We start from the raw sequence: 114271 nt of genomic DNA on the forward strand, positions 1-114271 counted from the left end.
AAACCACACGAGCACGCCATGATTTGCTAATCAAGATCCGCTAGGATAGGCTCTGGCCCCTCGGTTCACCTGATGACGTAACAAGAAAATTATGCCGAAAAAACCCGCACAATCAGACAGTACAGAGCAAAATGTCAGTTTTGAACACTCCCTGACCGAACTGGAAAGCATTGTGACACGCCTGGAAGCGGGCGAATTGCCGCTGGAAGAGGCGCTCAGCGAATTTGAGCGCGGCGTGCAGCTGGCGCGTCAGGGTCAGCAAAAACTGCAGCAGGCGGAACAGCGCGTGCAAATTCTGCTGAACGACAGCGACGACGACGATGCCGCATTAACGCCCTTTACCCCGAACGCCGAGTAATGATTGATGTCTGACTTCAACAGCCAGCTACAGAGCTATCGTCAGCGCGCCGATCGCGCACTGCTGGACTTTATCGCCCCGCTGCCGTTTAACGACGGCCGGTTGGTGGCTGCCATGCGCTATGGCGCCCTGCTGGGCGGTAAGCGTCTGCGCCCGTTCCTGGTGTATGCCACCGGCGAGATGTTCGGCGTGCCGTCGGGCAACCTCGATGCGCCGGCGGCGGCGGTAGAATGCATCCACGCCTATTCTTTGATCCATGACGATCTGCCGGCGATGGACGACGACGACCTGCGCCGTGGCCAGCCTACCTGCCACCTCAAATTTGATGAAGCCAGTGCGATTCTGGCCGGCGATGCGCTGCAGACGCTGGCCTTCTCCATTCTGGCCGATGCCGAGATGCCGGATGTCGCAATGCGCGACCGCCTGGCGATGGTGTCGGAACTGGCCGGCGCCAGCGGCGTGGCCGGCATGTGTGGCGGTCAGGCCTTGGATCTTGCTGCAGAAGACCGTCAGATTAATCTGGAAGAACTGGAGCAAATTCACCGCCACAAAACCGGTGCACTGATCCGCTCAGCCGTGCGTCTGGGCGCGCTGGCGGCGGGCGAGCCGGGGCGTGCGGCGCTGGCCGAACTGGATCGCTACGCGGCGGCCATCGGCCTGGCGTTTCAGGTTCAGGATGACATTCTCGACGTCATCGGCGACACTGCAAAAATAGGAAAACGCCAAGGCGCCGATCAGCAACACGGAAAAAGCACCTATCCCGCGCTGCTGGGCCTGGACAATGCCAGGGCCAAAGCCCGGGATCTGTATCAGGAAGCCTTGAGCGCTCTGGATACGCTGGCGGCGCAATCATACAACACCGCATCATTGCGCGCGTTGGCCAGCTTTATTATTGAACGCGACAATTAACGTGTGACGTTATCGCCATTTAACGCCGCCGCGGCCCCGACGCTGCGGCCGTTGCGCGATGGCATACCTCTGATATGAGTATCGAATGAGTCTTGATATAGCCAAATACCCGACGCTGGCGCTGGCGGAAAACCCCGAGGAACTCCGCTCGCTGCCAAAAGAAAGCCTGCCGAAGCTGTGTGATGAGCTGCGGCAATATCTGCTGGACAGCGTCAGCCGCTCAAGCGGCCACTTTGCTTCCGGGCTGGGTACCGTCGAACTGACGGTGGCATTGCACTACGTTTACCACACGCCGTTCGACCATCTGGTGTGGGACGTCGGCCATCAGGCCTACCCACATAAAATTCTGACCGGACGCCGCGACCGCATTTCAACCATTCGGCAAAAAAATGGCCTGCACCCTTTCCCGTGGCGCGATGAGAGTGAATACGACGTCTTGTCCGTCGGCCACTCCTCCACCTCGATCAGCGCCGGCCTCGGCATGGCGGTGGCGGCGGAGCGCGAAGGCAAAGGCCGCCGCACCGTCTGCGTGATCGGCGACGGCGCCATCACCGCCGGCATGGCGTTCGAAGCCATGAACCACGCCGGCGATATCGATCCGGACATGCTGGTGATCCTGAACGACAACGAAATGTCGATTTCCGAGAACGTCGGCGCGCTTAATAACCATCTGGCGCAGCTATTGTCCGGCAAGCTCTACTCCACGCTGCGCGAGGGCGGCAAGAAGGTGTTGTCCGGCCTGCCGCCGATCAAAGAGCTGGTCAAACGCACCGAAGAGCATCTCAAAGGGATGGTGGTGCCGGGCACGCTGTTCGAGGAGCTGGGCTTCAACTATATCGGCCCGGTCGACGGCCACGACGTGCAGGCGCTGGCTACGACGTTGAAGAACATGCGCGATCTGAAAGGGCCGCAGCTGCTGCATATCATGACCAAAAAGGGGCGCGGCTATGCCCCGGCGGAAAAAGATCCGATCAGCTTCCACGCGGTGCCAAAATTCGATCCGGCCAGCGGCACGCTGCCGAAAAGCGCCGGCGGCCTGCCGACCTATTCCAAGATCTTCGGCGAGTGGCTGTGTGAAACCGCCGCCAAAGACGACAAACTGATGGCAATTACCCCGGCAATGCGCGAAGGCTCCGGCATGGTGCAGTTCTCACGCGACTATCCGCAGCAGTATTTTGACGTCGCCATCGCCGAACAGCACGCGGTCACCTTTGCCGCCGGCCTGGCGATCGGCGGCTACAAGCCGGTGGTAGCCATCTACTCCACTTTCCTGCAGCGCGCTTACGATCAGGTGATCCACGATGTGGCGATCCAGAAGCTTCCGGTGCTGTTCGCCATCGACCGTGGCGGCATCGTCGGCGCCGACGGCCAGACCCACCAAGGAGCGTTCGATCTCTCCTTCCTGCGCTGCATCCCCAATATGGTGATCATGACGCCAAGCGATGAGAATGAGTGCCGCCAGATGCTGTACACCGGCTACCACTATCAGGACGGCCCGAGCGCGGTGCGCTATCCGCGCGGCAGCGGTACCGGCGCCGCTCAGGAACCGCTGACGTCACTGCCGATCGGCAAAGGCATCGTACGCCGTGAAGGGGAAAAGGTTGCCATTCTCAACTTCGGCACCCTGATGCCGGAAGCGCAGCTGGCCGCCGAGGCGTTAAACGCCACGCTGGTGGATATGCGCTTCGTGAAGCCGCTGGATGAGGAGCTGGTGCTGGAGATGGCCGCCAGCCATGAGCTGCTGGTCACGCTGGAAGAAAACGCCATTATGGGCGGTGCCGGCAGCGGCGTAAACGAGCTGCTGATGGCGAAACGCCGTCTGGTGCCGGTATTGAATCTCGGCCTGCCGGACAGCTTTGTCCCGCAGGGCAGCCAAGAGGAGATCCGCAGCGACCTCGGCCTGGACGCCGCCGGTATCCAACGTCAGATAGAAGACTGGCTGGCTGAATAATCAATAAAGGGCGCCGCAAGGCGCCCTTGTTTTATCTCAGAACAGAGCGACGGGCCAGTGATGCCCCAGCAGGTAGATCATCCCCGCGGCGATCACGCCGGCGACGATATCGTCGATCATAATGCCCATACCGCCGTGCACATTGCGGTCAAACCAGCGGATCGGCCAGGGCTTCCACATATCCAGAATGCGAAATAGCACGAAACCAACGGCGACCCAGCGCCAGTCATTCACCGGCAGCGCCATCAGTGTGATCCACATACCGACAAACTCATCCCAGACGATACTGCCGTGGTCGTGCACGCGCATGTCTTTCGCCGTCTGGTGGCACAGATAGACGCCGATACAGATGCTGAACATCACGATCAGCGAATAAAGCTGCCACGGCAGCTGTATCAGCAGCAGCCAGAACGGAATAGCCGCCAGCGATCCCATCGTACCCGGCACCACCGGCGACAGTCCGCTGCCGAAACCGGTCGCCAGCAGATGCCAGGGGTTGCTCATGCGCAACCGGCGTTTTGCTTCATCCACGCGGATTTCCCTATTTGCTGCTGAAATGGTCGAAGCCCCGCCAAGGCAGCTCCACCGCTTCATGATCACGGAAGAATTTGACGCCTTCCGCTTCCGGGCCAATCTGACCAATACAGGTGTAGTCGGCGCCCAGATGGCTCAGCGCCACGTCCAGCGCACCGCGGTTGATCTCCGGCACCGTGAAGCACAGTTCGTAATCTTCACCGCCGGTTAACGCCCAGCGCAACGCTTGTTCGCTGTCGGTATGCTCGGTCAGCGCCTGCGACAGCGGCAATTCGTCCAGATCGATGCGCGCGCCGCACTGGCTGGCGGTTAACAGATGCTGTAAATCAGAGATTAAACCATCGGAAATATCGATCGCCGCGCTGGCCAGATCGCGCAACGCCTGCCCCTGCAACACCCGCGGCTGCGGACGCAGATGACGGGCCAGCAGATAATCGCGCGCCGTCATATCATCCACCGCCAACCGCTGTTGCAGCAACGCCAGCCCGGCGGCGCTGTCGCCCAGCGTACCGGTCACATAGATCCAGTCGCCGATACGCGCGCCGTCGCGGCGTAAAGCCCGCCCCGCCGGCACCAGGCCGTTGATGGTCAGGGTCATGCTGAGCGGCCCGCGGGTGGTATCACCGCCGATCAGCTGCATGCCGTAGTAATTCAGCTGTTCGAACAGGGCATCGCTAAAGGCTTTCAGCCACGCTTCATCCACCTCCGGCAGCGTCAGGGCCAGCGACAACCAGGCCGGATCCGCGCCCATGGCGGCCAGATCGCTCAGGTTTACCGCCAGGGCTTTGTAACCGAGATCGCCCGGATCGATATCCGGCAGGAAGTGCACCCCGGCAACCAGGGTATCGGTGCTGATGGCTAAAAGCTGTTTTTCTGCCACTGTCAGGAGTGCGCAGTCATCTCCAATGCCCAACTGTACGTCCCGGCGCAAACTCTTGAACCGGTCAAAATAGCGGGCAATAAGGTCAAATTCGCCGCATGCCATGGTAAATATTCCAATAAAGAATCGCTGTGCTGACAAGCCGGCTCGCAGCAATATGTTCAGCGGCCAGGGCCTGCAGCCCGTGGTTAGCAAATGATTTTTATGGGCGTGAGATATGCCCTAACGTGCAATGACAGTGTTGAACAAACGCCGAAATAAAATGGGCCGCAGAGCGGCCACATCATTTATTTTTTCTTGCGGATGTGAGGCGCCGCTTTATCCAGCACGCCGTTCACAAATTTGTGACTATCTTCGGCGCCGAACACTTTCGCCAGTTCGATCGCTTCGTTAATTGCCACTTTGTAAGGGACATCTTCACGCATTTTCAGCTCAAACAGCGCCACGCGCAGAATGGCTTTTTCCACCTGGCCCAGCTCTTCCAGCTGGCGAGACAGGTAAGGCGTCATCAGCGCGTCCAACGTACCCGCATTCATCGCCACGCCGGACAGCAGCTCGCGAAAATAGGCGACGTCAACGTCTTTGACGTCCTGCTCCGTCAGGAACTGTAATTCAACATCGGCAATGTCGTTTTTAGACAACTGCCAAGAGTAAAGCGCTTGAACAGCGCACTCACGAGCGCGGCGACGAGCAGCAGGTTTCACGGAATTCCCCTTAACTAAATTCAGGCTTTAACAGCTTTAATAACATTAATCATTTCAAGTGCGGTCAGGGCGGCTTCTGCGCCTTTGTTGCCCGCTTTGGTGCCGGCACGCTCGATCGCCTGTTCAATGCTTTCGGTGGTCAACACGCCGAAAGTCACCGGGATCTCGCTGCTCAGCGCCACGCTGCCCACGCCGGAGCTGGCTTCGCCCGCCACATATTCAAAGTGCGCGGTGCCCCCGCGGATCACGGTGCCCAGTGCAATAATGGCATCGTATTTGCCGGTGTTGGCCAGCACTTTTGCGGTCAGCGGCAGCTCGTAAGCGCCCGGCACCCAGACAACGGTGATATTGTCGTCTGCAACCTGGCCAATACGTTTCAGCGCGTCGATGGCGCCTTCCAGCAGGCTGTCGTTGATGAAATTGTTAAAACGTGCAATTGCGATCGCCACACGAGCATTAGGAGTAGCAACAACACCTTCGATAACTTTCATGGACTTTCCTTAAAAATGGGTTCAATACCCCGCAGGGGGGCGGATTCTATCATATTCTTTGGCCGCCTGCGCGGCGCTTTTTGCAAAGCCGCCAGGCAATCACTGTTTCGCCGTCAGGCGCAACCGCAAATCAGGACCGACCTGCCGCACGTCGCTGAACACGAACTCCGGCGCCTCCGCCAGCCGTTCCAGGCCAGGCAGGTGACACAGCCCGCGGGCATTATCGCCGAGCAGCTTCGGCGCAACGTACACAATCAGCTCATCCACCAGCCCGGCCTGCAGCAACGCGCCGGACAGCTGCGCGCCGGCCTCGACCCAGACGGAGTTCACCTGGCGCTTGGCCAGCTGCATCATCATCACCACCAGATCGATACCGCCACCGTGCGCCGGCAGCGTCAGCTGCTCCACGCCTTCCGGCCACGCCTGCTGGTCAGGCTGCAGCCGCGCCAGCCAGGTCGCGCCCGGCTGCTGCACCACCCGGTGCTGCGGCGTGACGCGGTTCTGACTGTCAAGAATAATGCGCAGCGGCTGGCGCAGATTGTCACGCGGGTAGCGGCGCTGCGTATCGGCGTCCAGCTCATCCCAGCGAACGGTCAGCGAAGGGTCGTCCGCCAGGACGGTGGCGCTGGTGCTGAGGATCGCCGCGCTTTCCGCCCGCAGACGCTGCACGTCACGGCGCGCCTGCGGCGAGGTAATCCACTGGCTTTCGCCCGACGCCATCGCTGTGCGCCCGTCAAGCGACGCCCCCAGCTTCAGCTGCACATAGGGAAAACCGGTGCGCATCCGTTTGAGGAAACCGCGGTTCACCGCTTCGGCCTCCGCCAGCATCAGGCCATGGCTGACGTCGATGCCCGCCTGCTGCAGGCGGTACAGACCGCGCCCCGCCACCTGCGGGTTCGGATCCTGCATCGCCGCCACCACGCGGCTGACGCCGGCATTGATCAGCGCATCGGCGCACGGCGGCGTACGGCCGTGGTGGCTGCAGGGTTCCAGCGTGACATAGGCGGTCGCGCCGCGCGCCAGTTCCCCGGCCATACGCAATGCATGCACTTCCGCATGCGGTTCACCCGCACGTAAATGGTAGCCTTCGCCGACGATCTTGCCATCGCGCACGATCACACAACCGACGTTGGGGTTCGGCGCCGTGGTAAAACGGCCCAGGCGCGCCAGTTCAAACGCGCGCGCCATATACAGTTGATCGTTAGGCATCAGCAATCCTGTCAGTCTTGCAGTTTGGCGATCTCTTCGCCGAACTCGCGGATATCTTCGAAGCTGCGGTACACCGAGGCAAAGCGGATATACGCCACCTTATCGAGCTTTTTCAGCGCGTCCATCACCAGATTGCCGACCATTTTGGTCGGCACTTCGCGTTCGCCGGTGGCACGCAGTTGGGATTTGATATGGTTGATGGCGTTCTCGACGTCATCGGAACTGACCGGGCGTTTTTCCAACGCCTTCAGCATGCCGCGACGCAGCTTGTCTTCATTGAATGGCTCGCGGACTTCATCACTTTTAATCACCCGCGGCATGACCAGTTCGGCCACTTCAAAGGTGGTAAAACGTTCGTTGCAAACCAGGCACTGGCGGCGACGGCGCACCTGCGATCCATCGCCGACCAGACGGGAATCTATCACTTTGGTATCAACAGCAGCGCAAAAAGGGCAATGCATAACAGGTCCTGATAAGCGTTCTCATAATGACGCACAGTTTACCCCGAACTTTCAGCATAACAAAGGGCGCCGGGCATTTGTTGCCACGCACTGACGAAACGTGCTTCACGCCCCGGCGATACTCTGCGTCAAACATGACTTTCCGGCACATTCCGACTAAGCTGATAACAGGAGTCATTGAATAGGGAATCGCCGCCATGACAATCAGTTATCCTAAAGTCTGCCTGCTTACCGCCCTGATTTTGCTTGCCGGCTGCGCGCAAAACCGCGACGTGCCGAACCTGCGCAACCAGGTCGGCGAGCTGAGCCAAAAAGTCACCACGCTGACCGAACAGGCTACGGCGCTGGAACGCCAGAAACAGCTGAACCAAGGTTCGACCAGCGGCGTCTATCTGCTGCCCACCGCCAACACGCCGGCACGACTGCAGAGCAATATCGGCGAACTCAGCGTCGCGCTGGATCGGGTAAAAAGCGAAGCCAACGGCTCGCAGGCGGTGCTGCATATCCGCACGCTGTCCGGCAAAGCGCTGCCCGCCTTCAAGGCGATGGTGGAGTGGGGACGGCTGGATGACAACGGCCAGTTGCAAAATGCCGGCGCGCTGTCCCAGCCGATTCAAAACGGCGACTCGCTGCTGGCGAAAACCACGCAAAGTTTCGAGCTGCGCTTCAGCGACGTCACCCCGGAACAGCTGGGCTATATCCGCCTACACAGCGTTGAGCCGCTCACCGCCGAAAGCCGTTAACTCAGCCGCCGGAACCGTTGACTAGTCCTGATATAGGTTGACACTTTTCAGCCTTATAACGCCCGATGAACCTCATCGGGCGTTTTGTATTGTAGCGACAGATGCGGTCGCCGTGCGTTGTAGATTTCCACAGACTGCCTGACCATCTTTCTTGCCTGCACGATGTCTTTCGGTTTGCCAAGCAGGTATTCCGTTTTCAGTATCCCGTTTATCCTCTCCGCCAGCGCATTCTGGTAACAGTCATACCCGTCTGTCATCGAACAGGTGACGCCATGTCGCTTGTGTAACGTCTGATATTCCTGCGAGCAGTACTGGATCCCCCGGTCCGAGTGATGTACCAACGGAGCTGCGGTGCGCCTGCTGGCCAGCGCCATTTTGAACGCACAGGCGACATGCCGGGTATGCAGGCTGTCATGCACATGATACCCCACGATTTTTCTCGACCACGCATCCGTTATCAGACTGATATACGCCGTTCCTGTTTTCAGCGGCAGATAGGTGATATCCGCTACCCACACCTGTTCCGGGCGGCTGGCTATAACCTGATGTTCTCCCGCTTTCAGCAAGTTGGGATGACGGTAAAAACGATGATGGCTGTGCGTTGTCTTATGATACGCCCGTTTAGGCATCACCAGTAAACGGGCGCAGCGCAGTATCCGGAACAGGCGGTCTCGCCCCACATGCACGGGGGCTTCCGGCTGCTGTCGCAGTAAGTGGTGCAGCTTGCGTGTACCCAGTCGGGGCTGGTGTAAGCGGATAGCGGTCACCTGCTCCACTATATGGTGGGCTTGCTCTTCTCTTCCACGTTCACGTTGCAAGGACTGATACCATGCCTGCCGGCTGATACCCATCCACCGGCAGGCGCGTGCTACCGTGAGTCGTGGCGCTTGTGTTTGCGCGATAAGGCAGCCAACTGCTTTTTTGTCAGGGTAGCTCCGAACTCGGTATTCATCACTTTTACGACGGCTTCAAAGAACTGCGCTTTGACTTCAGATTCAGCCAGTTGCTGTTCGAGTTCTTTGATGCGCTGTTCAGGAGTCAGGGGTAACTTGGGCATATCATCTCCGCACAGTCTGGTTGAAGAGGACGAACGCCAGTCGAGTTGGCCATATTTACGCAGCCAGTTCATGACGGTATGACTGCCCTGGATACCGTAGCGGTCTTGTGCCTGACGGTAAGTCATCTCGCCTTTTTCGACCTGTTGGACGACGGCCAATTTAAAGGATAGAGGGTAATCGCGTTGCGTGCGTTTAACATACTGGTTCATCACACTTTCCTCTGTTCGTGAGTAAAATGTGTCAACGCTATTTAGGACGGGTCACGTGCATAAAAAAAGAGCGCCAACCGGCGCTCTTTTATTCCGCTGAACGTACAGCAGATTAAGGCAGAATAGAAGGCTGATCGGCGCCCTCTTTCTCCACTTTCTGCTGCAGCATGTGTTCGCGTTTCATTCCCAGTTTCAACGCCAGCGCAGAGGCGACGTAGATAGAGGAAATGGTACCGATGGACACGCCGATCAGCATCGCCAGCGAGAAGCCATGCAGCATCGCGCCGCCGAAGATATACAGCATCAGCACCACCACCAGCGTGGTGCCGGAGGTCATCAGCGTACGGCTCAGCGTCTGGGTCAGCGACACGTTGACGATTTCGTAAGGCGTACCGCGGCGAATCTTGCGGAAGTTCTCACGAATACGGTCTGACACCACGATGCTGTCGTTCAGCGAGTAACCGATAACCGACATCAGGGAAGCGATGATGGTCAGGTCAATCTCGATATGGAACAGCGACAGCACGCCGAGGGTAATCACCACGTCGTGCGCCAGCGCGATAACCGCACCGGCCGCCAGGCGCCACTCAAAGCGGAAGCCGACGTAGATCAGAATCGAGATCAGCGCCACCAGCAGCGCCATGCCGCCGGTCTGCGCCAGTTCGCTGCCCACGCTCGGGCCGACGAACTCGATACGCTTCACGGTCGCATTCTTATCCACCGACTCATTGATCACGCCGATCACTTTGTTGCCCAGCTCCTGGCCCGCATTGCCGGTAACCGGCGGCATGCGCACCATTACATCGCGGCTGCTGCCGAAGTTCTGGATAACCGGGTCCTGGAACCCGGCCTTTTCCAGCGTATCGCGCATCAGGTCAAGGTTTGCCGGCTGCTCCAGGTTGATTTCAATCACCGTACCGCCGGTGAAATCCAGTCCCCAGTTAAAGCCGCGCACCGACATGATGGCGATAGAGGCGATCAGCACCACAATCGAGATGCCGAAAGCCAGATAGTCCCAGCGCATAAAGTCATAGACTTTACGGCCGTAGTTGAGTTGCTCAACAGTATAATCCTGTGCCACAACGCACTCCTCAGATAGACAGCTTGTTAATGCGTTTGCCGCCGTAAAGCAGGTTGACGATGGCACGGGTACCGACAATCGCGGTAAACATGGACGTCGCCACGCCGATCGCGGTGGTAATCGCAAAGCCTTTAATCGAACCGGTGCCCACTGCGTACAGAATAATCGCGGTGATCAGCGTGGTGACGTTGGCGTCGATAATACTGGAGAACGCGCCTTTATAGCCCTCATGGATCGCCTGCTGAACGGAACGCCCGTTCTTCAGCTCTTCCTTGATACGTTCGTTAATCAGTACGTTGGCGTCAACCGCCACCGCCAGCGTCAGAACGATACCGGCAATCCCCGGCATGGTCAGCGTTGCGCCCGGCAACAGCGACATCACGCCGACGATCAGCACCAGGTTGACCACCAGCGCGCTGGTCGCAATCACGCCGAATTTACGGTACCACACCACCATAAACACGATGGACGCCACCAGGCCCCACAGGCAGGCTTCCAGGCCCTGTTCGATGTTCTGCATCCCCAGGGTCGGGCCGATGGTACGCTCTTCCACGATCTGGATCGGCGCAATCAGCGCACCGGCACGCAGCAGCAGCGACAGCTGACGTGCTTCGTTCGGGTTGCCGATACCGGTAATGCGGAAGCTGTTGCCCAGACGCGACTGAATGTTCGCCACGTTGATCACTTCTTCCTGCTTCACCAGCACCGCACGGCCGTTGGCGTCTTTCTTGCCGCTGTCCTTATATTCCACAAACAGGGTCGCCATCGGCTTGCCGATGTTGTCCTTGGTGAAGTTGGACATCGAGTTGCCGCCGGCGCTGTCCAGCGAGATGTTAACCTGCGGCTGGTTGTACTCGTCCATGGTCGAGGTGGAATCGGTGATATGGTCACCGGTCAGAATCACGCGCTTGTACAGCACGATCGGCTGGCCTTCACGGGTGTTCTTCACTTCCGAATCGCCCGGCACGCGGCCGTTGGCCGCCGCAGTGGCGTCAACGTTGGTGTTAACCAGACGGAACTCCAGCGTCGCGGTAGCGCCCAGAATCTCTTTGGCGCGCGCGGTGTCCTGGATGCCCGGCAGCTCAACCACGATGCGGTCAGAACCCTGACGCTGCACCAGCGGCTCGGCGACGCCCAGTTGGTTGACGCGGTTACGCAGGATGGTGATGTTCTGCTGCACGGCATATTCGCGCGCTTCGCTCAGACGCGCATCGGTCAGGGTGACCTTCATGACGTTGCTGCCGTTAGAGGAGAACACGTAGTCGCGCTGACGCGGCGTCATATAGCTGATGGCCCGATCGCGCGCGTCGTTATCGCGGAAGCGGACCTCAACGCCGTTGTTGTCCAGCTTGCGGATAGACGCGTAAGGGATGCCCTTTTCACGCAGGTCGCTGCGCAGGGTGTCGATGGTCTGTTCCTGCAGCTTGCTGAGCGCGGTATCCATGTCAACTTCCATCAGGAAGTGCACGCCGCCGCGCAAATCAAGGCCCAGTTTCATCGGCTCGGCGCCCAGCATGGACAGCCAGCGCGGCGTCGCCGGCGCAAGGTTCAGCGCCACAACGTACTTATCGCCCAGCGCCGACATCAGGGCTTCACGCGCCCGCAGCTGAACGTCAGGATCTTTAAAGCGAGCCAGGATGGCGCCTTCTTCCAGCGCGATCGACTTGCTCTCGATATGGTCTTTTTCTAATACGGTACGGACCTGGTCCAGCGTAGTTTCACTGGCGGCGACACCGCGCGCGCCAGTGATTTGTACGGCCGGATCCTCACCATAAATGTTGGGAAGCGCATAAAGCAGACCGACGGCGATCACCACGATCAGCATCAGATACTTCCACAAAGGATAACGGTTTAGCACGGCAATTCCCTTCGGGAAAAAAAATTACAGGGCCTTCATGGTACCTTTCGGCAGAACGGCCGCCACGAAGTCACGCTTGATCATCACTTCCGTGGTGTCGTTCAGCGCAATAGCGATAATGCCGGTATCGGCCACTTTGGTAACGCGACCGATCAGACCGCCGGTGGTCAGCACTTCATCACCCTTGCCGATGGAGTCCATCAGTTTTTTATGCTCTTTGGCGCGCTTCTGCTGCGGGCGCAGGATCATGAAGTAGAAGATCAGGCCGAATACCACCAGCATAATGATCAGAGAGTACGGGCTTCCCTGAGCCGGAGCTCCTGCGGATGCGACGGCGTCAGAAATGAAAAAGCTCATTGAAATTCCCTCATTAAGTTATCAATTATTAAACATTTAAAGGCGGAACCGGTTTACCGATCCGACCGTAGAAGTCCGCAACAAACGCCTCTAATTTACCCTCTTCGATGGCCTGGCGTAAACCCGCCATCAGACGCTGGTAAAAGCGAAGGTTATGAATGGTATTCAAACGGGCACCGAGTATTTCGTTGCAACGGTCGAGATGATGCAAGTAGGCGCGGCTGTAATTGCGACAGGTGTAACAATCACACTCGCTGTCCAGCGGAGAAGTATCATCCTTGTGCTTGGCATTGCGGATTTTTACCACACCGTCGGTCACGAACAGATGGCCGTTACGCGCATTACGCGTCGGCATCACGCAGTCAAACATATCGATGCCGCGACGCACGCCTTCCACCAGGTCTTCCGGTTTGCCGACGCCCATCAGATAGCGAGGCTTATCTTCCGGAATTTGCGGGCAAACATGTTCGAGAATACGGTGCATGTCCTCTTTTGGCTCACCTACCGCCAAACCGCCCACAGCGTAACCATCAAAGCCGATCTCCACCAGCCCTTTTACTGAAACATCACGTAAATCTTCGTAAACGCCGCCCTGAATAATGCCGAACAGCGCATTTTTATTGTTCAGCTCGTCAAAACGCTGACGGCTGCGCTGCGCCCAGCGCAACGACATCTCCATCGAACGCTTGGCGTAATCCCAGTCCGCCGGGTACGGCGTGCACTCGTCAAAAATCATCACGATGTCAGAACCCAGGTCATACTGGATTTCCATCGATTTTTCCGGGCTGAGAAACACTTTGTCGCCGTTGATCGGGTTACGGAAGTAAACGCCCTCTTCCTTGATTTTGCGCATCGCCCCCAGGCTGAACACCTGGAAACCGCCGGAGTCGGTGAGGATCGGGCCGGGCCACTGCATAAAGTCATGCAGGTCGCCGTGCAGCTTCATGATCTCCTGCCCCGGACGCAGCCACAGGTGGAACGTGTTGCCCAGCAAAATCTGCGCGCCGGTCTCTTTCACTTCTTCCGGCGTCATGCCCTTTACGGTGCCGTAGGTGCCGACCGGCATAAAGGCCGGCGTTTCCACCACGCCGCGCTCAAAGACCAGGCGGCCGCGACGCGCGCGGCCATCGGTAGTATCTAATTCGTACTTCACTTATCCTCCAGCATCAGAGAAACAGTCTGATGTCATTAATACAGGACCACGCACCGGCGCGGCCCGGAAACTTACTCGCCGACGGATTCGTTTTCCGCCTGCGGGTTACGGCTGATAAACATCGCATCGCCGTAACTGAAGAAGCGGTATTGCTCGGCCACCGCCTGCTGATAGGCATGCATAGTGTTCTGGTAGCCGGCAAAGGCGGAAACCAGCATGATCAGCGTCGATTCCGGCAGGTGGAAATTGGTCACCAGCGCATCGATCACCTGATAGTGATACCCCGGATAGATAAAGATGCTGGTATCGTCGAAGAACGGCGCAATCAGCGCGTCCTTGCTGGCAGCGGCGGCACTCTCCAGCGAGCGCACCGAGGTGGTGCCGACGGCAATCACCCGTTTGCCGCGCGCTTTACAGGCCAGTACCGCATCCACGACCTCTTGCGGCACTTCGGCATACTCGGCATGCATAATGTGATCTTCAATGCTGTCCACCCGCACCGGCTGGAAGGTGCCGGCGCCAACATGCAGGGTGACGAACGCCATCTCCACGCCCTTGGCGCGCAACGCCGCCAGCAGCGGCTCGTCAAAGTGCAGGCCGGCGGTCGGCGCCGCCACCGCGCCCGGCTTTTCGCTGTAGACGGTCTGATAAAGCTCGCGGTCGGCGTCTTCGTCCGGCCGGTCGATATACGGCGGCAGCGGCATATGGCCAACATCATTCAAAATGGCGAACACGTCACGCTCATCGTCGAAACGCAGCTCAAACAGGGCGTCATGACGCGCCACCATGGTCGCAGCGATGCTTTCGTCATCGCCCAGCAGCAGCTCAGCGCCCGGTTTCGGCGCCTTCGAGGCGCGCACGTGCGCCAGCACCCGGCTGTCGTCCAGTACGCGCTCCACCAGCACCTCAATCTTGCCGCCGCTGGCCTTACGGCCGAAGATGCGCGCCGGGATCACCCGGGTATTGTTAAACACCAGCAGGTCGCCGGCCTCCAATTTATCCAGCAGGTCGGTGAACACGCCGTGCGTCAGTTCACCGCTTGGCCCATCCAACTGCAGCAGGCGACAGCCGCTGCGCTGTGCCTGCGGGTAACGGGCGATCAAAGACTCGGGAAGTTCAAAGGAAAAATCGGCGACGCGCATGGTATTCACTTCAGCTAAAAAAATAGGCGCTATAGTCTAAAGCCATGGGGGAAAGGCGGCAAGGAATAAGGCGAATTTCCCGCGCGCCACCGTTATGGCACAGAACGGTGCCTCAAGATAACCCACTTTAAGGTATAGTGACCGGATGAATTTCCTTGCTCATCTCCATTTGGCCCAGTTGGCGGACAGCTCGCTGCTGGGTAACCTGCTGGCCGACTTTGTGCGCGGCAACCCGGCGGCGGACTATGCGCCCGAGGTGGCGGAAGGCATTATGCTGCACCGCCGTATTGACGTTCTGACGGACTCGCTGCCGCAGGTTAAACAGAGCCGCGATTACTTTGGCACCGACTATCGCCGCGTGGCGCCCATCACGCTCGATGTGGTGTGGGACCACTTTCTGGCGCGACACTGGCGGCAGATCGAGCCGACGCGTCCGCTCAGTGATTTTACCCGCCAGGCGCGCGATCAAATCGTTCCTCATCTGGCGCAAACGCCCGAGCGTTTTCAGACCCTGAACCATTACCTCTGGTCAGAACGCTGGCTGGAGCGCTACGCCGAACTGCCGTTTATCGCTCAGGTGCTGCGCGGCATGGCCAGCCGGCGACCGCGACTGGCGGCGCTGGGCGGCTCTTTCGCCGACGTAGAGCGCCACTATCATCAGCTTGAAACACAGTTCTGGCAGTTTTATCCTCAACTGATGCGTCAGGCACAGGCCAAACGCCTGTAGCGGGGCCGGCAAGCGCACGTGACAACGCCGCCTGACAACAATTTTGCCGTTAACGCTTGCCCTTTTGCCGGAAAAGGTTATTTTTAAGGCTCGCTGTATTAATTACTGATATCGATAGATAAAAACTATCTCAATGATTGGCGTTTTTAACCTTTATTCGCCGACGCAAGGCCCCTATACTGGCCCAAGTTTTTGCCCGCGGTTTACCTCCTCGGGCAGACATTAACCCTTAACTACTATTACAGGAGTAATCATGGTCCTGGTAACTCGTCAAGCCCCTGACTTCACCGCAGCTGCCGTACTTGGTAACGGCGAAATCGTTGAAAACTTCAACCTGAAAAAACACCTGAACGGCAAACCAGCCGTACTGTTCTTCTGGCCAATGGACTTCACCTTCGTGTGCCCTTCAGAGCTGATCGCTTTCGATCACCGCTATGAAGAGTTCCAGAAGCGTGGCGTAGAAGTGGTTGGCGTTTCCTTCGACTCCGAGTTCGTTCACAACGCATGGCGTAAAACCCCTGTTGAAAACGGCGGCATCGGTGAAGTGAAATACGCAATGGTTGCTGACGTTAAGCGTGAAATCCAGAAAGCTTACGGCATCGAGCACCCGGAAGCGGGCGTTGCGCTGCGTGGTTCTTTCCTGATCGACAAAGACGGCATCGTGCGTTCTCAGATCGTTAACGATCTGCCAATCGGCCGTAACATCGACGAAATGATCCGCACCGTTGATGCGCTGCAGTTCCATGAAGAGCACGGCGAAGTGTGCCCGGCTCAGTGGGAAAAAGGCAAAGAAGGTATGGGCGCGTCTCCAGACGGCGTTGCTAAATACCTGTCTGAAAACGCTGCCAAGCTGTAATTTCAGCCCTAGCGTTATCTACCGGTCAGCCTTGCTGGCCGGTTTTTTTATGCCCTTTTGTTGTGCAGCCCCGCCGCGTTTTCCTTGTTTTGGTTCACATTCTCCCGTCAATTTTCAGCGCGTGCCGCGCCATGGCGCTACGCTGTAACCGCTGGCCTGTTCTTTGCAGAGCCTGATAATAAAAAACTGACAGGGTAGGAATATCAATGTTTTTGCACAAATGGAGTCAACCCCTGACCATGGCGGCGCTGCTGGTCAGCGGCAGCCTGCACGCCGCCTCCACGCCGGCGGTAGAAGCACGGCAGGGTATGGTGGTCACCTCGCAACGTCTGGCCTCACAGGTGGGCGTCGACATTCTGAAAATGGGCGGTAATGCGGTGGATGCCGCCGTGGCCGTCGGCTACGCGCAGGCGGTGGTTAACCCCTGCTGCGGTAATATCGGCGGCGGTGGTTTTATGACCGTCCATCTGGCCGACGGCACCGATACCTTTATCAACTTCCGTGAAACCGCGCCGGCGGCGGCCAGCGCCGATATGTACCTGGACGCCGGCGGCAAAGTGAAAAAAGGCGCCAGCCTGTACGGCTACCTGGCCGCCGGCGTGCCGGGCACCGTGCTGGGCATGGAAACCGCGCGCAAAAAATACGGCAAGCTGAGCCGCGAACAGGTGATGGCGCCGGCCATCAAGCTGGCGCGGGAAGGCTTTGTGCTGACGCGCGCCGATACCGATATCCTCGATACCACCGTCGCACGCTTTAAGCAGGACCCCGAAGCGGCCAGAATCTTCCTGCGTAAAGACGGCAGCGCGCTGCAGCCGGGTGATCGTCTGGTGCAGGCCGATCTGGCCAATACGCTGGACACCATCGCCAAACAGGGGCCGGACGCCTTCTACCACGGTAAAATTCCGCAGGCGGTGGAAGCGGCGGCCCGTAAGGGCGGCGGTATTCTGACCGCGGCCGACTTCGCCAACTACAAAGTCACCGAAACGGCGCCGATTACCTGCAGCTACCGCGGCTATAAGTTCGTCTCATCGCCGCCGCCAAGCTCCGGCGGCGTTACGCTGTGCGAAACGCTGAATATCCTGGAAGGCTACGATCTGAAAAGCATGGGCTTTAACTCGGCGGCGGCCATCCACACCATGACCGAAGCCATGCGCCACGCCTATATGGATCGCAACACCTATCTCGGCGACCCGGCCTTTATCAACAACCCGATCGACCGGCTGGTCAGCAAAAGCTATGCCGAGCAAATCCGCAAGCAAATCGTCCCCGGCAAGGCAACGCCGTCGGAAAACGTGCAGCCCGGCATGGAGCCGCATGAAAAACCGGAAACCACTCACTACTCCATCGTCGATCATGACGGCAATGCGGTATCAACCACCTATACGGTCAACGGCCGCTTCGGCGCGGTGGTGATCGCCCCCGGCACCGGTTTCTTCCTCAATGACGAAATGGATGACTTTACCGTGAAGGTCGGCGAGAAAAACCTCTATGGGCTGGTGCAGGGCACCGCCAACGCCATCGCCCCCGGTAAGCGCCCACTATCGTCGATGAGCCCGACGCTGGTGACCAAAGACAATAAAATCTTTATGGTGCTCGGCTCACCGGGCGGTTCGCGCATTATCACCATCACGCTGCAGACCGCGCTTAACGTGATCGACCACGGCATGGCGCCGCAGGAGGCGGTGGATGCGCCGCGCATTCACCACCAGTGGCTGCCTGACGAGGTCTACTACGAACAGCGCGGCGTCTCCGCGGATACGCTGAATCTGCTGCAGAAGATGGGTTACAAAATGGTGGAGCAGACGCCATGGGGCGCGGCCGAACTGATTCTGGTCGGTCTGCCGGGCGCGGCGGGCGTGACGCCGGCCAACTCCGGCAATGACTCGGCGGTCTCCGGCAAGGTGCGCGAAGGCTATCTGTACGGCGCTAACGACGTACGCCGCCCGGCCGGCGCGGCGATCGGCTACTGATGCCATCCCGGGGGCCGCTCGGCCCCCGTTCTTTTAGCTAAAGCCGCCAGACGCTCGCCGATTCCGCGGCCAGACGCAGCGACAGGCCGCCATCGCACGCCGACAGTTCGCCCTCGCCTTCCAGCCTCCGCCAGTCGCCCGGCGTCAGCAGCGGGCTATATGCCAGCCGCACCGCCTGATTACCGCCGCCGCGCTGCAGCGCCACCAGCACGCGCTCCTGCTGGTAAGTACGTACAAACACCAGCGTCTCCCCCTGCGCGAACAGCACCTGACAGCCGCCGCGCCGCAGCGCCAGACTTTGCTTGCGCAGTGCCGCCATCCGCTGAAACAGCGCCAGCAGCGGCCATTCCCACTGGCTCTCATCCCAGGGAAACGGCTTACGGCACAGCGGGTCATTCTCACCGTCCAACCCCACTTCATCGCCGTAATACAGGCAGGGCACGCCGATCCAGCTCATCAGCCACACCGCCGCCATGCGCATCCGCGCCATATTGCCGCCCAACAGGGTCAAAAAACGCGGCGTGTCATGACTGTCGAGCTGATTGAACATTATCAGTTGGCGGTTATGCGGCAGACCGGCGCGGTAGCTGTCCATCCATGTTGCAACGGCGGCGGCGTCCAAATCGACAGGATGACGCGCCACATCAACCCCCGCCAGAAACGCCCGCAGCGGCAGGGCAAAGCCCATATAGTTCATCGCCGCATCTTCTACGCCGGCATGCAGCCAGCGGCGCGCATCGCCAAAATGTTCGCCCAGCAGATAGGCGGCAGGATTCTCCTCTCTGGCCGCCTGATAGATGCCCGCCAAATGGCGCAGGTTACCGCCGGCGCCGCCGTTCTCCCCAAGCATATGCACCACGTCCAGCCGCCAGCCGTCAATGCTGTACGGCGGCTTCAGCCAGTGGCGCACCACGCTGTCGGCATCACCATAGATCGCCGCCGCTACCTGCGGCTCGGCGTAATTCAGCTTCGGCAGGCTGGCGTTGCCTTTCCAGGTGAGTGCGGTGCCGTCGGGATAAAAGTTAAACCAGTTACGGTAGCGGGAATCCGGGTGGTGGCAGGCGCCCTCTTCACCCTGCCGGTGACGATCGAACCACGGATGCGAATCGCCGGTATGGTTAAATACGCCGTCCAGCAGCAGTTTCATCCCTATTTTGTGAGTGCTTACTCGCAAGCGTCGCAGCGCCGCGTTGCCGCCCAGGTACGGGTCCACCTGATAGTAATCCTCGGTATCGTATTTATGTACGCTGGGCGCGGTGAAAATCGGATTGAGGTAGAGCGCGGTGACGCCCAACTGCTGCAGATAGGGCAGCTTCATAATAATGCCGTCCAGATCGCCGCCGTAAAAGGTCGACGCCGCCAGCCGTTCGTCCAACGGCTGCTGCCAGCTGCGCCGCTCCACCGGCGTACCGGCGGCATGATGCACGTAGCTGCCGCTCTGTATCCCATGCGCGCCGCCGCTGCTGGCGAAGCGATCGGGGAATATCTGGTAAAACAGCCGATCCGCCACCCAGCCCGGGCCGTCGTCCGGCTCGTCGAGCGCGAACTGCGTCAGTTGATCCGGCGGCGTCAACGACCAGCCTAACGGGCCGAACCAGCGCTGGCGGTCGGCCCACAGCAGCTTAAAGCAGTAGCGCCGCGTCGCCTCTCCTTCATTCAGCGTCAGGCTGGCGCGATAGCACAGCCGGCCGTCAACGGACTGCGCCGCCATCGGCAGCAGCCACTCTTCATTATCCGGTTCCGCACGCAGCAATACCTGCAGGGGCGGCATTGAAGCCTGCAACCACAGCGTGATATCCAACTGCTGCCCATTCTTTTCCACAAACGGCGGCACCGGCAGATGCCAGGCTTCCAGCATAACGTTCCTCCCGCTGTTGCCAGCGCAAATAACCGTGAATTGCGCCCAGCATGCCACGCCGCCCGTTCCCGTCACTCATCTGTCAGCGATAAAAACGGGGGAGGAGCCGGGAGGCTGAGAGGAGGAAATCGTGCTAACTTAATGTAAAAATTGGTAAACCGGTACACATTACGCGGCACGGGCTATAGGCTTACGCCCCTATCCGCTTAGTGGCTATTGTTAACACGTTTTATGGAGGAGCTATGCAACAACGGATTGCTCAATGGTTAGATCAGTTTGGCATCGAATTTACCGGCATCATGTCGCTGGTGCTGGTACTGGTGCTGATCGCCCTGATTTCGGTGGTTATCCACTTTATCCTGCACCGCGTAGTGCTGGCGGCCATTCAGCGCCGCGGCCAGCAGTCGCAGCGCGTCTGGCAACAGGCGCTGACCCAGTACAAACTGTTCCAGCGCGCAGCGCTGCTGCTGCAGGGCGTGATCATCAACCTGCAGGCGCTGTTATGGCTGCACAGCGGCACTCAGACCCAGGCGGTAATCGTCACCGCCGCGCAGGTGTGGATCATGGCCTACGCACTGCTGACGCTGTTCTCGCTGCTGGATACCCTGCTGGCGGTGCTGCGCGAAAGCCCGGCGGCCAATCAGCTGCCGCTGCGCGGCATTTTCCAGAGCGTGAAGCTGATCGCCGCCGTGTTAATCGGCATTATGATCGTCTCGCTGTTGATGGGTAAATCGCCGCTATTGCTGCTCAGCGGCCTGGGCGCCATGACCGCGGTGCTGATGTTGGTGTTTAAGGATCCGATCCTGGGCCTGGTGGCCGGCATCCAGCTGTCCGCCAACGATATGCTGAAAATCGGCGACTGGCTGGAGATGCCGAAATACGGCGCCGACGGCGCGGTCACCGACATCGGCCTGACCACGGTCAAAGTGCGCAACTGGGATAACACCGTCACCACCATCCCGACCTACGCGCTGATCTCCGATTCGTTTAAAAACTGGCGCTCCATGTCGGAATCCGGCGGCCGTCGCATCAAACGCAGCATCAATATCGACACCACCAGCGTGCACTTCCTCTCCGAGCAGGAAGAGCAGCGCCTGAACCGCAACCCGCTGCTGCAGCACTACCTGAACAACAAAACGGAAGAGCTGCAACAATATAATCAGCAGGCGCAGGTGGATCTCAGCTCGCCGCTCAACGGCCGCCGCCTGACCAACCTGGGCACGCTGCGCGCCTATCTGGAAGCCTATCTGCGCGCCCACCCGCACATCCACCAGCATATGACGCTGATGGTGCGTCAGCTGTCGCCGACGCCGGAGGGGCTGCCGCTGGAGATCTACGCCTTTACCAACACCACGGTCTGGGCGCAGTACGAAAGTATCCAGTCGGATATTTTCGACCATATCTATGCGGTGATTGAAGAGTTCGACCTGCGTATTCATCAGACGCCGACCGGCAACGATATGCGCGGCCTGTTGAAAGATATCCGCCCGACGGCCGACGTTTCCTGACCGAAACTGACGTAATTATTTCTGCTGGTAATTATCCTGCTCTGATTGCCAGCAGATATCTCCCCCCTCTTTTCTTTCCGCGCTAAAACGGCGTTAATGCAGCGAATACTCAACCGCCGGGGGGGAACGCATGCACTTAACACGGCTCAAACATCGCTTTTTCACGCTGCTCAGCACGCTGCTGTTTATCGGCTGCCTGCACAGCGCCGCACGCGTTGAAGGGAACCTGAAGGTCACGCTGCAGCCGGCGCTGAGCGCCTTAAGCCGCGATATGCGGGATATCCGTGACGCGCTGACGCGCTACGCCGGTGAAGACGAGGAATCCCCCACGCCCCTCACGCGCGGCGAAACCCGCGCCGCCGAACGTGGAGATACTGAAGATAAATAGCAAGATTCAATGAAGCTCTAGTGACATCGTTATTGCACGGCAATCTGTAGGCTCAGTGTGATTGGAATTGCCGTAAACGCACGGTATTTCTCTGTAACTACGATAAACGGCAATTGCAGGGGCCGTGGGCGCGTTCTGCCCGCTTCGCGGGTACCCTCACGGCGTCACCGTCGCCGGGCGGGTCGGCTCTACAGGCATCCCTGCCTGTGCCGCCTCAACCGGACATCCCTGTCCGGTTGCCCCTGGCTCAGGTTCCTTGTTCGGCAGCCCGTAATGCGCGCTAAAGGTCAACACCCGAATCTGCCATTACCGGGATAGTTAACCTCCGATTTTGACATTCATAATTTACAGACGAAGGCATTGCTGAGATGTGCACGGTGAGTGACCGCCATAGAAGGCGCCGAACGAAGGAACGGCGCATAGGCAAAACCGCCATGGACGGCGGTTTTAGGCGAGACAAGCAGGGACGCTTGTCGCAGCCGGCCGTGATGCGCCGAGAATGAGTGAGGGCAGTTGGCGTAGCCAACCGCCTGACCTGGCGAGGGCGCGGGTGGTCAGGGGCCGCGCCCTCGGCCCCTGACTCGGTCGAGTCACCTGGGTCACATAAACCTGCAAAGGCTTAACGACCGAAAACCACCGTTAAATTGACAAAATCCCCCGTAACGGAAACCTTACGCCGTCTGCGCACGCTTCTTCTGGCGGTTCACCTTCACCCAGTACCCTGCCAGCAGCACCACCACCCACACCAGACCGGCGTACAACGACACGCGGGTGGTCGGGAAGTAGCCAATCAGGCCGATAATGAAGGCCAGGAAGATAATGGCGATCGTCGAAGTAAACACCCCGCCGCGCAGCGGGAACGCCAGATCTTTCACCTGCTGTTTGTTCAGCGTGCGGCGGAACGCAATCTGCGAGAACAGGATCATAATCCACACCCACACGGTCGCGAAGGTCGCCAGCGAAGCGATCACCAGGAACACGCTTTCCGGCATGATGTAGTTGAGGTACACCGCAATCAGCAGCGCCGCCATCATCACCACGACCGTCACCCACGGGATACCGCGTTTGGAGACTTTGCTGAATACTTTCGGCGCGTGGCCCTGCTCCGCCATACCGTGCAGCATACGGCCGACGCCGAACACATCGCTGTTAATCGCCGACAGCGACGCGGTAATCACCACAAAGTTGAGGATACCGGCCGCAATGGTGATGCCCATATGCTGGAAGGTCAGAACAAACGGACTGCCGCTGGTGCCGACCTGATTCCACGGATAAATCGACATAATCACGAACAGCGTGCCGACGTAAAACACCAGAATGCGCCACGGCACCGAGTTGATCGCCTTCGGAATCGATTTTTTCGGGTCGCTGGCCTCGCCGGCGGTAATACCGATGATTTCAATGCCGCCGTAGGCGAACATCACCAGCTGCAGCGACAGTATCATGCCCATCACGCCATGACTGAAGAAACCGCCGTTACTCCACAGGTTATGAATGCCGGTCGGCTGCCCGCCGTTGCCGATGCCCCAGATGATAATGCCGATACCGGCGGCAATCATGATAATGATGGTGGCCACTTTAAAGAACGAGAACCAGAACTCCAGCTCGCCGAAGACCTTCACGCTCATCAGGTTGATCGCGCCGATAATCAGCACCACGCTCAGCACCCAAATCCAGTGCGGCACCTCCGGGAACCACACCCCCATATAGATGCCGAACGCGGTCACGTCGGCAATGGCGACGATCAAAATCTCAAAACAGTAGGTCCAGCCGGTGATATAGCCGGCCATCGGGCCAAGGTAATCCTGCGCATAGCGCGAGAAAGAGCTGGCCTGCGGGTTATTGACCGACATTTCCCCCAGCGCGCGCATAATGATAAAGGCGATCACGCCGCCGATCAGATACGCCAGCAGTACGCTGGGCCCCGCCATTTTAATGGCGTCGGCGGAGCCGTAGAACAGCCCGGTGCCAATCGCCGACCCGAGAGCCATAAAGCGGATGTGGCGCGTGCTGAGGCCACGTTTCAACTTATTGGCGGCGGGTGTTACTGATTCCTGTTGCATTTAAAGACCTGTCTTCTTATACACAAAAAAGCCACGGACAAGTCCGTGGCCTCAAAATCAGACCGGGAAGAATTAATGCGCGGTCGCTTCAGAGCGCGAGCATACCCGATCGTAGATGGCGGCCAGTACCAGCATCAGTACGGAAGGCGGCAGCCATGCCAATCCCTGACCTGCCAGAGGCAGGTGCGTGCTCCATGCCGGCAGCAGATTCTCGAAGCCGGCGGCCTTCACCGCGTCAAGGATACCAAACAACAGGCTGACGAGCATCACCGGCGAAATCACCTTCGGCGCACTATTCCACATCCGCAGGGTGAAGCTCAATACCACCAGCACGATACACGGCGGATAAATGGCGGTCAGCACCGGAATCGAGAGGTGAATCAGGTGGCTCAGGCCCAGGTTGGAGACGAACATCGAGAACAGCCCCAGAATAAACACCAGCGTTTTATAAGAGAACGGCAGGTACTGGGCAAAGAATTCGGCGCAGGCGCAGGTCAGGCCGACCGCGGTCACCATACAGGCGATAAAGATCAGCGCCGCCAGGAAGAAGCTGCCCAGGCTACCAAAGGTGTTCTGCACGTAGGCATGCAGGATCACCGCGCCGTTGGTGGCGTCCGGCACCAGCACGCCGCTGCCGGAACCCAGTTTAAACAGGCTCAGGTAGACCAGCGTCAGGCCGACACCGGCGATCAGCCCCGCAAAAATGGTGTAACGGGTCAGCAGGCCGTTGTCCTTCACCCCGCGTGAACGCGCGGCGTTGACGATCACGATGCCGAATACCATCGCCCCCAGCGTATCCATGGTCAGATAACCATTTACAAAGCCGGAAGAGAAAGGCACATGCTGATAGGCATCCACCGCCGGAATCGGCGAACCGGCCGGCCAGAGCAGCGCGGCGATGCCCAGCACGCCCAGCGCGACAATTTTCAGCGGCGCCAGAATATGGCCGACGGTGTCGAGCAGGCGGCCCGGATAGAGGGAAATACCGATCACCAGCGCAAAGTACACCAGGCTGTAAATCAGCAGCGGCGCCGCGCCGTCGCCGGTCAGCGGGGCAATCCCCACTTCAAACGACACGGTCGCGGTGCGCGGCGTCGCAAACAGCGGGCCGACGGCCAGGTAGCAGACGGTCGCCAGCAGCAGGCCGGCGGTGCGGCCGATCGGCGTACTCAGGGCGTCAACGCCGCCGCCGACGCGCGCCAGCGCAATCACCGTCATCACCGGCAGGCCGACGGCGGTAATCAAAAAGCCCAGCGCCGCGATCCAGACGTGTTCGCCGGACTGCAGCCCCACCATCGGCGGGAAAATAATATTCCCGGCGCCGACAAATAAGGCAAAGGTCATAAAACCTAATGCCAGAATATCTTTTGACGTTAAACGATGACTCATAGGATGTCGTGTTGCCTGTTCAAATGAAAAAAAACGTTCTTTTCATGGCGGTTCGCCATTTCGCTGTCGGCCTGCCATTTCATCACAAGAGCAATAAGAGCAAGAAAACGCATACCGCTCGGGCGTTTTGTCCTTATGCGAAATTGACCACTCTTGAAGATGGGCAGAATGTTAGAAGTTATAAAATGGAGGATTAGTCCAACAACGGAGGGTAAGTAAAACGTTTATAGCGCCAAAAGGCAAGGCTCACCGGGAAATGCAGAGCGATCGACCAGATAAATATTCATCACCAGTCGATCGCACCAGTCTTCAGGAAATATGCCCTACATGATTTGTATCATTTTTAACCAGCGCGCTCACAAAACGTGAAGCATTGCGGGTTAAACCGCGCGAAAACGCCAATATCGTCGGCATTTCCGCGCATAACAAACGGGCTGCCGGCGGTTACCAGACCTGCCCGGCAATGCTGACCACGCTGCTCAGCTTGTCCCACTGCTGCTGCTCGCTCAGGCTGTTGCCCTCTTCGGTCGAAGCGAAGCCGCACTGGGTGCTCAGACAAAGTTGCTCAGGGGCGACGAACTGTGCCGCTTCCTGCAGGCGCTGCTTCACCTGCTCCGGATTTTCCAGCTCACCGTCTTTGGTGGTGATCAGCCCCAGCACGACTTTTTGCTTGCCGGGCTTGATAAAGCGCAGCGGTTCGAAGCCGCCGGAGCGTTCGTTATCGTACTCCAGGAAGAAGGCGTCGATATTGACCTGGCCGAACAGGATCTCCGCTACCGGCTCATAGCCCCCTTCCGAGATCCAGGTGGAGCGGAAGTTGCCGCGACAGACATGCAAACCGATGGTCAGATCGTCCGGCTTGCCGGCGATCGCCGCATTCAGCACGTCGGCATAGATGCGCGCCAGCTGGTCGGGATCTTCGCCGCGCTCGCGGATCTGACGGCGCTGATCGTCAGAACAGAGGTAAGCCCACACCGTATCATCCAGCTGCAGGTAGCGGCAGCCGGCGTCATAAAACGCGCGGATCGCATCGCGATAGGTTTGCGCCAGATCGGCAAAATAGGCATCCAGCTGCGGATAAACCGTGCTGTCGATCGCCTGACGCCCGCCGCGGAAGTGCAGCACGCTCGGGCTGGGGATGGTCATCTTCGGCTGCGCGTCGCCGGCAATCTGCTGCAGGAAACGAAAATCCGCCAGCATCGGATGCTGCGGGTTAAAGCCCAGCTTGCCCGTCACCTTGACGCTGCGCGCCTTAGTCTGCACGCCGTTGAACTGGATGCCCTGTTCGGCGTCGTAGCCCTGTACGCCGTCCAGGCCTTCGAGGAAATCAAAGTGCCACCAGGCGCGACGGAATTCCCCGTCGGTCACCACCGCCAGTCCCAGCTGGCGCTGTTTTTCCACCGCCTGGCGGATCTGCTCATCTTCCACCGCCCGCAGCTGCGCCGCGTCAATCTCACCGCGCTGAAACTGCTGACGCGCGCTTTTCAGCGCCGCAGGACGTAATAAACTGCCGACGACGTCAGCATGAACGGCATGATTGCAATTGCACATCTTTTTCCACTCCCGGTGAACGGCAGGCGTCTCGTTGGCCTGCCGGAATGATTTACATATTGAATGATTACGCTGGGTTACAATTGGACATCCAGACGTCTAAATAGCTAAAATCATCCTGTCATGCCGCCTGCCCGGCGGCAATGGAGAAATTTTCATGGGTGTTGAAAGAAATTCATGATGGTCGGCGGCAGCTGGCTGAAAGCTGCCGTCATACGCGCCCAGGCGCTAAGCCGGTGCTACTTCAGCCCGAGCGCCTGGCGGGTTTTCCGCAGGGTTGCCGGCGACAGCGGCAGATAGCCGTCCTGATTGACCAGCGCCTGCCCTTCTTCGGACAGCACCCGGTCAAAGAACGCCGCCGTCAGCGGCTCAAGCGGCCGGTGCGGCGCTTTGTTGACGTAGATATACAGGTAGCGCGCCAGCGGATAACTGCCGTTGCGCACGTTGGCAGCGCTGGGCGCCACGTAGCGATCGCCCCGCTCCGCCAGCGGCAGCAGCCGGACGCCGCTGGCGCGGAAACCGATGCTGGCATAGCCGATGCTGTTCAGGGATCCGGACACCGCCTGCACTACCGACGCCGAGCCGGGCAGCTCATTGACCCGCGCCATAAAGTCGCCGCCGCACAGCGCGCGCAGTTTGAAATAGCCATAGGTGCCGGAGGCGGAATTGCGGCCAAAACGCTGAATGCTGCGCTGCGCCCAATCGCCCGGCAGCGCCAGCTGGCCCCAGTTCCGCAGTGCGGCGGCTTCGCCGCAGCGGCGGGTGGCGGAAAAGATCTGATCCAACTGGCCAAGGTTCAGCCCCGGCAGCGGGTTGTCCTGATGCACCAGCACCACCAGCGCATCGACCGCCACCGGCACCGCCAGCGGCGCGTAGCCGTAGCGCTGTTCGAACGCCGACAGCTCCGCCGCCTTCATCGGACGGCTCATCGGCCCCAGCTGCGCGGCGCCGGCGGCCAGCGCCGTCGGCGCGGTCGATGAACCGGCGGCCTGCATCTGCAGATTGATATTCGGATAGTGCTGGCTGAAGTCCTGCGCCCACAGCGACATCAAGTTCGCCAGCGTGTCGGAACCGACGCTGGAAAGATTGCCCGACAGCATGCCGCTCGGCTGCGCCCGCAGGCCGGGGCTGCACAATAACAGCAGGCAGAGCCATATCCCTCGGGTCAGTCGCATACCGGTGCCTCACGCATTAATTTTTCAGCGCATTCTCTGACAAAGCGTCGGGAACAATCAACCGGTTAGGCAAAGTAAAGATAAAGCGGGTGCCGTTGCCCGGCTCGCTGAGCACCTCCAGCCGCGCATCGTGATGGCTGAGGGCGTGCTTGACGATCGCCAGCCCCAGCCCGCTGCCGCCGGTCTGCCGCGAACGCGCCTTGTCCACGCGGTAAAAGCGCTCGGTCAGACGCGGCAGGTGCTCGGCGGCGATGCCCGGCCCGTTGTCGCTGACCTGGAACTGCGCCCCCTGCGGCGTCTGCTGCCAGCTCACCTCAATGTGCGTGCCTGCCGGCGTGTGGTTCACCGCGTTATACACCAGATTGGACACCGCGCTGCGCAGTTGGTCGTCATTGCCGTACACCTTCAGCGCTTCATTCACGCGGAAACTGATTTCATGGCGGCCGCCGCTGAGCGACTGCGCCTCACGCTGCAGCACCCGCAGCATCAGGGGCACGTCCACCGTCTCATTCATCTCGATAATCGGCGCCGCCTCGATGCGCGACAGCGTCAGCAACTGCTTCACCAGCCCGTCCATGCGCCGGGTTTGTTCCTGCATGGTGGCCAGCGCCTTGCCGCGCAGCGAACCGTCCGGCTCGTCGTCGCCCATCATTTCCAGATAGCCCTGCAGCACGGTCAGCGGCGTGCGCAGCTCGTGGCTGACGTTGGCGAAGAAGTTGCGCCGCGCGCCCTCCAACTGCCGCATCTGCGTCACGTCGCGCGCCACCATCAGCAGCTGCCCTTCCGAATACGGCATCACGCGGAATTCAACGTAATGCTCGTTATTCAGCTGCAGCGTCAGGGGTTTATCGAAGGATTGCTGTTGCAGATAGTGGCTGAACTCCGGGTAGCGCAGCAGGTTGAGAATATGCTGGCCGTTATCCTCCGGCCAACGGAAGCCGAGCAGATGCTGCGCCAGCCCGTTGCACCAGAAAATATTCCCCTCTTCGGTGGTCATCACCACCGCATCCGGCAGCGATTCGGCGCCGCTGCGGAAGCGTTTGATCAGCAGCGCCAGCTCGCGCCGACGGCGGCGGTTGCGCTGCTGCATCTGATACAGGCCGTAAAACAGCGGCTCCCAGCTCCAGCGCCCCGGCGGCGGCGTCATGCTGCGGTCAATCCACAGCCAGTGGGAAAGTTTCAGCTGGTTATAGAAGTTCCAGCCCAGCGCCGCCAGCACGGCGACCAGCAGTAACCAGGGGAGATAGCCGAAAATCAGCCCCAACAGCAGGGCCGGCAAGCAAAAAAGGGCCAGCTCAAGAGCCAGCCTTTTCCAGGAAAGGCGTTCTAGCACGGCATGCTCTCCGACGCTGCGCGATTAATAGCGCGTTGAAAAGCGGTAACCTGTGCCGCGAACGGTTTGAACCATCTTGTCATGACCACTGCTCTCCAGCGCCTTGCGCAGCCGGCGGATATGCACATCAACGGTGCGGTCTTCCACATAAACGTTAGTGCCCCAGACGTGATTAAGCAACTGTTCGCGGCTGTAAACACGCTCCGGGTGGGTCATAAAGAAATGCAGCAGTTTGAATTCGGTGGGGCCCATATCCAGCGGCTGTTCGTTGGCCATCACCCGATGCGAAGACGGGTCGAGACTCAGCCCCTGCATCTCGATCACCTCTTCCACCGCCATCGGCGAAATACGGCGCATCACCGCTTTAATCCGCGCCACCAGTTCCTTCGGCGAGAACGGTTTGGTGATGTAATCATCCGCGCCGACTTCCAGGCCGCGCACCCGGTCCTCCTCCTCGCCGCGCGCCGTCAGCATCATCACCGGGATATCGCGGGTCAGCGCTTCGCGCTTCATATGTTTGATAAATTGAATGCCGGAGCCGCCGGGCAACATCCAGTCCAGCAACACTAAATCGGGGAACGGCTCAGACAGGCGCGTTACGGCACTGTCATAATCTTCGGCTTCCAACGGTTGGTAACCATTCTGTTCCAACACAAAGCACACCATCTCGCGAATCGGCGCTTCGTCTTCCACCACCAGTATGCGTCTTGCCATCGTCAATCCTGCCAATGTGTTAGCGTTCACAATTTGTTTGCGGGCGCCATTATGCGTCAGTTTTGTGACAGATTTATGAAATTAACCACTCAGTAACATTCACAATATAAATGCTTATCACCGTCGCGCCGGCTTAACCGCCGGAATAGATAGAAATAGCATATTTTTACCCGCCAACCCGTATAATCATCGTCAACGTTTTACCGCCGCCGCGTTTCGCCCCGGCACAACCGACGGCCAATCCCCGGGAGAGTCATGCGCCTGATACACACCTCTGACTGGCATTTGGGTCAGTATTTTTTCACCAAAAGCCGTGCCGCCGAGCATCAGGCGTTTTTGCGCTGGCTGATTGCGCAGATTGAACAGCATCAGGTGGACGCGCTGATCGTCGCCGGGGATCTGTTCGACACCGGTTCGCCGCCGAGCTACGCGCGCGAACTCTACAACCGCTTTGTGGTGGAACTGCAGCAGACCGGCTGCCAACTGGTGGTGCTGGGCGGCAACCACGACTCCGTGGCGACGCTGAATGAATCGCGCGAGCTGCTCTCCTGTCTGAACACCCGCGTGATCGCCAGCGCGCAGGCCGAGGCCGGGCAGCAAATCGTGACGCTTAACCGCCGCAACGGCCAGCCCGGCGCGCTGCTGTGCGCCATCCCGTTCCTGCGCCCGCGCGATTTGCTGACCAGCCGCGCCGGCGAATCCGGCACGCAGAAGCAGCAGGCGCTGCAGGAAGCCATCGCCGAACATTATCTAACGCTGTATCAGGCGGCCTGCGCGCAGCGCGAGGCGCTCGATCTTACGCTGCCGATCGTCGCCACCGGCCACCTGACCACCGTCGGCGTCACCACCTCGGATTCGGTGCGCGATATCTATATCGGCACGCTGGACGCCTTCCCGGCGCAGGCCTTCCCGCCGGCGGACTATATCGCCCTGGGGCATATTCACCGGGCGCAAAAGGTGGCGAAAAGCGAGCATATCCGTTACAGCGGCTCGCCGATCCCGCTCAGCTTTGATGAGCTGGGCAGCGCCAAAAGCGTGTTTATGGTCGACTTCGCCGACGGCGGGCTGCAGCAGGTCACTACGCTGCCCGTCCCGCTTTTCCAGCCGATGCAGTTGATCAAAGGCGATCTCGCCCAGATCGAACAGCAGCTGCAGCAGTTTGCCGACTATCAGGGCGAGCTGCCGGTGTGGCTGGATATCGAAGTAGCGACGCAGGATTACCTCAGCGACATTCAGCGCCGCATCCAGGCGCTGGCGGATAATCTGCCGGTGGAGGTGGTGCTGCTGCGGCGCAGTAAAGAGCAGCGCCGTCAGGCCATTGAGCAGCAGGATAAAGAGACGTTGAACGAACTGAGCGTTGATGAGGTGTTTGAACGCCGTCTGGCGCAGGAAAGCGAACTGGAAGAGGCGCGGCGCGGCCGGATGCGCGCCATGTTCCGCCAGACGGTCGACGCTCTGCAGCAGAATGAGGAGCCATCGGCATGAAAATTCTGAGCCTACGGCTGAAAAACCTCAACTCGCTGCAGGGCGAGTGGAAAATAGACTTCAGCGCCGAACCGTTCGCCAGCAACGGCCTGTTCGCCATCACCGGCCCGACCGGCGCGGGCAAAACCACCCTGCTCGACGCCGTCTGCCTGGCGCTGTATCACCAGACGCCGCGGCTGCACGTATCCCCCAGCCAGAACGATCTGATGACGCGCCATACCGCCGAATCGCTGGCCGAGGTGGAGTTCGAGGTCAAAGGCGTCGGCTACCGCGCCTTCTGGAGCCAGCGCCGGGCCAAAAACGATCCGAACGGCAACCTGCAGGCGCCGAAGGTCGAGCTGGCGCTGCTGACGGACGGCAAGATCCTCGCCGATAAGGTGCGCGACAAGCTGGAGGCGGTCGCCGCCATCACCGGCCTGGACTTCGGCCGTTTTACCAAATCGATGATGCTGTCGCAGGGGCAGTTCGCCGCCTTCCTCAACGCCGACGCCAACGATCGCGCCGAACTGCTTGAAGAACTCACCGGCACCGAAATCTACGGCCAGCTGTCCGAGCGGGTGTTCGAACAGCATAAGCAGGCCAAACTTGAGCTGGATGCGCTGCACCAGCGCGCCAGCGGTATTGAACTGCTGAGCGACGAACAGCGCCAACAGTTGGAAACCCAGCTCGACGCGCTGCGTCAGGAAGAAACCACGCTCAGTCAGCACGATGAACAACAGCGGCAGACGCTTAACTGGCTGCAACAGTGGCAGCGTCTGCAGCAACAGCTGCAACAGTGCCAGCAGCGCTTACAGGCGCTGCAACAGGAGCAGGAGCAGGCCGAACCGCAGCTGCAGACGCTGGCGCGCAGCGAACCCGCCGAAAAACTGCGCCCGCTGCACAATGAACGCCAGCGCTACCGCGATGAACTGCAGGCATCGCAGCAGCAGCTGACCCGGCTTGACCAACAGCAACAGCAGCAGGCCGCACAAATGGCACCGCTGCAGCAGGCGCTGGAGCAGGCGCGCGCCGAACAACAGACACAGGCGGCGCACCGGCAACAGCAGCAGCAGCTGATCGACGAACAGGTGCTGCCGCTCGATCACCACATCGCACAGCTGAGCAAAAGTCGTAGCGAACTGCAGCAAACCCGCGACGACGCCGTGCGCCAGTGCGGACAGCAGAAACAGACGCTGGACAAACTGCACGCCGAACGCGCACAGCTGGCGACGCAGGCCGAGCAGCATCAGACGCAGCTGAGCGCCCTGACTCAGGCGCTCGCCGCACAACAGCAGCAGCACAGCGTGCTGGAAGCCGAAACGCCGCTGGCCGCCTTGCGCCAGCGCCTGCAGCAGCTGAGCGACCTGCGCCCGACGCGCCAGCAGCTGGCGACCCTGTCCTCGCTGGCGCTGCAGCTGGATCAACGGCTGACGCAACAGCGGCAGGAGTTGGCCGCCGGCCAGCAACAGCTGCAACAGCTGGCGCCGCAGTTAGAACAGGCCAGACAGCAGTATCAGCAGCACAAAACCCTGCAGGCGGAAGTAGAGAAAACCCATGAGCTTGAGCAGCGCATTGTCAGTCTGGAAGCCGAACGCGCCCGGCTGCAGACCGGCTCGCCCTGCCCGCTGTGCGGCTCTACCGAGCACCCGGCCATCACCGATTATCAGACGCTTAACCCGTCAGCCAGCGCCCGGCGCCTTGACGAGCTGCGCCAGCAGGGCGAAGCGCTGTATAAAAACGGCGTCGAGCTGCGCGCCCGTCACGACGGTATGCAGCAACAGCAACAGCGTCAGCAGCAGGCGATTGAGCAGGATGAACAGCAACTGGCGGCCCACCAGCAACGGTGGCAGACCCTGACCGCCGAGCTGGCGTTTGATTTCGGCCTGCAGGAGAGCGAGCGCCTGCAGCAGTGGCTGAGCGACTGCGACCACGAAGAGCGCGAGGGCCAGCAGCGCCTCAGCCAACATGAGCAGGCGGCGCAGGCGGTACAACAGGCCAAAGATGCGCTGATCGCGTTGCAGAACGCACAGCAGCAGGCGCAGCAGCAGACAGCGCTGCTGAATGAACGCCTGACGCTGCTGGAAAAACAGTATGCCGACGCTCAGCAGCAGCAGCAGCGTCTGCAGCAGCAGTGGCAGGACAACGAGGAGCAGATCGCCGCCCAGCAACGGCAGCGCCTGGCGCTGTTTGGCGAGCAGCCGGTGGCGCAGGCGCGCGAACAGCTGCGCGCCAAACAGGCGGCCTGCGAACTGGCCAGCCAGCAGGCTGCCGAACGCTGGCAGCTGGCGCAGGAACAGCGTGAACGCCTGAACGGCCAGCTGGCGGGGCTGCAGCAGCAGCTGGCGCAGCAAACGCAGCGCGCCGAGCAGGCGCAGCAGCAGTGGCAGAAGGCGCTGAGCGCCAGTGAATTTGCCGATGACGCCGCCTTCCACGCCGCCCTGCTGGACGATGCGCAGCGTCAGCATCTGCAACAGCTGAAAGAGCAGCAGCAACAGCGTCAGGTGGAAACCCGCGCGCTGCTGGCGCAGGCCGAACAGGCGCGCGAGCAGCACCAGCAGCAGCGCCCGCAAGGTGTGGATGACCAACATGCCGATCTCGCGGCGCTGGCACAGCAGCAGCAGGCGCTGGCGCAGCAGTTGAAGACGCTGCAGCTGCGTCAGGGCGAGCTGCGCAACCAGCTGACCAGCGACACCGAGCGTCGCGGCAATCAGCAGGCGCTGTTCGCGCAAATTGCCCAGAGTCAGCGGCAGTATGACGACTGGAGCTGCCTCAACCAGCTGATCGGCTCAAAAGAAGGCGATAAATTCCGTAAATTCGCCCAAGGGCTGACGCTCGATCATCTGGTCTATCTGGCGAACAACCAGCTCAGCCGCCTGCACGGCCGCTATCTGCTGCAGCGGAAAAACAGCGATGCGCTGGAACTGCTGGTAGTGGACACCTGGCAGGCCGACGCGCAGCGCGACACCCGCACGCTGTCCGGCGGCGAAAGTTTTCTGGTCAGTCTGGCGCTGGCGCTGGCGCTGTCCGATCTGGTCAGTCACAAAACCAGCATCGATTCGCTGTTCCTGGACGAAGGCTTCGGCACGCTGGATGCCGAGACGCTGGATACCGCGCTGGACGCGCTCGACAGCCTTAACGCCTCCGGCAAGACCATCGGCGTGATCAGCCACGTCGAGGCGATGAAAGAGCGGATCCCGGTGCAGATCAAAGTGAAAAAGGTCAACGGCCTGGGGATCAGCCGGCTGGAGCCGCAGTACCGCATCGAAGGCTAACCGCACACCGGGGCGTTAACGCCCCGGTTATCATTATTGCTGCGGCCACAGCCAGGCGGCGCCGCGTACGCCGCTGGAATCACCGTGCACCGCCTGACGGATCGGCGTGGCGAACTCGCCGCCGAACACCCACTCCCGTACTTTTTGCGGGACGTTGTGATACAGCCGCTCAACGTTGCTCATGCCGCCGCCCAACACGATCACATCCGGGTCGAACAGATTGACCGCATGCGCCAGCGACTTCGCCAGACGCTGTTCATAACGGCTAATCGCCCGCTCGGCGATCGGATCCTGCTGCGCCGCCAGCGTCATGATCGCTTCCCCTTTCAGGGGATTGCCGCTCAGACGCGCGTAGTCGACGGCAAAGCCGGTGCCGGAAATAAAACTTTCGATGCAGCCGGACTTGCCGCAGTAGCACGGGACCTCATCGCGAAAGCGCAGCTCGTCGTCATCCGGCCAGGGCAGTGAATTATGCCCCCACTCGCCGGCAATGCCGTTGCCGCCGGCGTGCACCCGGCCGTTGATCGCCACGCCGGCGCCGCAGCCGGTACCGATAATCACCGCAAACACCACCGGTTTGCCGGCGCCGGCGCCGTCGGTGGCCTCCGACACCGCCAGGCAGTTGGCGTCGTTCGCCAGCCGCACCTCGCGCTGCAGCAGCGCCGACAGGTCTTTATCCAGCGGCTTGCCGTTCAGCCAGGTGGAGTTGGCGTTTTTTACCAGGCCGGTAAACGGCGACAGCGTGCCGGGAATACCGACGCCCACCGTGCCCCGCTCGCCGGTATGCGTCTCCGCCATCTGCACCAGCCCGGCGATGGCCTGCAGCGTCTGCGCATAGTCATCGCGCGGCGTGGCGATACGGTGGCGAAACCGCTCGCTGCCGTCGTCCGCCAGCGCAATCACTTCAACTTTGGTGCCCCCTAAATCAATTCCAATACGCACTGTTTTCTCCTCTGTGCGACGTCATCGTTTTTTAATGTCACCGAGTGTGCCGCAATACGGATCCACGCGCAAATCAGAGGAAGCAGGCGATTTTTCGGCGTCGATTGGGTATCATGCCGCCCTGCTTTTGATGAACCCGCGTGCGAACGGCACGCCCAGTCAGGGATAACATTATGCTGTGGTTTAAGAATTTGATGGTTTACCGTTTGAGCCGCGACGTTGCGCTAAATGCGGATGAAATGGAAAAACAGCTCAGCGCCTTTTCCTTCACGCCGTGCGGCAGTCAGGATATGGCGAAAACCGGCTGGGTCTCCCCAATGGGCTCGCACAGCGACGCGCTGACGCACGTGGTCAACGGCCAGATTATCATCTGCGCGCGTAAAGAAGAGAAGATCCTGCCCTCGCCGGTAATTAAACAGGCGCTGCAGGCGAAAATCGACCAGCTGGAAAGCGAACAGCACCGCAAGCTGAAGAAAACCGAAAAGGACGCGCTGAAAGACGAAGTGCTGCACAGCCTGTTGCCGCGCGCCTTCAGCCGCTTTAACCAGACCTTTATGTGGATCGACACCGTCAACGACCTGATCATGGTCGACGCCGCCAGCGCCAAGCGCGCGGAAGATACCCTGGCGCTGCTGCGTAAAAGCCTCGGTTCGCTGCCGGTAGTGCCGCTGACGATGGAAAGCCCGATCGAACTGACGCTGACCGAGTGGGTGCGTTCCGGCGAGCTGCCGGCCGGCTTTGCCATTCAGGATGAGGCGGAGCTGAAGGCCATTCTGGAAGAAGGCGGCGTGATCCGCTGTAAAAAACAGAACCTGATCAGCGATGAGATCGCCGTGCATATCGAAGCCGGCAAGCTGGTGACCAAACTGGCGGTCGACTGGCAGGAGCGCATTCAGCTGGTGATTGCCGACGACGGCTCCATCAAGCGCCTGAAGTTTGCCGATGCGCTGCGCGAGCAGAACGACGATATCGACCGCGATGACTTCGCCCAGCGTTTTGACGCCGACTTTATTCTGATGACCAGCGAACTGGCGGCGCTGATCCAGAACCTGATCGAAGCCCTCGGCGGCGAAGCCCAGCGCTAAGAGCAAACAACAAGGGCGCTGTCACCAGCGCCCTTGCATCATTATTACTTACTCAGATAGCGGCACAGATAGGCCGTGGCGTCCGCCACCTGCACGTTGAACTCACTGTGGCCCGGCACAAAGAACTTCTCACCCGGCATAAACACCTGCCAGTCCGGCGCCCCCGGCAGCAGCACCCGCAATGCCCCGCTAATCACCGTCATCTCTTCCGGCTGATTGGTGCCGAAGGTGTACTCCCCTTCCTCCATCACCCCAACGCTGGTACGACCGATGCTGCTACTGTCAAAACCGATCGATTTTACTTTTCCGGCAAAATACTCACTTACATTCAGCATAGACTGGCACCCGCGTAGTTATCCGTATTGGAAAGCTCATAGTGGGGGATCGCCCGGCGGCTGTCACTGCTTTTCCCGCTAAAATGCGATCGCTATGCGCCGACGCTCAATAACGGCCGCCAAGGTCATGGTCGGCACGATCGCCCGACAGCTGACGGGTCAGTTCATCGCAGGCGATAATCTTGCCGTCGCGCAGCGTGAAATGCGCCATTACCTGAATCTCACTACGTGTGCCGTCGCATTTTTCCACCTCGACCCGGTGATGGCTCAGCACGCTGTCGCCCTGCGCCGCCAGCGCCTGCACCCGCAGCGTCATCCGCCGGGTGATCTGCTTGAGCAGCGCCATATGACTGACAAACTGCGCATAGTCCAGCGACTGCCCGTCCACCGTCTGCCGATAATCGTCGGCGAAAAACGCGGCGATGGCCGCCGGCTGATGTTGTGGCTGCGCCACCACCTGTTGCAGCGCCTGCAGCACGATATCTTGCGAGGTTAACTGTGTCATTACCTATCTCCGTCAGAGGAATCAGGCTAAATACTAACCGGCGCAGGCAATGGCGTGATAACCTGATTAAGACCATATATAACGCTAATCGGCCAAAACCATGCAACTGCGCGGCATACCGCTATCTCATCCCAACCGGCACCTTACCCCCTGGCATCAGCATGATGACGGGCAGATTTACCTGCTGACGCGCGGCACTATCGCCCTGGAAACCGAGCGGCGCCAGTGGGCGATGACCGCCGGCACGCTTGGCTGGCTGCCGGCGCGCTGCCGCCATCAGGCGCAGTCCTGCGGGCAGGTTGAAGGTTGGCTGCTGTTTCTGCCGCCGGAGAACTGTCGGCATCTGCCTACTCAGCCGCGGCTGTTGACCGCCAGCGCTCTGGCGCAGGCGCTGGTGGCGCGCATCGCACAGTTTCCGCCGTCGCCGTTACCGGCGCCGCAGCGGCGCATGGTGCAGGTGTTGCTTGATGAGATGCAGGGAGAAGAAGAGACGGCGCTACAGCTGCCGATGCCGCAGGATCCACGGCTGCTGAAAATCGCCCGCGCACTGCTGGACGACCCTGCCAGCACGCGGCGGCAGAATGAATGGGCCGGCTGGGCCGGCATCAGCGTACGCAATCTCAGCCGGTTATTTATGGCGCAGACCGGCATCGGCTTTGCCCGCTGGCGTCAGCAGGCGCGCATTATCCGTTCGCTGGAAGCGCTGTCGCGCGGAGTTTCGGTCGCCAACGTGGCCGCCGACTGCGGCTATGACAACGTCAGCGCCTATATTGCCGCGTTCCGCCGCCACTTCGGCGTCACGCCCGGCGGCTACTTCGCCGCGCTCCCCGGCTAGCGCTATTTCACCGCCTCATGCAGGCGCAGCATCTCCAGGATCTGCGTCACCACCCGGAGCGGGTCCTGTGCAGCGTCCAGCACATGGTGCGCCGCATCCTGATACAGCGCCTCGCGCGCGGCCAGCACCTCCAGCATCTCTTCAGCGATTGGCCGTCCGGTCAGGGTCGGGCGCTGTGCGTCTTGCGGAGACTCCTCCAGCCGCTGCGCCAGCACCTCCGCCGGTGCGCGCAGGTAGATCACCGTGCCGTGCTGCTGCATAAAGCGACGGTTCTCTTCCGCCAGCACCGCGCCGCCCCCGGTGGCAACAATGGTTGACGGCCGGGTCACCGCCTGCAAGGCGAGGCTTTCGCGGCGGCGGAAGCCCTGCCAGCCCTCCTGCGCGACGATCTCGGCGACGCTCATCTGCGTCGTCTGCTGCATAAACAGATCGATATCAATAAAGCGATAGTCCATCGCCTGCGCCAACGCGCTCCCCACGGTAGTTTTTCCTGCTCCGCGAGCGCCTACCATGAAAATGGTTTGTGTCATTACGTCTGTACCCTATACGGTGACTGAGTGGCGTTGCTGTTGATGCATCATACCGCCCGCCCTGTGTATTTCAATCTTTACAATAGTGTAAATTTCATCGCACAGCGACTGCCCAACGGCAGCCCGTGCTCGGCTTCGCTCGCCATCTGGGCACGCAGCCGCGCCGACAGTTCCACCGTAGGGATGGTTTCAAACCCCAGCCGGCGGTAATACGGCGCATTCCACGGCACGTTGCGAAACGTGGTCAGCGTCAGCTGCCTGACGCCCTGCCGGCTGGCGCAGTCGGCCACCGCTACGATCAGCTGACGCCCAATCCCGCGTCGCTGGTGCTCGGCCGCTACCGACAATTCGGCAATATGCCATTCGTCCCCATGCCGGCGTACGGCGATAAAACCGGCGACGGCCGCGCCGTCCTGCGCCAGCCATTCGCTCTCTTCGGCAATCAGCGCCGCATGCTGCGCGGCCGACATGATGGCGTCATCGGCAATAAACGCCCACTGCGGCAACGGGCGAAACAATTCCGCCGCCGAACGTTCCGCCGCCATCATCGCCTCGATATCCGCAGACTGCGCCGGACGAATCGTCACACTCATCACTCTCTCCTTAACCGCCGCACCGGGTCGGTTTAAAAATCCACGCTGGCCCGCAGTACCACCTCGCGGGGTTCGCCTACCGCCACCCGCAGGTTGTTGCCGCTGGAAGGATAATAGGTTTTGTCGAACAGGTTCTTGACGTTAAGCTGCCATTTTACCCGATAGCCGTGCAGCGGCATGCTGTAGGCGGCAAAGGCGTCGGCCACGGTGTAGTGATCCAGATAAAAGCTGTTGGCCGCATCGCCCGGCCGGCGTCCGACATAACGCGCCCCGGCGCCGACGCGCAGCTCATCGCCGCTGTACAGCCCCGGCGATCCCAGGTTCTGCGTCAGGAACAGCGAGGCGGTATGGCGCGCCACGTTAGCCATCTCCTTGCCTTTGTTGGCCGGGTCATCCACCACCCGCGCGTCGGTATAGGCGTAAGCGCCGATCAGGCTGAGACTGTCGGTAATATTGCCGGCCATATCCAGCTCAACCCCCTGCGAACGCACGCGCCCGGCGGTGCGGGTCACGCTTTCGCCGTCCACCAGCTCGCTGACCATCACATTGCGTTTAGTGATATCAAACAGCGCCAGCGTACCGGTAATGCCGTTCGGCAAGGCGACCTTGCCGCCCATCTCCCAGGACTTCCCCTGCTCCGGCGGCAGCGAGCCAATCTGGGTGGCGATGGAGGAGTTAGGCTTGAAGGACTCGGTGTAGCTGCCGTACAGCGAGACATACGGCGTCAGTTTGTACACCACCCCGGCGCGCGGCACCAGCTTCGCCTCCGAGCTGTCGGTATTGACGTTAAACGGCCGCCCTTTGCCGGCATAGACGTCAAAGGTGTCGTAACGCAGCCCGCCCATTACCAACCAGTTATCGGTCAGTTGCAGGGAATCTTGCATAAACCAGCCATAGCTGGTCAGGTTTTCACGCTGGTCGCTGTCTTTGGCGCTGACCTTGGTCGAAGCCGGCATCTGGCCGTACACCGGATGGTAGATATTGAAATCACTGTTTTTACTGCCGCGGATCATATCGCCGCGATAGGTGCGGCTGTCCTCGAAATCAAAACCGAACAGCAGCTGATGATTGACCCGTCCCCAGTCCACGTCGCCGTTCAGCGTCAGCTGCACCGCGTTGGCATGGCTGACCGCATGGGCGGTAGCGTCCGCCTGGCGCGTCAGCGCGCCGCTCTCCGGGTCCAGCTTGGTGGCGCGCGCCTGATTATCGCTGTAGCTGTTGCGGTTATAAGCGTAGGTCAGCGAGCTTTTCCAGCGGTCGTTCAGCACCTGATCGATCTGCAGCGTCACGCTGTCCTGATCGCCGCGGGTAGCGTTGTAGGCCTCATCAAAACGGCGATCGCGCGGCGTATCGACCGGCTTGCCGGTGCGCGAATCGATAATGGTGCCGCGGTCGAACGGCGTCAGGTACTCCATATGCTCGTAGGCCAGACGCACCGTGGTGCTTTCGCCGTACCACATCAGCGACGGCGCAATCGTCGTCTGGCGGTTGCGGCCGAAATTGCGCCAGTAGTCGGTTTCATCATGGTCGACGATCATCCGATAGGCAAAACCCGAGGTGCCCAGCGGGCCGGTCACATCCAGCTGGCCGCCGCCGCCCTTAAAGCTGCTGCCCCAGCCTTCAACGTGGGTATGCTGCTGCAGCTGCGGCTTTTTGCTGATCATGTTGATCATGCCGCCCGGTTCGCCCATGCCGTACAGCATCGATGCCGGTCCCTTCAGCACCTCGACCCGTTCGGTGGTCGGGGTAAAGTTGCGCGCCTGAATAGAACGGACGCCGTCGCGTAAGATGGAGCCGTCGCGGTTGTCGCCAAAGCCGCGCTTCATCACCGCGTCCTGCGTACCGCCCAGCGTATTGCTTTGGGTAATGCCGCTGACGTTGTACAGCGCCTCATCAAGATTACTGACCGCCTGATCGGTCAGCACCTGCGTCGGCACCACGTCAACCGCCTGCGGCACGTTCAGCAGGCTGGTTTCACTGCGCGTGCCGGTCACGCTGGTCAGCGGCTGATAGCTCTCGGCGCTCGGCGCCTGGCTGCTGCCGATCACCAGCATATGTTCTGATTTATCGTTATGATTTTCGGCCCCGACGGCCGGCCAGACGCTGCCGGCCGCCAGCGGAATGGCGCACAGCCAGCCGCGTTGATAGTTATTCACCTGTTAACTGACTCCAATAGGTCCCTGAAAATGGCAACGGCAAAAATTGTTGGTAGAGCTGCCGGAAAGTCTCTTGCGGATCGATATCGGCAAACAGTTGCGGATAAAACGCCTTGGCAAACATCTCGACCGCCACCACGTGGTACGGGCTGAGATAAAAGTTGTGCCAAATGCTCCAGGCCCGCTGGTTTTTTACCGCGTTCAGCCCGGCGATCATCGGTTGTTGTTGAATCAGGCGGCGGAAGCTGTCGTCCGCCTGCCGGCGGCTGACCTGCGGCCCCAGCAGCAGGTCGGAATAGCGCTTGCCCTGCTCACCGGCCATGCCGGTGGCCAGATAGACATCGGGGTTGGCGGTCAGCAGCGTTTCCGGGTTCAGTTCGCCGTACACGCCCTTAATGCTGGCGTTGGCGATATTCTCGCCGCCGGCAAAGGTCACCAGATCCCCCAGATTGCCGTGCGCAGCGGTGGTGCAGCAGGTGTCACGCCGGCCAAGGTGCAGATGCAGCATCACTTTGGGCTTATCGCCGTGATAGGCCGCCAGCCGTTCGCGGACCGCCGTCATATGCTGCTGATAGAAGGTAATAAACGCCTCGGCACGCGCCTGACGGTTGAGCAGTTCACCCAGCAGGCGCACGCTCGGTACGGTGTTGTGCAGCAGATCGATACGCAGATCGACATATACCACCGGGATCCCCGCCTTGCCCAGCGCCGCCACCCGCTGCGCCTCATCGCCGTCTTCGCGCGCATAGCGCGCCAGAATCACCAGATCCGGCCGCAGTTGGATCAGGCTTTCCGGATTGATCTGCCGAAAGTTGCCGCCGCCGATCGCCGGGATCTGCGCAATGTGCGGGAATTTCCGGCTGTACAGCTGCCAGCTCTGGGCGTCATACCGCGCCAGATCGCGCGGCCAGCCCACCACCCGCCGGGCCGGATCCCCCGGCTCCAGCAGCGCCAGCGTATACAGCATGCGGCTTTCCCCCAGCACGATACGCTGCGGATTATCGGGCACGTCAACGCGACGGCCCAGAATATCCGTCACCGTTTTCGCCTGGGCGCAGGACAGAATGGAAAATAGCAGGGAGGCCAGTAACAACAGGAAGGATTTACGCATGGTGGTGCCGGAACGGAAAAATATCCACGCATGATAATTACTCTCATTATCATTTTCAATCACTCACCACTGGCGCGGCGTGAAACAGCGTAATTTTTCCCTTTCCCGGCTAAAACACGTTTAACCGCAGGCAAACGGGGTTTAAAAAGTTAAAAAAGTGGCGGGAACGGCGTCGGAGAAGCAAGGTTCGTGCGCGTGCCGCCAAACGCCGTCTGCGGCACGCAGCAATGATCGCTATGGAACGTCGGTTTTAACGCGGGGTACAGACGTACACCAGCGCCGGCGGGAAATTGCGCACCACGCGCTGCTTCTTCCAGTGGAAGTAGCGCGACAGCAGCTTTTCCGACAGGTGGCTGTACTGGAACAGCACCAGCGTGCCGTTGCGCCCCTGCAGGTTTTCCCGCGCCTGCTGCAGAATGCGCATGCTGATCTTGAGCGGTATCGACAGCAGCGGCAGACAAGAGAAAATCACGTCGTACTCCCGCTCCAGCCTTTCCGCCGACTGCGCCATCACCTGCAGCCGCGGCTCCTCAATCTGCTGCAGACGCCGGACAAAGTTCGGCTGGATTTCATAGGCGTCCAGCCCGGCATCGGCGCGCATCCGGCCGATAATACGCTTGGTCAATACGCCGTCGGCCGCGCCCAGCTCGGCGATGGATAACGTGCGGGTCCATTCGATCTGATCCAACATGGCCTGGCATAGCCAGGGCGAGGATGGCGCCAGCGTGCCGACGGTACGCGGCGAAGCCATAAACTGCTGGATATAAGAAAAGCGGTGTTTCAGTTGCAGCCGTGTCGCATTGATCATTCGAGGCTCCTTAACATGAACCCCTTAATCTGGGCGGAAAAGCGTAAAGATTCATTAATACCATTCCGAAAGCGGGCGACACAGTTGTAATAAAATGCAACAGCGATAAAAAAACGGCGGCGATCGTTATCCGCAAACCCGCGCCCTATCGCCGGCTGCCGACCCGTTTCACCACCGTTTTCTTGTGCCGCCGGCGCCGTTAGCGCTTAGCGGTAAATTTCCGCATTACCCCGCCACAGGCTGGAGTCTCCCGGCGTATCGAGACCGATCACACGGTAATGTGAGGCGCCCTGAGCCGCAGCTTTTTCCTGCAGTTTTCTGACCGCGTCGTCCGACGTGCCGGCAACGCCGGACACCGATACCGCACCCAGGCTCTGTAACGACGCAGCCTGCTGATTATTGACCGCCGTGACGCTGAGCGGCGCGGCAAAGGTGGAAAACGAAGCGCCGGCCAGCAGCGCGGCGGTGAGGTAAGAATAAAAGCGTTTCATGGTGGCTCCTGTTGCTTCTTGGTTATTTAATTCGTCGCAACGTTAATTATCTGCCGGCCCATGAAAACGGACGTCATGCAATGTAAAGAAGATCAATCATTGTGAGAGGATTAAGGAGAATCTGTAGCAGGAGATAAACGGACACGCGCAGCCTGCGCTGCTGAATACACAACATAGCCCGGTCATAACGTAAATAAAACAGCGACTATTCCTAAAGCCGCATGGTTGTGCCGATGCCGACGAAAGCGCCGACGTTACCGGCGCTGACCAGAACGCAGTATATCGCCGCGTTATTTCCCGCTCTGTTTATCCATCGCGATCAGGATCTTAATCGCTTCACAGGCGGTGTCGATCGCCTTCGCCACCTCGGCGGCCTGATCCGGCGCATCGGAGAAGGCCATCACGCCGGACGCGCGGCAGCCGCGAATCGAGGAGATAACAAAAATCGCCGCCGACTCCATCTCGGAGCACATCACGTTGGAGCGCTGCCAGATTTTCTGCCGCGCCTGCCACAGCTCGCCCGCCGGCACCGCATCAGGGAACACCTGGGTATAGAACGAGTCTTTCGAGTGCGTAATGCCTTCCAGGAAGCGATAGCCCAGCGTGTCCGCCGCCTCGGCCAGCGCCTGCACCACCCGCCGGTCGGCGACCGCCGGGTATTCAATCGGTAAATACTGCGTTGTGGTGCCTTCATCACGGATCGCCGCTGTGACGATGGTACCGGACACGCCGCCGTCATGCGCCGGCGCGGCCACGCGGCCGGCGGTGCCGACGCGAATAAAAGTATCCGCACCGGCGGCAATCAGCTCTTCGACGGCGATGGCCGTCGACGGACAGCCCATGCCGGTCGAGGTGACCGACACTTTCTCGCCGTTTAACGTCCCCGTCCAGGTTTTATGCTCGCGCTGGTGAGCCACCAGCCGCGGGTTGTCCAGGCTCTGCGCAATGATATCGGTTCTGAACGGGTCCCCCGGCAGCAGCACATAACGCCCGACGTCACCTTCCTTCAGGCCGATGTGGTAAAAAACGTCACCCTTTTTATACATATTATTATCTCCGTCATTTTTTTATTTGCTGGCGCCTATTCTGCCAATTCAATTTGCCTGATGTATTGATCTGCTTTCCACAATACGATTTTTATCCCGCGGCCTGTCGCTGCCCGGGAGATTTAATCATCAGGCATAGGGAATAATCTGAACATTTCCCATCGCAAAGCATGGCAAATACAGGTTAATGGCCGAAAACCTATTTTTTGCATGGACAAAACCATACGCCGGAGATTTAATAGCGCTCGCGTTTTATATGCCCATAAAGAAAATGGTCAAAACGTCCGCGACAAATTAAAAAGGTGTTCTATAGTTTTTAATGCTAACACCCGTTAGCTATCCCGATAGGATGGAGTCTATGTTAAAGCGATTCTTTGCCGAATTTTTTGGCACATTTTGGTTGGTGTTTGGCGGTTGCGGCAGCGCCGTATTAGCTGCGGCCTTTCCTGAATTAGGCATTGGTTTTGCCGGCGTGGCACTGGCATTTGGTTTAACCGTTGTCACCATGGCTTACGCCGTTGGCCATATTTCCGGCGGACACTTTAACCCGGCGGTAACCGTAGGCTTATTTGCCGGCGGTCGTTTTCCGGCAAAAGACGTTATCCCGTATATCATTGCGCAAGTTATCGGCGCCATTGTCGCCGCCGCAGCGCTGTATACCATTGCCAGCGGTAAAGCCGGCTTTGATGCTACCGCCAGCGGTTTCGCCTCCAATGGCTTCGGCGAACATTCGCCGGGCGGTTATTCACTGCAGGCGGCGATCGTTATTGAATTATTATTAACCGCTTTCTTCCTGATTATTATTCACGGCGCCACAGACAAACGCGCCCCGGCAGGCTTTGCGCCGCTGGCTATCGGTCTGGCGCTGACCCTGATTCACTTAATCAGCATTCCGGTCACCAATACCTCGGTCAACCCGGCGCGCAGTACCGGCGTCGCGATTTTCCAGGGTACCTGGGCGCTGGAACAGCTGTGGATCTTCTGGCTGGTACCGCTGGTCGGCGGCATCATCGGCGGCCTGATTTACCGCTGCCTGCTGGAAGATAAACAATAGGCACCGCGTTAACCCGGTCGGTGTATACCCGTCCTACTTCAAGCTGCAGGTGCGTTGGCGGCGCTCAGTCACCCGAATCACTGACCTGAGTCAACGCATCGGGACTCCTTCCCTTTCCGCCTTCCTGCAACTCGAATTATTGAGGGTATAAATAGCAAATACGCGTAAGGCTGCCGTCACCGGCAGCCTTATTTTTTTAACCGCGCCGCGCCACCAGCATCATAATATCGCTGGTAAAGGTTCCGTCCGGCTGAATGGCGAAATGGCTGACCACCTCGTCGGACACCTGCCGCTGAAACTCCCGGATGGCGGCCACCAGCGTCTCCGGCGTGCGCATCCGCGCCACCCAGCTGCTGAACTCCAGCGGCAGGCGGTCGCTGGTCACCTCTTCCGCCCGCAACCCCGCCGCCGTCAGCATGCTTAACCACTCACCCGGCGCATAGTTGCGCACGTGCGAAGTATCGCGCAGCACCTCAACGGTCTGCAGATAAATATCCAGCAAAGGATGCCCCGGCGAGACCACATCCATCAGGATCGCCTTGCCGCCCGGCTTCAGCACCCGTTTGACTTCACGCAGCGCCTGCCCGACATCATGCCAGTGGTGTGCCGAATAGCGGCTGATCACCAGATCAAAGTCGCCGTCGGCAAAGGGCAGCGACTCCGCCACGCCCTGCTGCGTCTGAATATTGCTCAGCCCCCGCTCCTGTGCCGCCTGCGCAACCACCGCCAGCATCTGCGCCGACAAATCGTAGGCCACGACCTGCGACACCTGCGCGGCGGCCGTAAAGCTGGCATGCCCGGCGCCGCATCCCAGATCCAGCACCCGCGCCTGCGGGTGCGCCGCCAGCAGCCGGCCCAGACGTTGTAAATCATTGCCCTGCGCGTGCACCGCGCTGGTTAAATAGGCGTTGGCCTGTGCGCCAAACTGACGGTCGACGGCATCGTTGTGGTTATTGCTGTTCATAGCGGCTCCTGACGGGTTGTGAATCACTGCCAGCGACTATAATCTGCTTACTATACGGGTACAATATAAGCAGTTATCCTGGTATAAGAAGGTACCATGCTATGACCTCAACATCAGAAGCTCTGTCCGGCCCGAAGGCCCTGGGCGCATTCCTGCGCGCCCACCGGGAACGCATCACGCCGGAAATGATCGGCCTGCCCAGTTCGCCGCGCCGCCGCACCAGCGGCCTGCGTCGGGAAGAGCTGGCGCAAATCAGCGGCATCAGCGCCACCTGGTATACCTGGATAGAGCAGGGGCGAGAAGTGTCGATTTCACCGCACACGCTGGCGCGCATCGCCAAGGCGCTGCGCCTCGGCAATGCGGAACGTCACTACCTGTTTACCCTGGCGCGCGTGGCCGACCCGCAACAGACGCCGCAACAGGACGGCGTCAATCAACTGATTTTGCACAGCGTACAGGCGGTAACGGTGCCCTGTTATCTGCTGGACATCACCTGGAATATGCTGGCCTGGAACGCCCAGGCGGAAGCGCTGTTTGCCGGCTGGCTGGGCGAGGAGGCCCAGCCTAATCTGCTGCACTTTATGTTTTTCCATCCGCTGGCAAAAACGCTGGTCGATGACTGGCCGGATCGCGCCCGCCGCGTGGTAGCCGAGTTCCGCGCAGAAACCAGCCATCATCAGAGCAGCGAAACCATGCGCGCTTTCGTGCGCCAGATGACGCACCACAGCGAAGATTTTAACCATTGGTGGCAACAGCACGACGTGATGGCGCGCGCCGGCGGGGAGCGTCGTTTTCGCCATGCCGAGCAGGGCCAGATGCGCTACCAGCAGCTGACCCTGCACCCGGCGGAAAGCAGCGCGCTGAAGCTGGTGATGCTGATGCCCTTGCCGTAATTGGTAACAAATTTGCAGCCAGCTTTACTGACGCGCTATTTATTGCCGCCGGTAAACCGGCTAACGTGACAGCGATCAATCTTTATTTTCCTGGAGTCATCCAATGCAATCAGAAGAACAACGCCTTATCGATGGCCTGTTCGGCCGCTTAAAAGAGGCTGAAACCAAAACGGGACAACGGGATGCTCAGGCAGAACAGCAAATTAACCGGCATCTGAGCGAACAGCCCGCCGCGCCTTACTATATGGCGCAGGCGATCATTATTCAGGAAGCCGCGCTGAAGCAGTTGGATCAGCGGGTCAAAGAGCTGGAAGGCCAAGTCACGCAGCTGCAGCAGAACGGCGCCGGCCAGCAAAGCAGCGGCGGATTTCTCGCCGGGCTGTTTGGCGGCGGTACCGGCCGCAGCGCCCCCAGCCCGCAGGCTCAGGCCCAGGCGCGTCAGCAGAACAACGCCGCGTGGAATAATCAGCCGCAGGGCGGCTATGCGCCGCAACAGCAGCAAGCGGTGCCGTCACGCGCCGGCAGTTTCCTCGGCGGCGCGCTGCAGACTGCCGCAGGGGTTGCCGGCGGCGTCATGCTGGCGGATATGCTGACCGGTATGTTCCGCCATACCCAGCCGGAAGAGATTGTGAATATCATTAATGAAACGCCCGCCGACGACGCGCAGAACGCTGCGCTGCAGGATGATAGCGCGATGCGTGAGTTTGATGCGTCCAATAATCTCGACACCTTTAACAACGGTGACGGCAGCTTCCTGTCGCAGGACAGCGGCTGGCAGAATGCCGATTATCAGAGCGATGATTTCGCCGACGATGACGGCTTCGGCAATGATGATGATTCATTTCTTTAACGATTAACGCCGCTCGCAATGCCAGCCAGCGCCGCCTGTCTGGCATTTTTATTGTCCGTGACAAGGAACGCATCCGGCTGGTTGCCGGGGCACGGCTGACGCCCTGCCGGTACGGGGATTACTGCGGGACTTCGTCCGTTTCGATACGCGCCAGCGCGCGACGGTAGGACTTTACTTTCTGGCGCTTCTTCAGCCAAGTGGTGGTGGACACCAGAAACATGACGCCGGACATGGCCAGTACGCCGGTCGGATGACCGTAGAAGACCATCAAAACAAAATATACCGCCGAAACAATCGCTACCCACTTCGCCATATTACCGACGGCGTGTTTCTCCCGACTTTGGCGACGAATATATTCTTCTTCACTGATTCCCATATGCCTCTCCTTTTATCGTCGAATAGGTATTATATGGGGATCAATTGCTGCAATTTCAAGCAGCTCCTACGTAAAGAAGCGTAAACCAGCGCCGCCTGCGGTAAGCCGGCCGGCTCATTTCGGCCGGCATACCCCCATTAAGACGCAGGCGGCACCGGCGGCTGAGCCGGCAGCTCAACCACCGACACCCGTACTTCATAGCGCTTGGCCTTGCCCGCCGGGATCACCGAGGTCAGCTTATTGATGGTTTCCGTCGGGTTGTCGCTCAGCGATGAGGCGCAAAACAGCTCGCCGCCGTGGCAGAAGCCGGGCTTAGGCATCGGATGCGGCCCCGGGAACGGCGGGCGCTCTTTCCCCGCCATCTGCGGTGCAGGCGCCTCTTTGGCCGTCGGTGCCGATATCGCGCTGCTGCTGAACAACACCGCGGCGGCCAGCGCCGGCAGCGCCAGAGCTTTCAATCGCATTTTCATCATATCACTCCTTATTGAACGGGAACGCCCCTAACCTACTCCGCGCCAATACGCTGAGAAAGCGGCTTTTCGCTACCTTTTCACCATGCTGCCATTTGCTTACATCACGCAGGATTACGTAAGGAAAATGCCTGCCGCCCCGATAAAAATGCCGGTCAGCATGTACTGACCGGCAATAAGAGTAGATGGCAGAATTGTTCAGCGTTCCAACTGCGCTTCCACCGGCGGCATCACACCAAACTCGCCGCTGTTGAAATCATGAAACGCCTGCTGGATCTCCGCTTCGCTGTTCATCACAAACGGGCCGTAACCGACGATCGGCTCATCGATCGGCTCCCCGCTGAGCACCAGCAGGCTCACGTCGTTGTTGGCTTCAACGGTGATGCTGTCGCCGGCGCGATCCAACCGCACCATCTGGGTTTCACGCACGATCTGCTCATCATTGACCAGCACCGCACCGTGCAGGATCACCAGCGCCAGCGTATGGCCCTCGGTCACCGTCAGCTCCGTGCGATGGCCGGCATTCAGCTTCATATCCCAGACGTTCAGCGGGCTGAAGGTGCGCGCCGGGCCGGCGTGACCGTCAAAGTTACCGGCAATCACCCGTACCTGGCCGGCACCGTCCGCCAGCGGAACCTGCGGAATCGCCTGATTCAGCAGCGTTTGGTAACCCGGCGCCGCCATTTTGTCTTTGGCCGGCAGGTTCACCCACAGTTGCACCATCTCTACGGTGCCGCCGCGGCGGGAAAACGCCGTAGAATGAAACTCTTCATGCAGAATGCCGGAAGCCGCCGTCATCCACTGTACATCGCCGGGGCCAATCACGCCGCCGCCGCCGGTGGAGTCGCGGTGTTCCACTTCCCCCTGATAGACGATGGTTACGGTTTCAAACCCACGGTGCGGATGCTGGCCGACGCCGCGCCGCCCGGTGGTTTCACGAAACTTGGTCGGCGCCGCATGATCCAACAGCAGGAACGGGCTCATTTCCGCCCCCAGCTCGTTATATGAGAACAGGGAGTTGACCAGAAAACCGTTGCCGACCCAGTGCGCCTGCGGGCTGTCATACACGCCAAGGATCTTTTTCATCATTTCTCTCCGGTTGCGGACCCTACGGCCCTACTCGATGACGGCAGTGTAATTCACTCTGAATTGCTCAGGTAGTCGGCAAGATATACACTCAGCGTTCTACCAGTAGAACAATGGAGCGACAGCGTTGGTTGATTTAAACGATCTGTTCTTTTTCGCCAGCGTGGTGGATCACCGGGGATTTGCCCCGGCCGGCCGGGCGCTCGGCATCCCCAAATCCAAGCTCAGCCGCCGGGTGGCGCTGCTGGAAGAGCGGCTCGGCGTGCGGCTGCTGCAGCGCTCAACGCGTCGCTTCTCGGTCACCGAGGTCGGCCAGAGCTATTACCGCCACTGCAAGGCGATGCTGGTAGAGGCCGAAGCGGCGCAGCAGGCGATCGAACAAACCCGCGCCGAGCCTTGCGGCACGGTGCGCATGAGCTGTCCGGTGGCGATTCTGCATACCCGCGTTGGCGATATGCTGGCCGCCTTTATGGCGGATTATCCGCAGGTCACGCTGCATCTTGAGGCCACCAACCGGCGGGTAGACGTGGTGGGCGAAGGGCTGGATCTGGCCATCCGCGTACGCCCGCCGCCGCTGGAAGACAGCGATCTGGTGCTGAAAGTACTGGCGACCCGTCGCTGGTGCATCGCCGCCAGCCCGGCGCTGGTGCGCGCCTTGGGCGAAGTGCGGCAGCCGGAGGATCTGGAGCGCTACCCGACGCTCGATCTCGGCCCGGCGCGCGCGCAACATCAGTGGACGCTGTACGACCCGCAGGAAAAAACCTTCCGCTGGGAGCACCATCCGCGCCTGGTCAGCGACGATATGCTGATGCTGCGTAAAGCGGCGATCGCCGGCGCCGGCATTGTGCAACTGCCGCGCATGATGATGCACGATGAAATGCTGCGCGGCGATTTAACCCCGCTGCTGCCTGACTGGCACCCCGAAGGCGGCATCGTGCATGCGGTCTACCCGTCCCGCCGCGGCCTGCTGCCGGCGGTGCGGCTGCTGCTGGATTATCTCGGCCAGCAGTTCGCCGCGCTGGAAGAAGAGTAATCTCCGGCAGGATGTTGGCTATACTGTGCAATAACAACGTTACCGCAGACGTAACGGTTTGGGCGCTAAAGGAAAACTATGTTACTGAGAATCGCAAGGTGGCTGTTTCAATTACCCGGCAGGCTGTTTGGCATGATATTCAGCCGCCGTCTGACGACCTTTATCTTTTTTATGCTGGTGGCGCTCGGCGTCATCGCCGTGAAGCGCTATCTGCGCACCGACCCGCAGGCCGAGCCGCTCTCCCCGACCGCGCAGCCCCACTATGATATTCAGCGCGAAGTGCCGCCGCGCGAGGCGCGCGGGCAGTGCGGCGGGCCGCTGCAAGACAACCAGGGCAGCCCCTGGCCGGATTCCGCCGGCTATTTACGGCAGCCCGACGCACAGGAACGCGGCCGGACGCAGCGCATCACGCTGGATAATCAGCATAACGCCTTCGCCGTGCGGGTAAAGCTGGCGAGTGCGGAAAACCCGCAGCGCGTTGCCGACCTGTTTATTCCCGCCGCCGCCAGTTTCAGTATCCAGACCACCGCGGCGGAACGCTATGTGATGAAAGTGAAAGATATCCAAAGCGGCTGCAGCTACCGTTCACAGCCCTTTGCGCTGGCCAGCGACCACAACTGGCGGCTGCCCATCAGCCTGCACAGTCATGGCAAAGTACAATTTCAGGCCATCGACGCCGGTCAGTTTTAAGCGCGCCGGCGCGCTATTTTTTCACCGGATGGTCACGGCGGAACAGCTGCCAGCTCTCAATTTCTTCACCGCTTGGCAGCGTACAGGTGGAATACTGGCCGTGCTCATTCTCTTTGGCGTTCAGTTTGCCGCCAATCTCCGTGCAGTAAACATCGGCCGGATTCGCCATGCCGATGGTTCGTGGCGGCGGCGGCGCATCATTATTGGTTTTCATCTGACATCCTTGCAGCAGCGCTGCGCCTGCGAGCAGGGAAAGCAACAACGTTTTTTTCATGATTTCACTGTGATCCGGCCCGCGCCGTAAGTCACGCGCGAGGGGTAGAAACAACAACGCTGCGGCGCATCACGCCCCGCAGCGTCAGATAATAGCAGGTGCTTAAGAAATAAAGGATTTGCCCTGTTTCAACACCAGATCGCAGGCTTTCTGCTTCACTTTTTCGGTGATCTGCGAGGTGCCGAGGTTGTTCAGATCCAGGCTCTTGCCTTCGCCGGTTTGCAGCAGGCCGCCCAGCCCCTGCTGGTAGTCTTCGCTTTTGGCGTCAGACTCGCTGCTGATGCCCAGTTTCCCCAGCAGTTTGTCTTTCACATCCGCCGCGCCGCTTTCCGAAAGGACATTGTTTTTCACGCAGTACTGCAGGATACCGGCCGCGTTGGTCATGCTGCCGGAGCTCAGCGCCTTGTCGCCGCCGTTCAGCAGACCGGTCAGGGTCGACAGCGACGTACCGCCGCTTTCACCGCCGGATTTGCTCAGCTCGCCGGCGGCGTTGCTGACGGAATCCATTAAACCGGCCTGCGCCGCGCCGGCGCTTAACGAGGTGGCCAATGCCAGCGCCAACAATGCACGATGCTTATTATTCATAGTGTTCAAACTCCTGTCTTCTCTACGGTAAACGGCGATATCGCCGGAACATACTTTCGGACGCTGTGCGAGTCGACAAGTTCCATTTAACTGTTCGCCGCAGAATTTTTAGGATTATGAGCAAACTGCGGCGGCTTAAAACTGCCAGCGCAGCCAGGCGAAGAACACGTTGCCGTTATTGTAGGTACCGGGAATATAGGTCGCCTGAAACGTCAGTTTTTTATAACCGACCGACGCCAGCGGCAGCGGCGCAGGGATCGGGATATAGTTCCAGTTGTCGCGGGCGGTCACGCTGGCGGTGAAGCCCAGCCCCAGGCGGAAATCCTTATCATCCAGCGGACGCCAGATTTTCTCATAGGCGTAGCCGCCGATCGGCTCCCATTTATTAAAGGAGTCTTTAAACGCCATGATATAAATGCCGTGCCAGTCGCCGTCCTGATCGAAGCGCGAAATGCCGTAGCCGGCGCCCCAGGGCCGCTCGTTGTACTTGTCGATATGTTCATCGTCGTACGTCCAGCGGTTGTGCCAGGTGATCGCCGGAATATAGAGATCGTGGTTCGGCGAATTGTTCCAGGTTTCCGCAACGTTGTCCGTAAAGCGCTGCCACAGGCCCGGTTTCTCCGCCGGTGCGGCAGTGCTATTTTCTGAACTAACCTCAGCCAAAGAAGGCAGTGCAGGAAATATCAACGCCATACAGCCGGCAATGCATGTCCGTTTCAACAACATAAAATAACTCCTGTACAAATTACGGCCGGGGATTCTTACCGATTGCATCTGCAAGATCAAGCCAGGGCAACACTTTCCCGCCGTAAACCGCTGTTCGTTGTCTTTTCGTTAAGTTTAGCCGCTGAATATCGACATTTCGTTTTTACCCGACCAGAACCCGGTAAGACCTCGACGAAAATAGCGCCGGCAGCGCCGTGAAAAAATATTTACCCCGCCCAAAAATCAGAATGTGATCGCACGCGGCACCGGCGGCCTGACCTGTCGCGGTAATTGTTAACTGTCGCACACATTTCCCCACCGCAGCGCAGTCAATTGGATGTAAATTATTTGTGACAAGTTGTGTTTAAAAAACGGTTAACACGGTTAATTATTGATATTCCGTCGTTTCACGGCCGTCTGCCGCTGTACCGGCGTTAATCTCCGTCGGCCTACCGGCCCCTCATCCACGCCAGAAAAATGCATACCGGTAAAAGTACCGGCTATTCTGCCCCCTCCTTGCCAATACGCCGCCCGGCATCATCCGCACTATTTTTCCTTCATCCTTTCGCCGCTGAAAAATACCCGACGCACATTATCAGCCTGCCAATTTATCGTTTTCAGATAGTTTCATACGTAAAGCTCCCCATACATTTCCGGCATACGACGCCAGCCGCCGTTGTCTTGAAGCCCGCCCGTGTTTACATAACTGTTATAGCAACGGACGCAATGCCATTAACGCCTCGCGACCTCTGTACACCGACAAATACAACATCGCCAGCAGCCACGCTTGCTGATTTCTACCTGAAACAAAAAAGACAATGAATTCGGAGCTAGAGATGAAAATCACTATCGGACAATTTATCCTGCAACAACTTCGCACCCTGAATATTGAACATATCTACGGCGTGCCCGGCGATTATAATCTGTCGCTGCTGGAAATGATTGAGCATGACGATAGCGTGCAGTTTGTCGGCAACTGCAACGAGCTGAACGCCTCTTACGCCGCCGACGGCTATGCCCGTCTCAACGGCGCCGGCGCGCTGATTACCACCTACGGCGTCGGCGATCTGGCCGCGCTGTCCGGCATTGCCGGCGCCTATGCCGAGTCGTCGCCGGTGATCTGTCTGGCCGGCACCCCGCCGCTGCACGCGATGAAAGATCACGCCCTGCTGCACCATTCGCTGGCGGACGGCAACTTCGACAACGTGATGAACTGCTTTAAACAGTTTACCGTCGCCCAGGCGCTGATTACGCCGGAAAACGCCGCCAGAGAAATTCCACGGGTGATTGCCGCCGCCTGGACGGAGAAAAAACCGGTCTATCTGCAGCTGCCGTCAGATATCTGCGAGGTGCAGATCGATATCGCCGGGCCGGTTGCCGCGCCGCAGCTGCCCGCCAGCGATCCGCACAACCTGCAGCTGGCCGCCAAGGCGCTGCTGCAGCGGCTGCGCAGCGCCAAACATCCGCTGATGCTGGTCGATCAAATGGTTGACCGCTATCAGCTGCAGCAACTGACTATCGCCGTGGCGCAACGCTTCGGCATTGCGCTGACCAATATGCCAACCGCCAAATGCATTATTCCGGAGACGACCGCCGGCTGGATGGGGGGCTACAGCGGCAACCTGTCGCGTCCGGAGCTGTTTGAACTGATGGCCAAATCCGACTGCGTGCTGAGCTTTGGCGTACGTCTGGTGGATTCCACCACCGGCTATTTCTCCCACCAAATCCCGGCCGCGGCGCAGGTTGATATCCAGCCCTACTCGCTGAAACTGGATAACACCGCCTACCCGGCGGTGGCGACCGCTGATTTACTGCAGGCGCTGCTCGACGCCGACGATCGGCCACACGCCGCGCCGATGGCAACGCTGCCTAACCCGCACGCCCAGTTGGCCGCGCCGAGCGACTCGCCGCTCGATCAGGCCTATTTCTGGCAGCGAATGAGCCGCTTTATTCGTGAGGATGACGTACTGGTGGTGGAAAACGGCACCTCGGGCGCGGCCGTCGGCGGCATGCGGATGCCGGATGGGGTAAAAGTGGTTAACCAGCCGATCTGGGGCTCGATCGGCTACACCCTGCCGGCGCTGCTCGGCACGCTGATGGCGGCGCCGCAGCGACGCCATATGCTGTTTATCGGCGACGGCTCCTTCCAGCTGACCGCGCAAGAAGTCTCGACCCTGCTGCGCTATGAGCAGAAACCGATCATCTTTCTGATTAATAACGACGGCTACACCATCGAGCGCTACATTCTGGGGGAAAATTCGTCCTACAACGATATCGGCCCGTGGGACTACGCCAAACTGCCGGCGGTGCTTAATACCCAGGCGCGGCCGTTCTGCGCGGCGGTAGCAACCAGCCAGCAGTTAGAACTGGCGCTGGAACACACCTCGCGTCAGGAGACGCTGGCGTTTATCGAGGTAAAACTGCCGATGATGGATACGCCGCCGGTGATGAAAGAGTTCTGCAACCGCTGCAACAGCTTTAACTTCGGCCTGACCAACCCGCGCCGCAGCGCATAACCGCCTCTGCGGCCGGCGTAAGGCTTCGCCCCGCCGGCCGCATGCCGTCTTAACGGGCGCGCGTCATACAGCGCTGACGACGCTCGTCCACCCGTTTGGCGAACCAGGCGGTGGTCAGCTTACGGGTGATTTTCGGGCTTTCCAGGGTGATGCCCGGCAGCATTTCACGCGGCAGTTTTTTTCCGGCGGTGTTTTCCGCCAGCGCAAACACCTGCTGATACAGATCGGTGTCTTCAAACTCCAGCGTATCCCCTTTCTCCAGCGCACGACGAATGGCGGAATGACTGATATCCAGCCGCTTCGCCAGCGTGCGTACCGCCAGTTCGGTGGTGCCCGGCTTATCACTGCCATAAATAATCAAATCGCCGTCCAGCGCCAGCGGAATGCCGCTGACCTGGCTGACCGCGCTCTGGAAAGCGGCGTTGCGGCTGGCGTACCAGCCGGCGTTAAAGTCGGCGAAGCGGTACAGCGAGCGGCTGTAATTGGCCGGATAATCCAGCAGGTGCATAATGCCGAAATACATGCCGCCGCGGCGGCTGAACACTTCGCGACGAATAGAGCCGTCGACCGAGTACGGGTAGCCTTTGGCATGCGCCTCGGCAAAAGCGATGCTGACCTGCATCGGCCCGCCGGTATGCACCGGATTGAGATTGCCGAACAGGCGCTGCCCCATCGGCACCATATCGATAAAGTCGTCGAAGATGGCGCTCAGCTCTTTTTCACTGCGCACCTTGTCCAGACGCTCGCTGTAGCTTTTGCCGTTGGATGACTTGAGCAGCAGCGCGGTGCGCACCACAAAATGCGGGATATGCAGCTTATCGGCCCGGCGGTCGATCTCCTGCCAGGCGATTTTCGACAGCCCCGGCACCTGCGGGTCGGCATGGAAGGTGGACTCCTGCTCGGTCACCGCCAGCACGGCGCACAGGTTTTCATCGCTGGCGTCGAGCCCCTGGGCGGCAAAGGCTGCGCTAATGTCGCCGGCCCATCCCTGCTTGTTCTGCGCGTTGGCCGGCATCAGTTTGACCACCTGTGCCTTCACCTCCGCCGGAGTGCGGCTTGGCGCCTGCGGCGTGATTTTGCTGGTACAGCCGGCCAACACCAGCAGCGCGGTCAGCGTCAGCGCGCGACCGGTAAATGTTCGATAGTTAGGCATCTTTTCCCTGATCGTTAAGGTATGTGCGCCCAAGACGTTATCCCAGCCGCGCCGGATGATCCAGCCCCACGCGGGAAAATCCGCCGTACCGATTCTGCGATGGCAAGCCGGCTCAATAAGGTGTATTTTACATGCAATTTAAAACTCAACCCGAACAAGGAGCACACCATGTCCGCAGACATTCAGCCGGAAGACTACTTTCATCAGAAATATGGCTTAACCCGCACCCACTCGGAAGTGATTGCCGCCGCCGGGCGACTGCCCGCCGGCAAGGCGCTGGATCTGGGCTGCGGCGGCGGGCGCAACGCGCTGTATCTGGCGTTGAAGGGCTTTGACGTCACCGCCTGGGATAAAAACGCCGTGGCAATCGCCGAGCTGAACCGCATTATCGACGCCGAAGGGCTGAGCGCGATCCGGGCCGCCGAGCAGGATCTGAACAACCTGCGTTTCCACGGCGACTATGATTTTATTCTCTCGACGGTAGTCATGATGTTTCTGCAGCCTGCGGCGATCCCGTCAATCATCCAGGATATGCAGGCCAGCACCGTCAGCGGCGGCCATAACCTGATCGTCGCCGCGATGGATACGCCGGATTTCCCCTGCCCGCTGCCGTTCCCCTTCGCCTTTAAGCCCGATGAACTGAAAAAATACTATCAGGACTGGCAGATAGTGAAATACAACGAAGACGTCGGCGAACTGCATAAAACCGACGCCAACGGCAACCGCATCAAGCTGCGCTTCGCCACGCTGCTGGCGCGCAAGCCGTCCGCACTCTGACGACCGCCCGCAAGGGCCGATTATCTGCACGCCGAAGCGGGAATCGCGTTGCCAATCTCGGCGCGCGGCGTTAGGATCGCGCCCGGCCAAAAGACGGGCCAGGGATTACGCCGCACGCCGCGCTGCTTCGCGACGATCAACGCGCAGATGCGGCCAGGCATTTTGAGAGGTTATCGTGTTAGAAAGTTTCGGCGTCCTGAATTTATGGACCTATCTGGCCGGGGTGATATTTATTATCGTGCTGCCCGGCCCTAATACCCTGTTCGTACTGAAAACCGGCATCTCCCGCGGCATCCGCGCCGGTTACACCGCCGCCCTCGGCGTATTTATCGGCGACGCTATTTTGATTTTTTGCGCCTATATCGGCGTAGCCACGCTGATCCGCACTACGCCGCTGCTGTTTACGCTGGTGCGTTATCTGGGGGCAATTTATCTGCTGTTCCTCGGCGTGAAGATCCTCTACGCCAACTTTGTGCAAAAAAATCTGCCGGAACACCAGACGCTGGAAGACAGCCACAGCATTCTGCGCAAGTCGCTGACGCTCAGCCTGACCAACCCCAAGGCGATTTTGTTTTACGTATCTTTCTTCGTGCAGTTTATCGACTTCAACTACGCGCATACCGGCCTGTCTTACACCATTCTGGCGCTGATTCTGGAATCGGTCAGCTTTATCTATATGAGCACGCTGATCTTTGCCGGCAGCATGCTGGCGCACTTCTTCAGCCATAAAAAACGGCTGGCCAAACTGGGCAACGGCCTGATCGGCCTGCTGTTCCTCGGCTTTGCCACCCGCCTGGCGACGCTCAGCTCCTGAACCGCGCCAAAACCGGGGCGCCTTAACGCCCCGGTATGCCGCCGTCATTTTGTCACGGCGGACAAACCGAATGTCAGACAGAGCAAATTTTCCTCCCGCCATCGCGATTATTCTAAGTCGGTGAAGTTTTTCCCGATCGATCTCTTCGTATGACAGGAGGGCATATGCCTGATACTACCGTAGCAGTGATGGACAACGTGTTGCGCTTTCTTGAACGTCAGCACGGCTTGTATATCGATGGACAGTGGCAGAGCTCGCAGTCTGCGACGCGGCTGCCGGTCTATAACCCCGCCGACGGCAAACAGATCGCCACCAGCGCCGACGCCAGTGCGGACGATGTCGCCCGCGCGGTGCAATCCGCTCATCGGGCGTTCAGCGACGGCGTCTGGTCACGGCGCCTGCCGGCCGAGCGTGAACGTATTTTGCTGCGCTATGCCGATCTGGTAGAGCAGCACGCCGAAGAGTTGGCGCAGCTGGAAACGCTGGAACAGGGCAAATCCATCAATATCTCCCGCGCGTTCGAAGTGGGCTGCACCCTGAACTGGATGCGCTATGCCGCCGGGCTGAGCACCAAAATCACCGGCCAGACGCTGGACGTTTCCATTCCGATGCCGCCGGGCGCCAACTACCAGGTATATATCCGCAAAGAGCCGATCGGCGTGGTGGCCGGCATCGTGCCGTGGAACTTCCCGCTGATGATCGGCATCTGGAAAGTGATGCCGGCTCTGGCCGCCGGCTGTTCAATCGTGATTAAACCGTCGGAAACCACGCCGCTGACCCTGCTGCGGATGGCTGAACTGGCCAGCGAAGCCGGCGTGCCGCCGGGGGTATTCAACGTGGTGACCGGCAGCGGTGCCGTCTGCGGCAAAGCGCTGACCGAACATCCGCTGGTCGCCAAAGTCAGCTTTACCGGCTCGACCGCCGTCGGCAAGGGCATCGCCCGCGCCGCCGCTGACCGGCTGACGCGCGTGACGCTGGAACTGGGCGGCAAGAACCCGGCCATCGTGCTGAAAGACGCCGATATCCCGCAGGTGGTTGAGGGTCTGATGATGGGCAGCTTCCTGAATCAGGGCCAGGTGTGCGCCGCCAGCTCGCGGATCTATATTGAAGCGCCGATCTACGACCAACTGGTCGCCGGCTTTGAGCAGGCGGTGAAATCCCTCAGCGTCGGGCCGGGGATGGATCCGGCGGCGCAGATCAACCCGCTGGTTTCCCGCGCGCACCGCGACAAAGTCGCCGCCTATCTGGAAGACGCCAGAAACAAGCGCGCCGAGCTGATCGGCGGCGCCAGCGGCCCGGCGGGCGACGGCTTCTATATTCCGCCGACGCTGGTGGTCAACCCGGACGACAGCCTCAACCTGACGCGCGAAGAGGTGTTCGGCCCGGTGGTCAACCTGATTCGGGTGGCTGACGGTGAAGAGGCGCTGCAGAAGGCCAACGATACCGATTACGGCCTGACCGCCAGCCTGTGGACCACCAGCCTGCAAACCGCGATGGCCTATACGCCGCGCATTCAGGCCGGGACGGTGTGGGTCAACACCCATACGCTGATTGACGCCAATATGCCGTTCGGCGGCTTTAAGCAGTCAGGCAGCGGCCGCGACTTCGGCCCGGACTGGCTGGATGCCTACACCGAAAGCAAATCTGTCTGTATCCGCTACTGAACGCCCTTCCCCCGGCCCGGCCGGGGGCTTACTGATAGCGCTTGCGGTATTCGCTGGGCGAAATGCCAAAGTGCGTTTTAAACGCGGTGGAAAAATGGCTGTGGTCGCGAAACCCCCAGTCATCGCTAAGATGGGATAATTTTTGCCATGCCGGCGCATGGCGCAGCGCCTGCGCGCACAGTTCCAGGCGGCGCTGTTTAATATATTGCGCCACCACCAGCCCGTGGCGGGCAAACAGCCGGTACAGCGTACGCAGCGACATGCCGATCTCCTCCGCCACCCACTCCGGCCGCAAACGCTCGGACTGAATATGGCGATCGATAAAGCGTAGCGCCTGATTAAACCCGCGTTCGCCCTCCTCTCCCGTCGCTTCCCCGCCGACCAGCAGCGGGCGCAGCAGGCTGGCCAGCGCGTTCAGCATGGCCTCACTCTCTTCCGCCCCCAGCATCGGGCTGTCGATATAGCCGCGCACCAGCTGATGATTGAATCTGACCAGCGAACTCCCGGCGTCAAGACGCACGGCGCACGGCACCTTGCCGCGACGCGCTGGCTCTTCAAGATAGTGACGCGGCAAAAGCAGCGAGATTTGCTGCGAATCATGCTGGAACAAGAAATTGCTGGGCCGTCCGGCGTCAATCAGCGTCATATCGCCTGCCGACAGGCATGCCTGCCTTTCCCCCTGCTCCATCAGGGCGCTGCCGCGCAGTTGAAAGACGGTAAAAAAGTAGCCGCCATTGCTCTGGGCGACCTCCCGCCGGGTGCGGTACAGCCGCGTCTGCGCCGCATCAACGATGCTCAGCCGCAGCGCATGCGTATGGTATGCCTGCATCGCGCCGCTGAACGCCGGCCCCAGCGTTGTGGCGCGAAAACGCCCGCAGGCCGCGTTGATGCTTTGCAGCCATTCGTCAAAACCGGCACTCCGGGCCTGTACGGTAACCGCCATAATGTCCCCTTCCAGCTATCAGCAGTGACGCAGATAACAGCGGCGTCGATCGTTCAGCCAACATAGTCACTCGTTAACTTTTACGCAACAACACAAGGGAGATTTAGCGATGCGATCACAAGTTTGCACCGAACAGCGGCGAGACTACGGAGATAAACGGCATAACTGACAAAAAATCGGGTGCGGCAGAACCACCGCCCCCGAAGTTATTACTAATAGTTATCTCGAACTGACAGGCTCAGCGCTTAAGGCGTTGTCGTTGGTTTTTCGGGACAGTTGTTCCTGGCCACAACGTTGATCGTCTTGTTCGGTACACCATACTTATTACGGCACTCAACGACCGAATAACAGAGGTTGCTATTTCCCCCGGCGCCCCATTCAAATTTTTCCATGCTACAGAAAAGAATATAGCCGCCAATCACCTTATCAGCGTTCTTCATGGTCATTTTTTTCACTGTAATATCCTTATATGATTACATTGATATATCAAATAAGAAAAACACCAACCCTACAGGGATAAAATATATGGATGGCACTTCCCCTACATCATTAAGTCTAATCACTAATGCTGAAAGAGTAAATTATTGTCAACGCAAACAGAGAATAACGGGATATAGCTGACTATTTAAATGGAATACTCGCGAGATTCAAAAACGTGATGGCATTGAAGACAAATAAAACATCAGGGGGTAAAAATAATACCCCTCCGGTAGAGGGAGGGAATCAGGTCACATCAACAAGGTGAATCGCCAAGCCGATACCAACCCGCTGTGATATTGCTAAGAATGGCGTTATTGAAGTGAACGAAAGCGGCCAGGGTGCGGCGGTCCGCCGCACCCGGTAAAACAGATTATTTTGCAGCTGGAGCCGCGGTGGCAGAGCAGTTGCCCATTGGCACATAGAACATGACTTTCGTCGGCTGACCAAACTTATTGGTGCAGTTTCTGACGGCGGTACAAGCTTCAGCGCCGCCTACCGTGGTTTTCTCAAAGGTGGTCGCTGTACAGTTATAGAAACCGCCGATGATGTTGGAAGATTCCATCATGGTCATCTTTTTCATTTTGTTATCCTTAATAATGATATTAGTGTGTTTGCATAAGAAAATATCTTGATTTACTTTCAATAATAACCAAGATAAATATGACTCTCACGCAAATTAATTATATGGATCGATAAAAAAAAGAGTCAATGTCATTCCACTACCGCCGGCCACAAACAGAAACACCCCCAATTAAAAGCAAGAATAATCTCAAAAGCATACCCTTTTTATATGCACAAAATAAATGATACATAAAGTTATAAAGCGAAAAGCTTATCGTTTATCCGTCCGCCCCTTTATACCGAACAATAAAAAATCGGCGACAAGCACTGATACGCCCCACCACCACCTTACGCACAGACTCGTCCTCTCTTCTCAGCTAGTCTGACGGGTGATAACAACCTGTGATTGAGGAGAAAAACATGAACCATCAGCCTGCCGCCACGGACTTTCGCCAGTTTATCGACTACTTGCGCGCGCATCAGGAACTGCTGGAGATTGACGTCGCCGTCAGCCCTGAGCTGGAAGCCGGCGCGATTACCCGCAAGGTTTATGAAACCGGAGCCCCGGCGCCGCTGTTTCAGGCGCTGGAGAATAACCCGCACGGCTTCAGGATCCTCGGCGCGCCGGCTGGATTAAGCCGCCGCGACGGCCAGCGCTATGCCCGTCTCGCCGCCCACTTCGGCCTGCCGAAAAACGCCACGCCGCGCGAAATACTGGAGACGATTATCAGCGCCGGCGATCGGACGCCTATTACGCCGGTTCAGGTCAGCAACGCACCCTGCAAGCAGAACGTGCTGCTGGGCGATGACGTCGATCTGCACCGCTTTCCCATTCCGCTGCTGCACCAGGAAGACGGCGGCCGTTACTTCGCCACTTACGGCTTCCACGTGGTGCAGTCACCCGACGGCCGCTGGGACAGCTGGTCCGTGGCACGCGCCATGCTGCACGATCGGCGCACGCTGGTCGGCCCGGCGATGGCGCAACAGCATATCGGCATGATCCATCAAATGTGGCGTGAACAGGGCAAGAATACCCCTTGGGCGATGGTGCTGGGCGCACCGCCGGCGGCGATGGCGGTCGCCGGTATGCCGCTGCCCGCCTGGGTCAGCGAACCGGGCTATATCGGTGCGCTGACCGGCCAGCCGGTGGAGGTAGTCAAATGTGAAACCAACGATCTGTACGTGCCGGCCTCGGCGGAAATCGTGGTGGAAGGCGAGATCAGCGTCGGGCAAACCGCGATGGAAGGCCCGATGGGCGAGTACCACGGCTACGCGTTCGCCGAAGGTAAGCCGCAGCCGCTGTTCCACGTCAAGGCGGTGAGCTATCGCGATCGCGCCATTTTGCCAATCTGCGTCGCCGGTACGCCGCCGGAAGAAAACCACACGCTGTGGGGCACCATGATTTCCGCCGAAGCGCTGAAACACTGCCGCCAGCAGCAACTGCCGATCGATATGGCCTGGTGTTCCTATGAGGCCGCCACCTGCTGGCTGGTGCTGTCGGTGGATATCGACAAACTGGCGGTGCTGAACACCGACGCCGACAGCCTGGTGCAGCTGATTGCCGAAAAATTTTTCAACTCGCACGTCGCCTGGCTGGTGCCGAAAATTCTCCTGGTCGGCAACGATATCGATATCACCGATATCAATCAGGTGGTCTGGGCGCTGGCGACCCGCAGCCATCCGAAACGTGATTTCCATGACTTTAGCGACAGCCCCGGCATTCCCATGGTGCCGTATCTGGACGCCGAGGATAAACAGGCCGGCAGAGGCGGTAAAATGATCATCAACTGTCTGTTCCCGGAAGCATTCGCCGGGCGACAGCGCGCCACCACCGCCAATTTTGAACACTCCTACCCTGAGACGATCAAACAGCAGGTAAACCGCCGCTGGCGCGATTACGGCTTTTAATCCCGCGGTCTATCGCATGTGATATGGCAACAACACCCGTAGCCTAAAGGCGGCGCTCGATGTCCTGAGCGCCAACTGAATGCTCCCCCGCCGGCGCATCGGCGGGGAGAGAATGCGCGCCGTGGCGCGTTCTTTTCGGCATCATATTGTTCATATCAATACCCGATGGCTTCTGATAGATACCCAGCGCGAAATAGCGGGCGGTGGCGTACATGTATTCGAAAATTTCCGACTGCGTATCTTCGTACTCGCTCCAAAACACCTTCGAGGTAAAGCAGTACACCTCGATAGGCAACCCCTCGGAAGTCGGGCTAAGCTGGCGCACCACCAGGTACATATCATTGCGGATATCGTCACGCGCCTTCAGATACTCAAGCAGATACTTGCGGAACAGGCCCAGGTTGGTAATGCCGTGGTGGATCAGCTGTTCGTCGGACAGCGTTTCCATCTTTCCGCTGAGGTAGTCGCTCAGCCCGGCGAATTTCACCGGCGATACCGTTTTCAACCGCTCCAGCAGCGCGCTGTCGGCAAAGGTGATGCTGGACTGATCGATAAAGAAACTGCGTTTGATACGCCGACCGCCCGAGGAGAACATCGGCTGCCAGTTGGTATAGGTTTCGGTAATAAAGTTCTTGGTCGGCACCCGGGAAACGGTGTTGTCCCAGTTGCGGATGGTGATGGTATGCAGCGCGATATCCGTCACCTCGCCGCTGATATTGTCCTGCGGCATCTCCACCCAGTCTCCCAGCTGAATCACATTGGATGACGACAGCTGGATATTGGCCACCAGCGAAATCAACGTATGCTGGAACACAAACATCAGCACCGCGGCAACCGCACCCAGACTGGAGATAATGATCACCGGCGACTTGTTGGACAGCGTGGCGATCACCAAAATGGTGGCGATCGACGACACGATGATCTTGCCGATCTGCACATAGCCTTTGATCGAGTGGGATTTTTCGCCGTGCTTGCGGATATAGGCGCTGTTGCTGATATCCAGCAGTTCATTAATCAGCATCGCAGAGTGGATAATGAACAGCACGCCGCAGATCGCCTGAATGGTTTCCAACAGCCCTGACGGCAGCCCCTGCACCAGTCGCGACAGGAAATAAACCGTCACCACCGGCACAATATTGGCCAGCCGTCTGGCGACCCGCATATCTTTATCCAGCGGATCGGATTTATGGGTGTGTAAGATAAAGCGTCTGACAATGCCCAGCAGGAACAGTTTACAGACCACAAAGGAAACGAAGCCGGCGAAGAGCAGAAAAGCGATCGACAACAGGGAAAACGTCAGCGGCGTCGCCAGCAGCCAGTTCCAGATAGATAACAGCTCTTGCATGTCAGAGATCTCAATCAAGGAAAATTCCCTGCCACAAGAATAGCGACTCTTCGCCGATTTTTTTCACCAAACATGTGATTGAGCGCATGGAACTGCCCGTTTGACGCGATATCTCCCCTCCCAGAAGTTCTGATAAGACGCGCGACCAAGCGCGCGCCATCCGACATAACGTTACACCGCCTCTTTGGCACCACGGCGCAGAGAAAACGGCCCGGCTCCGCTGAGGGTGAACACGGACATCAGCGTAAAGCCCAGCGTAACCAACCCCAGTACCAGATACGCGCCCTGGAAGCCGATGCTTTCATACATATTGCCGGCAAACACCGACATGAAAATCATCGCCAGCTGCTTGAAGAAACAGAAGCACACCAGATAGATGGTGGCCGAAAAGCGCACCTCAAACTGGCTGGTGATATATTTGAAACAGCCGACAATCAGGAACGGCACCTCAAACATATGCAACGTTTTCAGGATCACCACTTCCAGCGCCGAGGTGGCAAACGAGGAGCCGATAATACGCACCGACATAATGGCGCCCGCCAGCAGCAGCGCATTCTTGCCGCCGATACGGTTGACGATCAGCGGTGCAAAAAACATGATGGTGGCGTTCAGCAACTCGCCCAGCGTGGTGACATAGCCGAACACCCGGGTACCCTGTTCACCGGAGGCGAAGAAAGAGGTGAAAAAGTTGGCGAACTGCTGGTCAAACACATCGTAGGTGCAGGAGACACCCACCACGTACAGCGAGAGGAACCACAGCTTCGGCTGTTTGAACAGTTCCAGGGCCAGCTTCAGGCTAAAGGCGCTCTGATTGGCGCCCACGGCGTCCGCCACCACCGCAGAAGAGTGCGTATCGGTGCGTGAAAAGAACAGCAGCAGCGCCAGAATCACGGCACAGCCGGAACCCAGCCAGAACACAAATTCGTTGTTGATGGTAAACATAATGCCGACGATCGAAGCGCACAGCGCCCAGCCCACGCAGCCAAACATGCGCGCACGGCCGAATTCAAAGCTGCTGCGGCGGCTGACTTTTTCAATATAGGCCTCAATCGCCGGCGCGCCGGCGTTGTAAATAAAGCCGAGGTAAATCCCGCCGACGATCGAGCCCAGTAAGATATTGAACTGTAATAGCGGCCCGAAGACGTAAATAAAGAACGGGGCAAACATCACCAGCATACCGGTGATCACCCACAGCAGATGTTTACGTAGGCCGAGCTTATCGGAGAGCAGCCCGAAAACTGGCTGGAACAGCAGGGAAAACAGAGAAATACAGGCAAAAATAACGCCGGTATCCCGTTGGCTGATATGATTAATTTCGTGTAGCCAGATAGGGAAGAATGGGAAATAGGCTCCCATAATAAAAAAGTAAAAGAAGAAGAAAAAACCGAACATCCAAAAATTAGTATTTTTTAAATAATACATCATGGATTTCCTCAGTTAAAAAAATGGGCAGGCCCAGGCCTGCCCGCTTATTATTTTTGACCCCAGACCAGCTGGTAGCGATAGCGCCCGGCGCTGAGCAGGTATTCCGGTGCAACGGAAGGACTCCAGGAGTCGTCGCCGCCGATCCCCATATGGAAACCGTCAATATTCAGCCAGACGCCCGCCTCCGGCTGCAGCAGGTGACGATGGCTGGTTTCCATCAGCTGCTGCTGGCTATAACGGCTGATGTTGAACTGGAAGTCGCCACGCCAGCGGTGCGCGCCATATTGCAGTTCGCGGGTGCCGCAGCGCAGGCCGTTTTCGCACGGGAAGACGTACGGGGTGTACATCGCCTCCAGCGGCTGCTCCCAGCGGTCAAAGCAGGCGGCGGTCAGGCGGTCCGGGTAATTCTCGTGCGGCCCCAGCCCCAGCCAGTTCACGCGCTGCGCCAGCTGCGACAGCTGGCAGCTCAGGCCGATGCGCGCCGGCGGCGGCGTGCCGTTGGCGACCTCAACCTCCGCCGTAATCTGCAGATCGCCACGGCCGTCGATGCGATAGGTTTTGCGGCTGATAAACAGCGTTGCTCCCTGATGCTGCCAGGCATGCGCGGTGGTGATCAGCACCGCACGGGGCAGCGCTTCGGCCTCGCACTGCAGCAGCGCGGCCTCTGCCCGGTAGTGGCCGGCGGCCTTCCAGCGTTCAACCCAGGCGTTCGGGTCGATGCGGGTCACCTCGCTGACGCCGATGTCATTATCCAGCGGCGCGCGGGTGAACTGGTCGCGCAGCGGGCTCAGCAGCTGCGCCTCTTCACCGATCCAGTACTGCATCAGTACGCCCTGCCGGCGGCAGAATTCCCAGCGCTTATCACCCAACGCAATACTAAAATGCGTCTCACTGCTGGTCAGCTGCGGAGCCTCGTCGGCGTACGCGGCAGGCTGCACGTCGAGTTTTTCCTCCAGCGCCCACTGCTGCCAGGCGCTGATATGCCCGGCCGGTGACCATGCCGTCGCCTGCGGCTGCGCCACGTGCACCGTCAGCCACAGCTGCCCCGCCGCTTCCGGCATCGGCACGGCCGGTAAGGTGATCAGCTGACGGCCCTGAGGAGCGATATCCAGCACCACCTCTCCCGTGGCCAGCGGCCGGCCGTCCTGCGCAATCGACCAGTGCAACACTTCGTTATCGCTATGGCGGAACAAATACTCGCTGACGACTTCAATCCGGCGCTCATCACCCGGCAGCAGCGTAAACTGGAACAGCTGCTGCGCATGTTTGGCCTCATACAGCGAAGGATGCGGCGTGCGGTCTGCAAACAGCAGCCCGTTCATGCAGAACTGGCGATCGTTGGGCGTATCGCCAAAATCGCCGCCGTATGCCGCCCACGGCGTACCGTCGGCGTCATACTTGGTCAGGGACTGATCCACCCAGTCCCAGACAAAACCGCCCTGCAGTCGCGGATACTGGCGGAAAGCCTGCCAGTATTTCGCGTAGCCGCCGAGGCTGTTGCCCATAGCGTGGGCATATTCACAGAGAATCAGCGGGCGCTGCTCTCCCGGCATCGACAGCCACTTCTTGATCGACCATTTTGGCGCGACGGGGAACGGTTGATCCTGATCGACGCGCGCATACATTGGGCAAATAATATCGGTCGCCGCGGTATTCGCGCCGCCGCCCTCATACTGCACCGGGCGCGACGGATCGTCCGTTTTCAGCCAGCGGTAAAGGGCATCGTGGTTGGCGCCGTGGCCGGACTCATTGCCCAGCGACCAGATAATAATGCTCGGGTGGTTGCGATCGCGCTGCACCATGCGCGTTACGCGCTGGCTCATGGCCGGCAGCCAGCGCGGATCGTCACTCAGCCGGCTCATCGGCGTCATGCCGTGCGTCTCGATATTCGCCTCGTCCACCACATACAGGCCGTAGCGGTCGCAGAGCGTGTACCAGCGCGGATGATTCGGGTAGTGGGAGCAGCGCACCGCGTTAAAGTTATGCTGCTTCATCAGCAGAATGTCCTGCAGCATAGTCTCTTCGTCCATCACCTGGCCGCGCTGCGGATGATGCTCGTGGCGGTTGGTGCCGCGAATCAGCAGCGGTTTGCCGTTCAGCAACAGCAGACCGTTTTCAATGCTGACCTGACGGAAGCCGACATCGCAGGCTTCCGCCTCAACCAGCGTGCCATCGGCGCGCTGCAGCAGCACCACGGCGCGGTACAGGTGAGGGGTTTCCGCACTCCACAGCGCCGGGCGTTCAACCTCCAGCCGCAGCGTAGCGCGCTCGGCGTAGGCGCCGCGCTCATCAATGGCGGCGCTGCCGAAAGGCGCACTGGCCTCTGCCGTCAACGAGTCATCCCGCCACAGTTGAACGGTGACGCGTAAATCGTCACGCGGTTCCCCCGCCATCCTGACCTCGGCCTCCAGACACGCGCGGCTAAAATCATCGTTAAAACGGGTCGTGATGCGCAGATCGCCGATGTGCGCCGCCGGTTTATGCAGCAGGGAGACGTCGCGGAAAATACCGCTCATCCGCCACATATCCTGATCCTCCAGATAGCTGCCGTCGCTCCAGCGCAGCACCATGACCGCCAGACGGTTTTCACCGTTGACCAGAAAATCGCTGAGATCGAATTCGGACGGCAGGCGGCTGTCCTGGCCGTAGCCGACCCAGCGCCCGTTGCACCACAGATGGAACGCGGAGTTCACACCGTCAAAGATGATACGGGTCTGCTCACCGCGTATCGCCTGCTTATCCAAACTGAATGTGAGCGAGTAACAGCCCGTAGGATTGTCGGCCGGCACCTGCGGCGGATCGACCGGAAACGGATAGGTAATGTTGGAGTAGATTGGCGCATCGTAACCGTCCATCTGCCAGTTAGAGGGCACGGTCACGGTGTCAGCATCGGTCAGATCGTTCAGCAGCCAGCTTTCCGGCACCGCTTCCGGCGCGGAAAACCAGGCAAATTTCCAGTCGCCGTTCAGGCTGCGCACCCGGTCGGCGTGGTGGTTATGTCGCGCCTCATCGGCATTGCGCCAACTGCAAAAAGGCGGGTGGGCCTCCAGACGGTTAAGCTGTGTCACGCCGGGGTTTTCCCAGTCACGACGCGCCAGAACGGCGGCAAGTGAATCCGTATTCAGGGTCATGGCTATGTCCTATCAAAAATTGATATCCGCTCACAATTGATAAAGAACATACGGAGACGGGGCAATTTCTGTAAAGGAGTAGCTGTTTAATGAGTGAGCCGACTCACATTAATGGCGCCATTTGGTGAAAAAATGTGAGCGCTTCGCCACAGCGCACGACCGTGCGCTTACAGACGTGAAACCTGCCGCGCAAGCTGCAGCAGCGATTCGGCCAACGCCTGCGGTGAAGAGGCCAGTGCGTTGAACGGCAGGACGGTTTTACGTTTGACCAGCGTGACCGGCAGCAGTTGGTTGCCGGTGACGGACTCGCCACGGGAGAGTTGCAGCAATCTGTCGACGCTGCTCAGCCCCAGCTGCGGGAAGTCCTGCTTGATGGTGGTCAGCGGCGGAATATAGCAGGAGCTGTCTTCAGTATCGTCATAGCCAATCAACGAAATATCAGCCGCGACGCGCAGGCCGAACTCGCTTATCGCGCGCATCGCCCCCAGCGCCATCTGATCGTTGGCGACCAGCATCGCCGTGGGCAATGTGCCATCGTTCAGCATCTGCGACGTCTGTTGAAAACCGGACATCGCACTCCAGTCGCCTTCAATTTCCGCAACGGGCTGCAGCTGATGCTGCGCCAGATACTTATGCCAGCCCGCCAGCCGCAGCCGCGCCGAGATGGAAGAACGCGGCCCCGCCAGCAGCGCTATGCGTTGATGACCGTGCTGCAGCAGATGTTCGACCCCCAGCCGCGCGCCGTCGTCATGAGAGAAAATAATGCTGTTAACGGGGTAGCTATCGGAAACATCGAGGAACACCACCGGCACGTTGCCGCAGGCCTTGGCAACGGCGAGCGCATCGTCTTCATCCAGCGGGTAGTTGATAATCAGCCCGTTGACCCGCTGCGTCAGCAGGTTATGCACCGCCGCCCGGCACGCCTCCACGCCGCTGCGTTCGACCATGCCGATCACTACGCTGGCGCCGGCCTGGTCGGCGCGGGACTTAATGGCGGCAACGATTTGTGACGGCGCATGCAGCGCCAGGTTGGCGGTGACGACGCCGATCAGCGGCATCTGCTTGCCCGCCAGCTGCTGGGCGACGCGGTTGGGGATATAATTGAGCGCCGCCATTGCGGCCTCGACTTTCTCACGGGTTTTGGCGGAAACGTGGTTGGCCTGGTTAACCACGCGGGAGACGGTCTGATAAGAGACGCCCGCATGCGCTGCAACATCGTATAGCGTGACCGGTTTCACATTCATCCCCTGATTCCAAAGTTATCCGCGCTATCATGCCACAGCCGGCAAGATTTTTCGTCACCGGGCAAAGGAGCGCCGCAGGCCCCCGCTGGTTTACGGCTCAATACGTACCGGCGTACCGGCCGGCACCCGCGACCACACGTCCTGCATCTCAGCGTTGGTCACCGCGATACAGCCATCGGTCCAGTCCATACGCTGCAGCAACGGCGCCAGCCATCCCCAGCCGTTGGGCTGTCCGTGGATCATAATATGGCTGCCAGGCGAATAACCGCCCGCTTTGGCCTGCGCGATATCGTCAGCATCCGGGTAAGAGATATGCAGGCTGAGAAAATACTTGGAGCGGGAGTTGCGCCAATCGATGGTGTAATCGCCTTCCGGCGTTTTCCGATCGCCCTCGCGCGTTTTCGCCCCGCCGTCTGCTGCCCCCCCTAGTGCAATAGGGTAACTGGCGACCACCCGGTTGTCCTTCAGCAGGCTCAACGTGCGCGACGCCTTGCGAATCAGCACCTGGTCAACCTGCTCTGCCGCTGAGCGCGGCGCCGGCGGCGCGCCGTAGCCAAAGCGCGCCATCAGCCAGTTATAAGCCAGCGGGCAAAGCACCAGCAGCATAAGAAAAACAAGCAGGTAACGCACTGAGCGTTTGAGACGATACATAAATGTGAAATATCCATAAAAATAGGCCGAACAAGGTGCTCAGCCACGGGTTCTTGAGCTAAATTGTTCGCCGCCGGTACTCCGCGACTGTTCTGCGAAAAATGGATATAGGGTTCCTTCCGTCGCAGGCCTAAGACTATATATCAACTATTCCGCAGCATATTATATGAATCCATCACCAGCGACCAAGAAAAATAAAATAATCAGGAGCTAAAGCATAGAGTAAACGAATCCCAAAAACGCTGGAAAAACGCCATAAAAACAATCAACACCAAGATTACTACAAAAACTGCAAATCAGGACCGATAGTGATTATTTAAAATATCAATAAATAAAAAACAATCATGGACAATTGAAATTATTTAATGAATGGCATAATTAGCATCAACATGTTGAGTTCGTCATTTTTGCTACCGGGCTGTTCCTCAGAACCTTCAGAGAGTGATAATTCGAATTACCCGATTCCTGCAGGAAAAACCGCCATAACAAGGTTGCCACTAGCAACGCTCAGACAAGATTAATGAGCTTCTCTAATTAGCCCTAGCAAATTACCCCCTCTAATCAAATAAATCCCTCTGCGTTATGCTCTTCCCACTCCACGATGAAAGGGTAACGCCATGCAAACAGTAAAACTGAACAACAATATTGATATGCCCCTGCCGGGCTTTGGCGTGTACCCGCTCACAAATTCCGCCGAATGCGAGCGCGCCGTTACTGACGCCATTGAAACGGGGTATCGCCTGATTGAATACAGCTACAGCCTATCAGCATGTACGCATAGAAGAAAATATCAACGTCCTCGATGCTGAACTCAACCCCGAAGAGATGCTGCAGATTACCGCTCTTGATACCGCAAGCAGCGCGTTCTTCTCACGCCATGACCCGGCCAGAGTGGAATGGCAGACCAATCGTAAACTCGACGTTTAATCCCGCCACAGAAGAGGTAGTTATCGATGCAAAAACGTTATCTTGGTAAATCCGGCCTGGAAGTGTCGGCATTAGGACTGGGTTGCATGGGGCTGAGCTACGGCTATGGCCCGGCGACTGATACCCGCCAGGCCGTCGAACTGATTCGCGCCGCCGTTGAGCGCGGCGTGACTTTCTTCGATACCGCTGAAGTCTATGGCCCGTACCTGAATGAAGAGGTGGTGGGCGAAGCCCTGAAGCCGCTGCGCGATCGGGTGGTTATCGCCACTAAATTTGGCTTTACCTTTGGTGATGACAACAAGCAGCAGATTTTAAACAGCCGCCCGGAACACATCCGTGAAGCGGTGGAAGGTTCACTGCGCCGCCTCAACACCGAGGTGATTGATCTGCTGTACCAGCACCGCGTCGATCCCGATGTCCCGATCGAAGACGTGGCGGGCACGGTGAAAGATCTGATTGCCGAAGGCAAGGTCAAACACTTTGGCCTTTCCGAAGCCGGAGCGAAAACCATTCGCCGTGCACATGCCGTCCAGCCGGTCACCGCTCTGCAGAGTGAATACTCAATGTGGTGGCGTGAACCCGAGCAGGAAATCCTGCCGCTGCTGGAAGAGTTGGGAATTGGCTTTGTGCCGTTCAGTCCGTTAGGAAAGGGGTTCCTGACCGGCGCCATCACCACCGGGACAACGTTCGGCGCGGACGATTTCCGCAGCAAAGTACCGCGCTTTGCGGCAGAAGCGATTGAAGCCAATGAAAAACTGCTCACGCTGCTGGGCGAACTTGCCGCAGAAAAAGGCGCGACCCCGGCGCAGATTGCGCTGGCGTGGCTACTGGCGCAAAAACCGTGGATTGCGCCCATCCCCGGCACCACAAAACTGCACCGGCTGGAGGAGAACCTGGGGGCCGCCGCCATCCCCCTGTCTCAGGACGATTTGCGCAAGATGTCCCAGGCGCTGGAGGCGGTGAAAATCGTCGGCGAGCGCTACCCCGCCGCGCTGCAGGCCCGCGTCGGCCGGTAAGGCTTAAACCGGCTTGCGGCACACCGCAGGCCGGTTACTCCGAATAGCGCAGCGCATCTATCATCATCGCAAAGGCGGGCGGATGCTGCTTACGGCTGGGATAATACAGATAATACCCCGGAAATGAGGGGCACCATTCCTGCAGAACCTGGACGAGTTCCCCGGATGCAACCTGCTCCTGCACCATATCTTCGGGCACACAGGCAAGGCCGAATCCCGACAACACCGCATCCATCCTTTCCGACAGCAGATTCAACGTCAGCTGCCCTTCAACCCTGACGCGCAGCGGCTTCCCGTCCTTTTCAAACTCCCAGTGATACAGTCCACCGGCGGTGGGCAGACGCATATTGATGCATCGATGATACTGAAGCTCATGCGGCGTCTGCGGAATGCGGTTAGCCGCAAAATACTCCGGCGCGCCGACGACCGCCAGACGCATATCCGGTCCTATTTTCACGGCAACCATGTCCTTATCGACGCTTTCACCAAGCCGCACGCCGGCATCGTAACGCCCGGCGACAACATCGACAAAGCCATTATCCACCACCAGTTCGACATTGATTTGCGGATATTCCCGAAGGAACGGTTTCAACTTTGGCCACACCAGGCTGCGTGCGGCATGCTCCCCCGCCGACAGGCGGATATTCCCGGAGGCGGTACCGTTGAGCTGAATCAGCGCCTCCAGCTCCTGCTCCAGATCGGTAATGCGTGGTTCCAGACAGGCAATGATTCTTTCGCCGGCTTCCGTCGGCGCAACGCTGCGGGTGGTCCGGGTCAGCAGGCGTATATTCAACCGCCCTTCCAGCGCCTTCATCGCATGGCTGAGCGCGGACTGCGAAACCCCAAGCTTAGCGGCCGCCTTGGTAAAACTTCTCTCCCTGGCAACCACAAGAAAGCTCTGCAGTTCGTTGAAGTTCTCTTTCAGCATTAACGGTTTCCTTATTTACAACACTCATGAAAGCCATTCATAGATGCAATCATTTTAGCCCCGTTACTAACAATAATGATAATTGATATTCTTTCCCTATCGTCAACAAACCGGAACTGGCTGGCATTTTTTGCGGCGGTGTATATCACATATTGAAAAACGTGCGCAGATAATCAAACTCATACCGCCCCGATGGGCCTAACTGAGTGGTTCAGCACATGGCCCCGCGCACTGAGCGTCATGACAGGAAAAGACACGCCGAGCGCCTGGTCAGGACAGCGGCTATCAAGGGTGAAATCATGATAAAAACAGAAGACATCATCGAAGAAATAACCCTATGGATTGACTCAAACATTCATAAGCCCCTGCGGATTGAGGATGTGGCATCCCGGGCCGGCTATTCCAAATGGCACCTGCAGCGTATTTTTTCTCAGGTGCAAAAAATCAGCATCGGAAAATATATAAGGGAGAAAAGGTTAGCACTGGCAGAAAAGGAACTAGTTGAAACCAACGCCCCGATTATCGACATTGTTTGTAAATACGGCTTTGATTCACAGCAGACGTTTACCAGAGTATTTTCAAGGAATTATAAGCTGCCACCGTCAAAGTACCGGGATATGAAGAGAATGCAGGGCTGAAACAACACCCCTGCTCGCGCCTAATGGGCGTATTTTTATCGCTGATTGTGCATGGTAGACGCCAACCTCAGGGCGAAAGTGCCTACTCTTCGGCAAACGTGCCGGGTGGCGCCACGATGATGCAGAGTCTTGCTGGCTGCCAAACCGACCTTTATAGATGCAATAGGCATCGCTATTACTCACGCTCAACGTTGACCACCTCTCCGTTATCTTGCAGTAAATAGCGGCCGTCATATGTAATCAATAACGTACGATCATTTTTTATCTGTCTTACGGAAAACACGGCGTTCTTATCAATACAATTATCCTTGGCTTTCCTGGCATCAAAACACAGCCTGTCATACTTCCCTTCCTCTTTATAGCCGCTGCCAAAATCCCAAAAAGTAATGGAGAAACGTCCAGAATCAGGAGATGGGTTAGGTATACCATAGTTTTCACTTAACTTACCCTTATTCTCCAACCACCAGTTTATTTTACCTTTATCGGTGAGCGGAAAATTGGTTACCAAGACGTCGCTGAAGTTATCATTAGTATAAACAGCAGCAATCCCTACAGTCCGTAACGATAAATAGAGTATATATCCGACAAGTATACAACCGACTAGAAATAATGATGCATAGCGTAAAATGTCACTCCTTACTTTCATAATATTCTCCATGAGCGTCCTAAAATGTATGCTAACACCGAACGCCATAGTTAATTTCCTGCGCAACATACAAAGACAATATGGAAGCCAACGCCATAGCATTATCACCCCAAAGATAGGTTAAAGCCTGAGAAGCCGACTTACTCACCATCAATGACACAATGAATAATACAATCACTACGGAATATTTTTATCACCATGTTCTTTATTGATAACCTTGCTTTCATTATCAATAGCAAAATCAGCTTGAATCAATTTTTGCCGCTCTGCGCTGTCATTATCTAAACCATAATAAATCACATACGATTTACCTGGATTAAAATGATAACCAAACATAGGTAAACACTGACCATACGCAGGATGAAATGGTGAATCATCAAATAATTTCCTAAATGGCTCATCCATTTCATTATAAATTTGAATCGAGGTAATACGATCGCCTAACTTAGCAGGGTATAAGACACACGGTGAATTATCCTTTAGCTTAACATCCGCGTATACCGTTTCCGGCATACGATCGCCAGGCCCCGGACAACCAGAGATGAGAAAAACAGAATACAAAACAAAAAACCTTTTCATTCGTTACTTCCTTCCTGTGACAATTTTTCGATAGATCGTTGGGATAGCCCGGATATCATCATTACCGCGGTATCTACCTTGCCTTCCTTGTACCTGAAAATACTTCCACCTGTCTATTCCATATACAATCATCAACCAGTAATCAGCAATGATGGATGACTGCTGTTCAAGAGAGTAATCGGTCAGTTTACCTTTATCGAGCTTATAGTAATAATTGGCGGCCCAACTGAATAGGCCTCTCACCCTTACCCATTGTCCATGCTGGTGTTGCCAAACGTGGCCTAACTCATGGATAAAGACATGCTTTCTCTCATCAGAGACAGAGCTTGCTGAAAAATCAGAGGAATATCCTTCTTCCCTGAACCAAAGTTCACCATTAGGTGCCATAGCATAATCAGGACTCTGCAAACCAAAGGGAAAGTAGCTATCACAGTGTACCCAAACGCGGCTATAAACAATTCTGTTTCCAAAAACCTGACGAGCCATCGCTATTTCACCCAACGTCAATCGACGTAACGTCCCTTCCTTTATTTCCGTATTCTGCTCCATTCGCGTTATCCTTGTGACAATTCCAGTGTCTACGGATAACATGGTAACGATTATACAAAAATTTACTACAGAGATTGTTCTTAGCCACTTTAGCTAACATAAAATGCTATCGCTGATCCCATCCAGCTCCGTTACTCCCTACAGCATCGCGGGGCGTTTTTCCGACGAACAGATCCTCAGTATTCTCCGCGAAGCAGAAGCCGGAGTTTCTGCCCGTGAGTTCTGTCGTAGGCACGCCATTTCCGATGCCACTACACCCATGTTCGATTTAACATCAGATAATAACTCCAACACTGAACGCTATATAAATTTGCTGTGTAACATGCCCGTCCATCATGGAAGCTATCTCTTGTGATCCCCCCAGGGAAACACCAGATATGTTATGACTTGCTATATGTTTTTGTTAACTTTTTATGGTCATCGGTTATAAATTCAAATCTGTAATACTGACCGCTAAGCACGTAGAGCAGTTCATAATTCGTACTTTCCTTCAATAGTAAGGGAATACAAGTATCAGGATATCGCTTTACAATACCGTCCTCCATTGCCAGTGGCTTTTTATGATTATTTTCTGATGAGCTTAATGAGTAATACTCCAGCGTATCCCCAGGAGAAGAAGTTATACATATACGGTTTTTATCTACAGTAGCATCACCTGCCTGTTGAAAAGTAAGCCTATCGCCAGCACATCCCGTTAGAAATACAAGAAAAATAAATAAAGAAGGAAGGATATTTAATCACTTAAGAAAACCTCCTGATAAATTCTTGCATTCTCCAACCAAATAATTCACAACTGCGTCGCATCATAGTTCGTTAATACTTCCTTATCTTATCTATAAAAACAACTAGAAAACCAATATATTTACACCATAAAAAACACATAAGAACAGTCATATTAATTATTATTAATAATAAAAACATTATGACTAGTTTATATTATCGAGAATTATAACCCATTGTTACATCATGTATACTTTGATCTATGGCACATTTATTAAAGCAGAGTGAGGAAACATAAAAAATCTATGGCACATTTATTAAAGCAGAGTGAGGAAACATAAAAAATCTATGGCGAGATATCTAAGAAATGGAACCATGCTCGTATTTAACATGGTTATACTTAAAGGGATATTGATATGGCTTGGGTTTATCAGCAAAGCACAGGAAAATTATCTAGAAATGGAAAATTGGTTAGTATTGGGTATGCGGGCGCGGATAAAGGAAAGAACAATCCAGAGCTTCAGAACGTGGCCAACGTTGGTCCCTTGCCGAGGGGAAAATACATCATCACCGGACGCCCATTTCATCATCCCACCACAGGAAAATATTCCATTCGCCTGCAACCGTGCCCATCAAATGAAATGTTCGGGCGAGCTGGCTTCTTGATTCATGGTGATAGCATTGCCCGACCAGGGACAGCATCTACCGGTTGCATTATAATGCCACTACGAACACGACAGGAAATATGGGCAAGCAACGACAGATACCTCGAGGTGATCCTATGAATAAGCTTTTACTGATCGCCGGGCTGATGTTCACCATCTCCGCCGGGGCAGCATCTCCCGGCTGTACATCATGGCCGATGAACATGGCTGAAGTCTGGATGAAAAATGAAAAAATTGTTGATATCGCAGATATTGACGAGGCAAAAACAGAATCCAAACTGCTGGCTATCGAGAAACATGACAAAGGAGAATACACACAGATTTATCACTTTGTATTTCATGATAAAAATGGGAATAAGTACGAAGTAATCACGCAAAATGACGCATCGGCTGAGGAGTGCTCATTAAGCGACGTTAATGTGTTCTTGATATCTAAAAGCACAGACAACCACTGACAGCAGTAGCCATCTCAGCGGTGTCTGTCTGGAAACTGTCGTGAGGATAGGAAATACTTATGGTTGTGGATGCAATTCAATACGATACGACTCTGATATAAAGATCTGCTGAAGTTGGCAATCAAGAAGGTGACTCGTCTGTTATGCGAGGAGCAGACGTTATAACGGACCCCGTGTATCTCATAAAGTTAGTTGTATATTCTTGTACATGAAAACACTTAAAGGATCTGCGATATAAGGGGGAAACGCCTCACAAACCACATATCCGCACCGGCGATATAGAGCTATAGCAGGTTGCTGATGAATACCTGTTTCAAGGCGTAATTGATGGCAAGTATTTTCTAACGCGAGACTTTCAAGAGATGTAACAATTTGCTCTCCGAGTTTACGCCCTCTATATTCTGGACGAATATAAACCCGCTTCACCTCACCAAAGCCTTCTTCCTGAAGGAGTAAAGCGCCGCAACCTGCCGGAACTCCATACTTATCTCGTGCAATTACACATCGCAGTTTATTATCACTGACACTGGAAAAATTCAGACAGTGATTACTTTCATCTGGATACAGCTCTCTTTGAAAAGCATCAAGCTCACTCACCAGACAATCTAACTCAGAATCACCTTTGATTACTTCTGAAATATAGAACATCGGTCATCCCCAATTTATCATCCTGACTTATGAATCTAGCACGTACATTCAGTCCTGCTGAAGATATTGACTAACCCACTGTTACCGGGATGGAGATTATTGAGTGGCTTAAGGTATCAACGTCCGTTTCTGGCGCACAGCAGACTCAGCCATGCTGGCAAACAACAGTGAGTACTGACCAAGCGTTTCAGCAACCAACCTTTGAAATCACATTCTTTATCAGCCAGGGCACTGCTCGTCAAACTTGCAATGTGGTGACATGTTGATCTTGCCTATGAATCGCTGACGCATTTGCTTTTGCCACCCAACACGAAAACGCACTTTGGTGCTGAACAAAGCAAAACGCCGAAACGATAACTTAATGATTTTATGCAGGAATATGGTGCCGATAATAGGAGTCGAACCTACGACCTTCGCATTACGAATGCGCTGCTCTACCAACTGAGCTATATCGGCTTTGGGAGGTGGATCTGCGGGGCAGATCGGCGTGCGTTGAACAACTTATGCAAAAGCCGGCGATGAGTCAATAGGCGGCTAATCGTTCGCTGAATATCTCATCAACCGTATACTTATTGTGGGCTAAATCCGTCGCGGGCGGCAGAAATAAACGGGGCGCAGCATGCTGCGCCCCGCCGACTTGGTTACCCACTCGCTACGCGTCAGCCGCGCACCAGATCGTCGCCGTAGCCGATCCACTTATAGGTGGTCAGCGCGTCCAGCCCCATCGGGCCGCGGGCGTGTAGTTTCTGCGTGCTGACCGCCACTTCCGCGCCCAGGCCGAACTGGCCGCCATCGGTAAAGCGGGTGCTGGCGTTCACGTAAACCGCCGAGGAGTCCACCGCGCGGACAAAGTACTCGGCGTTGCTCAGCGAACGCGTCAGGATAGCGTCGGAATGGTGAGTGCCGTGGCTGCGGATATGGTCAATCGCCTGGTCGATATCGTCCACCAGCGTCACGTTCAGATCCAGCGACAGCCATTCGTCTTCGTAATCTTCCGCCTTCACCGCAGTTACCTGCGCCGGGCCGTCCTGCAGCAGCGGCATCGCGCTGTCGCTGGCGTGCAGCGTCACGCCGGCCGCCGCCATCCGGGCGCTGAGCGCCGGCAGGAAGCTGTCGGCAATGCTGCGGTTCACCAGCAGCGTCTCCACCGAGTTACAGGCGCTGGGGCGCTGAATTTTGGCGTTCTCAATCACCGTCAGCGCCTTGTCGTAATCCACATTGTCATCAACGTAGATATGGCACACGCCGATACCGCCGGTAATCACCGGAATGGTGGACTGCTCGCGGCACAGCTTGTGCAGGCCGGCGCCGCCGCGCGGGATCAGCATATCGACGTAGCGATCCATCCGCAGCAGTTCGTTCACCAGCGCCCGGTCCGGGCTGTCGATCGCCTGTACCGCCGCCGCCGGCAGGCCGCACTGCTCCAGCGCCTGCTGGATCACCTTAACCGTCGCCTGATTGGTATGATGCGTCTCTTTACCACCGCGCAGGATCACCGCATTGCCGGTTTTCAGGCACAGGCTGGCAACGTCGATGGTGACGTTGGGCCGCGCCTCATAAATCACGCCGATCACGCCCAGCGGCACGCGCCGACGCTCCAGCTTCAGCCCACTGTCCAGCAGGTTGCCGTCCAGCACCTGGCCGACCGGATCGTTCAGGCGGCACACCTGCCGCACGTCGTTGGCGATCGCCGTCAGGCGCGCCGGCGTCAGCAACAGGCGGTCCAGCAGGGCTTCGCTCATCCCGCTGGCGCGCGCCTGCGCCATATCCTGTTGGTTAGCCTGTAAAATGATGTCGCTGTCGGCTTCCAGTCTGTCGGCCATCACCGACAACACCTGATTTTTTTTCGCCGTGCTGAGCACCGCCAGTTGCCAGGAGGCCTGCTTGGCGGTCTTCCCCATCTGCTCGAGCATGCTTACTCCTTAACTTACGATCATATCGTCGCGGTGCACGGCCACCGGGCCGTATTCATAACCGAGAATGTCACTGATTTGCTGTGAATGGTGCCCGGCGATCATGCGCATGGCATCGCTGTTGTAGCGGCTGACGCCGTGGGCCAGATCGCGCCCCGCCAGGTTGCGGATACGGATCACTTCGCCACGGGAAAAATCGCCCTTCACCTCGCGGATGCCCTTCGGCAGCAGCGAGCTGCCACGCGCCATAATGGCATCGACGGCGCCGTCATCCACGGTGATCTCGCCGGCCGGCGGTGCGCCGAAGATCCAGCGTTTACGGTTCTCCAGCGGGGCTTCCAGCGCGTGGAAGCGGGTGCCCACCGGATGGCCGTCAATCACGTCGGCCACCACGCCCGGCTTGCCGCCGGCGGCGATCACCACGTCGATGCCCGCCCGGCAGGCTACGTCTGCCGCCTGCAGCTTGGTGCCCATTCCGCCGGTGCCAAGGCCGGAAACGCTGTCGCCGGCAATCGCCCGCAGCGCATCATCAATGCCGTGCACTTCGCGAATCAGCTCCGCCTGCGGGTTGTTGCGCGGGTCGGCGGTGAACAGGCCCGGCTGGTCGGTCAGCAGCAGCAGTTTGTCCGCGCCGGCCAGGATCGCCGCCAGCGCCGACAGGTTGTCGTTGTCGCCGACTTTGATCTCTGCGGTGGCAACCGCGTCGTTCTCATTGATCACCGGCACGATGCGGTTATCCAGCAGCGCATTCATGGTATCGCGCGCGTTGAGGAAACGTTCGCGGTCTTCCAGATCGGCGCGCGTCAGCAGCATCTGCCCGACGTGGATGCCGTAGATCGAAAACAGCTGTTCCCACAGTTGGATCAGGCGGCTCTGCCCTACTGCCGCCAGCAGCTGTTTAGAGGCGATGGTGGCGGGCAGTTCAGGGTAGCCCAGGTGCTCACGCCCGGCGGCAATCGCCCCGGAAGTGACAATAACAATGCGGTGACCCGCAGCATGTTGCTGTGCGCACTGGCGCACCAGCTCGACAATATGGGCTCGGTTCAGACGCAGCGATCCGCCGGTCAACACGCTGGTGCCCAATTTCACAACCAATGTCTGGCTGCCGTTCATAATTATTCGCCGTTGAAAAAGAAGAAATGCAGAGGACTTTGTAACAGGAGAGACGCGTTATGCCAACAGGCACAACGCGAATTCAGTGCAATTGCCGGGGAAACCGCCTAAGCAGAAAGTTTGATCGGCTGCTCGTTAAAATCGTCGGCAGGTTCCAGCGACAGTTCCATCCCGTTCAGCAGCTCCGCCAAACGCTGATGGAAATCCCGCAGCGTGGTTTCCAGCTTGTCTTTTACTTCAGCATCTTTAATCTTTTCCGGCTGCCATACGCCTTCTTTATTAAACAGCCCGAACTGATAAGTATAGGTAAAACGTGCATCATCCGCCTGCAGCTCAATCCACCAACCCCAGAACTCTCGCTTCTCCGGCGCGGGTTTCACGTTGACGCATACGGCCAGACAGTCAAAGAAAAACCGGTCGTTCTCACATTGCCCTTCACGCAGGTACGGCCCCAAGCTGGCAAATCGTTTCATTAGTCGGCTTTTAGGGTGACCACTCGGTAACGTCATACTGCAACCTCCTTAATGTAGACCCCTCTTTTTAACAAACTGTTAAAAATTAGCAACTCTTTAACGCATTTTGTCATTCAGCCAGCTACTCATCTGCTGCAGCGCCTTGTGGAAGCTGCGGTAAACCGGCGCGCGTGGAATCGCCAGCAGTTTGCCGTCCAGCGACGAGGAGGCAATCAGCTGCGACTCCGCTTTTGCACTGAGCGGGTCCTGCTCCCAATAGCCGGACAGCATCGGCGTGTAGCAGCGACGGCCGAGCAGGCCCTGCATTTTCAGAGAGTAACGGTTCAGTTCCATTTTCAGCACATTATCGGAAGCGTCGGCCATGCCCATCCGGCTGGCCAGCACGTCCATATACATGTCCGGCACCTGCTGCTGGTTGCGGGCATCGCACAAAATACCGTGCACCACCGGGCCCAGGCAGGCTACGCCGCGCAGGCGCTGCGGTTCCAGATACGCCAGCCGCACCGCCACGTTGGCGCCAAAGCGGAAGCCGAAGGCGGTCACCCGTTGATGGTCGACCCAAGGTACGCCGGGCAGCTGGTTCAGCACCTGCTGGTGCAGGAAGCTGGAATCCTGCGTCAGTTTCCATTTGGAGGAGGCGCCGATTGACGGCATATCGATGGTCAGCATCGCAATGCCCAGCGGGGCCAGATAATCGTTAAACAGGCGGTGGTAGTCGGTCTGCAGCGTATCGAGGCTGCCGCACATCAGCACCGTCGGGAACGGCGCCTTGCCCTGCTCCGGCATATGCAGGAAGCCGGTAATCGGGCTGCCGCCTTCAATCTTGAACTCCAGCTCCTTCAGCTGATAAGGCAGCAGCAGCGCCGCCTCTTCATAGGCGCGGTTGGCCAGCACTTCGGCCTGCTCCGCCAGCTCGTCGCCCTTCAGGTGCGGATAGCCGGCGATGCTGTAAAAGTTGGCGGCACGCAGCCAGTGCCTGCCCGCCTGCAGCGGGTCCTGCTGTTCCAGCGCGCGCTGCTGCCACTGCATGCCCTGATGCACCCACTCGTAAATCCAGTTGCCGTTACGGTAGCCCACCACGGTATCGAGCAGGCGCTCGTCGCTGTGTTCCGCCGCGGAGGCCGCAATGCGCGACAGCACCTCGACAATCTCCACCGCGTCCACGCCGCGCCACGACCACAACAGGCGGTTCAGCATGCGGTACCAGTTATTGGCGGTGTCGCCTTCCAGCGGCGAGTGCATGCTGGCAGAGCGGGCGTGCGGCGCACGCTGAATCAGCGTCGACGTCTCGCGGTGCTTGAATGAGGGCTTGAATAAAATCTCAGAAAGGTTGGCTTGTGCCATGGTAACAACAGCCTCCGTAAATCTGGCGCAGGCGAAAAACGGCCTGATGATTGCCTGTAGTGTACCTAACTCCGGCGGCGGAAACCAAACTATCTCATTGTTAAATATGCGTTAATTTTACGCATCAATGCGGCAAAAGCGCCCGCTAGCGCACTGATAACTAATCCGTTTATCGCTAATAGCGGCGGAAAAAAGCGCCGGACGGCAGGGGAAAAAACGGCGGGAATTTACAAAAATAAAGCGGCAGGAGGCCTGAAAATGCCAACGCCCGGCATCACCGGGCGTTTCAACAGCGTGACGCTTAGCGGCCGCCGATCGGTGGGACGAAGCTGACGCCCATATCCCAAGGCTGTTCGATCCAGGTATCCTGCGGGATGTCGACCACGTAGTCGTCCACCAGCGGGCGACCGGCCGGCTTGGCGAAAATGGTGACGAAGTGGGCTTTAGGATACATGTCGCGGATGGCTTTCGCGGTGCCGCCGGTATCCACCAGATCGTCAACTACGATGAAACCTTCGCCGTCACCTTCAGCGCGCTTGAGGATTTTCATCTCACGCTGGTTGTCGTGGTCATAGCTGGAAATGCAGACGGTATCGACGTGGCGAATCCCCAGTTCACGCGCCAGCAGCGCTGCCGGCACCAGGCCGCCGCGGCTTACCGCGATAATGCCGGTCCATTTTTCGGCAGGCAGCAGGCGATGCGCCAGTTTGCGCGCTTGCATTTGCAACATATCCCAGGTAACAACGTATTTTTCGCTCATAAAAGGTGTCCCAGCCAGTGTAAAATCGGCTTACTAAATGTTCAGGGGAAAAAAGGTTGCGCGAGATTATAGAGACTGGGCGCGCTGAATACCAGTTGAACCGAGGAATTGATCGCGAATTCGTTACCGCCCGCCTCTGGCGATTCATGCTGAAAAAGCCGGCAACTTCCTATAAAACCGCGCCCTTTTACCGATTATACAGCGTGATACGGCACGCGCACCGGCGCAAATAAAATGATATTCTCTGACTATCGTGCCGACGCGGCACATAGCTAGCCACGCTAACGGCAGCCGCCCCGGCCACGCGTTTATCTCCGCCGGGCATTGCCCTTAACTTAACCGCACGGCCTCCGCCGTCTGAGCCGGAAGCGCCGTCAACAGGAGACTCAACGTGTCTGAATTGTCTCAACTTTCACCACAGCCGCTGTGGGACATTTTCGCCAAAATCTGCTCGATTCCGCACCCTTCTTACCATGAAGAAGCACTGGCGCAGCATATCCTCGACTGGGCCAAAGAGAAAAACCTGCACGCCGAGCGCGACCAGGTCGGCAATATTCTGCTGCGCAAGCCTGCTACCCAAGGCATGGAAAACCGTAAGCCGGTCGCGCTGCAGGCGCACCTAGATATGGTGCCGCAAAAGAACAACGACACCGTGCACGACTTCGCCAAAGATCCGATCCAGCCGTATATCGACGGTGAATGGGTCAAAGCGCGCGGCACCACGCTGGGCGCAGACAACGGCATCGGCATGGCTTCCGCGCTGGCGGTGCTGGCGGATGACAGCGTTGAGCACGGCCCGCTGGAAGTGCTGCTGACCATGACCGAAGAAGCCGGCATGGACGGCGCGTTCGGTCTGCAGCCGAACTGGCTGCAGGCGGATATCCTGATCAACACCGATTCGGAAGAAGAAGGCGAGATCTACATGGGCTGCGCCGGCGGGATTGATTTTATCACCACCCTGCCGCTGCAGCGTGAAGCGATGCCGGCCGGTTATCAGACGCTGAAACTGACCATCAAGGGCCTGAAAGGCGGCCACTCCGGCGCGGATATCCACCTGGGTCTCGGCAACGCCAACAAGCTGCTGGCCCGCTTCCTGTTCGCTCACGCCTCGCAGCTCGGCCTGCGCCTGCTGGAGCTGAACGGCGGCACGCTGCGCAACGCTATCCCGCGTGAAGCCTTCGCCACCGTGGCGGTCGCCGCGGACCAGGTTGAAGCGCTGAAAGCGCTGAGCCAGGAGTTCCTGGCAACGCTGCAGAACGAACTGGCGGCAAAAGAGAAAAACATCACCGTGCTGCTGGAGCCAAGCGACAGCGCGCAGCAGGCGCTGACCGCCGACAGCCAGCAGCGCTTCCTGGCACTGCTGAACGGCACGCCAAACGGCGTAATCCGCATGAGCGACGCGGTGCAGGGCGTGGTGGAAACCTCGCTGAATCTCGGCGTGATCACCACCAGCGACAGCGAAGCAGAAATCATCTGCCTGATCCGCTCGCTGATCGACAGCGGCAAAGACTACGTGGTCGACATGCTGACCGCGCTGGGCCAACTGGCGGGCGCCAAAGTGGCGCCGAAAGGCGGCTACCCGGGCTGGCAGCCGGACGCCGATTCAGCGGTGATGCATCTGGTGCGCGAGCTGTATCAGCGTCTGTTTAACAAGACGCCGAACATCATGGTGATCCACGCCGGTCTGGAGTGCGGGCTGTTCAAGAAGCCGTATCCGGATATGGATATGGTCTCTATCGGGCCGACCATCACCGGGCCGCACTCGCCGGATGAGCAGGTGCAGATCGAAAGCGTCGGCCTGTACTGGCAGCTGCTGACCGAACTGCTGAAAGCCATTCCGGAGCGCGACTAAGTACGCATCAGGGCCGGGTTCATCCGGCCCTTAACCGTCCCACGGCAGCAGCAGCTGCCGTTCTATCTGCGGATCCAGTAAGGTGACGTGCAACCCCACCAGCCGGACGCCGCGCCCTTCACGCCGCTCACGCCACACCTGCTGCGCTACCGCCAGCAAGTCCTCCCGGTTCAGCACCGGCCAGACGTGCTCCTGCGTAGTCAGCTGGAAATCCTGAAACTTCAGTTTCACCCCCTGACGGGCAATATGCAGGTCGGGTTTTACTTTGCGCAGACGCGCTTCCAGCTCGGGGTAGAGTTTGTCGACAATCAGCGTCTCGCACTGGGACCAGTCGTGAATATCCTCTGCCAGCGTGCGTTCCACGCCGACCGATTTACGCAGCCGCTCCGAGGAGACCTGACGTTCGTCAATCCCCTGACTGCGCTCCCACAATACCCGGCCGAACTTGCCGAAGCGCTTTAACAGCGCGGCCAGATCGTAACGCTGCACGTCGGCGCAGGTGTGCAGCCCCAATTCTTCCAACCGCTTGGCGGTCACCTTGCCCACACCGGGAATTTTACCGAGCGGCAGCTGCTGCAGAAAAGGCGCCACCTGCGTCGGCGGGATCACATACTGTCCGTTAGGTTTATTCAGATCGGAGGCGATCTTGGCAAGAAACTTGATCGGCGCCACGCCGGCCGAGGCGGTGAGCTGCAGTTCATCAAAAATGGCCTGCCGGATTGCTTCCGCCATCAGCGTGGCCGAGCCGTTGCACTGCGGGCTGTCGGTCACGTCCAGATAGGCTTCATCCAGCGACAGCGGTTCAATCAGCGAGGTATAGCGCGCAAAGATCTGGCGAATATGCTGCGAGGCCTCTTTATAGGCCGCCATGCGCCCCGGCAGCAGCGTCAGCTGCGGGCACAGCTTCAGCGCCATCGCGGTCGACATCGCGCTGCGCACGCCGTAGCGACGCGCCGGATAGTTGGCGGTGCTGATCACGCCACGCCGCTCGGCACTGCCCCCGATCGCCAGCGGAATATCCCGCAGGCTGGGATTGTCGCGCATTTCCACTGCGGCAAAGAAGCAATCCATATCGACATGAATGATTTTACGCATCGCGCCCTCCGGTAATACTGTATAAGTATACAGCAAAATTATCGGTACTCAATACGGGGCCTGGGCAATATCTGAATACAGGCGACGGGGAGTAAAAAAAGCGTCATTTTTCAGCCGTATGATAACGCCAGGCCAATTTCAGGAAGGTTATCATGTCTCCACTACGCGCTCTGCCCGCGCTGCTGCTACTGCTGTGCACCCCGCTGTTGAACGCCGTTGCCGCGCCGCAGCCGGCGATTATCGCCCACCGCGGCGGCACCGCCGACGCGCCGGAAAATACCCTGCCGGCCATCCGCAGCGCCTTGGACAACGGCGCCGATGCCGTGTGGATCACGCTGCAGCAGGCCAAAGACGGCGTCATCGTGCTGTACCGTCCCGCCGATCTGCAAGCACTCACTAACGCTCGCGGCCCGGTCTCCGCCTACAGCGCCGAACAGCTGGCGCAGACGGATGCCGGCTGGGCCTACGCCCGCAGCGGCAGTCACCCGTACCGCGCGCAGGGCATCGGCATTCCCCGGCTGGCAACGGTGCTGCAAACCTTTCCGCACGCCACCTTCTATCTGGACATCAAGTCGCCGGACGCCGATCCGGCCCGCTTCGCCCGCGCGCTGCTGACGACGCTGGAAGCGCAGCACGCCCTGGCGCGCACCCGGGTCTATTCCACCGATGCCCGTTACCTGCAAGCGCTGCCGCCGCAGATTGCGCGCTTTGTCAGCCGCGATGAAACCCGCAGCCTGCTGGCTAACGTCACCATGGCGCACCGCTGCCAGCTGCAGCCGCACGGTAATGCGCCCCGCTGGTACGGGCTGGAACTGACGCGCGAAGTCGAGGTGGTGGAAAAATACACGCTGGGCGAAGGACGCTCCAAGGCACAGCTCAGTTGGGACGATGAATCGATGGCCTGTTTCCGCTCGCAAGGGCCGGCGCGGATTGTCCTATTCGGCGTCAACTCGCCGCAGGCTTACCGGCAGGCGCAGATATTAGGCGCAGACGCGGTAATGGTGGATTCGCCCAAACAGGCGCAACGGTGGCGGGAGAAAAATCAGGGCGCGGTCAGCCGCGCCCCGGAATGATATCAACGACTATAAAATACGGTGCTTTTCCAACTGTTCCCGGCGCTGCGCCTCTTTCGCCAGGCGCTTTTTACGCGCATCGCAGGGTTCCGGGCAGTCGCAGACTTTCTCCATCCCCAGCGCGGTGATGCCGCCACAGCTGCCCTGCAGGCTTTTGCGTTTAAACACATAGCCCAGCGACATGCCGCCGATAATCAGCAGAAATAACACGAAGGTGGCAACAAATACCGTCAGCATAGCGGCCTCACAGGATTTTCTTCATATACGGTTCAAAGGCTGCGGAATAGCGCTCTTCAAAACCGTCGTCGGTTTTCACGATCATATAGACCGGGATCCCGAGCAGGTTGGCCAGCGCCATGCCGCGTTCCGGCCCCATCACGTCCAGCCCGGTCGACAGGCCGTCGGCGGTCATACAGGTCGGGCTGATGACGGTAATCGACGCCAGGCGGTGCTCAACCGGCCGGCCGCTGCGCGGATCGATGGTATGCGAATAGCGCACGCCGTCCTGCTCGAAGTAGTTGCGATAGTCGCCCGAAGTGGCGATCGCCATATTGCCGGGCTGAATCACCAGCTGTGCGCGCTGTTGCGCGTCGTCGCTGGGCCGCTCGATGGCAATCCGCCACGGCTGCTCCTTGCCGTTCAGACCACGGGTGCGTACTTCGCCGCCGATATCCACCATGTAGTTTCGCACCTGCCGGGATTGCAGGTAGTTCACCACCACGTCGACGCCGTACCCCTTGGCGATCGACGACAGGTCAACATACAGTTCCGGGATATGCTTCACCAGCGCATTGCCCTGCACCGCCAGCTTGTCGATGCCGGTCCAGGCGCGGCGCTGCGCCAGTTCTGCGGCCTCCGGCACCTGGGTTCTGCGCCCTTCCGGGCCAAAGCCCCACAGGTTGACCAGCGGCCCGACGGTGACGTCCAGCGCGCCGTCGGTCACGCGGTTAATACGCAGCGCCTCGCTGACCACCTGCGCCGTCGCGGCGGACACCGGGAACGGCGTATCGACCGCGCGGCTGCGGTTAAAGCGGCTTAGCTCTGAATCCGGCCGGTAGGTCGACATCTGGTCATTTACCAACTCCAGACGTTTGTCGATCTCCGTCTGTATCTCGCTGGCCGACGGCGTATCGTCGCCGGGCAGATAGCGGATCGAATAGGAGGTCCCCATGGTTTTACCCTCGAGGCTCACCTGCGCCGGCCCGCATCCGCTTAATAACAAGGTGGCGCCAAGCGCCACCAGTGTTAGCCAGCCTTTCATTGCTGACGCGCGCATTTAGCCACCAAAGTCATCAAGCATGATGTTTTCATCTTCAACGCCCAAATCCTTCAGCATCTTGATCACCGCGGCGTTCATCATCGGCGGCCCGCACATGTAGAACTCGCAGTCTTCCGGCGCCGGATGGTTCTTCAGGTAGTTCTCCAGCAACACGTTGTGGATAAAGCCGGTGTAGCCGGTCCAGTTATCCTCAGGCTGCGGATCCGACAGCGCCACGTGCCAGGTGAAGTTTTCGTTCTCTTCCTGCAGATGATTGAAGTCATCTTCATAGAACATTTCACGCAGCGAGCGGGCGCCGTACCAGAAGGTAATCTTGCGCTTCGAGTGCAGGCGTTTCAACTGGTCGAAAATATGCGAACGCATCGGCGCCATACCCGCGCCGCCGCCGATAAAGATCATCTCGGCGTCGGTCTCTTTGGCGAAGAACTCGCCGAACGGCCCGGAGATCGTCACCTTATCGCCCGGCTTCAGCGACCAGATATAAGACGACATGATGCCCGGCGGCACATCCGGATTGTTCGGCGGCGGCGTGGCGATACGCACGTTCAGCATGATAATGCCTTTTTCATCCGGGTAGTTCGCCATGGAATACGCACGCACCGTGGTGTCGTCAACCTTGGAGCGGTAGCGGAACAGGTTAAACTTGTCCCAGTCGCCGCGGTACTCTTCCGGCACGTCAAAATCGGCATAGCCGATATCGTGCGCCGGCGCTTCAATCTGAATAAAACCGCCCGCACGGAAAGGCACGTCTTCGCCGTCCGGGATCTTCAGCTTCAGCTCTTTGATAAAGGTCGCTTTGTTGTCATTGGAAATGACTTCGCATTCCCATTTCTTCACGCCGAAGATCTCCTCCGGCAGCTCGATTTTCAGATTCTGCTTCACGTTGACCTGGCAGGCCAGGCGGCAGCCCTCTTTCGCTTCGCGCTTGGTGATATGCGACAGTTCGGTCGGCAGGATATCGCCGCCGCCTTCTTTGATCACTACCCGGCACTGGCCGCAGGAGCCGCCGCCGCCGCAGGCCGAGGAGACGAAAATCCCCTGACCGGACAGCATATTGAGCAGCTTGTCCCCCGCCGGCGCGTGGAAGCTTTTATCCTTGTCGCCGTTGACTTCAACGGCCACGTCGCCCGTGTTCACCAGTTTGGATTTGGCAAACAGGATCAGTAGCGCCAGCACCATGACGATGCAGGTGAACATCGCTACGCCTAAAATAATTTCCATAAATTTTCCGCCTTTATCTCTGGGTTATTACAACTGAACCCCGGAGAAGGACATAAAGCCCAACGCCATCAGCCCGGTGGTAATAAAGGTGATGCCCAGACCGCGTAACCCTGCCGGCACATCGGCATACTTCAGTTTCTCGCGGATCCCCGCCATCGCGACAATCGCCAACATCCAGCCGGTGCCGGAGCCGAAGCCGTACACCACAGATTCCGCGAAGTTGTAGTCACGCTGCACCATGAAGGACACGCCGCCGAAGATGGCGCAGTTCACGGTAATCAGCGGCAGGAAGATGCCGAGGGCGTTGTACAGCGACGGGAAGAAGCGATCGAGGATCATCTCCAGAACCTGTACCAGCGCCGCAATCACCCCGATAAAGGTGATGAAGTTGAGGAAGCTCAGATCCACACCGTCCATCAGCGCGCCGTCGCGCAGAATCAGGTTGTAGACCAGGTTGTTCGCCGGCACCGCAATGCCCAGCACGATGGTGACGGCAATCCCCAGACCAAAGGCGGTAGAGACCTTCTTCGACACCGCGAGGAAGGTACACATGCCGAGGAAGAACGCCAGCGCCATGTTTTCAACGAAAACGGCGCGGACAAACAGACTGATATAATGTTCCATCGCCGATTACTCCTTTTCAACCTGCGCAGGCTTCAGCGTGCGCAGCGCCCAAATCAGCAGGCCGATAATAAAGAATGCGCTCGGCGCCAGCAGGAACAGGCCGTTCGGCATATACCAGCCGCCGTTCTGCAGCGTTTCCAGCACCGACACGCCGAACAGCTTGCCGGAACCGATCAGCTCACGCAGGAAACCGACCAGGATCAGAATCACGCCGTAGCCCAGCCCGTTGCCGATGCCGTCCATAAAGCTTTCGATCGGCGGCGACTTCATCGCATAGGCTTCGGCGCGTCCCATCACGATACAGTTGGTGATGATCAGCCCGACGAATACCGACAGCTGTTTGGAGATTTCAAACGCGTAGGCGCGCAGCACCTGGTCAACCACGATCACCAGCGAGGCGATAATCGCCATCTGCACGATAATGCGTACGCTGTTGGGAATGTGATGACGGATCAGTGAAATAAAGAAACTGGAGAACGCCGTCACCAGCGTGACCGCAATGGTCATCACCACCGCCGTTTCCAGCTTGGTGGTCACCGCCAGCGCGGAACAGACGCCCAGCACCTGCAGGGCAATCGGGTTGTTGTCAAACAGCGGCCCCAGCAGGACCCGTTTAATCTCTTTGGAATCAGCCATTTTTCAGCGCTCCTTCACGAACTTTTTTCAGGAACGGGCCAAAACCATGTTCGCCCAACCAGAAATCAAAAGTGTGCTGTACGCCGTTGGAGGTCAGGGTCGCGCCGGACAGGGCGTCCACGCCATGAATATCCCCTGCGGGCGCGCCGCCTTTCACCACGCGGATGGCCGGCTTGCCGCTGTCGTCAAACAGCTTCTTGCCCACCCACTGCTGGCGCCAGGACGCATTTTCCACCTCACCGCCCAGCCCCGGGGTTTCCCCCTGGTCGTAGTAGGTGATGCCTTTGACCGTGTCGCCATCGCCGTCGACGGCGACAAAGGCGTACATCATCGACCACAGGCCGGTGCCGTATACCGGCAGCACGATTTTGCTGACCGCGCCGGCGTCGTCGCGCACCAGGTAAATTTCAGCCTGGTTGCTGCGACGCTTGATGCCCGCCGGATCCTGCGCCGCCGGCAAGGCGATGCTCTTGGCGTTATCGCGCAGCGCTGCGGCCTGATCGAACGATGTCGCATCGCCCTGCACGAAATCGCCGCTGTTCAGATCCACCAGCCGCGCCTCAATGCGTTTGTCGAAGATTTGCTTCACCTGCTCGCCGGGCATCGCCGGCTGCAGCAGCCCCGCCACGTCCAGGATATTGCGCTGCTTATCCAGCAGCTTTTGCTCCTGCTGTTTGGACTTCAGGCCGACGGCGGAGCCCGCCACCACCACTGAACACACCAGACACAGCAACAGTACTACCAGCAGCGTTTTACCGATGCTGTCATTTTTTGCTTCACTCGCCACGGGCTTTTCTCCGCTTGATGTTAGCCTGCACCACCAGATAATCGAACAGCGGTGCGAACAGGTTGGCGAACAGAATCGCCAGCATCATCCCTTCCGGATAGGCCGGGTTGACCACGCGAATCAACACGCACATCACGCCGATCAGGATGCCGTACCACCACTTCCCTTTGTTGGTGAAGGCGGCGGAAACCGGGTCGGTCGCCATAAAGATCATGCCGAAGGCGAAACCGCCCAGCACCATGTGCCAGTACCACGGCATGGCGAACATCGGGTTGGTGTCGGAGCCAATTGCGTTAAACAGATAGGCGGTGGCGATCATGCCGAGCATCACGCCGGCGACGATGCGCCAGGAAGCGATGCGGGCAAACAGGATAATCGCGCCGCCGATCAGGATCATCAGCGTGGAGACTTCACCAACAGAGCCGGGAATGTTGCCGAGGAAGGCGTCCATCCAGGTGATGGAATGGCCGGTCGCCACGTTGCTCAGGCCCTGCGCGCCGCCGGCGCTCCACTGGGCCAGCGGGGTTGCGCCGGAGAAGCCGTCCGCCGAGGTCCACACCAGATCGCCGGAAATCTGCGCCGGGTAGGCGAAGAACAGGAACGCGCGCCCTGCCAGCGCCGGGTTGAGGAAGTTGCGTCCGGTGCCGCCGAAGATCTCTTTGGCAATCACCACGCCGAAGGTAATCCCCAGCGCCGCCTGCCACAGCGGCAGCGTCGGCGGTACGATCAGCGCAAACAGAATCGAGGTGACGAAGAAACCTTCGTTAATCTCATGCTTGCGGATGATGGAGAACAACACTTCCCAAAAGCCGCCGACGATAAACACCACGGCGTAAATCGGCACAAAGTAGGTTGCCCCCAGCACCATTTTACTGACCCAGCCGGCGTCCGGCGCCAGCGAGGCGCCCAGCCACTGCGCCAGCACGTAGTGCCAGTCGCCCGCCAGCACCTGTTGCAGCTGATCGCCGCTGTACATCTGGTGCAGCGCGGGGATCGCCTGCTGCCCCACGTTGTACATGCCCCAGAACATCGCCGGGAATACCGCCATCCACACCAGGATCATCATGCGCTTCAGGTCGATGGCGTCACGCACGTGCGAAGCGCCGTGCGTCACCGTGCCCGGCGTGTAGAAGACCGTAGTGGTGGCTTCATATAACGGGTACCACTTTTCCAGCTTGCCGCCCGGCGTGAAGTGATGCTCGATTTTCTCAAAATAGTTCTTCAGGCCCATGGGTTATCCTTCCAGCTCAATCTTGGTCAGCACGTCGCGCAGCACCGGAGCGTATTCATACTTACCCGGGCAGACAAAGGTGCACAACGCCAGATCCTCTTCATCCAGCTCCAGGCAGCCCAGAGACTGCGCGCTGTCGGTATCGCCCGCCAGCAGATCGCGCAGCAGCAGCGTCGGCAGAATATCCAGCGGCATCACCCGCTCGTAGTTGCCGATCGGCACCATGGAACGCTCTCCGCCGTTGGTGCTGGTGGAGAAGGCGAACAGTTTGTTCTTCAGGAAGTGCCCCAGCGTGGTACGGGTGATAGTGAACTTGTTCGACGAAGGCAGCACCCAGCCGAGCAGCTCTTTTTCACGCCCTTCTTCCAGCACGGACACCTGACTGTGGAAGCGGCCGAGGTAGGCCTTCGGGCCGACGGCGTGCGTGCCGCTCAGCACTGAGCCGGTGATCACACGGTTTTCGCCGTCTTTCAGGCGGCCCGCGGTCAGCTCATCCAGGCTGGCGCCCAGACGGGTGCGCAGCAGCGCCGGCTGTTCAACCTGCGGCCCGGCCAGGGCAACCACGCGACGCGTGTCGAGTTTGCCGGTGGTGAACAGCGTGCCGATGGCGATCACATCCTGATAGCCGATATGCCACACGGTTTTCTTGATGCTTACCGGCTCGATAAAGTGAATGTGAGTGCCTACCAACCCTGCTGGGTGCGGGCCGGCGAACTCGTTGTAGGTGATTTGCGCATTATCGGCGCCGGACAGTTTGCCGCCGGCCGCCTGGCAGACGTGCACCTTGCCGTCGGTCAGACGCGTCAGCACCGTCAGGCCGGCGTTAAACGCCGCCAGCTGCTCGGCGATGATCACCTGCGGATCGGCGGCCAGCGGCTGGGTGTCGATAGCGGTGACGAAAATGGCGCGCGGCGTGCTGCCCGGACGCGGCGTTTTACTGAAAGGACGGGTGCGCAGCGCAGTCCACAGGCCGCTGCTCAGCAGCTCGCCTTCTACCATGCCGCGTTCCAGCTGCGCCAGATCGGCCGGTGAGTAATGGGCGAACGTTTCCTGCTGCGCGTCGTCGTCAACGGCAATCACCACCGATTGCAGGACGCGACGCTCGCCGCGGTTGATGGCGACGATTTTGCCGCCGGCCGGCGCGGTGAATAAGACCCCGGGGTTCTTTTTATCTTCGAACAGCGCCTGACCAAGCTTAACGCTGTCGCCCTCCTGCACCAGCATGGAGGGACGCATACCGATATACTCCTCCCCCAGCAGTGCCACGTGCTTGAGATGCGGGCCGTCCTGAATCGCCTGAGTCGGTGCTCCGGCTATCGGCAGGTCTAACCCTTTTCTGATTTTAATCATAGGATTTATACGATGTTTTTATGGTTTCACATGTCGTCGTGGCCAGGGCCAGTACGGACAATGCCAGGATGATGAGACGCCACACGTCGCCTCCGGGTTGAATACTCCAACGCCGTATTCAACATGAATTCTCGCGTATTGACGCTATGAGTAGAGAACAGCACTTCCATTGTTATTGACGCCCCCTTCCCTCACCCACAATTCAACCGGCGCAACGCTGCTTCGCCACTGGCGAAACGGCCGCTGAACGCGAACGGTTTGTTTGCTTGCCAATACCCGACCTGCTGGCCACAGCCCAGCGGTATCAAGCCGAAGATGGTAACATTTTTCGCAACATTTTTCTCCATTCGTCAGTGACCTGAGTCAAGCAAACGGAATTAAGTTGTTGCTTATTTCCTGCATGAATCGTTAAAAATTGGCGGTTAATTCACTTTTATCGAGCTTTGTAGTTTTTTTATACATATCCTATATTGCTAAATATAAACACGCTGGTAATCTGGCGTGGCGTAAATGCAACAAAAAGTCAGTGGCACGCGGACGGTTAATCACCGTCGGCACATAAATATTTATCCTGAATAATTCAAGTCACACCAGGACGGCGACCGGGCATCGGTTCCGCAACAGGCCATGGCCTGCGGCGGGAAGCGCGGCACTATGGCCGGCACGGGTATGGCGCGGGATTATGACGGGGTATAGCAGGAATAATTTAATGAGCAGAATCGCGCTGTTATTTGCGATGCTGGTTTCTATGCCGATGATCACCGCCTGCAGCGCCAGCGAGCAGGTGCCTGAAACACCGGTTGTTAAACAGCAATTAATGGGTTCGCCCGTCTATATCCAGATATTTAAAGAAGAGCGGACGTTAGAACTTTACGCCAAGATGGGCAATGAGTTCCGTCTGGTGAATAGTTTTCCGATCTGTAACTATTCCGGCGGACTGGGGCCGAAACGCGTCCAGGGCGACTTTAAGAGTCCCGAGGGCTTTTATAGCGTCGACGTGCGCCATCTGAAACCCGACAGCCGCTATTATCGGGCGATTAATATCGGCTTCCCGAATGCGTACGACCGCGCGCAGGGCTATTCCGGCGCCTACCTGATGATCCACGGCGAATGTAAATCCATCGGCTGCTACGCCATGACCAACGGTTATATGGATGAGATCTACCGCTATGTGGCGGCGGCGTTCAACAACGGCCAGCGTCTGGTGGATATCAGCATCTACCCGTTCCGCATGACCGAACAGAACATGATACGCCACCGCTCCTCGGTGTACGCCAGCTTCTGGCGTCAGCTGAAGCCGGGCTATGACTACTTTGTCAAAAACCACCAGCCGCCGACCATGCAGGTCGCCAACGGCCAGTATGTGCTGGGCAAACCGCTGATGAACGGCGGGCAGTCGAATACGCTGTTCGCCTCGACAACGCAGCCGGCAACCACCTCCGGCGCGCAGTCAGGCAACCCGTTCAGCCCGTCACAGCAGCCGCTCACCGTAGTGAAATAAGGCAAACTCGCCTGGCTCAATCTTGTGCCAGGTTTCATTGCCGGTCAGCGGCTGGGTGGCAATCACCGTGACCACGTCGTTCGGCGTGGTCTGCCGCTGAAAATCAATCTCCACGTCCTGATCGAGCAGCGTCGCCTTGCCAAACGGCGCGCGGCGCGTGATCCAGTACAGATTGGTCGAGCAGAAGGCCATCACGTACTGGCCGTCCGACAGCAGCATATTGAACACGCCTTTACTGCGCAGCTGCTGCGCCAGCAGCGCGATATAGCGGAACACCGCCGGCCAGCGGCCCGGCGTACGCGGGTATTTCAGCGACAGCTGGTGCAGCAGCCAGCAGAATGCATATTCGCTGTCGGTCTGGCCGATCGGGCGGAAGGTGCCGGTTTCCAGGTTACGGTAGCCTTTCAGCTGGCCGTTGTGCGCGTAAGTCCAGTTGCGTCCCCACAGCTCGCGGGTAAACGGATGGGTATTTTCCAGCGCCACCTCGCCGCGGTTGGCCTGGCGGATATGCGAAATTACCGCGCAGGACTTGATTGGGTAGTCCTGCACCAGACGGGCGATCGGCGAATTGAAACTGGGCTGCGGATCTTTAAACGTGCGGCAGCCGTTGCCTTCATAGAAGGTGATGCCCCAACCGTCTTTATGCGGACCGGTGCGGCCGCCGCGCTGCACCAGGCCGGTAAAACTGAAACAGATATCGGTCGGCACATTCGCGCTCATCCCGAGCAGTTCACACATCGAAAACCACTCCTTCATAGTGGGCGCCCTGCGCCCCTACCTCATGAAGACGGGGACGCGCGGCCCCCGTCGGCCTTAAGCCTTAACCATCTCTTTTTCGATCAGCTGAATCAAGATATGAATCGCTTTGATATGGATTTCCTGAATGCGGTCAGCGTAGCCGAAGTGCGGCACGCGGATTTCCACATCGGCGGAACCGGCCATTTTACCGCCGTCTTTGCCGGTCAGGGTGATCACCTTCATCCCTTGGGCGCGCGCTGCTTCAATCGCCTTGATGATGTTGCCGGAGTTGCCGGAGGTAGAGATGCCCAGCAGCACGTCGCCTTCGCGACCCACGGCTTCCACATAGCGGGAGAACACATAGTCATAACCGAAGTCGTTGCTGACGCAGGACAGGTGGCTCACGTCGGAAATGGCAATCGCCGGGTAGCCCGGACGGTTCTCGCGGTAGCGGCCGGTCAGCTCTTCGGCGAAATGCATCGCGTCGCAGTGCGAACCGCCGTTGCCGCAGGAGATCACCTTGCCGCCGGCTTTAAAGGAATCGGCCAGCAATACGGCGGCGCGCTGAATGGCGTCGATGTTGGCGTCATCGCTGATAAATTTCGCCAGCGTATCCGCCGCTTCATTCAGTTCACTGCGAATCAGGTCGTGGTACATGAGATAGCCTCTTTTTATCGTCAATCTTCCGCCTTGCAGTGTAACGGATCGGGGAAAAACCGAGAAGCACTGCGCGCGAAACTACGCATCGGTTGAGGAGCGCCTGCGTTTTTTGACCTTTGGTGCTGTCAGTTTGTGACCTGAGTTGTAATTAAAGTGTAAATGCATTGATAAAAACAATCGCCTGAACTAAAACCAATCTATACACCAAACAGGTCAGACCTCTTACGACTTAGGAGCTGTAATCATGATGGTTCTTAGTATTGTTGTGCTACTGGCGCTTATCAGCGTGCTGTTCTACCACCGGGTAAATCTGACCCTCAGCAGCCTGCTGCTGTTGGCCTATACCGCCGTCATGGGCGTTATCGGCCTGTGGAGTTTCTGGATGCTGCTGCCGCTGGCCGTGATCCTGCTGCCGCTGAACGTGACGTCACTGCGTCGCGGCTGGCTGTCCGCACCGGCGTTAAAAGCGTTCCGTAAAGTGATGCCGCCGATGTCCACCACAGAGAAAGAGGCGATCGACGCCGGTACCACCTGGTGGGAAGGCGATCTGTTCCGCGGCGCGCCGGACTGGAACAAGCTGCATAACTATCCGCAGCCGCAGCTGAGCGCCGAAGAGCAGGCGTTCCTCGACGGCCCGGTGGAAGAAGCCTGCCGTATGGCCAACGACTTCCAGATCACTCATGAGCTGGCCGATCTGCCGCCGGAGCTGTGGGCATACCTGAAAGAGCACCGCTTCTTTGCCATGATCATCAAGAAAGAGTTCGGCGGGCTGGAGTTCTCACCTTACGCCCAGGCGCGCGTGCTACAGAAACTGGCGGGTGTGTCCGGCATTCTGGCGATCACCGTCGGCGTACCGAACTCCCTCGGCCCGGGCGAGCTGCTGCAGCATTACGGCACCGAAGAGCAAAAAAACCGTTATCTGCCGGGCCTGGCGCGCGGCGAAGAGATCCCGTGCTTCGCGCTGACCAGCCCTGAGGCCGGTTCGGATGCCGGCGCCATTCCGGACGTCGGCACCGTGTGCATGGGCGAGTGGCAAGGCGAACAGGTTCTGGGCATGCGCCTGACCTGGAACAAGCGCTATATCACGCTGGCGCCGGTGGCTACCGTGCTCGGCCTGGCGTTTAAACTGTACGACCCGAATCACCTGCTGAGCGACGACGAAGCGCCGGGCATCACCTGCGCGCTGATCCCGACCAGCACGCCGGGCGTGGAGATCGGCAACCGCCACTTCCCGCTGAACATTCCGTTCCAGAACGGCCCGACGCGCGGCACCGACGTCTTCGTCCCGATCGACTACATTATCGGCGGGCCGAAAATGGCCGGTCAGGGCTGGCGCATGCTGGTTGAGTGTCTGTCGGTCGGTCGCGGCATCACGCTGCCTTCCAACTCCACCGGCAGCGTGAAATCGCTGGCGCTGGGCATCGGCGCCTACGCCCATATCCGCCGTCAGTTCAAAATCGCCATCGGCAAGATGGAAGGGATCGAAGAACCGCTGGCGCGCATCGCCGGCAACACCTATGTGATGGATGCCGCCGCCTCGCTGATTACCTATGCGCTGGTGCAGGGCGAAAAACCGGCGGTGCTGTCAGCGATCGTCAAATACCACTGTACCCACCGCGGTCAGCAGTCAACGATTGACGCCATGGATATCGCCGGCGGTAAGGGCATTATGCTGGGCGAATCCAACTTCCTGGCCCGCGCCTATCAGGGCGCGCCGATCGCCATCACCGTGGAAGGGGCCAATATCCTGACCCGTACCATGATGATCTTCGGTCAGGGGGCGATCCGCTGCCATCCTTACGTCCTGCAGGAAATGGCGGCGGCGCAGAACAACGATCTGGCCGATTTCGACCGGGCGCTGTTCGGCCACCTCGGCCACGTGGGCAGCAACAAGGTACGCAGCTTCTGGCTCGGCCTGACCAACGGCCGCACCAGCGCCTCGCCGACCAAAGACGCCACCCGCCGCTACTATCAGCAGCTGAACCGCCTGAGCGCCAACCTGGCGCTGCTGTCGGACGTCTCTATGGGCGTACTGGGCGGCGATCTGAAGCGTCGCGAACGCATTTCCGCACGCCTGGGGGATATTCTCAGCCAGATGTATCTGGCCTCCGCCACGCTGAAACGTTTTGAAGATGAAGGACGTCAGAAGGACGATCTGCCGCTGGTGCACTGGGGCGTGCAGGACTGTCTGCATCAGGCCGAGCAGGCGCTGGACGATCTGCTGCGCAACTTCCCGAACCGCTTTATCGCCGGGGCGCTGCGGCTGGTGATCCTGCCGTTCGGCCGCGTGCATCAGGCGCCGTCCGATCGTCTGGATCACCAGTTGGCGAAGATCCTGCAGCAACCGTCCGCCACCCGCAGCCGTCTGGGACGCGGGCAGTACCTGGCCGCCAGCGAGCACAACCCGATAGGCCTGCTGGAAGAGGCGCTGGTGGATGTGATCGCCGCCGAGCCGATTCATGCCCGCCTGTGTAAAGAGGCCGGTAAAAACCTGCCGTTCACCCGGCTGGATCGTCTGGCGCAGCGCGCACTGGAAGAAGGCAAGATCAGCGATGAGGAAGCGCGCATCCTGACCAAGGCCGAAGAGAGCCGTCTGCGTTCGATCAACGTGGATGACTTCGCACCGGAGGCGCTGGCGGCGCAGCAGCCGGAAAAGCCGCAGCCGCAGGAGAAACGCCGTCCGCATACTGAAGCGGCGTAAGCACACGCGGTAATCATTAAGGGGCGATCTTCGCCCCTCAGACCGCTGACAAAGTCAGTTATTAGGGAGAGCGTGGCGATGGGGTCGTAGCGGCGTAAGCCGCCGGAGCGCCCCTCGTTACGCTAGGCCCGGGTATCTCGGGCCATCAGACGGCTTTGTCATCAACCTCAGGGGCGATCTTCGCCCCTTTTTTGATCGCCGCAACCCGCTGCGATTTAACTGTGCTGGCGAATACGCGCCAGCAGCTCATCGACATTGGCCATCTGCGGCTCATTAACGATCAGCGCCCGCCCCAGGCTCAGCGCGTTACGCTGGCATTCGGCGCGCATATCAGCATCCTCAATCGCATCCAGATCGGCGACGTGCGCCAGGCCGATGGTGCGGCGAATCAGTTCGGTACCGCAATAGCCCACCGCATCCTGCCATACCTGCTGCAGGAAGCGCTCCGCATAGCCGGACGTCGCCAGCGCGGCATCTTCCGTCTTTTGCTGACACAGCGCCAGAAAGCGGTCGGCGAAAATCAGCCACAGCTCGCGCACGTCCTGCAGCCGCTGTTCGCGGCCGGCGGCGGCGTCGCGCGGGCCAAGCAGCCCCGGCAACCCGCAGTAGTTCAGCAGCAGGTTGCCCAGCGCGGTACCCACGTCGAAGCCGATCGGCCCGTAGAAGCCGAATTCGGCATCAATCGCCTTCAGCCGCCCTTCGGCAACAAATATCGAGCCGCTGTGAATATCGCCGTGCAATAACGCTTCGGCTTTGCTGAGAAAACGGTGCTTCAGCCCGGCGACCGCCAGCTTCAGCGCCGCGTCGTGGCGCAGCTCGCGTACCTGCGGCAGCAGCGCTTCGTCAAACTGATTGCGTTCGTGGTCGCAGTAAGGATCGCTGAAAAACAGATCTTCGGTAATCTGGCACAGCTCGGGGTTGGTAAAGCGGCTGACCTGCGCCTTTTTCTGCTGCGCATTTTGGTAAAAATCAGAGGTATGAAACAGCGTCTGCGCCAGATACTCCGCCAGCTGGCCGACCGCCAACGGATAGTAATGCCCGGCGATCAGCGCGTTGCGCCAGATTTGGTGGTCGGAGAGATCTTCCTGCACCATCACCGCCAGCTCCGCGTCATGATGCAGTACGCGCACGGTATGGCGCGGGCAGAACTCGCCATGGATCAGCAGCGTTTGGGCCTCAATGCGCGCCCGGTCGAGCGTCAGCGGCCAGGACTCACCGACGCAGCGTACGTACGGCAGCGCCTGCTTGACGATCGCCCGGCTGACGCCTTCCCGGTCGCGGATTTTAAACACCAGGTTCAGGTTGCCGTCGCCGATCTCCTCGGCGCTGACCAGCGTGTGCGGATCGGCCAGTTGTCCGAACTGGCGGGCGTATTCAACGGCATCGGCTGCCGTAAAGGTACGGTAAAGCGACATCTCAACCCCTCTGGTATCACTGACAAACAGGATCTTATTTTTTTAGACGTAAAGGCATTTGGACATCTATACATCCGAAATTCATGTTGGCAGAATAGCGCTACAGATGCAATACGCTCGTAACAAGGATTTAACTGCTATGCGCCCTCTTAACACCACCAGTTTGATACTGCGCGACAACCGGCTGTGGATCCTCGATCAGCAGGCGTTGCCCCAGGAAAAACGCTGGCTTGCCAGCGACAGCGTTGAAGAACTCGTCGACCATATCCACGCCCTGCGCGTGCGCGGCGCACCGCTGATCGGGCTGTCCGCCAGCCTGCTGCTGGCTCTGCTGGCCGAGCGCGGCCTCGCCCGCGATGACGTCATGCAGGCGCTGAGCACGCTGCGGGCGGCGCGGCCGACCGCCGTTAATCTGATGAATAATCTGGATCGCATTAAGCAGGCGCTGGCGCAGCCGGCGTGGCGCGCAGCGGTAAGCGCGGAAGCCTGGCGGCTGGTGGAAGAAGATCGCGCCCTGTGCGAGCGCATCGCCGACCACGGCGCGGCGCTGGTCGCCCCCGGCAGCCGGCTGCTGACCCACTGCAACACCGGCGGGCTGGCCACCGCCGGCATCGGCACGGCGATTGGCGTGCTGCTGCGCGCCCACCAGCAGGGCAAAGTGGAACACGTGTGGGTGGATGAAACCCGTCCTCTGCTGCAAGGCGGCCGGCTGACCGCCTGGGAAATGGGCGAGCTGGGCATCCCCTACCGGCTGATCTGCGATTCGATGGCCGCCAGCCTGATGGCGCAGGGACAGGTCGATGCGGTGTGGGTCGGCGCCGATCGCATCGCCGCCAACGGCGACGTCGCCAACAAGATCGGCACCTACAGCCTGGCGGTGCTGGCGCATTATCACGGCATTCCGTTTTACGTCGCCGCACCGCACACCACGCACGATCCGACCTGCGCCGACGGCGCCGCCATTCCGATTGAGCAGCGCGCCGCCGAGGAAGTGGCCGGTGTCAGCGGCAGCTTCGGCCAGTGCCGCTGGGCGCCGGAAGACGCCGACGTGTATAACCCGGCGTTTGACGTAACGCCGTCAGCGCTGATTAGCGGTTGGGTGCTGGACAGCGGCGTGATTACGCCGCAGCAGGTCAAGGCGGGGATTTTCCAGCAGGCGCTGGGGTAACGTTGTAACAGGGCTGATTATACAGCCCTGTTGATCACCCGACGCGTTAATCCAGACGCGGGAACGCGTCGGCGATCGGATCGCCGGTAAACTGCGCGATCCAGCCCTGCGGATTATCAAACACGCGAATGGCGGTAAAATGCGGCGCGGCGCCCATATCAAACCAGTGCGGCGTATGGGCCGGCACCGAGATCAGATCGTTTTTTTCACACAGGATCTGATACACCCGCTGGTTCAGATGCAGGCAAAACAGCCCGGCGCCCTCGACAAAGAAACGCACCTCATCTTCGCCGTGGGTATGTTCCGATAAAAACTTCTGCCGCAGATCCTCGCGCTGCGGATGATCCGGGCGCATGGCGATCACATCCCAGCTTTGGTAGCCCTTTTCCGCCACCAGCCGATCGATGGCGTGCTGATAGGCGGCGATCACCGCCTCCGGCTGCGGATCATCCTCCAGCACGCGATCCGCCTGCCAGCGTTCGAAACGCACGCCGACCTGCTCCAGCTGCCGGCGGATCTGCTCGCCGTCGCGGCTCTGCCACAGCGGCTGCTGCGGCTGTTCATCGCTATAAATGGTCAAGGCGCTCATCAGCAAAACTCCCCTAAGTCGATACGATCAAAGCGGTTAACCTGCGGGTGGCGGCTGTGCGGATCGTCCTCGCCGCGAATCAGCTGACAACCGTGCCAGCCGGCGTCGTGCGCCGCGTCCAGCTCCTGGCGGATATCCGACAGGAACAGCAGTTCGGACGGCGCCAGGCCGATGGCCGCGGCGATATTGTGGTATGAACCCGCCTCGCGTTTGGCGCCGACGCGGGTATCAAAATAACCGCTGAACAGCGGCTGCAGATCGCCGGCTTCGCTGTAGCCGAACAGCAGTTTCTGCGCTTCAACCGAGCCGGAGGAGTAGACATACAGTCCGATACCCTGCCGCTGCCACGCCGCCAGCTGCGTCGCCACCTCCGGATAGAGATGGCCGCGAAAGTCGCCGTTGTGGTAACCGCTGCGCCAGACGATGCCCTGCAGCGCCTTCAGCGCGGTGGATTTGCGATCTTCATCCATAAAACGGTACAGAGCGGCGATCAGCTGCTCGGCATCGGCCTGCGGCTGCGCGATCTCTGCCCGCAGCGCCGCCAACGCCTCGGCCACCTCGCCGTCGTCCGCATGGCGGCGTACATAATCGGCCAGATGCTGGCGGGCGTAGGGAAACAGCACCTGATGCACAAAGCGGATATCGCTGGTGGTGCCTTCAATATCGGTAACAATCGCGCGAATCATTGCGCCTCCAATAAACGACGTTGCAGTTCACACTGGAATAAAAACTCCAGCCCTTCAAGGTGACGGCGCGCTTCCTGCACCTGCCGCCCCCAGCAGTACAGCCCGTGGCCGCGAACCAGAAAACCGTACGCCAGCGGCGTCTGTTCGGCATAGGCCGACACCTGCGCCGCCAGCCGGGCAATATCCTGGTCGTTGTCGAAGATCGGGATGCATACCTCGTCCTGATGGCTGCGCTGGCCGCTGAGCGATTTTTGCATTTCATAACCCTGCAGCCGCAGCGCGCTGCCCTTTTCCACTCGCGACAACACCGTGGCATTGACCGAGTGGGTATGCAAGACGGCGTTCACCTGCGGATAGAGACGATACAGCAGCGTATGCAGGCCGGTCTCCGCCGACGGGGTGCGCCCGTCCGGCGCGGCATTGCTGGCGATCTCCACCCGCAGAAAATCCTGCTCGCGCAGGCTGCCCTTATCCCTGCCGGATTCGGTCACCAGGCAGTGTTCGTCATTCAGGCGCAGCGACATATTGCCGCCGGTAGCCGGGCACCAGCCTTTGTCGCCAATCCAGTGGCAAACGGCCAGCAGCGCGCTGAGTTGCTCGTTTTCGCTCATGAGTATCCCGCAGTGAAAGGTACGGATGGCAGCGCCGATGCGATTCGGCGACCGCCTCACAGATATAGCCATCTAAACGTCTTGATTGCCAGATACTAGCATCGTGCTATATTGTCAGCAACATCAGCATAATGGGACACCACATCGCTTATGACGCTTTCCGCACCGACTCCCGACAGTAAACTGCCCGCCCTCGGCACCACCATTTTCAGCCAGATGAGCGCGCTGGCGCAGCAGCATCAGGCGATTAACCTGTCGCAGGGCTTCCCCGACTTCGACGGCCCGGGCTATTTAAAGCAGCGTTTGGCCTGGCACGTCGAACAGGGCGCCAACCAGTACGCGCCGATGACCGGCGTCGCGCCGCTGCGCGAGGCCATCGCCGACAAGACCGCCGAGCTTTATGGCTGGCGGCCGGACGCCGGGACGGAAGTGACCGTCACCGCCGGCGCCACTGAGGCGCTGTTCGCCGCCATCAGCGCGCTGGTTCGGCCGGGCGATGAAGTGATCTGCTTCGACCCGAGCTACGACAGCTACGCCCCGGCGGTGCAGCTGTGCGGCGGCATTCTCAAACGCATCGCTCTGCAGCCGCCGGCGTTTAACGTCGACTGGCGGCAGTTCCGCGAACAGCTGTCGCCACGCACCCGGCTGGTGATCGTCAATACGCCGCACAACCCGTCCGCCACCGTCTGGCAGGCCGAAGATTTACAGCAGCTGTGGCAGGCCATTGCCGGGCAGGAAATCTACGTGCTCAGCGATGAAGTGTACGAGCATATCTGCTTTGCCGATAACGGCCACGCCGGCGTACTGGCCCACCCTCAACTACGTCAGCGGGCGATCGCCGTCTCTTCCTTCGGTAAAACCTTCCATATGACCGGCTGGAAAGTGGGTTACTGCGTCGCGCCGGCCGCGCTGAGCGCCGAAGTGCGCAAAGTGCACCAGTATCTGACCTTTGCGGTCAATACCCCGGCCCAGCTGGCGCTGGCAGACATGCTGCGCGCCGAGCCAGAGCACTGGCGTCAGCTGCCGGCGTTTTACCGCGCCAAGCGCGACCGCTTTGTGCAGGCATTAAGCCGCAGCCGGCTGGAAATTCTGCCGTGTGCAGGTACATACTTCTTACTGGCGGATTACAGCGCCGTGTCGGATCTGGACGACGTGGCGTTCTGCCGCTGGTTAACGGAACAGGTGGGCGTAGCGGCGATCCCGCTGTCGGTGTTCTGCGCCGATCCTTTCCCTCATAAATTGATCCGGCTGTGTTTTGCCAAACAGGATGACACGCTGGATGCGGCTGCGGAGCGGTTATGTCGACTTTAAAAATTACCCTGTTGCAGCAACCGCTGGTATGGCGCGACGGGCAGGCCAACCTGCAGCATTTCGACCGGCTGCTGGCCGATATTCACGGCCGCGATCTGATCGTGCTGCCGGAGATGTTCACCACCGGTTTTGCCATGGACGCCGGCGAAAGCGCGCTGCCCGAACGCCAGGTGATTAACTGGCTGCACGGCTGGGCGATCAAAACCAATGCGGCCATCGCCGGCAGCGTGGCGCTGAAAACCGACAAAGCGGCGGTGAACCGTTTTCTGCTGGTGGAGTCGGGCGGCACGGTGCACGCTTATGACAAGCGCCATCTGTTCCGCATGGCCGGCGAACACCTGCATTATCAAGCGGGAAAACGACGGGAAATCTTTGAATGGCGCGGCTGGCGGATTTTACCGCAGATCTGTTACGACCTGCGTTTCCCGGTCTGGTCGCGTTGCCAGCAGGATTATGATTTGGCGCTGTACGTCGCCAACTGGCCGGCGGCGCGCAGCCAGCACTGGCAAACGCTGCTGGCGGCGCGCGCCATTGAAAACCAGGCTTACGTGGCCGGTTGCAACCGGGTCGGCGAAGACGGCAACGGGCTGAGCTACAGCGGCGACAGCCTGATTATCAGCCCGCAGGGAGAGACGCTGGCCAGCGCCGATGCCGGTGCTGCCGCGCGCCTGGACGCCGATCTGTCGCTGGAGAATCTGCAGATCTATCACACCGCCTTCCCCGCCTGGCGCGATGCCGACGATTTTCTGCGCCACGATTAATCCCTAGGGCGCGCTCAGGCGCGCCCGCCTTCCTGCCAAGCCAACAAGCCAACAAGCCAACAAGCCAACAAGCCAACAAGCCAACAAAATATTAGCTTAACAAGCTAACATCAACGCAATCGTCGTGATTAAATCGATAAATTATTAACTTAATAGCTTATTTAATTAATAACTAAAAAAGACTGATAACCCATTAAGTTATCAGCCTTATTAAGCAGCAATCCCATTGTGAAAATAATAACTTATTAAGCCAATAACCTGGGGGCTTACGCTATCAGCACCAGTAGGCCATAAAGTTGACCGTGGAACGATCCAGGTCGCATTCGCCGACCAGATAGCGGCGCAGCGATTTCACCGTCGACGATTCGGCGGCGACCCAGGCGTAAAAGCTGCAGGCGCCCTCAGCCCTTTCCCACAGCACCTCGCCGCCCAGGCTGTTTTCCGCCAGCGACTGCGCTTCGGCGCGCGCAGAATCGGGAATCGTCACCCGGCGGCGCACCGACTCCAGCAACAGCGTGCCGTGCAACTGCTGCGGCCCGACGTCACGCGGCAGCCAGAACACCTCGGCAAACGGGAACTGTGCCACGCTGACGCAGTCGCCGGCCAGCGGCACTTCAAAAAAGGCCTGCACCCGCGGCGGGTTGTCCTGCTGCGCCAGACGTTCGAGGATGCCCATCGCCGCTGGCAGCGCGGTTTCATCGGCAATCAGCAGCGCCTGGTTCATCTGCGCCGGCGGTGCCCATTCATAACCGCCGCTGTCGCCGGCAAAATCGGCGTTGGGCGCCACAATCTGAATGGCATCGCCCACCTGCGCATGCGTCGCCCAGGCGGAGGCCGGGCCGTTGTCGCCGTGCAGCACAAACTCAACGTCCAGCTCCTGCCGCTCACTGCGCAGCGCACGCAGGGTATAGGTGCGCATCACCGGCCGCTGCGCCTTCGGTATCGCCATATAGTCGCGATACCAGTCATCGCCGTTTGCCAGCTGCAACGCCTGCCCTTCCGCACTCGGAAACAGCAGCTTGATACGCTGGTCCGGCGCTTCCAGTTTCATCCGGCTCACCTGCGGACCGCTGAAGACGCAACGCACCAGCGACGGGGAAATCTGGCGTTTCTCGGTTAACTGAACATCAAAAATACGATAGCTCGCGGACATCTGACGGCCTCTCCCGCTTATTTATTTTTCTCGCCGGCGCCATAGCCAGCCGCTTACGCCGCCCAGCAGGACGGCCATCGCCAGCGCCGCCGCAATCAGCTGCGACTCGCCGTAAAATTTCGCCACCGCCGGCACCATCAAAGCGCTCAGCCCGTAGCCCAGCGTGTGGCTGGTGGCGATAACCCCGGAACCTTTGCCGGTAGAGAGTTTGTCATTCAGCAGCAGCTGGTAACCCGGCGTGGCCATCGCTGCGCCAAATGACGTCAGCGCACAGCCCAGATAAAACAGCGCCAGCGGCTGCGCGCACATCAGCGCCAACCCTACCACCATCAGCAACGCGGCAATTAGCAGCAACTGCGCCGGCGGAAAACGCTGCGGCCGCACCACCAGAAACTGCGCCAGTAACGTACAGCCGGCCGCCACGCTCAGCAGGATCGCCACATGGTGGCTGACCAGCGTTGTCGAATTCTGGAAGAGCGGGGTCAGATGCGGCGCCAGCCCCAGCTGCATCAGGCTGACCGCCGCCGCCAGCAGCAGAGCGCACAGCAGGTACGGCAGCATATGCCATTGCAAACGGTTTTGCTGCTGCGCCACCGGCGGCAGCGGCGGATCGTTCTGCTGGCGGCACACCACCAGCAGGGCAAGCAATGGCGCCAGGGCCATCAGCCACAGCGGCGCCATCGGATGTAGGGAGAGCGCCAGCGCCGCGCACAGCGGCCCCAGCAGACGGCCGCAGCTCAGCCCTGAACTGATGGTGGCCAGCGCCGCCATGCGACGCTCATGGCCGGCGCGCTGCAGCGCCCAGGTCTGGCTGGCGGGCACCATGCCGGACACCGTCAGGCCGTACAGGATACGCGCCGCCACCAGAGCACCGAGGCCCGCCAGCGGGGGCAGCCAGCCTGCCGCCAACCCCCATACCGCCAGCGCCAGCAGCGCAAAGCTGAGCAGATAGCCGCCCAGCGCCATCAGCACCACATATTTACAGCCGCGCACTTCGCACTGCCGTCCCCAATAGGGGGAACCGACTAAAAACAGCATCGAACCGAGCGTCAATAATCCCGCCCAGACCGACAGCGACAGGTGGGTCATGCTGACCAATGCCGGCAGCGCCACCAATAAACCATTTTGCCCGATGCCCAATAAGCCGGCACAGAACGCCAGGGGCCAGTTGGCAGGCGCAATGTTGTCGCCTGCAAGAACGTCCGGTTGTGGGGATAGGCTCATGAAAAGTAAAGTAACCGTTAAGAAAATAAGAGTTTTACGTGCGATTTATGCTAAAAATTGTACCACGGGATTATTGTGAATGTTAACCATTCTTGATATAAGAATCATTCTCAATTGTTTCATAGTGAATCTGGGATCATGACTATTCAGTTTGCAACCGCAAAGAACGATGTGGCTGCGCAGTGTTTTCTCAACGCATTAATGCGCGAAACCCGGGATTGGCAAGTTCTTCCGGCCACCGACCACCAGCAACATCCTCAGCTCCATATTCCTCTTAATCACCATCAGGCTATCCGCATTAATCTGCGCTACACCTCACCGACGCAGCACCACCACTACCTGTTCCCGGCCTATCTGCATCAGTCAGACGACGGCCAGGCGACGGCGCTCAGCGTCGAGCAGCTGGTGGATCTGCTGCTGGCCAAGCCTGCGGTAAAAGGCGAACTGAACGACCAGACCGTGGCGCGCTTCCGCCAGCGCGTACTGGAGAGCCACGACAATACGCAGCAGGCGATCGCCGTGCGTCTCGACTGGCCGACGCTGCGCGACCGGCCGCTGAACTTCGCGCAGGCGGAACAGGGATTGCTGGTCGGCCACGCGTTCCACCCGGCGCCGAAATCCCACGAACCGTTCGATCCGCAGCAGGCGCGGCGCTATCTGCCGGACTTCGGCGCGCGCTTCCCGCTGCGCTGGTTTGCCGCCGACAAGCGCGTGGTGTGCGGCGACAGCCTGACTCTGACGCTGCAACAGCGGCTGCAGCGCTTTGCCGCCGAAAGCGCGCCGCAGCTGCTGGCGCATTTTACCGATGACGTCTGGCTGCTGCCGATGCATCCGTGGCAGGCCGACCATCTGCTGGCCCAGCCGTGGTGCCAGTCGCTGGTTGAACAGGGGCTGCTGCGCGATCTGGGCGAGGCCGGCGCACGCTGGCTGCCGACCAGTTCCTCCCGCTCGCTGTACAGCGAAAGCAACCGCGACATGATCAAATTCTCCCTCAGCGTGCGCCTGACCAACTCGGTGCGTACGCTGTCGGTCAAAGAAGTCAAACGCGGCATGCGGCTGGCGCGGCTGGCGCAAACCGAGCGCTGGCAGACGCTGCAGGCGCGCTACCCCACCATGCGCGTGATGCAGGAAGACGGCTGGGCCGGTCTGCGCTCCGCAGACGGCGAGATTCAGGAAGAGAGCCTGATGGCGCTGCGGGTCAACCTGCTGTTCGATCGCCCTGATACGCAAACCAACGTGCTGGTGACGCTGACCCAGGCCGCGCCGGACGGCGGCGACAGCCTGCTGGCGGCGGCGGTGCGCCGCCTGGCCGCACGCCTTGATCTGCCGCTGGCGCAGGCCGCGCGCTGCTGGCTGGACGCTTACTGCAACCACGTGCTGCTGCCGCTGTTCAGTACCGAAGCGGACTACGGCCTGGTGCTGCTGGCGCACCAGCAAAATATTCTGGTGGAGATGCAGCAGGATCTGCCGGTCGGCATGCTGTACCGCGACTGTCAGGGCAGCGGTTTTACCCACAGCGCGACGCCGTGGCTCGATCAGATCGGCGAAGCCGAAGCGGAAAACCGCTTTAGCGAACAGCAACTGCTGCGCTACTTCCCCTACTACCTGCTGGTGAACTCCACGCTGGCGGTCACCGCCGCGATGGCCGCCGCCGGTTTCGACAGTGAACAAAACCTGATGGGACAGGTGCGCGACGCGCTGGCCGGCCTGCGCGCTACGGCGCTCGACACCCGCTGCCTGGACTACGTATTGGACAGCAGCCACTGGAACTGCAAGGGCAACTTCTTCTGTTACCTGCACGACCATAACGAAAACACCATCGTCGACCCTGCGGTG

General features: G+C 58.8%; 107 protein-coding genes, 1 tRNA gene and 3 pseudogenes (1 of these 111 cut by a window edge). 37 read left to right on the top strand and 74 right to left on the bottom strand.

Annotation, left to right across the window (positions count from 1 at the left end; genetic code table 11):
* Positions 1–91 precede the first annotated feature (91 nt).
* The 3 genes from xseB (at position 92) to dxs (ending at position 3218) form a co-directional block, all read left to right on the top strand.
* Positions 92–358, top strand: a complete 267-nt coding sequence (gene xseB / locus FO014_RS04890) for an exodeoxyribonuclease VII small subunit (RefSeq protein ID WP_160028111.1) — start codon at positions 92–94, stop codon at positions 356–358.
* 6 nt (positions 359–364) lie between these two features.
* Entirely contained in the window at positions 365–1267 is a 903-nt protein-coding gene (gene ispA, locus FO014_RS04895; protein ID WP_160028113.1) for a (2E,6E)-farnesyl diphosphate synthase, read from the top strand.
* A gap of 85 nt (positions 1268–1352) precedes the next feature.
* A complete protein-coding gene (dxs, locus tag FO014_RS04900) occupies positions 1353–3218 on the top strand; it encodes a 1-deoxy-D-xylulose-5-phosphate synthase (RefSeq protein ID WP_105230002.1) in 1866 nt (621 codons plus the stop codon).
* A 36-nt stretch (positions 3219–3254) separates the two neighbouring features.
* Here dxs and pgpA read toward each other — a convergent pair whose 3' ends face one another.
* From pgpA to nrdR, 6 genes are all read right to left on the bottom strand, one after another.
* A complete protein-coding gene (gene pgpA, locus FO014_RS04905; protein ID WP_370576259.1) occupies positions 3255–3722 on the bottom strand; it encodes a phosphatidylglycerophosphatase A in 468 nt (155 codons plus the stop codon).
* A 37-nt stretch (positions 3723–3759) separates the two neighbouring features.
* Positions 3760–4737, bottom strand: coding sequence for a thiamine-phosphate kinase (gene thiL / locus FO014_RS04910; RefSeq protein ID WP_105230000.1), 978 nt, complete (start codon positions 4735–4737; stop codon positions 3760–3762).
* A gap of 182 nt (positions 4738–4919) precedes the next feature.
* Complete coding sequence (gene nusB, locus FO014_RS04915) at positions 4920–5336, bottom strand: transcription antitermination factor NusB (RefSeq protein ID WP_105229999.1); 417 nt, start codon at positions 5334–5336, stop codon at positions 4920–4922.
* 20 nt (positions 5337–5356) lie between these two features.
* Positions 5357–5827 (bottom strand): 6,7-dimethyl-8-ribityllumazine synthase, encoded by a 471-nt coding sequence (gene ribH / locus FO014_RS04920; protein WP_015671170.1) that lies wholly within the window; start codon positions 5825–5827, stop codon positions 5357–5359.
* 99 nt (positions 5828–5926) lie between these two features.
* Positions 5927–7036 carry a bifunctional diaminohydroxyphosphoribosylaminopyrimidine deaminase/5-amino-6-(5-phosphoribosylamino)uracil reductase RibD gene (gene ribD, locus FO014_RS04925; RefSeq protein ID WP_105229998.1) on the bottom strand — a complete coding sequence of 370 codons (1110 nt, stop codon included), beginning with the start codon at positions 7034–7036 and terminating at the stop codon, positions 5927–5929.
* Positions 7037–7047: 11 nt separating this feature from the next.
* Positions 7048–7497: a transcriptional regulator NrdR gene (gene nrdR, locus FO014_RS04930; RefSeq protein WP_021180191.1), complete on the bottom strand. Its 450-nt coding sequence runs from the start codon at positions 7495–7497 to the stop codon at positions 7048–7050.
* Between the two features lie 197 nt (positions 7498–7694).
* On the opposite strand from nrdR, the gene FO014_RS04935 reads away from it, so the two are divergent.
* Complete coding sequence (locus FO014_RS04935; protein WP_160028115.1) at positions 7695–8240, top strand: SadB/YajI family lipoprotein; 546 nt, start codon at positions 7695–7697, stop codon at positions 8238–8240.
* Positions 8241–8261: 21 nt separating this feature from the next.
* Here FO014_RS04935 and FO014_RS04940 read toward each other — a convergent pair.
* From FO014_RS04940 to queA, 6 genes and pseudogenes are all read right to left on the bottom strand, one after another.
* Positions 8262–9507, bottom strand: a pseudogene (locus FO014_RS04940) (IS3 family transposase).
* 112 nt (positions 9508–9619) lie between these two features.
* Positions 9620–10588 carry a protein translocase subunit SecF gene (secF, locus tag FO014_RS04945; protein WP_105229996.1) on the bottom strand — a complete coding sequence of 323 codons (969 nt, stop codon included), beginning with the start codon at positions 10586–10588 and terminating at the stop codon, positions 9620–9622.
* A 10-nt stretch (positions 10589–10598) separates the two neighbouring features.
* Complete coding sequence (gene secD / locus FO014_RS04950; protein ID WP_160028117.1) at positions 10599–12446, bottom strand: protein translocase subunit SecD; 1848 nt, start codon at positions 12444–12446, stop codon at positions 10599–10601.
* A gap of 24 nt (positions 12447–12470) precedes the next feature.
* Entirely contained in the window at positions 12471–12803 is a 333-nt protein-coding gene (gene yajC / locus FO014_RS04955; RefSeq protein ID WP_004949246.1) for a preprotein translocase subunit YajC, read from the bottom strand.
* 28 nt (positions 12804–12831) lie between these two features.
* On the bottom strand, positions 12832–13956 hold the full coding sequence (gene tgt / locus FO014_RS04960; protein ID WP_105229994.1) for a tRNA guanosine(34) transglycosylase Tgt: 1125 nt from the start codon (positions 13954–13956) through the stop codon (positions 12832–12834).
* A gap of 71 nt (positions 13957–14027) precedes the next feature.
* Positions 14028–15098, bottom strand: a complete 1071-nt coding sequence (gene queA / locus FO014_RS04965; RefSeq protein ID WP_105229993.1) for a tRNA preQ1(34) S-adenosylmethionine ribosyltransferase-isomerase QueA — start codon at positions 15096–15098, stop codon at positions 14028–14030.
* A 145-nt stretch (positions 15099–15243) separates the two neighbouring features.
* Between queA and FO014_RS04970 the strand changes: the two genes are divergently transcribed.
* From FO014_RS04970 to ggt, 3 genes are all read left to right on the top strand, one after another.
* The gene (locus FO014_RS04970) at positions 15244–15825 is read left to right on the top strand and encodes an acyl carrier protein phosphodiesterase (protein ID WP_160028119.1); all 582 of its coding nucleotides are present in this window, start codon (positions 15244–15246) and stop codon (positions 15823–15825) included.
* A 253-nt stretch (positions 15826–16078) separates the two neighbouring features.
* Positions 16079–16681, top strand: coding sequence for a peroxiredoxin C (locus FO014_RS04975; protein ID WP_054305460.1), 603 nt, complete (start codon positions 16079–16081; stop codon positions 16679–16681).
* Positions 16682–16887: 206 nt separating this feature from the next.
* A complete protein-coding gene (ggt, locus tag FO014_RS04980) occupies positions 16888–18651 on the top strand; it encodes a gamma-glutamyltransferase (RefSeq protein ID WP_160028121.1) in 1764 nt (587 codons plus the stop codon).
* A 37-nt stretch (positions 18652–18688) separates the two neighbouring features.
* Here the strand turns inward: ggt and malZ are convergent, their stop codons facing one another.
* Entirely contained in the window at positions 18689–20509 is a 1821-nt protein-coding gene (gene malZ / locus FO014_RS04985; protein WP_160028123.1) for a maltodextrin glucosidase, read from the bottom strand.
* 242 nt (positions 20510–20751) lie between these two features.
* Here malZ and FO014_RS04990 point away from each other — a divergent pair, with 242 nt between their 5' ends.
* Together FO014_RS04990 and FO014_RS04995 are read left to right on the top strand one after the other, a co-directional pair.
* On the top strand, positions 20752–22017 hold the full coding sequence (locus tag FO014_RS04990; protein WP_160028125.1) for a mechanosensitive ion channel family protein: 1266 nt from the start codon (positions 20752–20754) through the stop codon (positions 22015–22017).
* A gap of 130 nt (positions 22018–22147) precedes the next feature.
* Positions 22148–22405 (top strand): hypothetical protein, encoded by a 258-nt coding sequence (locus FO014_RS04995; protein ID WP_160028127.1) that lies wholly within the window; start codon positions 22148–22150, stop codon positions 22403–22405.
* 671 nt (positions 22406–23076) lie between these two features.
* Here the strand turns inward: FO014_RS04995 and proY are convergent.
* From proY to phoB, 6 genes are all read right to left on the bottom strand, one after another.
* A complete protein-coding gene (gene proY, locus FO014_RS05000) occupies positions 23077–24468 on the bottom strand; it encodes a proline-specific permease ProY (RefSeq protein WP_160028129.1) in 1392 nt (463 codons plus the stop codon).
* Positions 24469–24540: 72 nt separating this feature from the next.
* Positions 24541–25857 carry a branched-chain amino acid transport system II carrier protein gene (brnQ, locus tag FO014_RS05005; RefSeq protein WP_160028131.1) on the bottom strand — a complete coding sequence of 439 codons (1317 nt, stop codon included), beginning with the start codon at positions 25855–25857 and terminating at the stop codon, positions 24541–24543.
* Positions 25858–26301: 444 nt separating this feature from the next.
* Positions 26302–27408 carry a cobalamin-independent methionine synthase II family protein gene (locus FO014_RS05010; protein ID WP_105229985.1) on the bottom strand — a complete coding sequence of 369 codons (1107 nt, stop codon included), beginning with the start codon at positions 27406–27408 and terminating at the stop codon, positions 26302–26304.
* Positions 27409–27647: 239 nt separating this feature from the next.
* Positions 27648–28583, bottom strand: coding sequence for a PstS family phosphate ABC transporter substrate-binding protein (locus FO014_RS05015; RefSeq protein ID WP_160028133.1), 936 nt, complete (start codon positions 28581–28583; stop codon positions 27648–27650).
* 16 nt (positions 28584–28599) lie between these two features.
* Positions 28600–29916, bottom strand: a complete 1317-nt coding sequence (phoR, locus tag FO014_RS05020) for a phosphate regulon sensor histidine kinase PhoR (RefSeq protein WP_105229983.1) — start codon at positions 29914–29916, stop codon at positions 28600–28602.
* A gap of 24 nt (positions 29917–29940) precedes the next feature.
* Positions 29941–30630, bottom strand: coding sequence for a phosphate response regulator transcription factor PhoB (phoB, locus tag FO014_RS05025; RefSeq protein WP_015671148.1), 690 nt, complete (start codon positions 30628–30630; stop codon positions 29941–29943).
* 255 nt (positions 30631–30885) lie between these two features.
* Between phoB and sbcD the strand changes: the two genes are divergently transcribed.
* Both sbcD and sbcC read left to right on the top strand, forming a co-directional pair.
* Positions 30886–32115 carry an exonuclease subunit SbcD gene (sbcD, locus tag FO014_RS05030; RefSeq protein WP_160028135.1) on the top strand — a complete coding sequence of 410 codons (1230 nt, stop codon included), beginning with the start codon at positions 30886–30888 and terminating at the stop codon, positions 32113–32115.
* On the top strand, positions 32112–35366 hold the full coding sequence (gene sbcC / locus FO014_RS05035) for an exonuclease subunit SbcC (RefSeq protein WP_160028137.1): 3255 nt from the start codon (positions 32112–32114) through the stop codon (positions 35364–35366). The genes sbcD and sbcC overlap by 4 nt, the downstream gene beginning before the upstream one ends.
* A 33-nt stretch (positions 35367–35399) precedes the next feature.
* On the opposite strand, the gene mak is transcribed toward sbcC, so the two are convergent.
* Complete coding sequence (gene mak, locus FO014_RS05040; RefSeq protein WP_160028139.1) at positions 35400–36308, bottom strand: fructokinase; 909 nt, start codon at positions 36306–36308, stop codon at positions 35400–35402.
* Between the two features lie 173 nt (positions 36309–36481).
* Between mak and rdgC the strand changes: the two genes are divergently transcribed.
* Positions 36482–37393, top strand: coding sequence for a recombination-associated protein RdgC (rdgC, locus tag FO014_RS05045; RefSeq protein WP_105229979.1), 912 nt, complete (start codon positions 36482–36484; stop codon positions 37391–37393).
* Positions 37394–37437: 44 nt separating this feature from the next.
* Here rdgC and ppnP read toward each other — a convergent pair whose 3' ends face one another.
* Together ppnP and FO014_RS05055 are read right to left on the bottom strand one after the other, a co-directional pair.
* Positions 37438–37728 (bottom strand): pyrimidine/purine nucleoside phosphorylase, encoded by a 291-nt coding sequence (gene ppnP / locus FO014_RS05050; protein ID WP_105229978.1) that lies wholly within the window; start codon positions 37726–37728, stop codon positions 37438–37440.
* Positions 37729–37834: 106 nt separating this feature from the next.
* Positions 37835–38233, bottom strand: coding sequence for a nuclear transport factor 2 family protein (locus FO014_RS05055; protein ID WP_160028141.1), 399 nt, complete (start codon positions 38231–38233; stop codon positions 37835–37837).
* Positions 38234–38333: 100 nt separating this feature from the next.
* Between FO014_RS05055 and FO014_RS05060 the strand changes: the two genes are divergently transcribed.
* Positions 38334–39068 (top strand): AraC family transcriptional regulator, encoded by a 735-nt coding sequence (locus tag FO014_RS05060; protein ID WP_160028143.1) that lies wholly within the window; start codon positions 38334–38336, stop codon positions 39066–39068.
* A 2-nt stretch (positions 39069–39070) separates the two neighbouring features.
* Here the strand turns inward: FO014_RS05060 and aroL are convergent, their stop codons facing one another.
* From aroL to FO014_RS05095, 7 genes are all read right to left on the bottom strand, one after another.
* The gene (gene aroL / locus FO014_RS05065; RefSeq protein ID WP_160028145.1) at positions 39071–39598 is read right to left on the bottom strand and encodes a shikimate kinase AroL; all 528 of its coding nucleotides are present in this window, start codon (positions 39596–39598) and stop codon (positions 39071–39073) included.
* 77 nt (positions 39599–39675) lie between these two features.
* Positions 39676–40191 carry a GNAT family N-acetyltransferase gene (locus FO014_RS05070; protein WP_160028147.1) on the bottom strand — a complete coding sequence of 172 codons (516 nt, stop codon included), beginning with the start codon at positions 40189–40191 and terminating at the stop codon, positions 39676–39678.
* Positions 40192–40223: 32 nt separating this feature from the next.
* Positions 40224–42347: a TonB-dependent siderophore receptor gene (locus FO014_RS05075; RefSeq protein ID WP_201282917.1), complete on the bottom strand. Its 2124-nt coding sequence runs from the start codon at positions 42345–42347 to the stop codon at positions 40224–40226.
* Positions 42340–43458, bottom strand: coding sequence for an ABC transporter substrate-binding protein (locus FO014_RS05080; protein WP_105233221.1), 1119 nt, complete (start codon positions 43456–43458; stop codon positions 42340–42342). The genes FO014_RS05075 and FO014_RS05080 overlap by 8 nt, the downstream gene beginning before the upstream one ends.
* 250 nt (positions 43459–43708) lie before the next feature.
* Positions 43709–44266, bottom strand: coding sequence for a class I SAM-dependent methyltransferase (locus FO014_RS05085; RefSeq protein WP_111737646.1), 558 nt, complete (start codon positions 44264–44266; stop codon positions 43709–43711).
* Between the two features lie 206 nt (positions 44267–44472).
* Positions 44473–44757, bottom strand: coding sequence for a YdgH/BhsA/McbA family protein (locus FO014_RS05090; RefSeq protein WP_105229972.1), 285 nt, complete (start codon positions 44755–44757; stop codon positions 44473–44475).
* A 290-nt stretch (positions 44758–45047) separates the two neighbouring features.
* A complete protein-coding gene (locus FO014_RS05095; protein ID WP_105229971.1) occupies positions 45048–45803 on the bottom strand; it encodes a nucleoside phosphorylase in 756 nt (251 codons plus the stop codon).
* Between the two features lie 358 nt (positions 45804–46161).
* On the opposite strand from FO014_RS05095, the gene aqpZ reads away from it, so the two are divergent.
* Positions 46162–46857 (top strand): aquaporin Z, encoded by a 696-nt coding sequence (gene aqpZ / locus FO014_RS05100; RefSeq protein WP_105229970.1) that lies wholly within the window; start codon positions 46162–46164, stop codon positions 46855–46857.
* A 196-nt stretch (positions 46858–47053) separates the two neighbouring features.
* On the opposite strand, the gene FO014_RS05105 is transcribed toward aqpZ, so the two are convergent.
* Complete coding sequence (locus tag FO014_RS05105) at positions 47054–47821, bottom strand: class I SAM-dependent methyltransferase (protein ID WP_160028149.1); 768 nt, start codon at positions 47819–47821, stop codon at positions 47054–47056.
* Positions 47822–47922: 101 nt separating this feature from the next.
* On the opposite strand from FO014_RS05105, the gene FO014_RS05110 reads away from it, so the two are divergent.
* Both FO014_RS05110 and FO014_RS05115 read left to right on the top strand, forming a co-directional pair.
* Complete coding sequence (locus FO014_RS05110; RefSeq protein WP_160028151.1) at positions 47923–48714, top strand: helix-turn-helix transcriptional regulator; 792 nt, start codon at positions 47923–47925, stop codon at positions 48712–48714.
* A 103-nt stretch (positions 48715–48817) separates the two neighbouring features.
* Entirely contained in the window at positions 48818–49564 is a 747-nt protein-coding gene (locus FO014_RS05115; RefSeq protein ID WP_160028153.1) for a DUF2076 domain-containing protein, read from the top strand.
* A gap of 118 nt (positions 49565–49682) precedes the next feature.
* On the opposite strand, the gene FO014_RS05120 is transcribed toward FO014_RS05115, so the two are convergent.
* From FO014_RS05120 to FO014_RS05130, 3 genes are all read right to left on the bottom strand, one after another.
* Positions 49683–49940 (bottom strand): hypothetical protein, encoded by a 258-nt coding sequence (locus tag FO014_RS05120; protein ID WP_105229966.1) that lies wholly within the window; start codon positions 49938–49940, stop codon positions 49683–49685.
* A gap of 137 nt (positions 49941–50077) precedes the next feature.
* Positions 50078–50410, bottom strand: coding sequence for a hypothetical protein (locus FO014_RS05125; RefSeq protein WP_105229965.1), 333 nt, complete (start codon positions 50408–50410; stop codon positions 50078–50080).
* Between the two features lie 198 nt (positions 50411–50608).
* A complete protein-coding gene (locus tag FO014_RS05130; protein ID WP_160031354.1) occupies positions 50609–51496 on the bottom strand; it encodes a pirin family protein in 888 nt (295 codons plus the stop codon).
* Between the two features lie 127 nt (positions 51497–51623).
* On the opposite strand from FO014_RS05130, the gene FO014_RS05135 reads away from it, so the two are divergent.
* Both FO014_RS05135 and FO014_RS05140 read left to right on the top strand, forming a co-directional pair.
* Positions 51624–52529, top strand: coding sequence for a LysR family transcriptional regulator (locus tag FO014_RS05135; protein ID WP_160028155.1), 906 nt, complete (start codon positions 51624–51626; stop codon positions 52527–52529).
* A 78-nt stretch (positions 52530–52607) separates the two neighbouring features.
* Positions 52608–53219 carry a hypothetical protein gene (locus tag FO014_RS05140; RefSeq protein WP_160028157.1) on the top strand — a complete coding sequence of 204 codons (612 nt, stop codon included), beginning with the start codon at positions 52608–52610 and terminating at the stop codon, positions 53217–53219.
* Between the two features lie 13 nt (positions 53220–53232).
* On the opposite strand, the gene FO014_RS05145 is transcribed toward FO014_RS05140, so the two are convergent.
* The 3 genes from FO014_RS05145 to pagP all read right to left on the bottom strand — a co-directional run bounded on the left by FO014_RS05145 (position 53233) and on the right by pagP (position 54804).
* A complete protein-coding gene (locus FO014_RS05145; RefSeq protein ID WP_105229961.1) occupies positions 53233–53493 on the bottom strand; it encodes a putative hemolysin in 261 nt (86 codons plus the stop codon).
* A 102-nt stretch (positions 53494–53595) separates the two neighbouring features.
* Positions 53596–54078, bottom strand: coding sequence for a YjjA family protein (locus FO014_RS05150; RefSeq protein WP_105229960.1), 483 nt, complete (start codon positions 54076–54078; stop codon positions 53596–53598).
* A gap of 135 nt (positions 54079–54213) precedes the next feature.
* Complete coding sequence (pagP, locus tag FO014_RS05155) at positions 54214–54804, bottom strand: lipid IV(A) palmitoyltransferase PagP (RefSeq protein WP_105229959.1); 591 nt, start codon at positions 54802–54804, stop codon at positions 54214–54216.
* 815 nt (positions 54805–55619) lie between these two features.
* Here pagP and FO014_RS05160 point away from each other — a divergent pair.
* Positions 55620–57299, top strand: a complete 1680-nt coding sequence (locus FO014_RS05160; RefSeq protein WP_160028159.1) for an alpha-keto acid decarboxylase family protein — start codon at positions 55620–55622, stop codon at positions 57297–57299.
* A gap of 49 nt (positions 57300–57348) precedes the next feature.
* Here the strand turns inward: FO014_RS05160 and FO014_RS05165 are convergent, their stop codons facing one another.
* Positions 57349–58452, bottom strand: coding sequence for a DUF1615 domain-containing protein (locus tag FO014_RS05165; protein ID WP_160028161.1), 1104 nt, complete (start codon positions 58450–58452; stop codon positions 57349–57351).
* 168 nt (positions 58453–58620) lie between these two features.
* Here FO014_RS05165 and tehB point away from each other — a divergent pair, with 168 nt between their 5' ends.
* The 3 genes from tehB (at position 58621) to FO014_RS05180 (ending at position 61707) form a co-directional block, all read left to right on the top strand.
* Positions 58621–59229: a tellurite resistance methyltransferase TehB gene (gene tehB, locus FO014_RS05170; RefSeq protein WP_160028163.1), complete on the top strand. Its 609-nt coding sequence runs from the start codon at positions 58621–58623 to the stop codon at positions 59227–59229.
* Between the two features lie 175 nt (positions 59230–59404).
* Positions 59405–60043, top strand: a complete 639-nt coding sequence (gene leuE / locus FO014_RS05175) for a leucine efflux protein LeuE (RefSeq protein WP_105229955.1) — start codon at positions 59405–59407, stop codon at positions 60041–60043.
* A 164-nt stretch (positions 60044–60207) separates the two neighbouring features.
* Positions 60208–61707: an aldehyde dehydrogenase family protein gene (locus FO014_RS05180; RefSeq protein ID WP_160028165.1), complete on the top strand. Its 1500-nt coding sequence runs from the start codon at positions 60208–60210 to the stop codon at positions 61705–61707.
* Positions 61708–61735: 28 nt separating this feature from the next.
* Here FO014_RS05180 and feaR read toward each other — a convergent pair whose 3' ends face one another.
* The 3 genes from feaR to FO014_RS05195 all read right to left on the bottom strand — a co-directional run bounded on the left by feaR (position 61736) and on the right by FO014_RS05195 (position 63710).
* On the bottom strand, positions 61736–62650 hold the full coding sequence (gene feaR, locus FO014_RS05185) for a transcriptional regulator FeaR (RefSeq protein WP_160028167.1): 915 nt from the start codon (positions 62648–62650) through the stop codon (positions 61736–61738).
* A gap of 245 nt (positions 62651–62895) precedes the next feature.
* Positions 62896–63105 carry a DUF4762 family protein gene (locus tag FO014_RS05190; RefSeq protein ID WP_160028169.1) on the bottom strand — a complete coding sequence of 70 codons (210 nt, stop codon included), beginning with the start codon at positions 63103–63105 and terminating at the stop codon, positions 62896–62898.
* A 395-nt stretch (positions 63106–63500) separates the two neighbouring features.
* On the bottom strand, positions 63501–63710 hold the full coding sequence (locus FO014_RS05195) for a DUF4762 family protein (protein WP_160028171.1): 210 nt from the start codon (positions 63708–63710) through the stop codon (positions 63501–63503).
* A 401-nt stretch (positions 63711–64111) separates the two neighbouring features.
* On the opposite strand from FO014_RS05195, the gene FO014_RS05200 reads away from it, so the two are divergent.
* Positions 64112–65599 carry a UbiD family decarboxylase gene (locus tag FO014_RS05200; protein WP_160028173.1) on the top strand — a complete coding sequence of 496 codons (1488 nt, stop codon included), beginning with the start codon at positions 64112–64114 and terminating at the stop codon, positions 65597–65599.
* Between the two features lie 43 nt (positions 65600–65642).
* On the opposite strand, the gene FO014_RS05205 is transcribed toward FO014_RS05200, so the two are convergent.
* The 5 genes from FO014_RS05205 to FO014_RS05225 form a co-directional block, all read right to left on the bottom strand.
* Positions 65643–66944: a mechanosensitive ion channel family protein gene (locus FO014_RS05205; protein ID WP_160031355.1), complete on the bottom strand. Its 1302-nt coding sequence runs from the start codon at positions 66942–66944 to the stop codon at positions 65643–65645.
* Positions 66945–67115: 171 nt separating this feature from the next.
* Positions 67116–68366 carry an MFS transporter gene (locus FO014_RS05210; protein WP_160031356.1) on the bottom strand — a complete coding sequence of 417 codons (1251 nt, stop codon included), beginning with the start codon at positions 68364–68366 and terminating at the stop codon, positions 67116–67118.
* A 50-nt stretch (positions 68367–68416) separates the two neighbouring features.
* On the bottom strand, positions 68417–71500 hold the full coding sequence (locus FO014_RS05215; RefSeq protein ID WP_160028175.1) for a beta-galactosidase: 3084 nt from the start codon (positions 71498–71500) through the stop codon (positions 68417–68419).
* A 167-nt stretch (positions 71501–71667) separates the two neighbouring features.
* Positions 71668–72738 carry a LacI family DNA-binding transcriptional regulator gene (locus FO014_RS05220; protein ID WP_160031357.1) on the bottom strand — a complete coding sequence of 357 codons (1071 nt, stop codon included), beginning with the start codon at positions 72736–72738 and terminating at the stop codon, positions 71668–71670.
* A gap of 96 nt (positions 72739–72834) precedes the next feature.
* Entirely contained in the window at positions 72835–73395 is a 561-nt protein-coding gene (locus tag FO014_RS05225; RefSeq protein ID WP_160028177.1) for a L,D-transpeptidase family protein, read from the bottom strand.
* A gap of 774 nt (positions 73396–74169) precedes the next feature.
* On the opposite strand from FO014_RS05225, the pseudogene FO014_RS24235 reads away from it, so the two are divergent.
* Positions 74170–74322: pseudogene (locus FO014_RS24235) on the top strand (aldo/keto reductase); the annotation flags it as partial.
* 26 nt (positions 74323–74348) lie between these two features.
* On the top strand, positions 74349–75338 hold the full coding sequence (locus tag FO014_RS05235; protein WP_160028179.1) for an aldo/keto reductase: 990 nt from the start codon (positions 74349–74351) through the stop codon (positions 75336–75338).
* A gap of 34 nt (positions 75339–75372) precedes the next feature.
* On the opposite strand, the gene FO014_RS05240 is transcribed toward FO014_RS05235, so the two are convergent.
* A complete protein-coding gene (locus FO014_RS05240; protein ID WP_160028181.1) occupies positions 75373–76266 on the bottom strand; it encodes a LysR family transcriptional regulator in 894 nt (297 codons plus the stop codon).
* 299 nt (positions 76267–76565) lie between these two features.
* Between FO014_RS05240 and FO014_RS05245 the strand changes: the two genes are divergently transcribed.
* Entirely contained in the window at positions 76566–76904 is a 339-nt protein-coding gene (locus FO014_RS05245; protein WP_160031358.1) for a helix-turn-helix domain-containing protein, read from the top strand.
* Positions 76905–77079: 175 nt separating this feature from the next.
* Here the strand turns inward: FO014_RS05245 and FO014_RS05250 are convergent, their stop codons facing one another.
* From FO014_RS05250 to FO014_RS05260, 3 genes are all read right to left on the bottom strand, one after another.
* The gene (locus FO014_RS05250) at positions 77080–77550 is read right to left on the bottom strand and encodes a DUF943 family protein (protein ID WP_160028183.1); all 471 of its coding nucleotides are present in this window, start codon (positions 77548–77550) and stop codon (positions 77080–77082) included.
* A 177-nt stretch (positions 77551–77727) separates the two neighbouring features.
* A complete protein-coding gene (locus tag FO014_RS05255; protein WP_145961158.1) occupies positions 77728–78129 on the bottom strand; it encodes a putative T6SS immunity periplasmic lipoprotein in 402 nt (133 codons plus the stop codon).
* 3 nt (positions 78130–78132) lie between these two features.
* Positions 78133–78678: a type IV secretion protein Rhs gene (locus tag FO014_RS05260; protein ID WP_111737661.1), complete on the bottom strand. Its 546-nt coding sequence runs from the start codon at positions 78676–78678 to the stop codon at positions 78133–78135.
* 145 nt (positions 78679–78823) lie between these two features.
* On the opposite strand from FO014_RS05260, the pseudogene FO014_RS05265 reads away from it, so the two are divergent.
* Positions 78824–78931: pseudogene (locus FO014_RS05265) on the top strand (transposase); the annotation flags it as partial.
* A 127-nt stretch (positions 78932–79058) separates the two neighbouring features.
* Here FO014_RS05265 and FO014_RS24240 read toward each other — a convergent pair.
* Entirely contained in the window at positions 79059–79409 is a 351-nt protein-coding gene (locus tag FO014_RS24240) for a putative T6SS immunity periplasmic lipoprotein (protein WP_425500810.1), read from the bottom strand.
* 405 nt (positions 79410–79814) lie between these two features.
* On the opposite strand from FO014_RS24240, the gene FO014_RS05270 reads away from it, so the two are divergent.
* Together FO014_RS05270 and FO014_RS05275 are read left to right on the top strand one after the other, a co-directional pair.
* Positions 79815–80183 (top strand): tlde1 domain-containing protein, encoded by a 369-nt coding sequence (locus FO014_RS05270; RefSeq protein ID WP_111737662.1) that lies wholly within the window; start codon positions 79815–79817, stop codon positions 80181–80183.
* Positions 80180–80518 carry a Hint domain-containing protein gene (locus FO014_RS05275; RefSeq protein WP_160028185.1) on the top strand — a complete coding sequence of 113 codons (339 nt, stop codon included), beginning with the start codon at positions 80180–80182 and terminating at the stop codon, positions 80516–80518. The genes FO014_RS05270 and FO014_RS05275 overlap by 4 nt, the downstream gene beginning before the upstream one ends.
* A 180-nt stretch (positions 80519–80698) precedes the next feature.
* On the opposite strand, the gene FO014_RS05280 is transcribed toward FO014_RS05275, so the two are convergent.
* From FO014_RS05280 to gpt, 7 genes are all read right to left on the bottom strand, one after another.
* Entirely contained in the window at positions 80699–81166 is a 468-nt protein-coding gene (locus FO014_RS05280; RefSeq protein ID WP_105229939.1) for a GNAT family N-acetyltransferase, read from the bottom strand.
* Positions 81167–81546: 380 nt separating this feature from the next.
* A tRNA-Thr gene (locus FO014_RS05285) sits at positions 81547–81622 on the bottom strand.
* Positions 81623–81825: 203 nt separating this feature from the next.
* Positions 81826–83079, bottom strand: coding sequence for a glutamate-5-semialdehyde dehydrogenase (gene proA, locus FO014_RS05290; protein ID WP_160028187.1), 1254 nt, complete (start codon positions 83077–83079; stop codon positions 81826–81828).
* Positions 83080–83088: 9 nt separating this feature from the next.
* A complete protein-coding gene (proB, locus tag FO014_RS05295) occupies positions 83089–84192 on the bottom strand; it encodes a glutamate 5-kinase (RefSeq protein WP_105229937.1) in 1104 nt (367 codons plus the stop codon).
* 107 nt (positions 84193–84299) lie between these two features.
* Positions 84300–84701 (bottom strand): sigma factor-binding protein Crl, encoded by a 402-nt coding sequence (gene crl, locus FO014_RS05300; RefSeq protein WP_105229936.1) that lies wholly within the window; start codon positions 84699–84701, stop codon positions 84300–84302.
* A gap of 60 nt (positions 84702–84761) precedes the next feature.
* Positions 84762–86009 carry an esterase FrsA gene (frsA, locus tag FO014_RS05305; protein ID WP_105229935.1) on the bottom strand — a complete coding sequence of 416 codons (1248 nt, stop codon included), beginning with the start codon at positions 86007–86009 and terminating at the stop codon, positions 84762–84764.
* 301 nt (positions 86010–86310) lie between these two features.
* The gene (gene gpt / locus FO014_RS05310) at positions 86311–86769 is read right to left on the bottom strand and encodes a xanthine phosphoribosyltransferase (protein WP_105229934.1); all 459 of its coding nucleotides are present in this window, start codon (positions 86767–86769) and stop codon (positions 86311–86313) included.
* Between the two features lie 391 nt (positions 86770–87160).
* On the opposite strand from gpt, the gene pepD reads away from it, so the two are divergent.
* Positions 87161–88621 carry a beta-Ala-His dipeptidase gene (gene pepD / locus FO014_RS05315; protein WP_160028189.1) on the top strand — a complete coding sequence of 487 codons (1461 nt, stop codon included), beginning with the start codon at positions 87161–87163 and terminating at the stop codon, positions 88619–88621.
* Between the two features lie 30 nt (positions 88622–88651).
* Here the strand turns inward: pepD and dinB are convergent, their stop codons facing one another.
* The gene (gene dinB, locus FO014_RS05320) at positions 88652–89716 is read right to left on the bottom strand and encodes a DNA polymerase IV (RefSeq protein ID WP_160028191.1); all 1065 of its coding nucleotides are present in this window, start codon (positions 89714–89716) and stop codon (positions 88652–88654) included.
* A 170-nt stretch (positions 89717–89886) separates the two neighbouring features.
* Here dinB and FO014_RS05325 point away from each other — a divergent pair, with 170 nt between their 5' ends.
* Positions 89887–90789, top strand: coding sequence for a glycerophosphodiester phosphodiesterase family protein (locus tag FO014_RS05325; protein ID WP_425500811.1), 903 nt, complete (start codon positions 89887–89889; stop codon positions 90787–90789).
* 9 nt (positions 90790–90798) lie between these two features.
* Here FO014_RS05325 and nqrM read toward each other — a convergent pair whose 3' ends face one another.
* Genes nqrM through FO014_RS05365 form a run of 8 tightly spaced genes read right to left on the bottom strand, consistent with a single transcriptional unit; the run spans position 90799 to position 97917 of the window.
* On the bottom strand, positions 90799–91026 hold the full coding sequence (gene nqrM, locus FO014_RS05330) for a (Na+)-NQR maturation NqrM (RefSeq protein WP_105229930.1): 228 nt from the start codon (positions 91024–91026) through the stop codon (positions 90799–90801).
* Positions 91027–91033: 7 nt separating this feature from the next.
* Positions 91034–92065: an FAD:protein FMN transferase gene (locus tag FO014_RS05335; protein ID WP_105229929.1), complete on the bottom strand. Its 1032-nt coding sequence runs from the start codon at positions 92063–92065 to the stop codon at positions 91034–91036.
* A complete protein-coding gene (nqrF, locus tag FO014_RS05340) occupies positions 92066–93289 on the bottom strand; it encodes an NADH:ubiquinone reductase (Na(+)-transporting) subunit F (protein WP_105229928.1) in 1224 nt (407 codons plus the stop codon).
* A gap of 27 nt (positions 93290–93316) precedes the next feature.
* Positions 93317–93913 carry an NADH:ubiquinone reductase (Na(+)-transporting) subunit E gene (nqrE, locus tag FO014_RS05345; RefSeq protein WP_105229927.1) on the bottom strand — a complete coding sequence of 199 codons (597 nt, stop codon included), beginning with the start codon at positions 93911–93913 and terminating at the stop codon, positions 93317–93319.
* Positions 93914–93919: 6 nt separating this feature from the next.
* On the bottom strand, positions 93920–94549 hold the full coding sequence (locus tag FO014_RS05350; RefSeq protein WP_105229926.1) for an NADH:ubiquinone reductase (Na(+)-transporting) subunit D: 630 nt from the start codon (positions 94547–94549) through the stop codon (positions 93920–93922).
* Positions 94542–95336 carry a Na(+)-translocating NADH-quinone reductase subunit C gene (locus tag FO014_RS05355; RefSeq protein ID WP_105229925.1) on the bottom strand — a complete coding sequence of 265 codons (795 nt, stop codon included), beginning with the start codon at positions 95334–95336 and terminating at the stop codon, positions 94542–94544. Before FO014_RS05355 ends, FO014_RS05350 begins: the two co-directional genes overlap by 8 nt.
* Positions 95326–96567: an NADH:ubiquinone reductase (Na(+)-transporting) subunit B gene (locus FO014_RS05360; protein ID WP_105229924.1), complete on the bottom strand. Its 1242-nt coding sequence runs from the start codon at positions 96565–96567 to the stop codon at positions 95326–95328. The genes FO014_RS05355 and FO014_RS05360 overlap by 11 nt, the downstream gene beginning before the upstream one ends.
* A gap of 3 nt (positions 96568–96570) precedes the next feature.
* Positions 96571–97917: a Na(+)-translocating NADH-quinone reductase subunit A gene (locus tag FO014_RS05365; protein WP_111737668.1), complete on the bottom strand. Its 1347-nt coding sequence runs from the start codon at positions 97915–97917 to the stop codon at positions 96571–96573.
* Between the two features lie 709 nt (positions 97918–98626).
* Here FO014_RS05365 and dpaA point away from each other — a divergent pair.
* On the top strand, positions 98627–99418 hold the full coding sequence (gene dpaA, locus FO014_RS05370) for a peptidoglycan meso-diaminopimelic acid protein amidase (protein ID WP_105229922.1): 792 nt from the start codon (positions 98627–98629) through the stop codon (positions 99416–99418).
* Here the strand turns inward: dpaA and FO014_RS05375 are convergent.
* Both FO014_RS05375 and lpcA read right to left on the bottom strand, forming a co-directional pair.
* Positions 99389–100156 carry a class II glutamine amidotransferase gene (locus FO014_RS05375; RefSeq protein ID WP_160031359.1) on the bottom strand — a complete coding sequence of 256 codons (768 nt, stop codon included), beginning with the start codon at positions 100154–100156 and terminating at the stop codon, positions 99389–99391. The two genes, dpaA and FO014_RS05375, sit on opposite strands and share 30 nt — an antisense overlap.
* A gap of 75 nt (positions 100157–100231) precedes the next feature.
* On the bottom strand, positions 100232–100813 hold the full coding sequence (gene lpcA / locus FO014_RS05380) for a D-sedoheptulose 7-phosphate isomerase (protein WP_054306523.1): 582 nt from the start codon (positions 100811–100813) through the stop codon (positions 100232–100234).
* Positions 100814–101060: 247 nt separating this feature from the next.
* Here lpcA and fadE point away from each other — a divergent pair, with 247 nt between their 5' ends.
* Positions 101061–103517 carry an acyl-CoA dehydrogenase FadE gene (gene fadE, locus FO014_RS05385; protein WP_105229920.1) on the top strand — a complete coding sequence of 819 codons (2457 nt, stop codon included), beginning with the start codon at positions 101061–101063 and terminating at the stop codon, positions 103515–103517.
* Positions 103518–103732: 215 nt separating this feature from the next.
* Here the strand turns inward: fadE and mtnK are convergent, their stop codons facing one another.
* Positions 103733–104932 (bottom strand): S-methyl-5-thioribose kinase, encoded by a 1200-nt coding sequence (mtnK, locus tag FO014_RS05390; protein ID WP_160028195.1) that lies wholly within the window; start codon positions 104930–104932, stop codon positions 103733–103735.
* Positions 104933–105071: 139 nt separating this feature from the next.
* On the opposite strand from mtnK, the gene mtnA reads away from it, so the two are divergent.
* On the top strand, positions 105072–106100 hold the full coding sequence (gene mtnA, locus FO014_RS05395; RefSeq protein ID WP_160028197.1) for an S-methyl-5-thioribose-1-phosphate isomerase: 1029 nt from the start codon (positions 105072–105074) through the stop codon (positions 106098–106100).
* A 46-nt stretch (positions 106101–106146) separates the two neighbouring features.
* Here mtnA and FO014_RS05400 read toward each other — a convergent pair whose 3' ends face one another.
* Genes FO014_RS05400 through FO014_RS05410 form a run of 3 tightly spaced genes read right to left on the bottom strand, consistent with a single transcriptional unit; the run spans position 106147 to position 107986 of the window.
* Entirely contained in the window at positions 106147–106689 is a 543-nt protein-coding gene (locus FO014_RS05400; RefSeq protein WP_160028199.1) for a 1,2-dihydroxy-3-keto-5-methylthiopentene dioxygenase, read from the bottom strand.
* Complete coding sequence (gene mtnC / locus FO014_RS05405; protein ID WP_105229916.1) at positions 106689–107375, bottom strand: acireductone synthase; 687 nt, start codon at positions 107373–107375, stop codon at positions 106689–106691. The genes FO014_RS05400 and mtnC overlap by 1 nt, the downstream gene beginning before the upstream one ends.
* On the bottom strand, positions 107372–107986 hold the full coding sequence (locus FO014_RS05410; protein WP_105229915.1) for a methylthioribulose 1-phosphate dehydratase: 615 nt from the start codon (positions 107984–107986) through the stop codon (positions 107372–107374). Before FO014_RS05410 ends, mtnC begins: the two co-directional genes overlap by 4 nt.
* A 150-nt stretch (positions 107987–108136) precedes the next feature.
* Here FO014_RS05410 and FO014_RS05415 point away from each other — a divergent pair, with 150 nt between their 5' ends.
* Both FO014_RS05415 and FO014_RS05420 read left to right on the top strand, forming a co-directional pair.
* A complete protein-coding gene (locus FO014_RS05415; RefSeq protein WP_160028201.1) occupies positions 108137–109297 on the top strand; it encodes a pyridoxal phosphate-dependent aminotransferase in 1161 nt (386 codons plus the stop codon).
* Positions 109285–110058: an amidohydrolase gene (locus tag FO014_RS05420; RefSeq protein ID WP_160028203.1), complete on the top strand. Its 774-nt coding sequence runs from the start codon at positions 109285–109287 to the stop codon at positions 110056–110058. Before FO014_RS05415 ends, FO014_RS05420 begins: the two co-directional genes overlap by 13 nt.
* Before the next feature lie 274 nt (positions 110059–110332).
* Here the strand turns inward: FO014_RS05420 and FO014_RS05425 are convergent, their stop codons facing one another.
* Together FO014_RS05425 and FO014_RS05430 are read right to left on the bottom strand one after the other, a co-directional pair.
* Positions 110333–111211: a siderophore-interacting protein gene (locus FO014_RS05425; protein ID WP_160028205.1), complete on the bottom strand. Its 879-nt coding sequence runs from the start codon at positions 111209–111211 to the stop codon at positions 110333–110335.
* A gap of 21 nt (positions 111212–111232) precedes the next feature.
* Positions 111233–112435, bottom strand: a complete 1203-nt coding sequence (locus FO014_RS05430) for an MFS transporter (protein WP_105229911.1) — start codon at positions 112433–112435, stop codon at positions 111233–111235.
* A gap of 138 nt (positions 112436–112573) precedes the next feature.
* On the opposite strand from FO014_RS05430, the gene FO014_RS05435 reads away from it, so the two are divergent.
* Positions 112574–114271, top strand: partial view of an IucA/IucC family protein gene (locus FO014_RS05435; protein ID WP_105229910.1) — the 5' portion only. 48 nt of this gene lie beyond the right edge of the window; only the first 1698 of its 1746 coding nucleotides appear in the window; the start codon lies at positions 112574–112576; its stop codon lies off the right edge, out of view.

Source organism: Serratia rhizosphaerae, from assembly GCF_009817885.1.
GTDB classification, from domain to species: domain Bacteria; phylum Pseudomonadota; class Gammaproteobacteria; order Enterobacterales; family Enterobacteriaceae; genus Serratia_B; species Serratia_B rhizosphaerae.

What these genes read in the sequence shown, in the direction of transcription:
- fadE (WP_105229920.1), top strand. Translation starts at nt 101,061, where the DNA reads ATGATGGTTCTTAGTATTGTTGTGCTACTGGCGCTTATCAGCGTGCTG.
- queA (WP_105229993.1), bottom strand. Translation starts at nt 15,098, where the DNA reads ATGCGCGTCGCCGATTTTTCCTTTGAACTTCCCGAGTCTTTGATCGCC.
- sbcD (WP_160028135.1), top strand. Translation starts at nt 30,886, where the DNA reads ATGCGCCTGATACACACCTCTGACTGGCATTTGGGTCAGTATTTTTTC.
- proY (WP_160028129.1), bottom strand. Translation starts at nt 24,468, where the DNA reads ATGCAACAGGAATCAGTAACACCCGCCGCCAATAAGTTGAAACGTGGC.
- FO014_RS05060 (WP_160028143.1), top strand. Translation starts at nt 38,334, where the DNA reads ATGCAACTGCGCGGCATACCGCTATCTCATCCCAACCGGCACCTTACC.
- FO014_RS05245 (WP_160031358.1), top strand. Translation starts at nt 76,566, where the DNA reads ATGATAAAAACAGAAGACATCATCGAAGAAATAACCCTATGGATTGAC.
- FO014_RS05140 (WP_160028157.1), top strand. Translation starts at nt 52,608, where the DNA reads ATGTTACTGAGAATCGCAAGGTGGCTGTTTCAATTACCCGGCAGGCTG.
- FO014_RS04975 (WP_054305460.1), top strand. Translation starts at nt 16,079, where the DNA reads ATGGTCCTGGTAACTCGTCAAGCCCCTGACTTCACCGCAGCTGCCGTA.
- ppnP (WP_105229978.1), bottom strand. Translation starts at nt 37,728, where the DNA reads ATGCTGAATGTAAGTGAGTATTTTGCCGGAAAAGTAAAATCGATCGGT.
- FO014_RS04990 (WP_160028125.1), top strand. Translation starts at nt 20,752, where the DNA reads ATGCAACAACGGATTGCTCAATGGTTAGATCAGTTTGGCATCGAATTT.
- FO014_RS05160 (WP_160028159.1), top strand. Translation starts at nt 55,620, where the DNA reads ATGAAAATCACTATCGGACAATTTATCCTGCAACAACTTCGCACCCTG.
- ggt (WP_160028121.1), top strand. Translation starts at nt 16,888, where the DNA reads ATGTTTTTGCACAAATGGAGTCAACCCCTGACCATGGCGGCGCTGCTG.
- FO014_RS05410 (WP_105229915.1), bottom strand. Translation starts at nt 107,986, where the DNA reads ATGAGCGAAAACGAGCAACTCAGCGCGCTGCTGGCCGTTTGCCACTGG.
- FO014_RS05260 (WP_111737661.1), bottom strand. Translation starts at nt 78,678, where the DNA reads ATGGAGCAGAATACGGAAATAAAGGAAGGGACGTTACGTCGATTGACG.
- lpcA (WP_054306523.1), bottom strand. Translation starts at nt 100,813, where the DNA reads ATGTACCACGACCTGATTCGCAGTGAACTGAATGAAGCGGCGGATACG.
- brnQ (WP_160028131.1), bottom strand. Translation starts at nt 25,857, where the DNA reads ATGAGTCATCGTTTAACGTCAAAAGATATTCTGGCATTAGGTTTTATG.
- FO014_RS05200 (WP_160028173.1), top strand. Translation starts at nt 64,112, where the DNA reads ATGAACCATCAGCCTGCCGCCACGGACTTTCGCCAGTTTATCGACTAC.
- FO014_RS05150 (WP_105229960.1), bottom strand. Translation starts at nt 54,078, where the DNA reads ATGAATAATAAGCATCGTGCATTGTTGGCGCTGGCATTGGCCACCTCG.
- FO014_RS05375 (WP_160031359.1), bottom strand. Translation starts at nt 100,156, where the DNA reads ATGTGTGAACTGCTCGGGATGAGCGCGAATGTGCCGACCGATATCTGT.
- nqrF (WP_105229928.1), bottom strand. Translation starts at nt 93,289, where the DNA reads ATGGAAATTATTTTAGGCGTAGCGATGTTCACCTGCATCGTCATGGTG.
- FO014_RS05420 (WP_160028203.1), top strand. Translation starts at nt 109,285, where the DNA reads ATGTCGACTTTAAAAATTACCCTGTTGCAGCAACCGCTGGTATGGCGC.
- feaR (WP_160028167.1), bottom strand. Translation starts at nt 62,650, where the DNA reads ATGGCGGTTACCGTACAGGCCCGGAGTGCCGGTTTTGACGAATGGCTG.
- FO014_RS05055 (WP_160028141.1), bottom strand. Translation starts at nt 38,233, where the DNA reads ATGACACAGTTAACCTCGCAAGATATCGTGCTGCAGGCGCTGCAACAG.
- ispA (WP_160028113.1), top strand. Translation starts at nt 365, where the DNA reads ATGTCTGACTTCAACAGCCAGCTACAGAGCTATCGTCAGCGCGCCGAT.
- FO014_RS05125 (WP_105229965.1), bottom strand. Translation starts at nt 50,410, where the DNA reads ATGAAAATGCGATTGAAAGCTCTGGCGCTGCCGGCGCTGGCCGCCGCG.
- FO014_RS05365 (WP_111737668.1), bottom strand. Translation starts at nt 97,917, where the DNA reads ATGATTAAAATCAGAAAAGGGTTAGACCTGCCGATAGCCGGAGCACCG.
- gpt (WP_105229934.1), bottom strand. Translation starts at nt 86,769, where the DNA reads ATGAGCGAAAAATACGTTGTTACCTGGGATATGTTGCAAATGCAAGCG.
- FO014_RS05255 (WP_145961158.1), bottom strand. Translation starts at nt 78,129, where the DNA reads ATGAAAAGGTTTTTTGTTTTGTATTCTGTTTTTCTCATCTCTGGTTGT.
- FO014_RS05115 (WP_160028153.1), top strand. Translation starts at nt 48,818, where the DNA reads ATGCAATCAGAAGAACAACGCCTTATCGATGGCCTGTTCGGCCGCTTA.
- aqpZ (WP_105229970.1), top strand. Translation starts at nt 46,162, where the DNA reads ATGTTAAAGCGATTCTTTGCCGAATTTTTTGGCACATTTTGGTTGGTG.
- FO014_RS05095 (WP_105229971.1), bottom strand. Translation starts at nt 45,803, where the DNA reads ATGTATAAAAAGGGTGACGTTTTTTACCACATCGGCCTGAAGGAAGGT.
- FO014_RS05070 (WP_160028147.1), bottom strand. Translation starts at nt 40,191, where the DNA reads ATGAGTGTGACGATTCGTCCGGCGCAGTCTGCGGATATCGAGGCGATG.
- FO014_RS05015 (WP_160028133.1), bottom strand. Translation starts at nt 28,583, where the DNA reads ATGCGACTGACCCGAGGGATATGGCTCTGCCTGCTGTTATTGTGCAGC.
- FO014_RS04935 (WP_160028115.1), top strand. Translation starts at nt 7,695, where the DNA reads ATGACAATCAGTTATCCTAAAGTCTGCCTGCTTACCGCCCTGATTTTG.
- FO014_RS05280 (WP_105229939.1), bottom strand. Translation starts at nt 81,166, where the DNA reads ATGTTCTATATTTCAGAAGTAATCAAAGGTGATTCTGAGTTAGATTGT.
- ribH (WP_015671170.1), bottom strand. Translation starts at nt 5,827, where the DNA reads ATGAAAGTTATCGAAGGTGTTGTTGCTACTCCTAATGCTCGTGTGGCG.
- FO014_RS05235 (WP_160028179.1), top strand. Translation starts at nt 74,349, where the DNA reads ATGCAAAAACGTTATCTTGGTAAATCCGGCCTGGAAGTGTCGGCATTA.
- tehB (WP_160028163.1), top strand. Translation starts at nt 58,621, where the DNA reads ATGTCCGCAGACATTCAGCCGGAAGACTACTTTCATCAGAAATATGGC.
- mtnC (WP_105229916.1), bottom strand. Translation starts at nt 107,375, where the DNA reads ATGATTCGCGCGATTGTTACCGATATTGAAGGCACCACCAGCGATATC.
- FO014_RS05080 (WP_105233221.1), bottom strand. Translation starts at nt 43,458, where the DNA reads ATGCGTAAATCCTTCCTGTTGTTACTGGCCTCCCTGCTATTTTCCATT.
- frsA (WP_105229935.1), bottom strand. Translation starts at nt 86,009, where the DNA reads ATGGCACAAGCCAACCTTTCTGAGATTTTATTCAAGCCCTCATTCAAG.
- dpaA (WP_105229922.1), top strand. Translation starts at nt 98,627, where the DNA reads ATGAGCAGAATCGCGCTGTTATTTGCGATGCTGGTTTCTATGCCGATG.
- FO014_RS04995 (WP_160028127.1), top strand. Translation starts at nt 22,148, where the DNA reads ATGCACTTAACACGGCTCAAACATCGCTTTTTCACGCTGCTCAGCACG.
- FO014_RS05085 (WP_111737646.1), bottom strand. Translation starts at nt 44,266, where the DNA reads ATGATCAATGCGACACGGCTGCAACTGAAACACCGCTTTTCTTATATC.
- FO014_RS05120 (WP_105229966.1), bottom strand. Translation starts at nt 49,940, where the DNA reads ATGGGAATCAGTGAAGAAGAATATATTCGTCGCCAAAGTCGGGAGAAA.
- FO014_RS05350 (WP_105229926.1), bottom strand. Translation starts at nt 94,549, where the DNA reads ATGGCTGATTCCAAAGAGATTAAACGGGTCCTGCTGGGGCCGCTGTTT.
- FO014_RS05225 (WP_160028177.1), bottom strand. Translation starts at nt 73,395, where the DNA reads ATGTATCGTCTCAAACGCTCAGTGCGTTACCTGCTTGTTTTTCTTATG.
- sbcC (WP_160028137.1), top strand. Translation starts at nt 32,112, where the DNA reads ATGAAAATTCTGAGCCTACGGCTGAAAAACCTCAACTCGCTGCAGGGC.
- FO014_RS05010 (WP_105229985.1), bottom strand. Translation starts at nt 27,408, where the DNA reads ATGTGCAATTGCAATCATGCCGTTCATGCTGACGTCGTCGGCAGTTTA.
- pgpA (WP_370576259.1), bottom strand. Translation starts at nt 3,722, where the DNA reads ATGAGCAACCCCTGGCATCTGCTGGCGACCGGTTTCGGCAGCGGACTG.
- nqrE (WP_105229927.1), bottom strand. Translation starts at nt 93,913, where the DNA reads ATGGAACATTATATCAGTCTGTTTGTCCGCGCCGTTTTCGTTGAAAAC.
- FO014_RS05415 (WP_160028201.1), top strand. Translation starts at nt 108,137, where the DNA reads ATGACGCTTTCCGCACCGACTCCCGACAGTAAACTGCCCGCCCTCGGC.
- FO014_RS05195 (WP_160028171.1), bottom strand. Translation starts at nt 63,710, where the DNA reads ATGAAAAAGATGACCATGATGGAATCTTCCAACATCATCGGCGGTTTC.
- proB (WP_105229937.1), bottom strand. Translation starts at nt 84,192, where the DNA reads ATGAACGGCAGCCAGACATTGGTTGTGAAATTGGGCACCAGCGTGTTG.
- FO014_RS05090 (WP_105229972.1), bottom strand. Translation starts at nt 44,757, where the DNA reads ATGAAACGCTTTTATTCTTACCTCACCGCCGCGCTGCTGGCCGGCGCT.
- aroL (WP_160028145.1), bottom strand. Translation starts at nt 39,598, where the DNA reads ATGACACAAACCATTTTCATGGTAGGCGCTCGCGGAGCAGGAAAAACT.
- mtnK (WP_160028195.1), bottom strand. Translation starts at nt 104,932, where the DNA reads ATGTCGCTTTACCGTACCTTTACGGCAGCCGATGCCGTTGAATACGCC.
- rdgC (WP_105229979.1), top strand. Translation starts at nt 36,482, where the DNA reads ATGCTGTGGTTTAAGAATTTGATGGTTTACCGTTTGAGCCGCGACGTT.
- malZ (WP_160028123.1), bottom strand. Translation starts at nt 20,509, where the DNA reads ATGCTGGAAGCCTGGCATCTGCCGGTGCCGCCGTTTGTGGAAAAGAAT.
- mtnA (WP_160028197.1), top strand. Translation starts at nt 105,072, where the DNA reads ATGCGCCCTCTTAACACCACCAGTTTGATACTGCGCGACAACCGGCTG.
- FO014_RS05210 (WP_160031356.1), bottom strand. Translation starts at nt 68,366, where the DNA reads ATGTATTATTTAAAAAATACTAATTTTTGGATGTTCGGTTTTTTCTTC.
- crl (WP_105229936.1), bottom strand. Translation starts at nt 84,701, where the DNA reads ATGACGTTACCGAGTGGTCACCCTAAAAGCCGACTAATGAAACGATTT.
- FO014_RS05205 (WP_160031355.1), bottom strand. Translation starts at nt 66,944, where the DNA reads ATGCAAGAGCTGTTATCTATCTGGAACTGGCTGCTGGCGACGCCGCTG.
- yajC (WP_004949246.1), bottom strand. Translation starts at nt 12,803, where the DNA reads ATGAGCTTTTTCATTTCTGACGCCGTCGCATCCGCAGGAGCTCCGGCT.
- FO014_RS05275 (WP_160028185.1), top strand. Translation starts at nt 80,180, where the DNA reads ATGAATAAGCTTTTACTGATCGCCGGGCTGATGTTCACCATCTCCGCC.
- FO014_RS05110 (WP_160028151.1), top strand. Translation starts at nt 47,923, where the DNA reads ATGACCTCAACATCAGAAGCTCTGTCCGGCCCGAAGGCCCTGGGCGCA.
- dinB (WP_160028191.1), bottom strand. Translation starts at nt 89,716, where the DNA reads ATGCGTAAAATCATTCATGTCGATATGGATTGCTTCTTTGCCGCAGTG.
- FO014_RS05215 (WP_160028175.1), bottom strand. Translation starts at nt 71,500, where the DNA reads ATGACCCTGAATACGGATTCACTTGCCGCCGTTCTGGCGCGTCGTGAC.
- FO014_RS05360 (WP_105229924.1), bottom strand. Translation starts at nt 96,567, where the DNA reads ATGGGCCTGAAGAACTATTTTGAGAAAATCGAGCATCACTTCACGCCG.
- nrdR (WP_021180191.1), bottom strand. Translation starts at nt 7,497, where the DNA reads ATGCATTGCCCTTTTTGCGCTGCTGTTGATACCAAAGTGATAGATTCC.
- FO014_RS05270 (WP_111737662.1), top strand. Translation starts at nt 79,815, where the DNA reads ATGGCTTGGGTTTATCAGCAAAGCACAGGAAAATTATCTAGAAATGGA.
- phoB (WP_015671148.1), bottom strand. Translation starts at nt 30,630, where the DNA reads ATGGCAAGACGCATACTGGTGGTGGAAGACGAAGCGCCGATTCGCGAG.
- FO014_RS05400 (WP_160028199.1), bottom strand. Translation starts at nt 106,689, where the DNA reads ATGAGCGCCTTGACCATTTATAGCGATGAACAGCCGCAGCAGCCGCTG.
- FO014_RS04970 (WP_160028119.1), top strand. Translation starts at nt 15,244, where the DNA reads ATGAATTTCCTTGCTCATCTCCATTTGGCCCAGTTGGCGGACAGCTCG.
- FO014_RS05180 (WP_160028165.1), top strand. Translation starts at nt 60,208, where the DNA reads ATGCCTGATACTACCGTAGCAGTGATGGACAACGTGTTGCGCTTTCTT.
- pagP (WP_105229959.1), bottom strand. Translation starts at nt 54,804, where the DNA reads ATGTTGTTGAAACGGACATGCATTGCCGGCTGTATGGCGTTGATATTT.
- xseB (WP_160028111.1), top strand. Translation starts at nt 92, where the DNA reads ATGCCGAAAAAACCCGCACAATCAGACAGTACAGAGCAAAATGTCAGT.
- proA (WP_160028187.1), bottom strand. Translation starts at nt 83,079, where the DNA reads ATGCTCGAGCAGATGGGGAAGACCGCCAAGCAGGCCTCCTGGCAACTG.
- FO014_RS05240 (WP_160028181.1), bottom strand. Translation starts at nt 76,266, where the DNA reads ATGCTGAAAGAGAACTTCAACGAACTGCAGAGCTTTCTTGTGGTTGCC.
- FO014_RS05105 (WP_160028149.1), bottom strand. Translation starts at nt 47,821, where the DNA reads ATGAACAGCAATAACCACAACGATGCCGTCGACCGTCAGTTTGGCGCA.
- thiL (WP_105230000.1), bottom strand. Translation starts at nt 4,737, where the DNA reads ATGGCATGCGGCGAATTTGACCTTATTGCCCGCTATTTTGACCGGTTC.
- nqrM (WP_105229930.1), bottom strand. Translation starts at nt 91,026, where the DNA reads ATGCTGACGGTATTTGTTGCCACCTTCGTGTTATTTCTGCTGATTATC.
- FO014_RS05425 (WP_160028205.1), bottom strand. Translation starts at nt 111,211, where the DNA reads ATGTCCGCGAGCTATCGTATTTTTGATGTTCAGTTAACCGAGAAACGC.
- FO014_RS05250 (WP_160028183.1), bottom strand. Translation starts at nt 77,550, where the DNA reads ATGAAAGTAAGGAGTGACATTTTACGCTATGCATCATTATTTCTAGTC.
- ribD (WP_105229998.1), bottom strand. Translation starts at nt 7,036, where the DNA reads ATGCCTAACGATCAACTGTATATGGCGCGCGCGTTTGAACTGGCGCGC.
- FO014_RS05130 (WP_160031354.1), bottom strand. Translation starts at nt 51,496, where the DNA reads ATGAAAAAGATCCTTGGCGTGTATGACAGCCCGCAGGCGCACTGGGTC.
- dxs (WP_105230002.1), top strand. Translation starts at nt 1,353, where the DNA reads ATGAGTCTTGATATAGCCAAATACCCGACGCTGGCGCTGGCGGAAAAC.
- FO014_RS05145 (WP_105229961.1), bottom strand. Translation starts at nt 53,493, where the DNA reads ATGAAAAAAACGTTGTTGCTTTCCCTGCTCGCAGGCGCAGCGCTGCTG.
- FO014_RS05165 (WP_160028161.1), bottom strand. Translation starts at nt 58,452, where the DNA reads ATGCCTAACTATCGAACATTTACCGGTCGCGCGCTGACGCTGACCGCG.
- FO014_RS05335 (WP_105229929.1), bottom strand. Translation starts at nt 92,065, where the DNA reads ATGCGCGCGTCAGCAATGAAAGGCTGGCTAACACTGGTGGCGCTTGGC.
- FO014_RS05430 (WP_105229911.1), bottom strand. Translation starts at nt 112,435, where the DNA reads ATGAGCCTATCCCCACAACCGGACGTTCTTGCAGGCGACAACATTGCG.